Below are 111,462 nucleotides of genomic sequence, written 5' to 3'. Positions count from 1 at the left end.
CCTTTATCCTCAACGGCTCGATCACCACGCTGACATCGCTCGACTTCCTCGGCTTCGGCCTGCCGCCGGGCTCGCCCTCGCTTGGCGAGTTGCTGGCGCAGGGCAAGGCGAACCTTCAGGCGCCCTGGCTCGGCCTCTCCGGCTTCGCCGTGATTGCATTGATGCTGTCGCTGCTGATCTTCATCGGCGAAGCGGTGCGCGACGCCTTCGACCCGCGGAAGACCTTCGCATGAGCGCGCCGCTTCTCTCCGTCGAAGACCTCTCCGTCGCCTTCCGCCAAGGCGGGCGCGAGACGCTCGCGGTCGACCATATCTCCTTCTCCGTCGCCAAGGGCGAGACGCTGGCGCTGGTCGGCGAATCCGGTTCCGGCAAATCGGTCTCGGCCCTGTCGATCCTGAAGCTCCTGAACTATCCGGCGGCGCATCACCCTTCCGGCAAGGTGCTGTTCAACGGGCAGGACCTGATCGCGGCCGACGAGAATGCGATGCGCAAGGTGCGCGGCAACGACATCACCATGGTGTTCCAGGAGCCGATGACCTCGCTCAACCCGCTGCACCCGATCGAGCGGCAGATCGGCGAGATCCTCGAACTGCACAAGGGCCTGCGCGGCGAGAAGGCGCGCGCCCGGACGCTGGAGCTGTTGGAACTCGTCGGCATCCGCGAAGCCGCGAGCCGGCTCGGCGCCTATCCGCACCAGCTTTCCGGCGGGCAGCGCCAGCGCGTGATGATCGCGATGGCGCTCGCCAACGAGCCGGAGTTGCTCATCGCCGACGAGCCGACGACGGCGCTCGACGTCACCGTGCAGGCGCAGATCCTGAAGCTGCTCAAGGAGCTCCAGGGCCGGTTGGGCATGGCGATGCTGTTCATCACCCACGATCTCGGCATCGTCCGGCGCATCGCCGACCGGGTCTGCGTGATGCTGAAGGGCAAAATCGTCGAGCAGGGTCCGGTCGCGGAAATCTTCGCCAACCCGCAGCATGACTATACCAAGCGCCTGCTCGCAGCCGAGCCGAAGGGGCGCCCTGAGCCGGTGCCAGCGGACGCCACGACATTGCTCGAAGCCGGGCCGGTCAAGGTCTGGTTCCCGATCAAGTCAGGCCTGATGCGCCGCGTCACCGGCTATGTGAAGGCGGTCGACGGCATCTCGGTCAAAGTCCGCGAGGGCGAGACGCTGGGCGTGGTCGGCGAGTCCGGCTCGGGCAAGACGACGCTTGGCCTCGCCATCCTCAGGCTGATCTCCTCGGAGGGGCCGATCGTCTTCCTCGGCGATCGCATCGACGGGCTCTCCAGCCGCGAGGTCAGGCCGAAGCGCAAGAATCTGCAGGTCGTCTTCCAGGACCCCTACGGCTCGCTCTCGCCGCGCATGTCGGTCGCCGAGATCGTGGCGGAAGGGCTCGCGATCCAGCAGCCGGACCTCACCTATCCGCGCCAGCGAGAGATCGTGGCGCAGGCGCTCATCGATGTGGGCCTGGATCCGGCGGCGATGGACCGCTACCCGCACGAGTTCTCCGGCGGACAACGCCAGCGCATCGCGATTGCGCGGGCCATGGCGCTCAATCCCAAATTCGTCGTGCTGGACGAGCCGACCTCGGCGCTCGACATGTCCGTCCAGGCGCAGATCGTCGAATTGCTGCGCGGACTGCAGGCCAAGCGAAAACTGGGTTATCTCTTCATCAGCCACGACCTCAAGGTCGTCAGGGCGCTGTCGCACCGGGTGCTGGTGATGCAGAACGGCAAGGTCGTCGAGGAAGGTCCGGCGGAGGCGATCTTCGCCCAGCCGCGCGAGGCCTACACACAGGCGCTGCTGGCGGCCGCGCTTAATCTCGAACCGGCAGTCGCCAGCGCCGCCGCCGTGAGGGAGTAAACATGGCCCGCGCCATCCTGATCGTGCTGGATTCGGTCGGCTGTGGCGGCGCGCAGGATGCCGCCGCCTATGGCGACGAGGGCTCCGACACGCTCGGCCATATCGCCGAAGCCTGCACCGATGGCCGTGGCGATCGCGAGGGCTTGCGCAGCGGGCCACTGAAGCTGCCGAACCTCGCCCGTCTCGGCCTCGCCCATGCCAGCGAAGCCTCGACCGGCCGCCCCCTCGCCGGCATCGCGAAGCCGGCGCAGCCGCAGGGACGCTGGGGCTATGGCGTCGAGGTCAGCCAGGGCAAGGACACGCCGTCCGGCCATTGGGAGATCGCGGGCTGCCCGGTATCCTTTCCCTGGGGTTATTTCACCGAACTCGAGAATTCGTTTCCCGGAGAGTTGGTCGCCGGAATCGTCAAGGAAGGCGCCCTGCCCGGCATCCTCGGCAACAGGCATGCGTCGGGCACGGCGATCATCGAGGAACTCGGGCCCGAGCATATCCGGACAGGCAAGCCGATCTGCTACACCTCGGTCGATTCCGTGCTGCAGATCGCGGCGCATGAGGAGCATTTCGGGCTCGATCGGCTCTACGCGCTCTGCAAGACGGTGCGCGGCCTCGTCGATCCCCTGCGGATCGGGCGCGTGATCGCCCGGCCCTTCGTCGGCTCGCCTGAGGACGGCTTCACCCGCACGGGCAACCGCAAGGACTTCTCGATCCCGCCGCCGAACGAGACGCTGCTGGACCGGCTGACGGCACAGGGGCGCAAGGTCGTCACCGTCGGCAAGATCGGAGACATCTTCGCGCATCGCGCCACCGGCGAGGAGATCAAGCCCTTCGGCAACGCGGCCATGGTCGAGGCGGCTCTCCAAGCCTGGGACGGGCTGCCCGATGGCGGCTTCTGCTTCGTCAACCTCGTCGATTTCGACACCGAGTTCGGCCATCGCCGCGACATTCCCGGCTATGCGGCAGCGCTGGAAGCCTTCGACCGCCTGCTTCCGCATATCGAGGCCGCGCTGAAGCCCGGCGACATCGCCGTCATTACCGCGGACCACGGCAATGATCCGAGCTGGCGCGGCAGCGACCATACCCGCGAGCATGTGCCGATCCTTGCCTTCGGGCCCGGCATCGCGCCGGAGCCGCTGGGGCGGCGCGAGAGCTTCGCCGATATCGCGGCAAGCCTCGGCGTCTTCCTCGGCATCGGCCCGGTCGGCCCCGGGCGCCACTGGTAGGTCAGGCCGCAGCGACACGATTGCAGAAGCTGGCGACCTCGCGGCGGATATCCTGCGCCTGCTGAGCCAGCGCATTCGCAGCGCCCTGCAACTGCTGCGCGGCGCCATGGGTCTGCCGGGTCATCACCTCGAAGCCGCCGGCGACATCGGCGCTGCGCTGGGCGCCCTGGAAGGACAGCCTGACCTGATGAGCGATCTCGGCCGTGGCACGGCTCTGCTCGTCGACCGAGAGCGCAATCGCATTGGCGACGCTCTCGACCTCGCCGATCGCCTCGACGATGTCGCGGATCGCCTTCAGCGAACGATGCGAAGCCTGCTGCATCGCGCCGATCTGGTGGGAGACCTCGTCGGTCGCCTTGGCGGTCTGGGCCGAGAGCGTCTTCACCTCGCTCGCGACGACGGCAAAGCCGCGCCCCATCTCGCCGGCACGCGCCGCCTCGATCGTGGCGTTGAGGGCGAGCATGCTGGTCTGCGCCGCGATGCCACGGATGATCTCGACGACGGCGCCAACATTTTCGCTGCTATGCGTCAGGTTCTCGATCTCGGCGCTCGCGTGACGCGCCAATGAGGCCGCCGATTTCGAGCCATCGGCCGAGTGCTCCGCGTTGCGGCCGATCTCGCCGATGGAGGCGACGAGCTCGGTGCTCGCGGCCGAGAGATGATCAATGCTCTCCATGGTGGTCGCGGCCGAGGCGGAAACCAGTGCGGTCTGCCGACGCACATGGTCGGAGGTGCCGATCAGCGTGCCGGCCTCGGCCTTCATCGCCACCGCGGAATGGTCGAGCACGGCCATCGCCTGTTCCATCTGGGCATGGAAGCCGGAGACAACGCCGCGCAGCATTTCCGCCCGGCGGCCGAGTTCCTCCGCCAGGCCGCGTTCCTTTTCGCCCGCGATGCGCTCGCGCTCTGCCACGGCCTCGGCCCGCGCGAGATTGGCCTCGTTCATCGTGAACATGCGCTGCAGGATCACCGCGAACACGGCGAGGAAGGCGGTCTCGATGATGACGATCACGGCGTGCAGCAGCACCCGCAGCAGGCTGGCCCCCTGGAAGAACACCGCGGCCGGCAGCGCATATTGCAGCACGAGATGGTGCAGGGCCGTCAGCACGGCTCCCATCAGGATCGGCCGCCAGTCGCAGAACCCGGCGAGCAGCGCCAGGATCGCGAAGTAATACATATGCATGTCGGGCTGCCAGGGATGGCCGGCGAAACTGAACACCAGGATCGAGACCTGCCCGATCAGCACGGTAGCGATGACGAGCTGGGTCACCATCGCCGGGCCGCTCAAGCGATACGACGCCAGCGCGACGAGGATCGCCAGTGCCGCGACCGAGACCGGAACGACTCCCTCGGTGCCGTGCGCCCAGAAGGCGAGCGCCAGCAGCGGCACATGCAGCAGCCCGAGAACGAGCAGGGCTTGCGCGACCCGGCGGCGGACGACCGACAGGGACCAGATCATCGCGAAGACCCCGTTCCGCCAGCGGCATCGAGACATCCGGCAAGCCCAGCCAGAGCCAAAGAGAACCATGCGCCCTTCGGCAGCGGCCGCAGTTCGCCTGCCGAAGCGGCGGGCGCGACCACGACGACCGAAGACAGACGTCCGCTACGCAGCACTTGGTGACCGGCGGCGAAACTGAGCGCGACCGCTTCGGAACCGGCGACCCAAGGCGGGAAGACGATCGCCACCGGCACAAGACCGTCCTGCGCGCGCGGGAGGCTCGCCAAGGCTCCGAAGCTGACGATCAAGCAGATGCAGGCGACCAGGAAGCCGTCGAAAAAAGACAGCTTCTCCTCGCGCACCGCGCAAGGTTCCAGACTAGGCGTGGAAGGCATGGACAGGAACCAGTGGAAGGACGGCCGCTCGCCGTCACACAAGCCCAGCCCCGTAAAGTTTTACTTAAGCGGTTCAGCGGGCTTCAACAGCAATTCACCAGCCAGGCGCGAATTTACATTTCCATGCCAGGCGAAATCTGCAACCTTTAGTTGCAATACACATTGAAACCCAGACTTGCTGAACGCACCACCTCGCCTCTGCCGGAGGGAAGCATCAAGCCGCCTTCGTTGCCCCGATCCTGCTGCGCGCTTCGGCATACCGAAGGCTACGCCTTCATGATCCATCAGGTATCCGCCGGCACTGCAAGACGCGTCACGTCTGCAAACGCTGCTTGATCCGCTTGATCAGCGCGTCGCGGACATCGCGATAGGCATCGAGCTTCTGCTCCCGGGAGCCCTGGAACACCGTCGGATCGACGGTCGGCCAGTATTCGACCTCGGCGGCATGGGTGCGGGTCAGGTCCAGCGCCTTGTGGTGGGCTTCCGGCGAGAGCGTAACGATCAGGTCGAAGTTGAGCCCCTCCCACTCCTCCAGCTCCTCGATCGATTTCGGCTTGTGGCGGCTCAGATCGATGCCGATCTCATCGAGAACCTCGAGAGCGAAACCGTCCGCCTCGCCTTTGCGGGCGCCGGCCGACTGGACGTAGATCGATTTGCCGAAGAAGTGCTTGGCCAGCGCCTCCGCCATCGGCGAGCGCACGGCGTTCATCGCGCACATGAAGAGCACGCTCTGGACCTTGCGCGGCAGAGGCCGTGCATTCGGCGCATTTTCTTCACGCGAACCGGCTTCCACCTCGCCTGAAAATGCTCTCCGCTCCAACCCGTCAGCCCTTCCAGTGCAGGGCGTAGATCAGGGTGAAGAGGCGGCGCGCCGTGTCGAAATCGACCTCGACCTTGTTGGCCAGCCGCTCGGCCAGGATGCCGGCCGCCTCGTCGTGCAGGCCGCGCCGGCCCATGTCGATCGCCTCGATCTGCGAGGGCGTCGCGGTCCGGATCGCGGCATAGTAGCTCTCGCAGATCAGCTCGTAGTCCTTGATGATGCGCCGGAACGGGCTGAGCGAGAGATGATGCGTCACCACCGGCGCGCCATCGGACTGCCTGACCTCGAAGACGAGGCGGCGCTCGACCATGGCGAGATGCGCGAGATACGGCCCACCGTCATGCTCCGGCACGACGAAGCTGTTGCGCTCGATCAGGTCGTAGATGGCGACGGCACGCTCATGCTCCTGATCCGGCGAGCCGCGGCCGAGCGAGTCCTCGTCGAGCGTGACGCCGACCAGGCATTGCTTGTTGGAAATCGAGGCGTCGGACATCGCTTCTCCTGCCGCAGCGCCGCTCGGTTTCCGGCGCTCAGAGATTGAGTCTGATCGTCACGGATCGGCCATGCGCCTGCAAGCCCTCGGCTTCGGCGAGTTGCGTCGCGGCGGAGGCGAGCGACCGCAGGCCTTCCGGGCCGCATTTCAACAGCGAGGTCCGCTTCATGAAGTCGCCGACGCCGAGGCCGGAGGAAAAGCGTGCGGAACGCGCTGTGGGCAGGACGTGGTTGGGGCCGCCGACATAGTCGCCGATCGCCTCGGGCGTATGGCCGCCGAGGAAGATCGCGCCGGCATTGCGGATGAGTCCGGCGAGACGCTCGGGCTCGGCCGTCATGATCTCGAGATGCTCGGGCGCGAGGCGATCGACCAGCGGCACGGCCGCTTCCAGATCGGCGACGAGCAGGATCGCACCGAATTCCTGCCAGCTCTGGCCGGCGATCCCGGCGCGCGGCAGCGTCGCGAGCTGGGCAGCCACGGCCTTCTCGACCTCAGTTGCCAATGCCGCATCGTCCGTCATCAGGATCGACTGGGCGGATACGTCGTGTTCGGCCTGGGCCAGCAGATCGGCGGCGATCCAGTCGGGATTGGCGGTGCGGTCGGCGATCACCAGCACCTCGGAGGGGCCGGCGATCATGTCGATGCCGACCTGGCCGAAGACGCGGCGCTTGGCGGCGGCGACATAGGCATTGCCGGGGCCGACAATCTTGGCGACGGGCGCGATGCTGTCCGTGCCGTAGGCCAGTGCTGCCACGGCCTGCGCGCCGCCGATGCGGTAGACCTCGTCGACGCCGGCCAGCCGCGCGGCGGCCAGCACGAGCGGATTGGTCTCGCCGCGCGGGGTCGGAGCGACCATGACGATGCGCGGCACGCCGGCGACCTTCGCCGGGATCGCGTTCATCAGCACCGAGGAGGGGTAGCTCGCCGTGCCTCCGGGCACATAAAGGCCGACGGCCTCGATCGCGCTCCAGCGCCAGCCGGCCTCGACGCCCGCCGCATCCTTCACCCACGAATCGGCCGGCTTCTGGCGCTCGTGATAGACGGCGATGCGCTCACGTGCGGTCTCCAGCGCCGCCAGCAGCTCCGGCGAGCAGGCGGCGACGGCTGCATCGATCTCGGCCTCGCCGACGCGCAGGGTCTCCGGCGTCAGGTCGAGCGCATCGAAGCGGCTGGTATAGGAGAGCAGCGCCGTATCGCCGTTTTTACGGACCTCTGCGATGATGTCGGCAGCGACGCGATCGACCTCCTCGGAGACCTCGCGCTTGGCGGACAGCAGCGCCGCAAACGTCTCGGCAAAGCCTGCGTCGCTGTCGTCGAGCCTGATCGGCATGGGTATCCTCGACAAATCGGAACTCTCGGTCGTCATTCCGGGCGTAGCGCAGCGAAGACCCGGAATCCATCGTAGAGCGCAGCACCCTTCGATGGATCCCGGACCGGCGCCGCTTCGCGGCTTGTCCGGGATGACGGCGCGTTCTTAGACGAAGGGTGTCGAAGGTTGAAGCGGGCACCGGCCAAAAAGGCGGCAGCGCGATCTGGCTCAGGCGCCGTTGGGATGGCCGGGTGTCGCCACGGCTTCCCACACCGGCCCGAGATCCTTCATCTGGGCCTCGACGCATTCGACCGAGAGGCGGATCGCCGCGCCTTCCGAGAAATGCAGCGTCACGTCGCCGGCCGGCTCCTCGGCCTGGTCGAAGGTGACGGCGAGCAGGTTCAGCACCTTGTCGGGATCGTTCTTGTCGAGCTTGGCGCTGCGCACGGCCAGAACGCGGTCGAAATGCAGCGCCGTCAATCGGCGCCGGCGCTTGCCGTGCTGCGCGCCCTCCCAGTCGAAGCGGCGCAGGGCGAGGGCAAAACGCTTCTCGCTCGGCAGATAGACGAGATCGGCCGCCTTCAGCACGGCGTCTTGAAGATGGGCTGAAACGACCCCGAGATCGTCGGTATCGAGCGCGATGAGCTTCAGCGGAGCGGCGACGTCGTCTGACATGATTTTGTTCTGACGAGCCGCCCCGAGAAAATCAACAGGCGAGAATCAACTGCTGATGCGTTCCACCACCGCGCCGCAGCGGGTGAGCTTGGCTTCCAGCGCCTCGAAGCCGCGGTCGAGATGGTAGACGCGGTTGATGGTGGTGTCGCCCTCGGCGGCGAGACCGCCGATGACGAGTGAGACCGAAGCGCGCAGATCGGTCGCCATGACGGGCGCTCCGGTGAGCTTCGGCACGCCTTCGACATGGGCGACATCGCCGTCGAGCCGGATCTTCGCACCGAGCCGGGCGAGTTCCTGCACATGCATGAAGCGGTTCTCGAAGATGGTCTCGCGGATGCGCGAGGTGCCCTTGGCTTTCGTCATCAGCGCCATGAACTGCGCCTGGAGATCGGTCGGGAAGCCGGGGAACGGATCGGTGTCGATATCGACGGCCTCGATGCCGTGGCCATTGCGGCGCACGCGAATGCCTTCGTTGGTCGCATCGATCTCGACGCCGGCCTTGCCGAGCACATCCAGCGCCGACTGGAGCAGCTCGGGACGAGCGCCTTCCAGCACGACATCGCCGCCGGTCATCGCGACGGCCATCGCATAGGTGCCGGTCTCGATGCGATCCGGCAGGACGGCGTGATGCGCGCCGCCGAGGCGCGAGACCCCGGTCACGACGATGCGGGAGGTGCCGGCGCCCTCGATCTTGGCGCCCATCTTGACGAGGCAGGCGGCAAGGTCCGTGACCTCCGGCTCGCGCGCGGCGTTCTCGATCACTGTCGTGCCCTGCGCGAGGACCGCAGCCATCAGCGCGGTATGCGTGCCGCCCACCGTGACCTTCGGGAAGACGATCTCGCCACCCTTCAGCCCCTTCGGTGCGCGCGCCAGCGCATAGCCGTTCTCGATGACGATCTCGGCGCCGAGCTTCTCCAGTGCCATGAGCAGGAGGTCGACCGGGCGCGTGCCGATCGCGCAACCGCCGGGCAGCGAGATCTTGGCCTCGCCCATCCGTGCCAGGATCGGCGCGATCACCCAGAAGCTCGCGCGCATGGTCGAGACCAGCTCGTAGGGCGCGCAGGTGTCGACGATCTGACGGGCCGTGAGCGAGATGGTCTGGCCGGTCTCGGCCGACTGGCCGATGCGCTTGCCGGCGACCGTGCGGTCGGCGCCGTGATTGGACAGGATGCGCGAGAGCGCGGTGACGTCCGAGAGCCGCGGCACATTTGTCAGCGTCAGCGTCTCGTCCGTCAGCAGGCTCGCGATCATCAGCGGCAAGGCGGCGTTCTTGGCGCCGGAGATCGGAATGGCGCCATTGAGGCGCTGGCCGCCGGTGATGCGGATCTTGTCCATCGTCAGGTCCTGCTCGGCCATCCCGGGACAACCCGGCGGCCCATGAAGGTAAGGGGGATCAGGACCGGGGAGGGTCGGCCTGAGCGGGCGGCGCCGGCTCCTGCGCTTTCGCCTCTTCCGAGCGGCGAGCACGAGCCTGGGCCTTGCGGCGCTTCAGGTTCTCGCGGAGCGCGGCGGCTAGGCGCGCCTGCTTCTCGTCCTCGGCTGTCTGGCGGGTCACGGCATCAGCTCGGCGTCGGTGTTTGCAACTTGGATGTTTGAACGCGGGAACGCGGCGAATTCGGGGCGATATGGTTAGCCCCTCGTCCCCTTGCGGACAAGCGCTCTCCCGCCGCCGAACGCGTTTCAGGATGCGGCAAAGGATTGTGCCGTTACGGGCCATGAGAAAAACGGCCCGCGCCGCCATGGGGCGGGGTTTCTCGCGGAAGCCGGCATTCCCGACGTTTTATTTCCCGCCGCCTCAATTCCCCGAAATTTTCTGCCCCTGCCCTGCCTCTTCCGAAGGGTCCGCCTCTTGCTCCGACCGGACCGAACCCGGCGCGGAGATCGCCGGCATGACGTTTGGGCAGGAAAAAAGCTTAACGCTATTAACCATTTCGGGGAGTTTCCGTTTACAGTTTGTTAAGCTCGTTTAGGTTGCACGACACTAGCCAGTTCGGGGGGTAGCGTGGTGTTGCAGTCCTTGAAGACCGGAGCGGAAACCGTCGCGCCGACCCTGCTCGAGAGCTGCGAGGTCATCGACGCCATCCGCTACAAGGCAGGCTTCCTGCCGGAGGTGGAGATCGCGTATGAGCCGGAGATCAAGACGCTCTGGGTCACGATCCGACCCGAGCTGAAGCCCGTCTTCACGCTTCAGCTGCTCGACAGCCTGGTGAAGATCCAGAGCGCGATCGCAACGCTGTGGGGCGCGCCGGACCAGTATCACCGCGCTCCGGTCCGCTTCCTGGCCTTCCGCGGCACAGGCCCGTTCTTCACGCTCGGCGGCGATCTCGACTTCTATCTGGACTGCCTGGCCAAGAACGATCGTGCGTCGCTGGCCGAATATGCGCGGCTGTCGGCCGAAGGTGCGATCTGGAACTCGGGCGGCCTGAACGGGCTGGTGATCACCCTCTCGACCATCCATGCCAAGGCGATTGGCGGCGGCATCGATGCGCCGCGCTCCTGCAACGTGATGATCGCCGAGGAGCAGGCCTCGTTCGTCTACCCCGAGATCAAGTTCAACCACTTCCCGATCACGGCCGTGGCGATCCTGTCGCGGCGGATGGGGCCGCGTGCGGCGGAGCAGATGCTTCTGTCCGGCGAAGAGATGAGCGCTCAGGAATTCATGGCCGCCGGCGGCCTCGAGGCGGTGGTTCCGACCGGAACAGGCGAGGCCTGGATCCGCAAGTACTGCAGCGACGCCCTGCCGATCCACGCGGCCAAGACCGCCCTCTTCTCAGCCTTCAACCGCCGCGCCGGCGACCTGCGCGAAGAGCTCGGCCATCTCGGCCAGATCTGGACCGACTGCATGCTGCGGCTGAACCCGAGCGCGATCTCGAAGCTGCAGCGCATCGCGCAAACACAGGACCGGATGCTTGCTCGCGTTTACCAAAGACATCTAGCAGCGGTCTGAGGGGCGCCAGAAACCCCCTCATCGCAACGGAGTCACACGAAGCATTTACCTCTGCTCCCCTAGAAACCTTTGATGATGCGCTAGGTTTGAGCCTAGCGTGCGGGACCGCGCATGCGGCAAAGGCAGGAGTAGATGGCGGGCGCGCTGAAGCGATTGACGGCTGCCGGTGGGCGCGAGAAGGCCGACGATGTCGACCTGACCGGCTACACGCTGCTGGTCAGCTCGCTTTTCTCGTCACCGGCCTCGATCATCCCGGGCGGTATCGCCGGGATCCTCACGCCTTTCCTGTGCTGGCTGTCGACCGGCATGGAAGTCTTCATGGGCCTCACCCTGCTGGTGACGCTCATCGTCGTCCTGCGCCTGATGACCGTTCTGGCCTATCGCCGGCGCAACCATGCCAACGACAGCTACGTGCAGACCCGTCGCTGGGATCGCGATTACTTCCTTGGCGCCACGATCTTTAGCGCCGTGCTGGGCTACAGCTGCTATGTCGCCCTGGTGCACACCGACGATCCGGCGGCCCACATCACCTCGGTCGCCTCCACCATCGCCCTGGCGTCGGGCTATGTCGCGCGCAACGCCGGCCGGCCCAAATTCGTCGCAGTGCAGCTGATGACCTTCTGCATCCCGATGGCGATCGGGCTGATCGAGGCGCATAACCCCTATTATCGCTATATCGGCTACTTCGCCTTTCTCTACGTGGCCGCGAACATCGCGATCACCAACTCGCTGCACCGGAACCTGCTGGCGCTGAGCGATGCGACCAAGCATTCGAAGGCGCTCGCCTCGGCCCTGCACTCGCAAAACCTCACGCTCGACGCCGCCCTGAACACGATGATCGACGGGCTGGCGATGTTCGACCGCAATCTCAAGCTTGCGGTCAGCAACGCACCGCACAGCGCGCTCTACGGCCTGCCGGAGACGCTCGCCCTGCCCGGGACACCGCTGACGGCGATCGCGCGCTTCCTGGTCGAGCGGCAGGTGATCAGCTCGGACCAGCTGCGCGAGATCCGCACGGCGCTGACCACGGTCCAGAGCACCCAGCAGGCGGCGAGCCACGAGGTGGTGACGCGCAGCGGGCTCGTGCTGGTCGTGACCTTCGCGCCGGCCGCCGAGGGCGGCATTCTCATGCTGACCGAGGACGCGACCGAACGGAAGGCGACCGAGGCACGCATCGAGCAGATGGCGCGCTTCGACGAGCTGACGGGGCTCGCCAACCGGTTCGAGTACAACACCCAGATCGCCGACGCCTTCGCCAGGCTAGAGCGGACGGGCGAGGCCTTCGCGCTACTTTATGTCGATCTCGACGGCTTCAAGCAGGTCAATGACAGCCTCGGCCACGATATCGGCGACCACGTGCTGATGGAAACCGCGAGCCGCCTGCGCAGCGCGATCCGCGGCAACGACATGCTGGCCCGCTTCGGCGGCGACGAGTTCCTGCTGATCCTGCCCTCGGCCGACCACGGCATCGTCACCTCCATCGGCCAGCGCATGATCAACGCCATGAACCGGGCCTTCGATGTCGAGGGCAAGACGGTCTATGTCACGGCCAGCGTCGGCATCGCCATGGCGCCGCATGACGGCACCACGCCGGCCGATCTGCTGCGCCACGCCGACACGGCACTCTACAAGGCCAAGTCGGCCGGCCGGAACACGCTGATGTTCTTCAACCCGGCAATGGCCGAGGAGATGCTGGAGCGGCACGAGATCGAGGTCGACCTGCGCAAGGCCGCGACGGACGGCACGCTCGAACTCTACTACCAGCCGATCATCGACCTGAAGACGCAGGAAGTCGTCTCGCGCGAGGCGCTGATGCGCTGGCGCCACCCGACGCGCGGCCTGGTTCCTCCCGGCGTCTTCATCCCGATCGCCGAGCAGACCGGCCTGATCGCCGCGATGGGCGACTGGGCGATCCATCAGGCCTGCAAGGACGCCGCGAGCTGGGAACCGGGCATCAGCGTCTCCGTGAACGTCTCGCCCCTGCAGTTCCGCGAGCCCCGCCGGGTCATCGAAACGGTCAAGGACGCACTGCTGACCTCGCATCTCGAATCGCGGCGGCTGATGCTCGAAGTCACTGAATCCCTGCTGATCGAGGACGACAAGCTGGCGCTTTCGGTCCTCGACGAGCTGCGGGCGCTGGGCGTGACCTTCGCGCTGGATGATTTCGGCACCGGCTATTCCTCGCTCGCCTATCTCTCGACCTACCCGTTCGCGCAGGTGAAGATCGACCAGAGCTTCGCCCGCGAGGTCCATACCAACGAGGCCTCCAAGGCCGTCATCGAGGCCGTTTGCCAGCTCGCGCGCCGGCTCCAGATGAATGTGGTGGTCGAAGGCATCGAGACCGAGCAGCAGCGCATCGCCGTCCAGCTTCTCGGCGCCCACCGCGCCCAGGGGTTCCTCTTCGGCCGGCCCGTGCCTCTCGCGACCATCAAGGGCGGAAACGGCAATCGCAGCGTCGCCTGAGCCGCGGCACGCGAGCGCTTCCTAAGATCGGGAGAGCGTCGGCCTTGATTCCGCCCGCCCGACAACGCATCAGCGATTGAGAACGAGAGCGAAGCGGGACATCCGGTGAGCGACGGAACGGCCAAAGTGGCGAAACCCGCCGCGTTGACACCCGACATCTGCGTCATCGGCGCAGGCGGCAACGGTATCGCCCTGGCGACGGCGGCGGCCGCGTTCGGCGTCTCCGTCGTGCTCGTCGAAAGGGAGGTGCTGGGCGGCAGCCCCGCCCCCCTCGCCACCAAGGCCCTGGTCGAGGCCGCAGCGTCGGCTCAAGCGGCCCGGGAGGCCGGCCGGCTCGGCCTGAAGACCACCGATGCGCAGGTGAGCCCGGCGCAGCTTCATGACCATATCCAGCGCGCGCTGGCGGCAGAGGCCGCCAACCACGCCGAGGAGCGCCTCACCGCGCTTGGGATCACCATCATCCGCGGCGAGGCCCGCTTCGTCAGCCGCAGCACGGTCAATGTGGACGGGCAGCCGATCAAGGCCCGCCGCTTCGTCATCGCGACCGGAGCGCGATCGCCCAAACCGGATTTGCCCGGTCTCGATACAGTGCCGCTCCTCCATGAAGAGGATATCTCCGGGCTGACACGCCTGCCCGAACGCCCGATCATCCTCGGCAGCGGCGCGACGGGCGCGGCGCTGGCGCAGGCCCTGCAGCGTCTCGGCAGCAAAGCCACGCTCGTCGCCCCGGAGGGGCTGCTGGCGGAGCATGACGCGGAAGCGGCGATGCTGGTTCGCCGCCGCCTGCTGCGCGAGGGGCTCACGCTCCACGACAAGGTCGAGCCGATCCGGGCGGAGCGCAGCCGTTCCGGCTTGCGCCTCGTCCTGGCCGGCGGCGCGGGCGAAACCGTCGTCGAAGGCTCGCATCTGCTGCTGGCGGCACCACAACGGCCGGAGATCGCGGCGCTCGACCTCGACCTCGGCGGCATTCGTCACGATTCCTCCGGCGTCCTCGTCGACAAGGCCCTGCGGACGAGCAACCGCCGCGTCTATGCGCTGGGCGGTTGCGCCGGCGGGCCAGCAACGGCGGTAGCGGACCGGGCCGGGGAGGATCATGTCGGCCTCGTCCTGCGCAACATCCTGTTCCGTCAGCCGACGCGGATCGATCCCGCGAAAGATCCCCGCGTCGCCTGGTGCCAGCCGGAGATCGCTGCGATCGGCCTGTCCGAGGCCGCCGCGCGGGCCAAGGCCGGCACCGTCCAGGTGCTGCGCTGGCCCTTCGCCGAGATGGGCGGCTCGCGTGCTGCCGGCGAGAGCGAAGGTTTCGTCAAGCTCGTCACCGACAAAAAGGGCCGCATCCTCGGCGTCACCATCGTCGGCGAAGGTGCCGGCGAACTGATCGCGCCGTGGTGCGTCGCCGCCAAGGCCGGGCTGACGATAGCCGACATGGCCGGGGTCGTGATGCCCGCGCTCTCCCGCTCGGACGCCTCGCGCCGCGCGGCGCTCTCTTTCCATGTCCCCTCGACCAACAGCGCCCGCCTGCGCCGCCTGATCGGCTTTCTGCGGCGCTTCGGCTAAGATCGCCGGAATGCATCAGCCCGGCCTGCCCAGGAACAACCTGTCGATCAGCCAGCCGCGCGGCCTGACCCGCCTCGGCCTGTCGGCCAAGCTGCTGCTCGTCACCGTGCTCTTCGTCATGCTGGCGGAGGTGCTGATCTACCTGCCCTCCATCGCGAATTTCCGGCGCAACTGGCTGCATGACAGGATCGCCGCCGCGCAGGTCGCGGCGCTGGTGCTGGAAGGCGCGCCCGAGGACGGTCTGCCGGAGGGCAGCGAGAACCGGCTGCTGATGGGCGTGGGTGCCCGGTCGATCGCGGCCCGCGTCGGCGGGGCGCGGCGGCTGCTCAGCCTGGATTCAATGCCGCCGCCGGAAGTGTCCCGCTCGATCGATCTGCGCAATCTCGGCTGGATCAACGCGATCGAGGAAGCGGTCGCCGTGCTGGTTTCCCCCGCCACCATGCCGATCCGGGTGGTCGGCGAGGCGGTCGGCGGCGCCGATTTCGTCGAGATCGTCATCGACGAAGGACCGCTGCGGCGGGCGATGCTGAAGTTCTCGTGGAGCCTGCTGCTGATCTCGCTGCTGATCACCGGCCTCACGGCGCTGGCGGTCTATATCGCGCTGAATGCCCTGATCATCGGGCCGATCCGGCGCCTGGCCGCGAATGTCATGGAGTTCGAGGCCGACCCCGAGAACCCGCAACGCATCATCGAGCCTTCGCTGCGCGCCGACGAGATCGGCGAAGCCGAGCGCGCGCTCGCCCGCATGGAAGAGACGCTCGCCGGCGAGCTGCGCACCAAAAAGCACCTCGCCGAACTCGGGCTCGCCGTCTCCAAGATCAACCACGACCTGCGCAACATGCTGGCGGCGGCGCAATTGATGTCCGACCAGTTGATCGAGACGCGCGACGCCAAGATCCGCCGCTTCGCGCCGCGGCTGATCGCGACGCTCGGACGCGCCATCGACTTCTGCCAGGCCACCCTCGCCTATGGCCGCGCGGCCGAGGCGACGCCCGTTATCCGCGAGGTTGCGCTGCGGCAGCTCGTCGCCGAACAGGCGGAGATGCTCGGCCTGCCCGGCAACGGGCGGCTGCGCTTCGAGAATCAGATCCCGGCCGAGCTGGTCGCCCCTTGCGATCCCGACCAGATGGCGCGGGTGCTGACGAACCTGATGCGCAACTCCGTCCAGGCGCTGACCCAGGCGGGAGCGGAAGCAGGCAACCAGCCGATCCTGACGGTGATGGCCGGACCGGTGAACGGTTCGGTGGCGCTGCGCATCATCGACAACGGGCCGGGCGTGCCCGAGCGGGCGCGGGCCAATCTCTTCCAGGCTTTCCGGGGGTCGGTGACGCCGGGCGGCACCGGCCTTGGCCTCGCTGTCGCCGCCGAACTTGTCCGGCTCCATGGCGGCACGATCGAGCTGGAGCCCTCGGTGGCCGGTGCCGTGTTCAGGGTCACTCTGCCGGCGCGGCGCAGCAACGGGCACTGACAGGTCGGGTTACTGGCTCGCCCAGATCACCCGCGCCATGAAGGCGATCTCGCCGAGGTTCAGCACGCGGTCCGGATGCTCCGGGTTGAGCGAGGCGAGCTCGACGGTCTTCGCGGTCTGGCGCCTGAGCTGCTTGGCCAGCACCTCGCCCTCCACCGTCTTGACCACGACCCGGTCACCGCGCCGCACCGTCGCGGTCGGCGAGACGATGATGGTGTCGCCGTCGCGATACAGCGGGAGCATCGAATCGCCGGAAATCTCGAGCGCATAGGCCTTCTCGTCGGCGACGCCGGGAAAAGCGACCTCCTCCCACCCGGTGCCGACCGGGAAGCCGCCATCGTCGAAGAAGCCGCCGGAGCCGGCCTGGGCGAAGCCGATCAGCGGGATGGTCCGCGCCGGGGCCGGTTCGCGCCGGAGCACAGCGCTCATGAACTCGTCGAAGGAGGCGCCCGTCGCGGCCAGGATCTTGGAGATCGATTCGGTCGAGGGCCAGCGCTCGCGCCCGTCCGGCGCCACGCGCTTGGAGCGGTTGAAGGTCGTGGCGTCGAGGCCAGCCTTGCGCGCCAGCCCCGAGGCGGTGAAACCGTAGCGCTGAGCAAGCGTATCGATCGCCTCCCAGATCTGGTCATGTGAAAGCATCGCGCGGACCTCGCTTCGCTCTTGCCGTGGGGCGGGGATTAGAAATAGGAAATATCACCTATTACATAAGACTTCAATCCGATTCTCGCCACAATTCGGCTGCGGCTTGCGGAAACCTCCTGCCAGCGGCTAAGCCGTGCCCGACATGTCCCCGCGAGATTGCCGGTGCCGCTGATCTACAAGATATGCCCCGCCCCGCTTTGGCAGGAAGCCGAGCGAAATGGCCGCTTCGCCGGTGCTCCGGTCGATCTCGCCGACGGCTACATCCATTTCTCCACGGCCGCGCAGCTCGCGGAGACCGTGGCGAAGCACTTCGCCGGGCAGGACGGCCTGTTGCTGATCGCCATCGACGATGCGCGCCTCGGCCCGGCACTACGCTACGAGCCCTCGCGTGGCGGCGCCTTGTTCCCGCACCTCTACGCCCCGCTCGACCCGAAGACGGCTCGCTGGATCACGCCGCTGCCGCTCAACCTCGACGGGACCCACGCCATTCCGGAGGACCTCGCATGATCGGCAGCCTGTTCAACATCGCCCGGCCGCTGATCCACCGCATGGACGCGGAAACTGCGCATCGCCTGACCGTCGCCGCGCTCGCCGCGGCACCCGCGCTGAAAACGGGCTCGGACGATCCCGTACTGGCGACGGAAGCCTTCGGGCGCACCTTCCCGAACCCTGTCGGCCTCGCCGCCGGCTTCGACAAGAATGCAGAAGCGGTCGACGGCGCGCTGGGCTTGGGCTTCGGCTTCGTCGAGGTCGGCGGCGTGACGCCGCTGCCGCAACCCGGCAATCCGCGCCCGCGCGTCTTCCGATTGACCGAGGACGAGGCCGTCATCAATCGCTACGGCCTCAACAGCGAGGGGATGGAAGCCGTCGCGAAGCGGCTCGAAGCCCGGCGCGGCCGCAGCGGCCTGGTCGGCGTGAACCTCGGAGCCAACAAGGATTCTTCGGACCGTGCTGCCGACTACGCCACTCTTGCCCGCCGGCTGGCGCCGCTCGCCGATTTCCTGACGATCAACGTCTCCTCGCCGAATACACCGGGCCTGCGCGACCTGCAGGCCGAAGCCGCGCTCGACGATCTCGTGGCGCGCACGCTCGCCGCACGCGACGAAGCTGCCGCCGGCGGCCGGCGCACGCCGGTGCTGGTCAAGATCGCGCCGGACCTGACGCTGCCCGAACTCGACGGCATGATCGCCGTCGCCCGCAAGCGCGGCATCGAGGGCATGATCGTCTCCAACACCACGATCGCGCGCCCGGAAAGCCTGCACAGCGCAGCCAAGGCAGAGACGGGCGGGTTGTCAGGCAAGCCACTCTTCGCCGCCTCGACGCGCATCCTGGCCGAGACCTTCCTGCGCGTCGAAGGACAGTTCCCGCTGATCGGCGTCGGCGGAGTCGATTCGGCCGAGACCGCCTTTGCCAAGATCCGGGCCGGCGCGACGCTGGTGCAGTTCTATTCGGCGATGGTGTTCAAGGGGCCGCAGTTGGCGAAGCAGGTGAAGACCGGACTCGCCACGCAGGCGCGCCGCGCGGGGCTGACGCGGCTCACCGCCCTGATCGGGCGCGATGCCGCCGCGATCGCCCGCGGCGAAGGGCTTTGAGGATCAAGAACCACGCCGTCATTCCGGGGCAAGCCGAAGGCTTGAGCCCGGAACCCAGAACCGATGCGCCCGGTCGAGAAGAGGCCGACAGCGATCGCCCACACAAGTCAGGGCATCGGCTCTGGGTTCCGGGCTCATTGCTGCGCAATGCCTCAGAAAGACGGCGTGGTTCCAGCGGAAGATGACGAGTTCACTTCCGCGCCGCGAAGAGCCGCATCAGCAGCCAGAGCGGCACGACGATCAGCGCGCCGGCGATGATCCACTGACCGACCTCGCGCACCGCGCCGAAGCCGAGCCCCGTGATCGAGCGGATGAAGCGTGCGGCCGCTTCATAGAGGCTCTGCGGCGACAGGCCTAGGAAGGCCAGGGCGGCCCCGACCAGCAGCGAGATGAAGATCAGGCGGACGAGGACGCTGAGGGGCGAGCCGCCGATAAACCGTTCCATGGAAGCGTTGGCCATCCTGTTGCGCCCCGCACATTCCGAGGCGCTTCCCAATCGTCTTAACCTGAAATCCGTTGCGCTTGAACGGCGCCTGAACGCCGTCGGCGTCAGACGGTCGCCGAGGCCCCCGCCGTCGCCCAGGCGGTGCCGGCGATCTTCGAGGCGGCGATCACCGCCTGCGTGCGGCTGTCGACGTCGAGCTTGGTCAGGATAGCCGAGACATGGGCCTTCACCGTCGCCTCGGAAACACCGAGCTCGTAGGCGATCTGCTTGTTGAGCAGCCCTTCCGACAGCATCATCAGCACGCGCACCTGCTGCGGCGTCAGCGTCGACATGCGGCGGACCATGTCGGCGATCTCGGCATCGACCGGGGCAGTGAGATCGACGCCCGGCGGCGTCCAGACCCCGCCATCGAGCACCGCGCGGATCGCCTCGCCCATCTGCGCGACATCGGCGGTCTTCGGCAGGAAGCCGAGCGCGCCGAACTCGATGCAGCGGCGAATCACCGCCGGGTCGTCATTGGCGGAGACGACGATCACCGGAATTTCGGGATGATCCGCGCGCAAGAAGAGCAGGCCGGAGAAGCCCTGCACGCCTGGCATGGTCAGATCGAGCAGGACAAGGTCGGCGTCGCCGCCGCTCGCCAGCGCCTCGGTCAAAGCTTCGAGCGAGCCGACCTCGCTGACCTCGGCACCGCCGATCGCATGCGATACGGCCTGGCGCAGCGCGCCGCGAAACAGCGGATGGTCGTCCGCGATGACGATCCGCGTCGAAGGCTGCTTGCTCATCGCCACCACTCCCTAAGCCGGCATCGGCTCTGTCCGAAAACCGGTATTCCACTTTTCGGGCCGATGCCCTTGTCCGGCCCGCGCATTTTGCCCCAGGCAGGGAACTCACCACAAGCATCGACAGCGCAAGGCTGCAACCCATTGCGGCTCAGCCATTGGTCGGCAGCATCGCTTCCAGTACCTCGATATGGTCGGCTTCGCGCGGCGGCTTGTCCCAACGAATGCGGTTGATCCGGGGAAAGCGCATGGCAAGCCCCGACTTGTGCCGCGTCGAGCGCTGCAAGCCCTCGAAGGCAACTTCGAAGACCAAACCGGCCTGCGCCTCATGCGTAACCTCGCGCACCGGGCCGAAGCGGTTCAGCGTGTTCTTGCGGACGTATTTGTCGATCTCGATCAGCTCCTCGTTGGTGAAACCGAAATAGGCCTTGCCGACCGGCACGAGTTCTTCGCCGCCCTCCTCGCCCACGCGCCAGACGCCGAAGGTGTAGTCGGAATAGAAGGAGGAGCGCTTGCCGTGGCCGCGCTGGGCATACATCAGCACGCAATCGACGAGCCGGGCGTCGCGCTTCCATTTCCACCAATAGCCCTTGGGACGACCGGGCAGATAGGGGGAATCGCGCCGCTTGATCATGCACCCCTCGACCGCCTCGGCATCGGCGCCCGCCCCGGCGGCGGCCGGATCGGCGCGAGCCCCCGTCAGCTCATCCCAGGTAGTGAAGGGGATCACCGGGGACAGGTCGAAGCGGATGCTGGCAAGACGGGACAGGAAGGCTTCTAGGCGCTTGCGCCGCTCTTCCAGCGGGAGATGGCGAATATCCTCCTCGCCGTCGACCAGGAGGTCGTAGACGCGGATATGTGCGGGGAACTCGCCCAGCATCTTCGGCGTGACGGTCTTGCGGTTCAGGCGCTGCTGCAGCGTGTTGAAGCTCTGCACGGCGCTTTCGCGCATCACCAGCAACTCGCCGTCCAGTGCGCCGTCCTGCGTCAGCTCATCGACGAGATCGGGAAAGGCGCCGGCGATATCCTCGCCGGTGCGCGAATAGAGCCGGGTCAGCCGCGTGCCGTCCGCTTTGACGCCACTAACGGCCTGGACGCGGATGCCGTCCCATTTCCATTCGGCTGAGAAGTCGGCCGGGTCGAGCTTGTCGAAATCGCCATCCTCGATCGGATGGGACAGCATGACCGGACGGAACGGCGCGGGATCGCGCGCCTCCGGTCGCGGCCCCCTGCCCTCGAGCCAAGCAAAAAGCTCGGTGTAGGGCGGCTCAAGCCCGTGCCAGACCTGCTCGACCTCATCGGCAGGCACCCCGCCGAGGTTCGCCGCCGCCGTCTTGGCGAGGCGAGCGGATACGCCGATGCGTAAGCTCCCGGTGATCAGCTTGAGCAGCGCCCAGCGGCCGGTCTCGTCGAGCGCATCGAGCCAGGAGGCGACGAGGCGCGGCAGGTCGGTCTTGCCGGCCTCGCGCAGGCTCTCGACCACCTCCGGCAGATGCGGCACCGCGTTAGTGCCGTGTCGCGCCGGCCACATCAGCGCGACCGTCTCCGAGAGGTCGCCGACATAGTCATAGGACAGGGCGAACAGTACAGGGTCGGTCCGCTCGGCGATCAACGCGCGGATCAGCCCGGCCTTGGCATTGCGGAAGACGAGCCCGCCGGTCATCGCCGCCAGCGCATAGCCGCGATCGGGGTCGGGCGTCGTACGCAGATAGTCGGCGATCAGCGCCAGCTTGGCGTTGCGGCGCGGCTCATAGGCGAGACGATCGAGCAGCCAGGCGAAGCGGTTCATGCTGTCGCACCCGCGCAACACTGCGCCCGTTCGGATTTGTTGCACCGCATCGTTCAGATACCGTTCATGAAGCAAACCTTAACAGCGGCAGGGTAGCCAGGAGACAGATGCCGATGCGTGCCGCGATGCGGTTCCTTGCCTTGCCGGTCATCGCTGCAGCGCTTTCGGTAGGAGCCCCCGCACTGGCGGCCGGCTTCTCCTGCCGCGAGACGCCGATCATGCGCTCGAACGCCACGCTCGCACCGCTCTCCACCAAGGTCACGCAGGGCCAGACGCTCGCGATCCTCGCCATCGGCTCCTCCTCCACGGAAGGCGTCGGCGCCAGCGCCAAGGACAGGACCTATCCTGCCCGTTTGCAGGCGCTGCTGGCCAAGGCCTGGCCGAAATCCAAGATCGAGATCGTCAATGCCGGCATCGGCGGCGAGACCGCGCCGCAGACGCTCGCCAGGCTCAGGGCCGCGCTCGCCGAGCGCCATTACGATCTGGTGATCTGGCAGGTCGGCACGAACGACGCCGTCAAGGGCGGCGACCTCGATGCGTTCAAGTCGATGGTCAACGACGGCATCGCCCTGGTGCGCAATGCCGGCCCGGCGCTGACGATCCTCGATCCGCAGTATTTCCCCTCGGTGAAGGACCCGGAGCGCTACGCCGCCTATGTCGCCGCCGTCGGCGAGACGGCGCGGCGCGAGAACGTGCCGGTCTTCTCCCGCTACGAGACCATGACGGAGTGGCACCGCGCCGATGCCGAGGCGTTCAAGGCCGCGCTCTGGACGGACGGCTTCCACATGAGCGATGCGGGCTATGACTGCCTCGCCCGCGACATGGCGAATGCGATGGTCGGCATGGCCGCGCCGAGCCGCTCGGTCATGGCGCAGTCGCGCTGATCGGGGCTCAGACGGCCGGCGCATCGGCGGCCTCCTCGACCGGGTCCGCCTCGCCCTCGTCGCCATAACCGACGAGATGCAGCGGCTTGGCCTTCAGGCCCGCCGTGCCGCACCAGTGGACGAGCGCCTCCGCCTCGCCATGCGTCACCCAGATCTCGCCGGCCTGCACCTCGCGGATCGTCGCGAGCAGATCGTCCCAATCGGCGTGATCGGAAATGACGAGCGGCAGCTCGACGCCCTTCTGGCGCGCCCTGGCGCGGATTCGCATCCAGCCCGAGGCGAAGGCCGTGACGGGATCCGGAAAGCGGCGCGCCCATAGGTCCTGCGTCGCGCTCGGCGGGCAGATCACGATCTCGCCGCCCAGCGCCTTGCGATCCTCGCCTGCGACCTTGCGGATCTCGCCGAGCGGAATCCCCTCGGCCTGATAGAACTCGGTGATCTTCTCGACCGCGCCATGGATGTAGAGCGGCCGCTCGTAGCCGGCCTCGCGGATCAGCGCCATGACGCGCTGCGCCTTGCCGAGCGAATAGGCGCCGACGATATGCGTCCGCTCCGGGAAGAGCCTGACGGATTCGAGCAGCTTGGCTACCTCTCCCGCCGCCGACGGATGACGGAAGACAGGCAGGCCGAAGGTCGCCTCGGTGATGAAGATATCGCAGGGCATGACCTCGAAGGGTGCGCAGGTCGGGTCGCGCTCGCGCTTGTAATCGCCGGAAGCTACGATGCGCAGGCCGCGGCTCTCGACCGCGATCTGGGCCGAGCCAAGGACATGGCCCGCCGGCGCGAACCGGAAATCGACCTCACCGATGCGGATCGTCTCGCCGGGAACGGCGACCTGCTGCGAGCCGGTGAAGGCCTCGCCATAGCGCAGCGCCATGATCGCCAGCGTCTCGCGCGTCGCCAGCACGGCGCCGTGGCCGGCGCGGGCGTGATCTGAATGGCCGTGGGTGATCAGAGCCCGCGCCACGGGCCGGACGGGGTCGACATGGATGTCGGCTGGCGGGCAATAGAGCCCCGCCGGCGTCGGCAATAGCAATTCGGAGGGGCGCCAGCGGGCGCTTTGTCTGGCCAGCGTCACACTCCTCGGCTACATCGGTCGGTATGACCGATACAGGCTCGACCACGCATTTCGCCAGCTCCGGCGACCCCGTGCTCGACCGCCGCTATGGCTGGGCCGAGGCTGCGCTGCAGGACGGGGACGCGCAAGCGGCCGTCGAGATCCTCGACCAGACCCTGTCGCAGGCCTACCATTTCACCGCCGCTTGGCATCTCTACGGGCTGGCGCAGGAGGCGCTCGGCCACAAGGAGGACGCCGCGACGGCCTGGCGGCAATGCCTCGACCTCGATCCCGCCGATCATTTCGGCGCGCGGCTCGACCTCGCCCGCATCGGCGCGCTGCCTGCCGAGCAGGCGACCTCCGAGAACTTCTCCGGCGCGCTGTTCGACGCCTATGCCGACCGCTTCGACAGCCATCTCACCCAGACCCTGCACTACAACGCCCCCGAACTGTTGAAATCCGCGCTGGTCCGCTGCTGCAGCAACGCCGGCCGGCCCTTCCGGTTCGACATCGTCTACGATCTCGGCTGCGGCACCGGGCTGATGGGCGAAGCGATCCACGAGCAGAGCGGTTTCATCGCCGGCTGCGATCTCTCGCCGCGCATGATCGAGCGCGCACGGGTCAAGACGGCCCCCGACGGAACGCCGCTTTACGACAAGCTTGCGGTCGCCGGGCTGACGAGCTTCCTCGCCAGCCGCCCGGATGCTTCCGCCGATCTCGTGGTGGCTGCCGACGTCTTCGTCTATCTCGGCGAACTCGCGCCCTGTTTCGCCCAGAGCGCGCGGGTGCTGGAACCGGGCGGTCTCCTCGCCTTCACGGTGCAGAGCCATGACGGCGAAGGCGTGGTCGTCGGCGGGGATCGGCGGTTCGCGCATGCGGAGGCTTGGCTGAAGCAGAGGCTGGATGAAGCGGGCCTTGCCCCCCTACTCATCGAGCCCGCCAGCACGCGGCAGGATCGCGGCTCGCCCGTGCCGGGGCTGCTGGTCGTGGCGGAGCGACGCTGAGGATTTCGCCTCAAGGCGGGAATATGGGAGACCCGGCCGCAAAGGGGGGTTCGCGACCGGGCCAGCTCCATATGCGGCTTTGAGGAGGAGCCTGACCTCGCTCGGGATACGCCGGCGCCACGCCATTGGATGCAGCGGGGAGCGAGATATTCGGCCGTCTGCGCCCTCGGGCATGACGGCCGCGTCATTCCCCTTTCGTTCTCCCACGCTCCGTCCTATCTCTGGAGTGCATGGCCGCTCCGTCCCCGCTCCCTCCCGCCTTCGAGGCCTGGTTTACTGGGCGCGGCTGGAGCGTGCGGCCGCATCAGCTCGCGCTGCTGGAGGAAGCCCGCGCCGGACGCTCGACGCTGCTGGTCGCGCCGACCGGTGCCGGCAAGACGCTCGCCGGTTTCCTGCCCTCGCTTGTCGAACTCAGCGAACGGGCTGGCCGGCATGACGGGTTGCACACGATTTACATCTCGCCGCTGAAGGCACTCGCCGTCGACATCGCCCGCAACCTCGAAGCGCCCGTGCGCGAGATGGGGCTGCCGATCACCATCGAAACCCGCACTGGCGACACCTCCGCCGCCAAGCGCACGCGCCAGATCCAGCGCCCGCCCGATATCCTGCTGACGACACCGGAGCAGTTGGCGCTCCTCGTCTCGCATCGCGCCGCTGCACCCTTCTTCGCCAACCTTCGCCGCATCGTGCTCGACGAACTGCACGCGCTCGTCACCTCCAAGCGCGGCGACCTGCTCTCGCTCGACCTTGCCAGGCTCAAGGCGCTGGCACCGCAGGCCTCGGCCGTCGGCCTCTCGGCGACGGTACGCGAGCCCGCCGATCTCCAGCTTTATCTCGGCGGAGCCAAGACGCCCGCCGGGCTGGTCACCGTCGCGGGCGGCGCCAAGCCGCGCATCGGCATCCTCGACACGGAGCGACGCCTCCCGATTGCCGGGCATACGACACTGCATGCGATGGCCGAGGTCTATGAGGCCATCCGAACGCACAAGCTCACGCTGGTCTTCGTCAACACGCGCATGCAGGCGGAATTCGCCTTCCAGGCGCTATGGAACCTCAACGACGACAACCTGCCGATCGCGCTGCATCACGGCTCGCTCGACGCCCAGCAGCGCCGCAAGGTCGAGGCCGCGATGGCGGATGGGCGCCTCAAGGCCGTGGTCTGCACCGCGACGCTCGACCTCGGCATCGACTGGGGCGATGTCGATCTCGTCGTCAATCTCGGCGCGCCCAAGGGCGCGAGCCGGCTGATCCAGCGCATCGGCCGCTCCAACCACCGCATGGACGAGCCCTCCGAGGCGCTGCTGGTGCCGTCCAACCGCTTCGAGCTGCTGGAGTGCCGTGCCGCGCTCGAAGCCGTGCACGAAGCGGCACAGGACACCCCGCCACCACGCATCGGCGCGCTCGACGTGCTCGCCCAGCATGTGCTCGGCGTCGCCTGCTCGGACGGGTTCGAGGCCGATGCGCTCTATGAGGAAGTCCGTACCGCCTCCCCTTATGCCGATCTCGCCCGCGCGGATTTCGACGCCGTCGTCAATTTCGTCGCCACCGGCGGCTATGCGCTGAAGAGCTATGAGCGCTTCGCCAAGCTGCGGCAGGACAAGACCGGCCTCTGGCGCGCCAGCCATGCCCGCGTCATCCAGCAATACCGCATGAATGTCGGCACCATCGTCGAGGCGGCGATGCTCAAGGTCCGGCTCGGACGTGCGCGCACGAGCCGGCCGGGTCAGCCCGGCACGATCACCCGAGGCGGGCGGATTCTCGGCGAGGTCGAGGAGTATTTCGCCGAGACCATGGTGCCCGGCGACACCTTCGTCTTCGCCGGCGAGGTGCTGCGCTTCGAGGGTATCGTCGAGAACGAGGCGGTCTGCTCGCGCGCAGCCGCCGGTACCGATCCGAAGGTTCCCTCCTATAACGGCGGCAAGTTCCCGCTCTCGACCTTCCTCGCCGCGCGCGTCCGCGCCATGCTGGCCTCGCCCCATCTCTGGAACACGCTGCCGGAGGAGGTCTCGGCCTGGCTGCATGCGCAGAAGCTGAAGTCACGAGTCCCCAAGCCCGGCGAGCTTCTGATCGAGACCTTTCCGCGCGGCGGGCGCTTCTATCTCGTCGCCTACCCGTTCGAGGGCCGCCTCGCCCACCAGACCCTCGGCATGCTGCTGACGCGGCGGCTGGAGCGGGCCCGGATGCGGCCGCTCGGCTTCGTCTGCAACGATTACGGCATGGCCTGCTGGACGCTCGCCGACATGTCCGCGGCGATCGCGCGCGGCGCCCTCAGCCTCGATGACCTGTTCGCGCAGGAAATGCTCGGCGACGACCTCGAGGAGTGGATGGCGGAATCGGCGCTGATGAAGCGCACGTTCCGGGCCTGCGCCATCATCGGCGGGCTGATCGAGCGGCGCTATCCGGGCCAGGAGAAGAGCGGCCGGCAGGTGACGATCTCGACCGACCTGGTCTATGACGTGCTGCGGCGGCACGAGCCCGACCACATCCTGCTGAAAGCCGCGCGCGCCGATGCGGCGACGGGCCTGCTCGACATTCGCCGGCTCGGTGAGATGCTGACACGAATCAGCGGCCGAGTCGTTCATCAGCCGCTCGACCATGTTTCGCCGCTCGGGGTCTCCGTGATGCTCGAGATCGGGCGCGAGGCGGTCTTTGGCGAGGCGGCGGATGAAATCCTGGCGGAGGCGGAGGCGATGCTGACCGAAGAGGCGATGGCGTGACGCTAGCACAGCGCATGACAGTGACGGAAGCGGCCTTCATGCTGGGCCGGCTCACGATCGTGCCCGATATCTCCGGCACGCTCTGGCTGCCGGAGGAGCGCACGCTCGTCGTCGCCGACCTGCATCTCGAGAAAGGCTCTGCCTATGCGGCGCGCGGCGTGATGCTGCCGCCCTATGATTCCACGGCGACACTGGCCGCGCTCACTGCTGCGATCCTGCGCCTGCAGCCGCGCTGCGTGATCGCGCTCGGCGACAGCTTTCATGATCGGCAGGCGGAGGAGCGGCTCGCGCCACAGAGCCTGGCTTCGCTGCGCCTGCTGCAGCAAGGCCGCGACTGGCTCTGGATCACCGGCAACCACGACCCCTCGATCAGCGCCCGCGTCGGCGGCGAGAGCGCGGGGGCGATCGCGCTTTCCGGTGTCACGCTGCGCCATGAGCCGAACCCCACCGAGACCGGATACGAGATCGCCGGCCATCTGCACCCCGCCGCCAAGGTGAGGATGCGCGGCCGGGGCCTGAGACGCCGCTGCTTCGCGCTGTCGCCGCGCCGTTGCGTGATGCCGGCGATGGGCGCCTATGCCGGTGGCCTCAACCTGCGGGACGCAGCCTTCCGCCCGTTGTTCCGAGAAGGCCTGAGCGCGCATCTGCTCGGCGATGGCCGACTCTTCCGGATCGATCCACGATTATTGCTGCCGGATTGAGAGAGCGGGTTGCGCCCGCCCCGCGCATGTGGCATCAGGGCGCCGCTTCGGAACGACGCCCAGCGCCCGCAACCGCCTCAGAGCGACAGCGATGCGCCCGGCAGCCGGACCTGCTGCGGTAGCTCAGTGGTAGAGCACTCCATTGGTAATGATGTTTACCAATGATGTGTCATATCTCTGGTTGTGAATGGCACCGTCCTAAAGGTGTCTGATTTGGAATAGGCCGTTGTAGCTCAGTGGTAGAGCACACCATTGGTAATGGTGAGGTCGGGAGTTCAATCCTCCCCAACGGCACCAAATCTCCTTCCGTACGCCCGCTAAAGGGCACCAACTTTGGTTGTTGGCTGTGACAGGGTGTGTGACCGATTTGTGCCACGACGTGTGCCAATCGGGATTGATCTAGCCGGGTGTAAGTGGGGCATATAAAGCTGATCGCTTATCCAATCATGCCTCGTCCTAGCGGTGAAAATCTGACGCTTGGTACCCCCCGCGAATTGCAAGAGACGACCCCGGTGCGGACATTTCGTTGGCGACCCATCGGAGAAGTTCGGCGGCGTCTGTGCCGAGGGGCCACGGGACGATACCAGCTCGGGGAGCGCCTTCCGCGAACGGCTCAACTGACAATGGTAATCCGACGGGCCGTTCCTTATGATCCAGCTCAAGGGTCGGGGGACGATGCGCATGTGGTTCTACACCGTTTGGCCCTTCATTGGGTTGGGTGGGGCGATTGTAATTGTGGCCATCCTGCTGACCACAGATGTCTTCCGGAGCAATCCCAAGGTGTCGCGCTGGCGTGATCCGGCGTGGCTGGCTTGGCTCGCAGTGCCGCTGTATTGGCTGCATCAGTTCGAGGAATACAGCCTGCCTGTGATGGGCCTCGACTACTCCATTCAGGAAATGATTTGTCAGAAGCTTGGCTTTCCGCCCTATCCAGCCTGCCCGATCCCACTGGCGTTCTACCCGGTCGTAAACATCGCTTTGATGTGGTTTGGGGCCCCACTGGCTGCGTATCTCTTCCGTCGCAACGTCCTCATCGGCCTTAGTTTCTGGGGGCTGCTCCTCGCCAATGGGCTTTTGCACACTGCTGGCGGCATCATGGCGGGTGCTTACAATACCGGCCTCTGGACGGCGGCGGTCCTGTTTGTGCCGCTGTCGATCTGGGTCATCTACGCCTCCGCGATCCGTGGGCCCTACAGTGGCAAGGTCGTGGGCGTGGCTTACGCCGCTGGAGCCGTCACCCATGCCCTGCTTTTCATCGACTACGGGTTGTTTAAGGCTGGCGTGATCGGGAGTGTCGGCCTGCTGATCTTTGCCGCCGTGATCGGTTTCGCGCCGATAATCTTGGCGGCCGTCGCAAGCCGTTTCTTCAAGCGGGAAATGCTTCGACCAGTTCCAAAGCAATAGTTCGTGGGCACAAGCGTCCACTCACCACCCTGCGGCCTTCGCTGATATTCTCACCCGGTTGCTTAGGCGGGGATGCAAGATGAATTACGTTCGGCGGAACTGGTACTTACTGGGGTTGGTTCCTGCAACCTTCATGGCAGGCTGGCTGGCATGGGGGTGGAACGACATAACTTGGTTGCAGAAGCTCCTAGCGTTGAACTTCATCGTTCTGATGCTGCATGAATTCGAAGAGTATTACTGGCCCGGCGGATTTCCGTGGATTTGCAACGAGGTGTTGATGCCCAAGGCAGGCGGTCCCCCCGACCGCTATGTCCTCAACCAGAACAACGCCGCGTTCGTCAACCTGTCGGGATGGATGTTCTATCTTGTGCCGGTGTTGATGCCGAATGTTATCTGGCTGGGCCTGGGCCAAGTTCTATTCGGCCTGGTCGGCCAAGTGATCGTTCATGGCGTGATCATCAACCGCAAGCTGAAGACATGGTACAATCCGGGTTTAATGGCTGTCATCCTCGGCCATGTTCCAATAGGCATTTTGTACATCGTGGAAGTCGCTGGCCAAGGAACGGCCCAATGGTGGGACCTGCTCTTCAGCATCCTCTATCTTGGCTTTTTCGCAGGCATATTGATGCAGCGGATTGCTTTCGGCCCGCTTGCGAGCCCCACGTCTCAGTACCCGTTTTCGGCTGAGGAGATGAACAGGAACGACCGCGAAGGACGCCTCCGCCGTGCCGGGATCGAGCCCCGTCCGTTCGGAGATCAGATCGCCCGCAATGCATTCGCCGGGCGCGGCGCTTCCGCTCTCCACTCGTAGCGGCTGTTGCCGGCGGGTACCAAGCGTCAGATTTTCACCGCTAGGACGAGGCATGATTGCCAGAGGCGAACTGATTGACATAGCCAGATAGGCATTCAACCAGCGAGTGGAACTGTGCCAACTCACAGCGCGAATGTTGACACAGGGTGTCACACCTCGCGTTTTCTCGACGCCAAAATATAAACGAAATCAATCATGTAGCAACTTAAGTTATGCGTGCTACTTTCGAGAATTCCATTGGTAATGGAGAGGTCGAGAGTTCAATCCTCTCTCGCAGCACCAGCTTCTCCTATCTCGCATTCCTGTATTCGAGCGCCGCAGGGCAGGTCTTATACGGCTGTGGCGGCCGAGCCTGGGCTGCCTTTTCCCGGCGTAAAGACGATCTCCATCTTTTGCCGCCACATGGCGGGAAACGACGACGGAGCTCGCCATGCCCAAACGCATCATTTCCTCGGACCGCGTCTACAAGGGCCGGCTGCCCTTCGCACAGGCGACAGTCGCCGGCGATTTCATGTTCGTCTGCTGCATCGGCACCGACCGGGACGGCAAGCTCGCCGTCGGCGATCCGCGGCGCCAGACCCAGCAATGCATCGACAACATCAAGGCGCTGCTCGAAGAGGCCGGCGGGAACCTCGCCGATGTCGTCAAATGCACCGTCTACGTCACCGACCGCGCTTATTGGGAACCGATGAACGAGGTCTATTTCGCCAATTTCGGGGAAGCCTCACCGCATCGGGTGTCCTGCATCGTCAACGGCCTCGGCTCGCCGGACTGTATCGTCGAGATCGATGCCACCGCCTATCTCGGCGAGAAGGCCTGAAAGGCCCGGCGGCGCGCCTTCAAGGCGGATAGACACGTAGCCGGTCTTCGTTTGCGCTCAGCGGGCACCGGCCGCGCGCAACATCTGCTCGATCTTGGCATAGCCGCGGCTGCGGGCATGCCGGAGCGGGGTGACGCCGTCGCGATCGGCCAGGTTCACATCGGCTCCGGCGGCGATCAGGTCCTTGACGATCTGCTGATGCGCCGGCCCTCCGTCACTGAGGATGATCGCCTCGAGCAGCCCGGTCCAGCCGAGATTGTTGACGTGGTCGACGGCCACGCCGGCCGCGAGCAGCGTGCGCACCGTCTCGACATGGCCGCGCTCGCAGGCCGGGATCAGCGCCGTGCCGCCATAGCGATTGGTGCTCTTCAGATCGGCTCCGTGAGACAGCGTCAGCTTGAGGATGGCGAGATGGCCGCTCGCGCCGGCATAGAGGTATGGGCTGTCGTTGATGGCGTCCTTCGCGTTGACGTCCGCTCCCGCCTCGATCAACGCCCTGGCGGCGTCGATGCGGTTTTCATGTGTGGCGACGAGAAGCGCCGTGCGGCCGCGCGCGTCGCGCCCGTCGATGGCGGCGCCACCGGCGAGAAGGCGCTTGATCGCCCCGACATCGTCGCGGGCCGCAGCGGCATGGAGGCTGGTGGCGGTCATGGTCTGTCCGAAGGCCATCTGCGGGCAGAATGCCAGCAGGAAAAGAAAAGCGACGATCTGCGACGGTTTGGACAATCCTTGTCCCCCTGGATGCGCGGACGGCATCGCGATGCGAGACGACGCCACCTTCAAATAGAACGTCACCCTTCATCCCAAAATTAAATATCCGGATGCTCTCCAGTGGCTTTGCGAATGGAGCACGCTGGCCGCAAGCTCGCTCTGTCCATCAGGCGCGGCGAGCCGGGATCATAATCGCGCCGGATGCCGCGACCACCAAAGCGAGTCCGAGCCAGTCTGTCGGCGTCGGCCGCTCGCCTAGCAGCAGCACCGAGCCGAGCACGCCGATGGCCGGAACCATCAGCGTGCCCAGGCTGGCGATGCCAGCCGGCAGCCGCGCCACCACCGTGAACCACAGGAAATAGGCTAGCGCCTGTGCGCCGACGATGTGGAAGCTCAGCGCCGCCAGCACGCGCGGCGAGAGCAACTTCGGCACGGGCACGCCCTCGAAGACGAGCATGCCGACACCGGCGACGAGGCCGCCGATCAGCAATTGCCAGGCGGCGATCGTCAGGGCCGGGGCAGAGACCGGCCAGCGCTTGGTCACGATCGTGCCGAGCGCCCAGCTCACCGCCGCGAACAAGGCGAGCATCAGGCCGAAGGAGAGCTGGCCGGCGGCGATCAGCGGCAGGCCGAGGCAGAGCAGGCCGGCGATGCCCAGCGCGAGACCGGCGAGACGCCTGGCGTCGAACGCTTCGCCAAGGACGAGGCGGGCGAGCAGCGTCGCCCAGATCGGCATGGTGAAGGTCAGGATCGCGGCGCGCGATGTCGGCGCCGCGAGCTGCGCGAAGGCGAGCAGCACATTGAAGGCCGCGATCGAGAGAATGCCGGCGATAACGAGGCGCAGCCATTGTCCGCGCGGGACGGCGAGCGGCACGCCGCGCGCCAGGGCGACCGCGACGAGCACGAGGCCAGCGAAGCTCATGCCGGCAGCACGCAGAGTCCAAGGTGCGATCTCAGTGAGCGAGATGCGGACCGCGGGCCAGTTGAAGCCCCAGAGCAGCCCGAGCAGCGGGACGAGCAGCAGCGCCCGGCTCGGGCCGAGCCCCGGCCCGGTCAAGCTTCGAGGCTTTCGAGCCCGCACCATTCGGCGACGAAGAGCGCCATGGTGCCGGTGATGCGCTTCAGCGAGGCGAGGCTGACACGCTCGTCGAAGGCGTGGATGTTCTCCGAGATCGGGCCGTAGCAGAGCGCCGGGACCTTGTCGTAGAGCGCATAGACGCGGGTATCGAGATAGCCCGCCGTCATGAAGCTCTTCAGCGGCTGGCCGGTCGCGGCGGTATGGGCGCGACCAAGCACGGCCTCGGCTTCGCTGCCGGGCTCCAATACGTAGCCTTCCGCGTAGAAGCCGTTGAAGCCGACGCGTGGCGGGTTGTTGGCCAGGAACTTGTCGTTGCGGGCAAAGGCCAGCACGCAGGCCTCGATCCGCTTGGCCAGTTCCTCGGCGCTGACGCCGGGATAGAGGCCGATGCGGCAATCGAGCCGGCACCAGCACGGCACGGAGGAGGCCCAGTCGCCGCCCTCGATCTTGCCGACGTTCAGGTTGATCGGATGGGCGACATCCTCGAAATGCGGCCGGCCCACCTTCTCGCGGTTGAGCTCCTCTTCCAGCTCGCGCAGCGCAGCGATCACGCGATAGGCCGCGTCGATCGCGTTGGCGCCGGCGCCCATCTCGCGCACATGCACCGGCTTGCCGCGCACCTCGACCTGGAACCAGAGCACGCCCGTATTGGCGCGCACCAGCATCTCTTCCTCGGGTTCCGGGATCAGCACGGCATCGGCACGATAACCGCGCAGATGCGTCATCAGCGCGCCGTTGCCGGTCGATTCCTCCTCGACCACCGACTGCACATACACGGTCGCGGCCGGCTGCATGCCGATGCGCCTGAGCGCATCGAGGCAGGCCAGGTTGGCCGCGTGACCGGCCTTCATGTCGGCGCCACCGCGGCCATAGAGCCAATCGCCCTCGATGACGGGATMGAAGGGCGGATGGGTCCATTGATCGGCCGGGCCGGTCGGCACCACGTCGACATGGGCCTGGAGGATGAGGGAGCGGCCCTTCTCCTCGCGCGGATGGTGAATGCCGACGACGATCGGCGCATCGGAATGCGTATCCGAGAAAGGCGCGCCGCCAGGATGGGCCGCGATCGCCTCGCGGTCCATGGCGAAGCGGTCCATGGTGAAGCCGCGCTGCTTCAAAGCGCGGAAGACGAAATCCTGAACCGTGTGTTCCTGCCCGCGCACGGAGCCGAAGCGGATCAGCTCCTGCGTATAGGCAACCTGCTGGTCGAAGCCCGCCTCGACGGCGGCCAGGATCTTGTCGCGAAGGGCGGGATCGAGCGGCATGGGCAGGCTCCGGCGCAGGGTGTCGCGGCCCGGACGATCCCAGCCGCGACGATATCTCGATTAGTGCCCGAAGCGCCCGCCGCCCGGCACTGCCGCCAGCAGCTGCCGCGTATACTCGTGCTGCGGGTCGGCGAAGAGCGCGGCGGTTGGGCYGGTCTCGACGATGCGCCCGCGCTGCATCACCGCGATGYGGTCGCAGATCTGTGCCGCGACGCGCAAATCGTGGGTGACGAAGAGAATGGCGAGGCCGAGCCGGGCCTGGATGTCCTTGATCAGCTTCAGGATCTGCGCCTGCACGGAGACGTCCAGCGCCGAGACCGCCTCGTCCGCGACCAGCACGTCAGGCTCGAGCGCGAGCGCCCTTGCGATGCCGACGCGCTGGCGCTGGCCGCCGGAGAATTCATGAGGATAGCGATCGATCGCATTGGCGGAGAGGCCGACGAGCTCCAACAGCTCCTTCGCCCGCGCCAGGGCCTCCCGCCGCGACGTGCCATGGGCGACGGGGCCGTCCGAGATGATGCGGCCGACAGTCTGGCGCGGGTTGAGCGAGGCGAAAGGGTCCTGGAAGACCATCTGGATGCGCTTGCGCTGGCGGCGCAATTCGCGCGCGCTCAACTCGGAGAGCACGAGATTGCCGAGCGCGATCCGGCCGCGATCCGGCTCGATCAGGCGCAGGCAGCAGCGCCCGACGGTCGATTTGCCGGAACCGGACTCGCCGACAAGGCCGAGCGTCTCGCCGCGGACCAGCGAGAAGGAGATGTCGTCGGCCGCCTTGACCTCGCGCGCGACGCCGAAGAGCGAGCGCTTGCGATAGGTCTTGCCCAGCCCTTCGACGCTGATGACCGGCGCGGTGTCCGGCAACGGCGGGAGCTGCGCCGGCGTCAGCGAGGGCACGGCGGCGAGCAGCTTCTGCGTATAGGGGTGGCGGGCCGCACCCAGCACCTGATCGGCGGTGCCCTCCTCGACCAGCACGCCCTTCTCCAGCACGGCGATGCGGTCGGCGATCTCGGCGACGACGCCCATGTCATGGGTGATGAAGAGCACGGCGGTGCCGTGGCGGTGGCGCAGATTGTCGATGAGCTTGAGGATCTGCGCCTGCGTCGTCACGTCAAGCGCCGTGGTCGGCTCGTCGGCGATCAGGAGCTTGGGCTCCAATGCGAGCGCCATCGCGATCATGACACGCTGGCGCTGGCCGCCGGAGAGCTCGTGCGGATAGGCCTTGGCAAGGCGCGGCGGATCGGGCAGGCCGACCTCGGTCAGAAGATCGATGGCCCGGGCTCGCCGCGTCGCCCGGTCGTGCAGGCCGTGGGCCTCGAAGGTCTCGACGATCTGGTCGGAGATGCGCATGACCGGGTTCAGCGAGGTCATCGGCTCCTGGAAGATCATGCCGACCTCGCGGCCGCGCACATCCTGCATCGCCTGTTCGTCGAGTGCGAGGAGATCGCGGCCGGCGAGCTTGATCGCTCCGGCGACGGGCTTCACCGCCTTGGGCAGCAGGCCCATCACGGCATGGGCGATCATCGACTTGCCGGAGCCGGATTCGCCGACGACGCAGAGTGTCTCGCCCGGCTGGATGGTAAGCGAGATGTTCTCGACGGCGTGGGCGCGGTCGGCCATCGCCGGCAGCGCCAGCGTCAGCCCTTCGATGGAGAGTGCGGGCACGGTCATTCGCGCCCCCGTGCGAGGCGCGGATTGAGCGCGTCGTTCAGCCCCTCGCCGGCGAGGTTCAGCGCCAGCACCGTCAGGAAGATCGCGAGCCCCGGAAAGAAGCTGATCCACCATGCATCGAGCAGGCGCGTGCGGCCGGCGCCGACCATATAGCCCCAGCTCATCAGGTTGGGATCGCCCAGCCCGAGGAAGGAGAGCGAGGATTCGAGCAGGATCGCCGAGCCGATCATCAGCGAGCCCATCACGATGATCGGCGCGATGGTGTTCGGCAGCACCTGGCTGAAGATGATGCGCGGGGTCGACTGGCCGATGGTGACGGCCGCCTGGACATATTCGCGTGATCTCAGCGAAAGCACCTCCCCTCGCACCAGCCGCGCCACCGGCGGCCAGCTCACCACGCCGATCGCGAGCACGATCGAGCCGAGCTGCGGCTGCAGGATCGCGACCAGCACGATGGCGAGCGCGAAGGAGGGAATCGTCTGGAAGAACTCGGTGAAGCGCATCAGCGCATCGTCGACGAAGCCCCCGGCATAGCCGGCGGCGGCGCCGAGCGGCACGCCGATCACCAGCGCGACCAGCGTCGAGACCACCCCGATCATCAGCGACACCCGCGCGCCATGGACGAGGCCGGCGGCGAGGTTGCGGCCGAGCGTGTCGGTGCCGAGCGGGAAGCGCTCCATGGTGAAGGGCGCGAGGAAGGGCCGCGCCACCGGGCGCCATGGCGATTGCGGATAGAGCGTCGGCGCCAGGATCGCGAAGGCGACCACGGCGAGCAGGATGACGATGCCGATGACGGCGCCGCGATTGCGGACGAAGCGCTTGAGGAAGTTCATCGCGACCTGCCTCCAGAGCCCTCATCCTGAGGAGCGCCGCAGGCGCGTCTCGAAGGATGATCCAGCGTGTTCCGGAGCCTTCTGAAGCATCCTTCGAGACGGCCCTGACGAGCCTCCTCAGGATGAGGGCTGAGGAAAACCGACATGAAGGCCATCATGCGTTCGCCTCAATGCGCGGATCGGCGATCCGGTAGACCAGATCGGTGAGGATGTTGAAGCCGACGACCATGGCCGACGAGATGAAGAAGACGCCCAGCAGCACGGAATAGTCGCGCTGCACCAGCGCATCGAACATCAGCCGGCCGATGCCCGGCCAGGCGAAGACGGTCTCGGTCAGCACGGCGCCGCCGACGAGCTGTCCGGCCTGCAGACCGGCAAGCGTCACCACCGGCAGGATGGCGTTGCGCGCGACGTGCCGGCGCCAGACGCGGGATTGCGAGACCCCCTTGGCGCGGGCCGTCTTGACGAAGTCGGCACCGGCCACCTCCAGCATCGAGGCGCGCATCATCCGGGCATAGAGCGCGGTGAAGAACAGGCCGAGCGTCAGCGACGGCAGGATAAGGTGCTGGGCGATGTCGAGCGCCCGCGCCAGGCCGGTATAGTTCGCGCCGATGGTCTCATAGCCGACATTGGGGACGAGGCCGAGCTTCAGCGAGAAGACGATCTGGCTCATCAGCGCGATCCAGAACAAGGGCGTCGCGTAGAAGATCAGGGCCAGCGTGGTGATCAGGCTGTCGGACCATTTGCCGGCCCGGCGCGCGGCGAGCGCGCCCATCGCCGTGCCGACCACGAGCGAGACGAGGAAGGCCGCTCCCGTCAGCAGCAGCGTCGCCGGCAGGCGTTCCATGATCAGGTTCAGCACCGGCTGCTGCTGGCGATAGCTGAAGCCGAGATCGAAGGTGAGATAGCCCTTCAGATAGATCCAGAGCTGGGTCAGGAAGGGCTGGTCGAGGCCGAAGCGGGCGCGCAGCTGCTCGAGGAGCTGCGCATCGGCAGCCCCGGCCTCACCGGCGAGCACCTGCGCCGGATCGCCCGGCGCGGCGCGGATCAGCAGAAAATTCAGCACGGCGATCGCGAAGAGCACGAGAACGCCCTTCACGAGCCGGCCGGCGAGGAATTGTGCGAGATTCATAGGGTCTGGTCTTCAGCTCTCGATCCTGCTCGCCGGTCATCCCGGGCGGAGCGAAGCGAAGACCCGGGATCCATGCCGGAATGGTTCAGGCATGGACCCCGGATCAGCGCGACTTCGTCGCTTGTCCGGGATGACGGCTCTGCTGCGAACCTTCCCCGTCACTCCTTCCAGGCGTCGCGGAAGCCGTCGTTCACGCCGATGCCGGTGGTGACGAGGTTCTTGACGTTGCAGCGATAAATGGTCGGGAAGTCCATCTCGAGCAGCCAGAGCACCGGCACATCCTCGACCAGGATCTTCTGGACCTTGGTGTAGAGCTCTTGCCGCGCCGCATCGGTCGATGCGATCGCCGCTTCCGCGAAGAGCTTGTCGACCTCGGGGTTCACATAGGCGCCCTGGTTGCCGAACGGATTGCCCTTGACGATGTTGGTCGAGATGTAGTTCCGGGCGACGCCGATCGCGGGGTCGCCGAGCTGGTAGAGGAAGTTGAAGGTCAGGTCGAAATCGCCGTTCGAGGCCTTCTGGGTCCAGCCGGGAACGTCGGTCGTCTCGATCGCGACGTTGATGCCGGCATCGGCGAAGTTCTGCTTGATCGCCTCGGCCCAGCGGCTCCAGGTCTCGCCATAGGGCAGCGCCAGGATCTTGAGCGGCTCGCCCTTGTAGCCGGAGGCCTTGATCAGCTCCTTCGCCTTGGCGACGTCGTAGGTGTATTTCGGGACATCGGCCGAATAGAACCTCGTCTTCGATGAGATCGGGCCGGTCGGCAGCTTGCCGAGCCCATCCCAGACCACATCCTTCCCGAAGTCGCGATCGATCGCGTACATCATGCCCTGGCGGAACTGCTTGTTGGCGAGCGGCCCGCCCTTGGCGATGTTCACGGTGAGCCAGGCATGGGGCGCGAACATCTCCCAGCCCTTGGTCGTCACGCAGCTGTTGGGCAGCTTGGCGAGGCGCTTGACGTCGTAGACATCGACCGATCCGCCGGTCAGCACATCGACTTTGCCCGTCTCGTAGGCAACCGCGCGCGCGGCTGCATCGGGAATGATCTGCCAATAGATTTCGTCGAGGCTCGGCTTGTCCTTCAGCCAGTAGTCCTCGTTCCGCACGAGGTGGATGTAGGAACCTTTCTTCCATTCTTTGAGCTTGTAGGGGCCGGTGCCGATCGGGGTGTTGTTGGCCGGGTTCGCGCGATAGTCGCTGCCGTCATAGATATGCTTCGGGATCATCGGCGCTGAGGCGACCTCCTGCGTCATGACCATCGGGCCGAAGGGCTGCTTCAGCGTGATCTTGACGGTGAAGTCGTCGACCTTCTCGATCTTATCGACCTGGGCGTTGACGATCGGACGCCAGCGCGGATGGACGTCGCGCAGGAACTTGTCGAGGGTGAAGACGACGTCGTCGGCGGTGAAGGGCTTGCCGTCATGCCACTTCACGCCCTCCTGGAGCTTGAAGGTGTAGACCTTGGCGTCCGCAGAGACCTCCCAGCTCTTGGCGAGGGAGGGCTGCGGATTGAGCTTCTCGTCATAGCGCAGCAGCGATTCGTAGATATTGCCCGCCACCATGTTGGTCGGGCCGTTCTGATTGAGGCCCTGCATCAGCATCGGCGGCTCGGGCTGGACCACGACATGCACCGTGCCGCCCTTCTTCGGCGCCTGGGCCTGCGCCACGCCGAGCGCAAGGAGCGACGCCGCCAGCGCCAGCCCTAATTTCAACCCCGTCATCCTGCGCGTCATCTGCCTGTCCCCTGCCTCGTATCGAGATCGTATCGTTTGTATCGTGTCGCGTAAGCGATGCCATCGCACCCGATCATACGTCTCTTGGCAAGCTCCGCGCCAACAGAACCAGCAGGTCAGCGGATCATGCTCGCCAGGGCATCGCGCATCGAGGTGCTGGGGATACCGAACAACCCCGCATAGTGCGTCTCGAGATCGGTGATCACGAACATCACCGTCGAGATCGAGACGATGCCGATGGCCAGCATGATCGCCGCGAGGCGCTTGGGCGGAATCTGCAGGCCGAAACTCAGGAAAACCAGCATCAGCCAGAAGGTCAGGATGCTCGAGAACAGCGGCGAGACGGGGCCACGGACGTCCTCGATCACATCCCAGCGTCGCTGCTGGAGTTGCAGATAGGCCGACCTGCATTCGGCGGCGAGATTGACGTGGAGCGTATCGGCGGGCGACAGGCCGTTGATCGTGCGGCCGATGCGGTTGACCAGCGCGCTGAGCGACATGTCCTCGCCTTCACGGGCCATGGCGGCGGTGTCGGGATAGGACACCCCGGTCGGCTTCGGCTCCCGGGGCCATGTGCTGGCGATGACCGCGGCGGTGTAGCTTCGCAGGTCGAGACGGATGGGCGCGGCATCCGGGCCGTAGCTGCGCAGGCATTCGTCGAGCTGCGCGAGCTGGGCTGCATCGGCGTTGCGATCGCGATAGGCCTTGTCGAAAGCCGCCTTGACGTTGGAAAGCTGGAGGCTGAGCACCAGCGCCGCGAAGGTGACGAGAAGGCTCGTCACCAGCCGCAGGGCCTCCATGGTGCGCTCTGACAGATGCTCTTCCGGCAGCCAGCCGCGCAGCTTCACGCCGAAGAAGGCGCTTGCGCTCAGCAGGGCGCAGAAGGTGAGGGCCGCCAGCGTCTCAGCCATGGTCGCGGTCGCTCCGGACGGTGCGGGCGCCCGCACATCGGCACAGAGGGCTGCCGATGACGAACCGTGTCAATATCGAGCGCCAGCGAGATCGCCCGCCCTTGAGCGAATCCGCTCAGCGGGCCTCCTCGACATAGGTCGCGACGAAGCGGACGAGCTCGCTCTGGCGGGCCGTTCCCGTCTTGGCGAAGAGACGCTGAAGATGGGTGCGTGCGGTTGTCGGGGCGATGCCGAGCCGCTTGGCGGCGATGATGGTGTCGAGCCCTTCGACCATGAGCGCCAGCATGCGCTCCTCCGTCGGCGTCAGCCCGCAGGCCTCGCTGACCTCCGCCACCTTGCGCTCAATCGCGCTTTCGGGGTCGTCCACCGTCAGGACGAACAGCTCGATGCTCGCCAAATGCACGGCATCGATCGCGACCTGGCGCCCGCAGCGCAGGGCGAGCGGCAGGCGCGTCTCCCCGGCCACGGCGCCCGCCCGGCAACGCTTCATCCAGACCTGGAGACGCGCCATGAAATCCTTGTCGCAGGCCGTGAAGCGATCCGTATCGCCAAGGCCGTCGCAGGCGAGCGCCGCCGCGCCGCGATTGCCGAAACGCATGTTCAAGCCGGCATCGATGACAAAGACGGGTTTCGAGGCCGTCTCCGCGTCTTCCGGCATTTCCCGGCGCGGTGGCGGCGGCGTGTAGGGAGCCCTGCCGATGATCGAAACATGGAATGACATCGCAATACCCATCCCTGCAATCCTTGGATCGCCGCGTATCCGATGCGGGGAAAGCCCCGGAGATGCGCCTCGATTTCCATTCGTCGCGCGGAGGCGCGGAACGGTTCAAAGCCCTTGCAGATTTTGGAATGGGATTGGACTTCACGCAGGGGTAACCACGCCGGCCGGTTCAGACCTTCAGCGCGAGCCGGTAAGTGTAGGTATCGCCCCGGAACAACCCCTCGACATATTCGAGCATCTCGCTCTCGGCGCCATAGCTGCGTCGCTTGATCAGCAGGCAGGGCACCGGCTGCCGGAAACCGAAGATCGTGCATTCCTCTTCGGTCGGCGCGGCGGCTTCGATGGTCTGGTCGCAGCGCATCAGCGGATGGCCGAAACCRGCGAGCGTGGCATAGACCGAGCCCGTCAGGTCGGCCTTGGCCAACTCCGGCGCGCGCTCGAGATTGTACCAGGCGACCTCGCGCGACATCGGGATGCCGTCGCCGGAGCGCACGCGGACGAGCTTCAGGAAGCTCGCGTGAGACGTCTCCCCGAAGATCGAGGCGATGGAACGGTCGTTGACCACCGCACGCTCCAGAATCAGTGAGGACGGCACCCGGCCAAGCTCGCGCATTTCCTCGGTGAAGCCCTTCAGCCGGTCCATGCCGGAATGCAGCCGAGGCCCCGGCCCCTGCACGATCGAGCCCAGACGTCCCTGCGCACTCAACAATTTACGCTGTCGCAGCGTATTATAGGATCGTTGTACGGTGGTGCGGCTGATGCTGAGCCGTTCGGCGAGTTCGCGTTCGGCCGGAAGGGTCATGCCGGGCGGCAGGACTCCATCGCCGATCAGTCGCGCCAACTGATCCTCAAGCTGCTGATAAAGCGGCTTGGCGGTATCGCTGCGCAGTTCCAGAAGCTCCTGGAACGGCCGCTTGGGAATTGGAGGCTTAGGCGCTGTCATCGGTTGCATGATCGTGACACAACCCGCGTAGCAGTTCGTGGCTAGGAAAATCAAACCCTATGCTCGATAAGTCGATCTTCGTTCTCGGAAGCTTCGTCCTCGCCTGCTCGGCGAAGGTCGGGCGTTTTCCTCGCCCGGGCGAATCCATCACCGCCGAGCGGGTGACCATCGAGCCCGGCGGCAAGGGTATGAACCAGGCCATCATGGCGCGCCGTCTCGGTGTCGCCGTCGATGGGCTGATGGCGGTAGGCGACGATCTTGCGGCCAGCTTCGCCGTCCCGGCGCTGGAGCACGCCGACCTGCCGGAGACCATGCTCGTGCGCATCGCGGGCCAGACCGGGAGCGGCGTCGCCTTCATCGATGCAACCGGCGAGACCAGCCTCGCCATCGCCTCCGGCGTCAATCTGGCCCTTTCGGCCGCCCATGTCCGGGAGAAGGCGCGGGCAATCGAGGGCGCGGCTCTGGTCGCAGCCCAGTTCGAGATCGCGGACGCGCCGATCCGCGAGGCCTTCGCCCTGGCGCAGCGCGCGGGCGTGCCGACCCTGCTGAACCCCTCCCCCTTCCGGACGATCCACGACGATATCCTGGGCTCGACCTCGATTCTCATCGTCAACGAGACCGAAGCCCGCGGCCTCGCGGCGATGTTCGGCTGGGATGAGGATATTGCAACACCCCCGCGCTTCATCGCTGAACTGGGCCCGGCGATCCTGGAACGCGGCCCGGGGCTCGTTGTGCTGACCCGCGGCGCGGCAGGCGCCATTGCGGTCATGGCGGATGCCGAGCCTGTTCTGCAGCCCAGCTTTCCCGTCGATGCGATCGACACGCTCGGCGCCGGCGACGCGTTTGCCGCGACGCTCGGTGTCCGCCTGGCCGAGGGCCTGCCGCTGGCCAAGGCGCTACGCGATGCCGCCGCCGCCGGCGCGCTGACGACAACACGGCACGGCGTCTTCGATGCCCTGCCTTCGTCCGACGAGATCGCCGCCGTCACCGATTTCCAGACCAGCTCGATCGCGCAGAAAAGCGCGTAAAAGTTTGGATTGTTTTTGGACTTTTCGTCACCCGCCCATACTGCTAACCTGCGCGCCGCACGATCGTGCCGGATATACGAGAGCTGGGGGCATTCATGGCGCATCCGGATGTCGACACCGTCATGACCGCGATCGACCAGTTGCTGGCCGGCGCCATGGACGAGGAGCAGATGCCGGTCGCCGCCGAGACGATGCGACGGCTTTTCAATGGCTCGAAAGCCTGCTTCGCCAGCATAGGCCCCGATCCGGAAGACTGGGCCGCCTATGCCACCCATCACGACGCAGCCTTGCAGGAACATTGCTTCGGCGAGCTGGCGTCGGAATTTGTCGAGATGGGCATGGCGCTGCGCGGCATCCCGCTCGGGGAGGTCTACCGGGATCATCAGGTCTACGGCATCGAGCCCCTGCGATGCTCGCGCGTCTGGCAGGAGTGGATGCGCCCGCAGGACATGTATGGCGGCATGGCCTGCCGCCTGGCCGAGAAAGGGCAGGCCTTCTGGTTCTTCGACGTGCAGCGCGGCCGCAACCAGGACGGCTTCGACAACGAGGACGCCGCACTGCTGCGCAAGCTCTATCCGGTGCTGCGGCGTGTCGCCGAGCTGCGTCGCCATATCGGCCGCGTCAAGGTCCAGCGCGACGAGGCGCGCGGTGCGCTCGACCGGCTCGCGCTGGGCATCGCGGTCCTCGATGCGGAACTGCGGATATCCTATGCCAATGAAGGTGCCGACGAGATCCTGGCCGAGCCCGACGGGGCGATCGGCCTGCGTCAGGGCCGCCTCTTCGCCCGGCAGCCGGGCGATCAACGCCGCCTGCGGCAGTTGATCGACGGCGCGCTGCGAAGCGCCCACGATCCGCTCGCCAACCATCACGCGAGCATGATCCTGCATGGCAGCGACGGCGGTCATTCGCTTTCGGCCTGCGTCATGCCTGCGGCTCCATCCCCTGCGCTCCCCCGATCGCATGGCCAGATCATGATCGCGCTCAGGCGCTTGGAGACGGCGACCGACATCGTCGCCTGCACCCGCCAGCTCTTCGATCTGACCGATACCGAAGCAAAATTTGCATCCGCCCTCGCAAGCGGGTCATCTCTGACGGAAGCGGCCGATATCCAGGGCGTGCGAATCTCGACCGCACGCACGCATCTGGCGCGGATCTTCCAGAAGACCAACACCCGCCAACAAAGCCAGCTCGTCTCGCTGCTGCGTAGCGCGGTCCTGCCTCTTCAGCCGCGCTGAGTTCCGTTCCAGCCGGACAAGGGCCGACGGAACGATGTCCCCCCACAGGACGGCGAAGTTCTCCGCTTCGCCCTCCACCCGACAATGAGCTTAGGCCGAGCTGGCCGGCCTCCTCATCCTCCAAATGACGGAGATATGACAACTGAGATCAGGCGCGCGCCGCCGGCTGGTGGAGTTCACCTCCCGTCATCGGCTGCGGCACCCCGGTGGTGGAAGGCAGGCTGAGCGGCAATCCCTTGACCGAGCGGATCGCGAAATAGGCGAAGATCTGCGCCTCCAGCGCATCGCCATTCCAGCCCACAGTCTCGACCGGTTCGATCGGGACACCGAGACGCTCACCGAGCCGTGTCATGAAATGCCGGTTGAGCCGCCCGCCCCCACCGACGAGCCAACGCTTCGGAGGGCGAGGTACGTGGCGCAAAGCCGCAACGAGGCTCTCGATGGTGAAGGCGGAAAGCGTGGCCGCACCGTCGGCATCGGAGAGCCCCTCGACGACCTGGGCACGACGATGGAAATCGTTGCGATCAAGCGATTTCGGCGCCGGCCGATCGAAGAAGGGATTGGCCATGAAGCCGGCGACGAGATCGTCATGGACGCGCCCGCTCCTCGCCAGCGCACCGTCCGCATCATAGGGCCGTCCGAGCCGGCGCAGCACGAAATCGTCGAGGATCGCGCTCGCCGGGCCAGTGTCGAAGGCGACGACGGTGTCGCCATCGATATAGGTGACGTTGCCGACGCCGCCGAGATTCAGCACCATCACCGGCTGCTCCAGCCTTTGCGCCAGCGCACGGTGATAAAGCGGCGCGAAGGGCGCGCCCTCGCCGCCAGCCGCGACATCGGCGTGGCGGAAGCGGTCGACGGCGGGAATTCCGAGCGCATCGGCCACCGCCTGCCCATCGATGAGCTGGCGGGTGAAGCGCCGTTCCGGGCGATGGTAGATCGTCTGGCCATGCAGGCCGATGAGATCGATCCCCGCCCAGTCGAGGCGATGATCGGCGACATAGCTGCGGATCGCGGCGAGATGATCGGCCGTGACGCCAGCTTCGAGTTCGCCCAGCGGCTCGGCCGAGGCGCGCTCGGCATCGGCGATGACGGCCTGTAGCGCCCGGCGCGTCTCATCGCGATAGGGATAGGAAGCACCAGCGCCGAAGGAGACGGCGTCGCGTCCGTCGCTCGTCACCAGCGAGACGTCGATGGCGTCCATCGAGGTGCCGCTGATCACGCCGATGGCGGTCAGCGTCTCCTGCGCGAGATCACGCTCAAGGCCGGCGCCGGGCAAGGCTATTCGCCCGGCTGGGGGCCTTCATAGCCGCCGATGATGATGAGGTCGGATTTGCCGGCGGCGCTCAGATGCTTGATCGCCTCCTGATATTCGGGCGAGGCATAGCAGGCACGCGCCGTCGCCTCGTCCTTGAATTCGATGACGACGTTGTGCTTGCGACCTTCGCCGCGGGCGAGCTTGTATTCGCCGCCGCGGACGATGAACTTCGCACCGTATTTGGCGAAGGCGACGGCGTTCAGGGAACGATAGCGACCATAGGCCTCCTCGTTCTCGACATCGACGCGCGCGATCCAGTAGCCTTTCGCCATCGGTCAGGCTCCCTCGACCGCGACGAGATCGATTTCGCCGGCGCCCTCGCGCAGCTTGCGGGCCTCGGCATATTCCGGCGAGAACAAGTAGGCTCGCGCCGAAGCGAAATCGTTGAACTCGATGACGACGTTGCGGGCGCGCCCTTCGCCTTCGCCGACGGTCATCTGGCCGCCGCGCACGATCGGCGTGCCGCCATAGATCTTCATCACCTCGGAAGATTTGGCGGCGTAGGCCGCCCATTTGGTCGCGTCGGTGACCTTGGCGCGGCCGATGACATATCCCTTGGGCATGGTGCAGTCCGTTGGCTGAATCGGGTCGGGGCGGAGCTTACGAAGCCGCGACGATCTCGTCCATGACCGCGCCCGCCGCCGCACGCGGGTCTGCCGCGCGGATGATGGGACGCCCGACGACGAGATGATCGGCGCCGACGCGGATCGCCTCGGCCGGGGTCAGGGTGCGCTTCTGGTCGCCGACGGCGCTGCCGGAGGGGCGGATGCCGGGCGTGACGATGACCATGTCGGGCCCGATGACCTCGCGCACGATCGCCGTCTCGGCGGCCGAGCAGACGATGCCGTCGATGCCGGCCGTGCGCGCCTGCTCGGCCCGCAGGCGCACGAGATCGCGCACCGCGAGCCCGTAGCCGGCATCCCGCAGGTCGCTATCGTCATATGAGGTCAGCGCGGTGACCGCGAGCAGCTTCAATTCGGCATCGCCGCGTCCCTCGACGGCGCCGCGCATGGTCTGCGGATAGGCATGGACGGTCAGGAAGGTGACGCCGAGCTTGGTCAGCGAGTCGACGCCTTCGGTCACCGTATTACCGATGTCGTGCAGCTTGAGATCGAGGAAGACGTTCTTGCCTTCGGCGACCAGCTGGCGCGCGAGATCAAGCCCGCCGGCGAAGGCAAGGCGATAGCCGATCTTGTAGAAGGTGACGCCGTCGCCAAGCGTCGAGACGAGGCGGTAGGCGTCCCAGACGGTCGGCACGTCGAGAGCGACGATCAGGCGGTCGCGGACATCGTTGATCTTCTGCATCATCAACCGGCTCCCTGAGTTTCGAGGGAAGGCGCATGATTCGAAGCGGGATGCAAGGCGTCCCGCGGCAGGCGCCGAGCCTCGCGCGCCACGCGGCACACCGCTCCGCGGGCACGAGGCGGCCCGAAGGGACAGCGGCCCGGAAGGGTGGAGATCAATCGGAACTGCGCGGGCAGTTGCGGCCAGACGTCCGGCTACGCCGCGTCACGCGGGTGCGTTGAAAACAGCCTCGAGATGATGGCCGTCCAGGTCGACGACGAAAGCCGCGTAATAATGCGGCCCGTAATGCGGTCTCAGGCCGGGCGCACCGTTATCCGTGCCCCCTTGCCCGAGCGCCGCAGCGTGAAACGCAGCGACGCTTTCCTGATCGGGTGCCGCGAAGGCCAGATGGAAACCCGGACCCGGCGGCTTCTGATCGCCGGGGCGGTGCTTCAAAGCGAGCTTGTCGCCTCCGCCATGCGAGCCGTAGCCCACAGCCTGCCCGGCCTCGCCAGGGCGAAGATCGGACCAGACCCTGACATACCCCAGCGGCGCCAGGGCCGCGTCATAGAACGCAGCAGCACGCTCGAGGTCGGAAACCCCGAGAGACAGATGATGCAGCATGAACGCGCTAAGAGCTGGAGGGGATCAAGCGTATCCCGGCAGCGGCAGTGTCTCTACGAGATCACCAGCGCTCGTAGCTACGACGATAGCCATAGCCAGGGCGCGGCCCATAACCCGGACGCGGACCATAGCCCGGACGGGGACCATAACCATAGCCGGGCCGCGGACCGTAGCCACGCCCATGTCCGTATCCACCGCGACCGTACCGCTGCTGGCGCGCGGTTTCCTGCATCATCATGAGCCGGCGCTCCTTGGCGGCGGTCATGCTGTACTCGACAGGCTGCTGATCGAGACCGGCGGCCATGTTCGCGGGCAAGGCTTGGGCATCGGCGGTCGTGGGCGAGGCAATTGCAGCACCGGCGATCGCCAACGCACCGACCAAGCTCGCGAAAAACGTCTTACGATTCATCTCACATCCAATCTTCAAGGCCGCGTTGCGGCGAACCGCACCAACTTAGCCATAGCTGGATTGTTCCAACGTTACTGGCAACCCGTCCATGCCGCCCGCACCTTGTGCACTGCAGCATAAATCTCCATATTCCCCCCGCCCAAGGCACCCTCCCTCACAACTTGAAAGGAGAGATCTGATGCTGGAACGGCACGATTCCGACTGCGCTGGCGAGAAGAAGAGCGAGCATCGGGACGATCGCGAGGAACAGGCGGACGACAAGGAGTTCTCGCCTCGCGCCTATCAACAAGGCTTCTGGAGCTAGGCTCAGATGACAAGAGCGGAGGGCTGACCGGCCCTCCGCCAACGTGCCGGGCAAGAGGAGCCCGCGCTATCCCAGGCATGGCCCTCGTCCACCTGCTGGCCTGCAGGCAGAAGCTAAAGTCTCGCGACTTGTGAGCAATGACATCTATGGAAAGTGGGTGTCCGCCATGCGCAGCGAGCAACCCTACCATTCTCCTCAACCGCCTTAAGATGGGCTTAAGGTCGCGGCTCGTACGAGGTGAGTCGCCACCAAGGCGTTAACTTGCCTTGGACCGAGTAAAAACAAGGCTGATACTGATCTATTTCTTGATCGATATTTAGCCGACGCAATGCGAAGGTCTGTTATGAGCAGTCAGTATATTCAGGGAATGGTCGATAATCTGAAGGGCGGGCGCCTGTCGCGACGCTCTTTCATCCAGAAGATGGCGGCATTGGGCATCACGGCCCCGATCGCGAGCCAGACCCTGGCCTGGAACGATGTCGCGATGGCGAACGCCACGCTCGAATACAAGCCGACCAAGGCCGGCGGCGGCGGGCCGCTGAAGATGCTGCTCTGGCAGGCGCCGACGCTGCTCAACCCGCATTTCGCCTCGGGCACCAAGGACCAGATCGCCTCGCGCGTCTTCTTCGAGCCGCTGGCCGGCTGGGACAAGGAAGGCAACCTCGTGCCGCAGCTCGCCGCAGAGGTTCCCAGCAAGGCCAATGGCGGTCTCTCGGACGACGGCACCACCGTCATCTGGAAGCTGAAGCCGGGCGTGAAGTGGCATGACGGCAAGCCCTTCACCGCCGACGACGTGGTCTTCACCTGGGAATACGCCGCCGATCCGGCGACCGCCGCCTACACCTCCGGTGCCTACAAGGACATCAAGGTCGAGAAGGTCGACGATCTCACCGTCAAGGTGATCTTCGCCAAGCCGACGCCCTTCTGGGCCGATCCCTTCGTCGGCGTCGCCGGCATGATCATCCCGAAGCATCATTTCGGCGAGTACAAGGGCGCAAAGTCGCGCGAGGCTCCGGCCAACCTGAAGCCCGTCGGCACCGGCCCCTACAAGTTCGCCGACTTCAAGCCGGGCGACATCCTCACGGGTACGCGCAACGAAGACTACCACGTCAAGAACCAGCCGCATTTCGACACGTTCGAGATCAAGGGCGGTGGTGACGCGGTCTCGGCGGCGCGCGCCGTGCTGCAGACCGGCGAATACGACTATGCCTGGGATACGCTGGTCGAAGACGAGGTCCTCAAGCGCATGGAGACCGGCGGCCGCGGCAAGATCAGCGCAGCCCCTGCCGGCGACATCGAATTCATCACCCTGAACACGACCGATCCGTGGACGGAAGTCGACGGCGAGCGCTCGAGCATCAAGACCAAGCACCCGACGCTGTCCGATCCGGCCGTTCGCCAGGCGATCAACCTGCTGATCGACCGCGACTCGATCCAGAAGTTCATCTATGGCCGGGCCGGCACCGCGACGGCGAGCTTCGTCAACGAGCCCAAGCAGTTCAAGTCGCAGAAGCTGAAATACGAGTTCAGCATCGACAAGGCCAACAAGATCCTCGACGACGCCGGCTGGAAGAAGGGCGCCGACGGCATCCGCGAAAAGGACGGCAAGAAGCTCAAATACGTCTACCAGACCTCGATCAACGCCCCGCGCCAGAAGGTCCAGGCCATCATCAAGCAGGCCTGCCAGCGCGCCGGCATCGATATCGAGCTCAAGTCGGTCACCGCTTCGGTGTTCTTCTCGTCGGACGTCGCCAACCCCGACACCTACACCAAGCTCTATGTCGACATGGAGATGTACACGACGACCCAGCCCCAGCCCGATCCGGAGCGCTTCCTCAACCAGTTCGTTTCCTGGGAAGTCGCCAACAAGGAGAACAAGTGGCTGGGCCGCAACGTCTCGCGCTACACCGATCCGGCTGCCGACGAGGCCTACAAGGCCGCGCAGAAGGAGCTCGACCCGGCCAAGCGCGCTGAGCTGCTGATCAAGGTCAACGAGATCTTCTGCGAAGCCAACGTCATCCTACCGGTGCTGTCGCGGAAGAAGGTCGTCGCTGCGGCGAACACCCTCTCGCATGACCACAGCGGCTGGGACGTCGATACCTGGAATCTTGCTGCCTGGTATCGCAGCTAACTCTCGGACAGCCCTCGCGGAGAGAAATCTCCATGAGGGCTCGCCGATAAGACATTGCCCCGCCAGCGCATGCCGGCGGGGCATTTTCATGCGTGGAGACGGTACGCACTCGAACAGCGCCGCCAAACCACCTGGCGATGCGAAAAGCGCTGCTCCCGACGAGCTTCCCGGCCTATCGCCCTTTTCCCTGGCCCGCGGCAGACGGGACCGGCTGCGCGATATGTGCCGGAAACTGCACCGAGACCGCTCCGACGATCACGACGAGGCCGATAACCGCGAGCCAAAGCCAAAAATCCAGCGGTGGTTTCTTGCGAATGGGCATGTCCTAGGAAGCCCGGACCGCAGCGGGTTGTTCCCCACAAAATGAATTCCCAGCGCTGAGAATGCCCCCTCGGGCAGGGCTCGAACTTTGGCGATGGCGTGGCGGAACCTGGGCAGGTTTTTGYCGTTATCGACCAGAGACACAGGAGGCGGCGATGGGCATTCTTGAAATCAGCATGATGTTGGCGTGCGCTTCAGCGATCGGCTTTTATATCGCCGACCGGGAAGATTGACGCTCGGCCAGCACGCCGAAGCAAGGACGCACGGATGCTCGCCGCATCTCTGCGGCGCCTGCCGGTTCGTCATTCGACCGGCGTGCACTCCATCCGAACGCGTTCGCCCGGCTGGCTCGCGGTCTGGCAGTTGACCCTAGCCGGCAGAAGCGGCGACGCCGTCGGCGGCGACACCACCGGAGCGGCCGCCGCAGCCGGGATCACCACGGCAGCAGGGACGATTGCGGGCGCGGGCGTCACCGGACGAGCGCGCGATGACGCCAATTGCGGCACAGGGACGGCAGGTTTCGGCTTTGGCGGCTTCCGCAGCTCCGGGGCTGCCGCCTGCTGCTCCACAGGCTCGACCGCCGGAAGCGGGTCCTGCGCGGTGATGACCACCGGCGGAGGTTGTTCGGGGGACGAGCGCCAGGGCGTCCATGAACTCAGCCGGGTAAAGGCTTCCATGGTCGGCCGGGTGATCGTCTCAGCAGTCGGCATCGACTGCATGCAACCGGAAAGCGCAACGCCGAAAAAGCACACGGCTGCGCGGTTCGGGATCGACAGCATCTTCGCCGCTCCTGCTGTAGATTGATCGCGAGCAGGCCGATGTTGCCTGCCCCTCCCCGTGCAAGTCAACCTTTAGCCGCATTCGCGACGGGTCGAATGGCGATGGGCGTTGCCCGGGCGCAACGGCACGGCGATACCCGATGACAAGTCAACAGTGATCCGCGCAACGCACATCGGCCCTGCCGGAAAGCGAATTACGGCCGGCGCGCCAATGCTCTAGGCCTCGCACTCCGTTCCTGGAGACAGCCGACGATGTCCTGGACCGCGCTGATCGGCTTTCTGCTGCTGACCGGTATCGCTGCCTATGCCCAGACGCTGACAGGCTTCGCCTTCGGCCTGATCACCATGGGCGGCGTGGGGCTGTCCGGGCTCCTCTCCCTGCCCGATGCCGCGATGCTCGTCAGCCTGCTGACCCTGGTCAATGCGACGCAGATGCTGCTCAAGGGCTGGCGCGATGTAGCCTGGCGGGAATTCGGGCTGGTGATGGTCACGAGCCTGCCGGGCCTGTTCATCGGCTACGAGCTGCTGGGTTGGCTCGCGGACAACCGGGCCGATCTGCTGCGGCTGGTGCTGGGCCTGGTCATCATCGTGTCGAGCCTGCAACAGGCGCGCAAACCGGAACCGCTGCGCCAGCAGTCGGCTCCGCCGAGCTTCCTCTTCTTCGGCGGCATCGCCGGGCTGATGGGCGGGCTGTTCTCGACCGCCGGCCCGCCGCTGGTCTACCACTTCTACCGTCAGCCGATGCCGCTCGTCGTGGTGCGGGAAACGCTGGTGACGGTATTCGCGCTCAACGCCCTGGTCCGCACCGGGCTGGTCGCGATCTCCGGCCAGGTTCCGTCGGCCTCGACGCTGTCAGGCCTGCTGGCCGTGCCCGTCGTGATGGGCGCGACCCATCTGGCGCGCCGCTATCCGCCGGCGATCTCGCAGCTTGCGCTCAAGCGCGTGGTCTTCGCGCTGCTGTTCCTGTCCGGCGTCGCGCTCGGAGCGCCCGCCCTCATCAGGCTGATCGGCGCCTGAAAGCCTGGGGGGTCAGAACTGCGGCACCTGCTCAGGCTGCTGCGCAGCCAGAACCTGCTGGAAGACCTGCGCCCAGACCTCGGGCGGCTGCGCACCGGAAACGGCGAGCTTGCCGTCGACGATGAAGAAGGGCACGCCGGTGACGCCGACCTTGCGGGCGTGATCCTCCAGCCCGATCACCGTCTCGCGCAGCTCGCCATTGGCGAGTTCGTCGCGGGCGGCCTGCTCGTCGAAGCCCTGCTCGACCGCGATCTGGACCAGCGTCTCGACGTCGCCGATATCGCGCCCGTCCTGCCAATAGGCCTTGAACAGCGCTGCGGTCATCTCGCCGCCGCGCTGCACGGTCGAGGCCGCCGCGACCAGCATATGGGCCATGCGGGTGTTGACGCTCTTCGTCACCTTCGCCCAGTTGAAGGTGACGCCGCTCTCCAGCGCCGCCTCCGACAGACGGACCTCGATCTCCCTACGCTTGCCGGGGCCGAACTTGCCTTCGAGATATTGCGTGCGGTCCATGCCGTCTTCGGGCATCTCCGGGTTGAGCTCATAGGGCAGCCAGGTGATGGCGAAGCGCTCGGTCAGGCCGTGGCGGTCGAGCGCCGTCTCCAGTCGAGCCTTGCCGATGAAGCACCAGGGGCAGGCGATGTCCGAGACGATCGCGAGCGGCAGCTTGTCCTGCATATCGATATCCTTCGTATCAGGCCGGCGGATAGCGATGCTGCCCGCCATGCCGGTCTTCTGCGACCGCCTCCGCGCCCGGTGTCTCGCAGCCGGAGAGGAAGGATGGGCCGACCGGAATCTTGCCGGCGCCGCCGGGAATGTCGAGGATATAGGTCGGCTGGCACAGCCCGGAAAGATGCCCGCGCAAGCTTTTGACGAGGGCCTGCCCCTCCTCCAGCGTGAGCCGGAAATGCGAGGTGCCCGGCGCCAGATCGGGGTGATGCAGGTAATAGGGCTTGATACGGTTCTCGACGAAGGCGCGCATCAGGGCCGAGAGCGTATCGACATCGGCATTGACGCCCTTGAGCAGCACGGACTGGCTCAGCAGCACATGGCCGGCATCGGCGAGCGTCGCTATGGCCTTGCGCGCGTCATCCGTGAATTCGCGCGGGTGGTTGGCGTGGATGGCGATGTAGCTGGCTTTGCCGGGGATGCGCAGCGCCTTGGCGTAGTCCGGCGTGATCCGGCCGGGATCGACCACGGGCACACGGGTGTGCCAGCGCGCGACCTTGATATGCGGAATGGCTGCGAGGCGTTTCGCCACCTCGCGGATACGGCGGGCGGAGAGGATGAAGGGATCGCCGCCGGTCATGATCACTTCCCAGATCTYGGGCCGGGAGGCGAGATAGGCGAGCGCTGCGTCGAGTTTGGCACCGGTCAGCGCATCGCCGCCGGGGCCGACCATCTCGCGCCGGAAGCAGAAGCGGCAATAGACCGGGCAGGCATGAACGAGCTTGAGCAGCGCCCGGTCCGGATAGCGATGAACTACGCCCTCGACCGGGGAATGAGCGTCGTCGCCGATTGGATCGGCCAGTTCCTGCGGCAGGGTGAGGAGCTCGGCCGCGCTCGGAATGAACTGGCGCGCGATCGGATCGGCAGCGTCGGCCGGATCGATCAGCGCGGCGATGGCAGAGGTTACCGATACGGCATAACGCTCAGCCACTGCCTGCAGGGCCTCGCGCCGCTCGGGCGCGGCGAGCCCGGCTTCGACGAGCGCGTCGATGCTGCGCAATGGCTGCCCGCCGGGAGGCTGGTGAACGGTCATGCCCCTCCCCTGCCCGGTTCCGCGACCGGCGTCCAGAGCACGTCCTCGATCCGGCGAGCGTCAACGCAAAGCATCACGAGTCGGTCGAAGCCGAGCGCGATGCCCGACGCTGCCGGCATCTGCGCGAGTGCCGCGAGGAAATCGGCATCGATCGGATAGCGCTCGCCATAGATGCGCTCCTTCTCGTCCATATCGGCCTCGAAACGGCGGCGCTGCTCGGCCGGATCAGTCAATTCGCCGAAGGCATTGGCGAGCTCGACGCCGCAGGCATAGAGCTCGAAACGCTCGGCCACGCGCGGATCGCCGGGCTTCGGGCGGGCCAGCGCGGCCTCGCTGATCGGGTATTCGCAGAGGATCGTGGCACGGCCGCGGCCGAGATGCGGCTCGACGCGCTCTGAGAGGATGCGGCTGAAGATGTCCGACCAGCTGTCGTCCGGGGCGACCCGGATGCCGGCCTCGATTGCATCGGCAGCGAGCCCGCCGCGGTCGACGTCGTGATCAGCCGTGACCGTGCGCAGCAGGTCGATACCGGCATGGCGGATGAAGGCCTCCTGCAGGGTGAGGCGTTCAGGCTCGGCGAAGGGATCGGCCTCGACGCCGCGCCAGCGCAGCGTGGTAGCACCCGCAGCGCGCGCTGCTTCGGCCATGAGCGCTGCGCAGTCCCACATCAGCACCTCGTAGTCCTCGCCGGCGCGATACCACTCCAGCATGGTGAATTCGGGGTGATGCAGCGCCGTGCGCTCGCGGTTGCGGAAGACGCGGGCGAAATCGAAGATGCGCGTCTCGCCGGCCGCGAGCAGCTTCTTGGCGGCGAATTCCGGCGAGGTGTGCAGGTAGTAGGGATGCGCCTCGGCGGCGTTGTCGATCAGCGTCGTGGCGAAACCGTGCAGATGGGTCTCGTTGCCAGGCGAGAGCTGCAGGATCGCCGCCTCCACTTCGGTGAAGTCATCAGCTTCGAACCAGCGCCTGAGAGCCGCCTTGACCCGCCCACGCGCCAGAAGCGCCGGGCGGCGGTCGGCATGAATGTCGGGCCGCCAGAATGGCGAGGGGGAGGAACTCATCGAATCTCGCGTGGATTGCGTCGGAAAGCTTTCGTTTCGCACGCGAATGCGGTAGGTGCGCGGCGACGAGATTTCGCATAGCGCGCGGGCGCGCCGCGCACCAGAAGGACATTCACGTGGTCAAGGTCATCGCCTCTTCCGTCCGCAAGGGCAACGTCCTCGAACTCGACGGGCATCTCTGCACCGTCATTTCGGCCGAGAGCTTCTTTCCAGGCAAGGGCACCCCGACGACGCAGATCGACATGCGCCGCATCGCCGACGGCGTGAAGATGACGCAGCGCTACAAGACCACCGAGCAGGTCGAGCGCGCCTATGTCGAGGACCGCGACTTCACCTATCTCTACCAGGATGGCGAACAATACGTCTTCATGAACCCCGAGACCTTCGACCAGATCCATGTCGACAAGGACGTCGTCGGCGACATGGCTCCGTATCTCCAGGAGAACATGAAGGTCTCGCTCTCGGTATTCGAGGACAAGGCCGTCGCGATCGAGCTGCCGCAGCGCGTGACCCTCGAAGTCGTCGAGACCGAGCCGGTGACCAAGGGCCAGACAGCCTCCTCCTCCTACAAGCCGGCGATCCTGTCGAACGGCGTGCGCAGCGCCGTGCCCCCGCATGTCGGCGTCGGTACCCGCATCGTCGTGATGACGACCGACGGCTCCTATGTCGAGCGCGCGAAGGACTGACCTGTCAGCGCAGAGCGCCGCGGAAAAATCTCCTCTATAGATTCACGCAGCGGGCCCTTTCCGGGCCCGTTGTCGTTTCCGGGGATATCCATGCCGCTCACAGTCCAGGCCGCCGCCCTTTCCGGCTTCGTGCAGACGCTTCACGCGCTCGACGCCATTCTCGACAAGGCCGTGGAACAGGCCGATACCCGCAAGATCCAGCCGGAAGTGCTGCTGTCCGCCCGGCTTGCGCCGGACATGCTGGCCTTCACCCGCCAGATCCAGCTCTGCTGCGACTTCGCCAAGAATGCCGTGGCGCGGCTCTCCGGCGGCGAGAACCCGCGCTTCCCCGACGAGGAGAAGAGCTTCCCGGAGCTGAAGGAGCGCATCGCCAAGACGCTCGCCTTCGTCGCGGCGGCCGATGGCGCCACGCTTGATGCCGGGCTTGCCCGCGAGGTCACCTTCCCGCGTGGCCCTTCTGCGACCGTGACGATGACGGGCGAGGCCTACCTGACCCGCTTCGCCATCCCGAACTTCTATTTCCACGCAACCACGGCCTACGACATCCTGCGCCAGAACGGCTTCCAGATCGGCAAACAGGATTTCCTGAAGGGCGTTTTCGACGCCTGAGCCGCTTGGCCCGATCAGCCCGGATGAGCGAGACAACCTCCATCGCGATCGAACGCGCGACTCCCCGGGATGCCGGGGAGATCGCCGCGCTCTATCTCGCCTCACGGGCCGAGGCCCTGCCCTATCTGCGCCGCTGCCATAGCGACGCCGAGGTGCGCGACTGGATCGGGACTGCTCGCCACCGGCGAGACCTGGGTCGCGCGCGAAGCCGGTCGCATCCTCGGCTTCATGACCGTGAACGGCGAGGAACTCGATCAGCTCTACCTGCTGCCGGGGCATTTCCGCCGCGGTCTCGGTTCGCTCCTGCTCGACAAAGCCAGGGAGCGCAGCCCGGCGCGGCTCTGCCTGTTCACCTTCCAGCGAAACCAGGCCGCCCGCGCCTTCTACGAGCGTCACAGCTTCCGCATCGTCGACGTCAACGACGGAGAGCGCAACGAAGAGGGCGAACCGGACGTTCTCTACGAGTGGCGGCCATTCGTTTGAGCCGGGGCTTGTAATCGGCGATGCCCGCCCCCATCTCAGGCTCACGGCAATGTTGAGAGCGTTCCACCGCTCTCCATTATCGTTGAAGACGGCCATGAGCCGAACGTTTGACGCCGGATGTACGCGCACCCGTTCAGGACATGGCCGTTGGTTCATTCCGAGGCCCGTAGCGGACATCCGCTGCGGGTCTTTTCGTTTCCGCCTTGCGCCTCGGCCAAGCCGGTCCCGACTATCCACCTCTTCCTTCGTCGATAGAGGTGTACAAGACGTCATGTTCGCCACAAGGGCGCGCTAGACGTCGCGGTCTTTCATCCCTGCAGGAACGGATTGTTCTGCCGCTCCTCGCCCAGCGTGCTCGCCGGGCCATGGCCGGGCAGGAACTGGACGTCGTCGCCGAGCGGCAGGAGCTTCGTCCTGATCCCCGAAATCAGCGTCTCATGGCTGCCATAGGGAAAATCGGTACGGCCGACGGAGCCGGCGAAGACCGTATCGCCCGCCAGCAGGAAGCGCAGATCGTTCTGGAAGAACGTGACATGGCCCGGCGTATGACCGGGAACATGCTGGACCGAGAAGGTCTGATCGCCAAGCGAGACTTCGTCTCCCTCCTTCAGCCAGCGCGTCGGCTTCACCGCCTTCATGTCCAGTATGTCGAAGCGCAGGCCCTGCTCCGGCAGGCCGTCGAGCAGGAACTTGTCCCCCTCATGCGGACCGATGATCGGCAGCGAAAGCGCCTCGGCCAATTCCGTGGCGCCGCCCGCATGGTCGAGATGGCCGTGCGTCAGCCAGATCGCGACCGGGGTGACGCCCAGTTCCTTCAGGGCTTCCCGCAGGCGCGGCACGTCGCCGCCGGGATCGACGATCGCCGCCTGCTTCGTCCGGGTGTCCCAGACGATGGAGCAGTTCTGCTGGAACGGCGTCACCGGCACGACGGCGATCTGGAGCGGTACTTCCGGCTTGTCGGTCATGCGGTCGCTTTCGGTTCGGGCAGGACGAAAGTGCTTACCGCCCGCCGCAGCGATTGGCGATGAGCGCGCGGTAATTCACCAGATCGCCGTCCATCTCGGAGACGTTGCGCTCCCGTTCGGCCCCGGCCTGGCAGGCGGCGAAGACCGAGCGGGACTTCTGGAGATAGGCGACATGCTCGCGATAAGCCCGGCACTGCGTCGCCTGGTCGGCGCTGGCCACGGCCGCAAGCCGGGCCTGCTGCTGGCGGAAGCCGGCCTCGTTCTGAAAGATGTCGCGCGAGCAGGTGGCCGGGCGCGGCTGTTGCGCCAGCACGGAGCCGGCCGACAATGCCGAAAAAGCGAGGATGACCGCCAGCCTCATCCGAGGTTCAGCTCCTTGAAGAAGTCGTTGCCCTTGTCGTCGATGACGATGAAGGCCGGGAAGTCCTCGACCTCGATGCGCCAGACCGCCTCCATGCCGAGCTCGGGATATTCGAGGACCTCGACCTTGCGGATGCAGTCCTGGGCGAGGCGCGCGGCGGGTCCGCCGATCGAGCCGAGATAGAAGCCGCCATGCTTCTTGCAGGCTTCCCGAACCGCTGCAGATCGGTTGCCCTTGGCGAGCATCACCATCGAGCCGCCGAAGGACTGGAACTGGTCGACGAAGGAATCCATGCGGCCGGCCGTGGTCGGGCCGAAGGAGCCGGAGGCGAAGCCCTCCGGCGTCTTGGCCGGACCGGCATAATAGACCGGATGATTCTTCAGATAATCCGGCATGCCCTGCCCGGTCTCCAGCCGCTCGCGAATCTTGGCATGCGCCGAGTCGCGCGCGACGATGATGGTACCCGTCAGCGAAAGCCGCGTCTTGACCGGGTACTGGGTGAGCGTGGCGAGAATCTCGCTCATCGGCCGGTTGAGATCGACCTTGACGACATCGCCGCCGAGCCCGGCCTCGTCGACTTCCGGCAGGTACTTCGACGGGTCGGTTTCCAAGGCCTCGAGGAAGATGCCGTCCTTCGTGATCTTGCCCTTGGCCTGGCGGTCGGCCGAGCATGAAACGCCCAATCCGATCGGCAGCGAGGCGCCGTGGCGCGGCAGGCGGATGACGCGGACATCGTGGCAGAAATACTTGCCGCCGAACTGCGCGCCGACACCGAGCGCCTGCGTCAGCTTATGGACCTCCTCCTCCATCTCGAGGTCGCGGAAGGCATGGCCCGAGGGCGACCCTTGAGTCGGCAACGCATCGAGATATTTGGTCGAGGCGAGCTTGACGGTCTTGAGGTTCTGCTCGGCCGAGGTGCCGCCGATGACGATGGCCAAGTGGTAGGGCGGGCAGGCCGCCGTGCCGAGCGTCAGGATCTTCTCCTTCAGGAAGGCGATCATCCGCTCCTTCGTCAGTAGCGAGGGCGTCGCCTGGAAGAGGAAGGTCTTGTTGGCCGAGCCGCCGCCCTTGGCGACGAAGAGGAATTTATAGGCGTCCTCACCCTCGGCATAGATATCGATCTGCGCCGGAAGATTGGTCGCCGTGTTCTTCTCCTCGAACATCGAAAGCGGAGCGACCTGGGAATAGCGCAGGTTGCGCTTGAAATAGGCGTCGTAAACACCTTCCCCCAGCGCCTCCTCGTCGTCGCCCTCGGTCCAGACCTTGCGGCCCTTCTTGCCCATTATGATGGCGGTGCCGGTGTCCTGGCACATCGGAAGGACGCCGCCGGCGGCGATGTTCGCGTTCTTGAGGAGATCGTAGGCGACGAACTTGTCGTTCGAGGTCGCCTCGGGGTCGTCGAGGATCTTCTGGAGCTGGGCGAGATGGCCCGGGCGCAGCAGATGGTTGATGTCGATGAAGGCCTGCTCGGAGAGCTGGCGGATCGCCTCGCGCGAGACGCTCAGCACCTCACGGTCGCCAATTCTTTCGACGCTGACGCCCTCGCTGCCGAGTTTGCGATAGGGCGTCGTGTCCTCGCCGAGCGGGAAAAGGTCGACATGCGTATAAGCCATGGCTGGCGGCTCCGAAACAGGGCGCGCCGCGTTACAGGCATGGAAGACGCGACGCCAATCCAGCCGGCGTCATAGCCGCTCAGCCTGTCGCCTCCAAGCAGTCTTTAATGCGTTTAAGCTTAAGCGGCCTGTGCAGCCGATTCCGCCAGAACCGCGTAGATCATGGCGGGATCGCGGATCTTGCGGACCTGCTCGAGCACCGCCTGATTGCGCAGCACCCGGGCGACACGGGCCAGCGCCTTGAGATGGTCGGCGCCCGCCCCTTCCGGCGCGATCAGCACGAAGATGATATCGACGGGCTGGCCGTCCAGCGCATCGAAATCGATCGGCCGCTCGGTGCGGGCGAACAGCCCGACCAGACGCTCGATGCCCGGCATGCGGCCATGCGGGATGGCGATGCCCTCGCCGATACCGGTCGAGCCGAGGCGTTCGCGCTGAAGCAACGCCTCGAAGATCTCGCGATCGGGAAGGCCCGTCAGGGTGGCGGCATGCTGGGCAAGCTCCTGGAGAGCCTGCTTCTTGCCGTTCGCCCGCAGCGGCGAAATCACCGCAGCAGGGCTCAGGAGATCGGTCAGCGTCATTCGCCCGTCCATGCATGTCCCGTGCCGGCCGAAAAGCCGTCGGCGCGGGTCAGGTTCGACGGCCGGAGCGGGTCGCCCGCCGGCCTCAGGACAACGATGCCGGTGGGTCGATCCAACCGATATTGCCGTCGCCGCGGCGGTATACGATGTTCATCCGGCCATTGCCAGCGTGGCGGAAGATGATGACGGGCGCACCGGTGAGATCGAGTTCGGCAACAGCATCGCTGACCGTCAAAACATGCAGCGATTTGGTGCTTTCGGCCACGATCACCGGGTTGTCACCATCGGAAATCCCGTCGAATTCCTCGATTTCGTCATCTGGCGCCGCGATCACATAGCTGGGGATTTCGATCCCGCCATCGCGGCCATTGGTACCCGAGCGGTCCTTCAGCCGGCGCTTGTACCGTCGCAGCCGCTTCTCGATGCGCTCAGCCATCTTGTCGAGGCTGGCATAGGCATCATGCGCGGTGGCGGAGGCTTCCAGCGTGATCCCGGAGGAGAGATGGATCACGGTGTCGGTGCGGAAGGCCGAGCCATCCTTGTCGACCGTGACGTGGCCCTGATAGCCGCCCTCGTAATATTTGCTGACGGCTGCAGCGACCCGCTCCTCGGCCTGGCCGCGCAGGGCCTCGCCGACATCGAGATTCTTGCCGGAGATTCGCAAGCTCATGGAGTGCTTCCCCTTGTTCGCCATGGCCAGTGGTCGGCCATCTCTAGGAGCTAAGAACCGCGAGTCCGGGATGTCAATGAGAGAGGGCCGTCATAGCCCTCATGCGGCAAAGCTTTGGAACAAAACCGCTCGACGCTAACCGAGCGCCATCGCGACCTTCTCCCGCCGCCGCTCCATCGAAGAAGGGATGCGCAGGGATTCGCGGTATTTCGCCACAGTGCGCCGGGCGATGTCGATTCCGCCGGCCTTCAGCCGGGCGACGATGGCGTCGTCCGAGAGCACGTCGGACGGGCTCTCCTCGTCGATCATCTGCTTGATACGGAAACGCACGGCTTCGGCGGAATGCGCCTCGCCATAGCCTGTCGCCGCGATCGCCGCCGAGAAGAAATATTTCATCTCGAAGACTCCGCGCGAGCAGGTCAGGTACTTGTTCGAGGTGACGCGCGAGACCGTCGATTCATGCATGCCGATGGCATCGGCGACGGTCTTGAGGTTGAGCGGGCGCAGATGCTCGATGCCATGGGCGAAGAAGCCGTCCTGCTGGCGCACGATCTCGCTCGCGACCTTCAGGATGGTGCGGGCGCGTTGCTCCAGCGAGCGGGTCAGCCAGTTCGCCGTCTGCAGGCACTCGGCGATGAAGGCCTTCTCCTCGTCGTTGCGGACCGCCTTCGAGACACGGGCGTGATAGGTCTGGTTGACGAGCAGGCGCGGCAGCGTGTCGGGGTTGAGATCGATCAGCCAGGAGCCGTCGGGCGCGGAGCGGATGAAGACATCCGGCACCACGGTCTCCGCCGCCGAGCCGCCGAAGCCGCGACCGGGCTTGGGATCGAGCCTGCGGATCTCGCCGACCATATCGGCGATATCCTCGTCATCGACGCCGCAGACACGTTTCAAGGCAGCGAAATCGCGCTTGGCGACGAGGTGAAGATTCGCGATCAGGGCCTGCATCGCCGGATCGAAGCGATTGCGATCCCGTAGCTGGATGGTGAGGCACTCGGCGACGTCACGCGCGGCGATACCCGAGGGATCGAAGCTCTGGACCACGCGCAGCACGGCTTCCACCCGCTCGACCCCGACACCGAGGCGCTCTGCGATATCGGCGATGGGCTCGCCGAGATACCCGCTGTCGTCGACCGCGTCGATTAGGTGGCTGCCGATGATCCGCTGCGCCGGGTCGATGACCGCCAGGTCGAGCTGCGCGCTGAGATGGTCGTGCAGCGAGATTTCCGCCGTGAGCCCGCTCTCGAAGCCCTCAGGCCCATCCTCGAAGGAGCCGCTGCGCGAACCGTAGGCGCCGCCGATGACCGGCAGGCTGTCGGCGCCGGCGGAATCGCTGCGGGCGACGCTCGGCTGCTCGCTCTGGAAAACATTGTCGAGGCCGGTGCCGAGCCGACCTTCCATGCCCTCCTGCGTATGCAGGCTCTCGGCACGAGCGAAGCTCTCAGGGTCGGCGGCATGCGGGTTGTCGGCACCATCGGCCCGCGACGGCGGCTCCGCCCCGTCGTCCCGTTCCAGCAGCGGGTTCCGTTCGAGTTCGCCGTCGACGAAGTTCTGGAGTTCGAGATGCGACAGCTGCAGGAGCTTGATCGCCTGCAGCAGCTGCGGCGTCATCACCAGGGACTGGCCCTGACGTAGCTCCATGCGCGGCATCATCGCCATGCGCCAAAGGCCTTTCCCCGCCGCGCGCCATCCGGCACGCTTCTTGCTTGTGAAAAGACCCTAGCGCCAGCTTAGCGCCACGTCAAAGCCCTGCCTCGTTTGTGCGCAGAAAATTTGATGCGCCGCAACATAACAGCGCAAAGCCCGGCAGACGCCCTCGACCTCAGAGACGGAAATCCTCGCCTAGATAGACGCGGCGGACATCGGGATTGGCGATGATCTCGGCCGGCGAGCCTTCGGTCAGCACCCGGCCGGTATGGATGATATAGGCGCGATCGACGAGGCCGAGCGTCTCGCGGACATTGTGGTCGGTGATGAGCACGCCGATACCGCGGTCGGTCAGCTGGCGCACCAGCGCCTGGATGTCGCCGACGGCGATCGGATCGATACCAGCGAAGGGCTCGTCGAGCAGGATGAAGGAGGGCTTGCCCGCGAGCGCTCGGGCGATCTCGCAGCGGCGGCGCTCACCGCCCGAGAGAGCGATCGAGGGCGCCTTGCGCAGGCGGGCGATGGTGAATTCCTCGAGCAGCTGATCGAGCTGACGCTCGCGCGCCTTGCGATCAGGCTCCACCACCTCCAGCACGGAGCGGATATTGTCCTCGACCGAAAGGCCGCGGAAGATCGAGGCCTCCTGCGGCAGGTAGCCGATGCCGAGCCGCGCGCGCTGGTACATCGGCAGCGCGGTGATGTCGTCACCCTCGAGCGAGATCACCCCGAAATCGGCCGCGACCAGCCCGGTGATCATGTAGAAGATCGTCGTCTTGCCGGCACCGTTGGGGCCGAGCAGGCCGACAGCCTCGCCCTGGCGCAGATAGAGGCTGGCGTCGGACACGACGGTTCGTCCGCCATAGCTCTTGCGCAGATTGCTGACGGCGAGGATGCCGGGGCCGCCGATCGCAGCAGCCGAAGCCCCGAATCCGGCTCCACTCGCCGAGCGGCTTCGCCCGCCGAAGAGCCCGCGCAGGCGCCCGAACGCGCCGTTCGATGTCGGAGTCTCGGTGCGGGTGGGCATGGCGGCGGGGCTGGGCGCTTCGGAGACGGTCACTGCGGCACGATCAGTTGGTGAGCTTCATCAGTTGGTCGGCTTGGGCGCCGGCTTGGCGCCGGGCTTGTTCGCGTCGGCCTTGTTCGCATCGCCGGAGTTCGGCACGAAGAAGCCCTGGACGCGACCGCCCTTGTTGGTCTCGACATTGGCGACGCCGGTGACCGTGTTGTAGGTCAGCTTCTCCCCGCGGGTGATGTTCGGGCCATCGTTCAGCGCCACATTGCCGGTCATGATCACCACGTTGTTGGCGCGGTCGAACTCGGCGTTGTCGGAGGTCGCGGCCTGGGTCTTCGAGACCACCGTCACCGGACCCTTGCAGAGAATGCGCTTGATCGAGCTGTCATTGCTCTGGCCGTTGCCCCCATTGGCGGCGGGCGCAGCAGGCGCAGGCGTCGCCGCCCGGCCTGAGGCGGCACCGCCCTGTCCGCCGGCACGCCCTTCGTAGAGCACGGTCATCACAGTGCAGCGCACCGTGGTCTCGCCCTGGACCGCGACGACATTGCCGGTGAAGACGGCCTTGTTCTCCTTGTCGAGCACGTCGAGCTTGTCGGCGTCGATCTTGATCGGCTCCTTGCTGTCGCCGCCGAGGCCGCCCAGCGGAGAGGAGGCGCTGCCGCCGCGTGGCTTGCCCTGCGCAGCCTGCGCGAAAGCCTCCTGCGGCAAAGTCAGCAGAACGAGGCCCGCTGCCAGCAGCAGGCCTGCGCCGCAGAAACCCCTGGCGAAGCGGAACGTCTGGCTTGCCGTGCTCATATCACTGTCTCTTCCCGTTGCCAGCGTCGTTGGCGGGCGCATCCCCCGCCGGGGCAACCCGATTCGCGTTCAGCAGTTCCAGCATCGGCGTGCTGCCCTCGCGTTCGGGTCCGGCGATCGTACCTGCTGGCGCGTTCTTGATGAAGACCCGAACCCGCCCCTCGAAGGCGATCAACTCGCCATTGTTCTTCACGTCAAGCGTATCGGCGTCCACAGTGGTCTGATCCATGTGGACGCTGACGGGATCCCTCGACGTCACGGTGCCGGATTTGAAGTCGACATCGGCCGTCTTCATCTGCATGTCGTGGCCACTCTCGGTGCGGATCTTCACGTCGTCGACGAGCCTGAGCTTTTCCTTCTGAGTGTCGAACAGGCCGGTCTTCGAGTTGACCGTCACCCAGCCCTCGCGCTCCATCTGGATGCGGGCGGTCAGGGTCTCCAGCTCGACCTGGGTCGGGTTGCGAATCTCCTGGAAGGCGTTCTCGGCGGTGACCTGATAAGGCCGGTTGTCCTTGCGGTAGCCGGAGAGCTTCGGCGTCTCCATCCTGACCTTGCCGTTGGTGATGCCGACCGAGCTGACCGAGACATGGGCGAGCTTGCCGCTCAGCGGGCTCAGAAACGGGATCACGATCAGCACCACGACCAATCCTACGACCAGGAGCGGGATCGCGCGGCGCAGGACATGGACGAACCGGGTATGGCGGCGCGCAGCACTGAAGGCCTCGCGGCGACGCAAGGCTTGCCCTGAAACCCGACCCGCCGGGTCGTTGAAGGTCATTGCCACAGTCATGCCCCGCGCAATGGCAGCCGCTCACGGCTTTTTCGTGTCGCCGGGCGAACCGCAACGCGCCCACGCGCCGCTCGCTCCAGATCGGACGGGCTGCCCCCGCGCCGCGTCGTCAAGGCAGACTGACGCAAGAAGCCTTAGAAATTGTCAAGTGTGGGCGAAGATGTCGGTCTCGCCCCAGCCGGCGAGATCGAGCTCCGCGCGATAGGGCAGGAACTGGAAACAGGCCTGCGCGAGATGGCTGCGGCCCTCGCGCGCCAGCATCGCCTCGAGCTTCTCGTGCAGGGCGTGAAGATGCAGCACGTCTGACGCGGCATAGGCGAGCTGGGCCTCGCTCAGCGTATCGGCGCCCCAATCCGAGGATTGCTGCTGCTTCGAGAGGTCGACGCCGAGCAGCTCGCGCACCAGATCCTTGAGCCCGTGGCGATCCGTATAGGTGCGGGTCAGCTTCGAGGCGATCTTCGTGCAGTAGACCGGCGTCGTCACGATGCCGAAGGCCTGCCTGAGAACCGCGACGTCGAAGCGTGCGAAATGGAAGAGCTTCAGCACGGTCGGGTCTTCGAGCAGGCGGATCAGGTTCTTCGGCCGCTCGCCGCCCTTCGGGATCTGGACCACATCGGCGGTACCGTCGCCGCGCGAGAGCTGGACCACGCAGAGCCGGTCGCGATGCGGATTGAGGCCGAGCGTCTCGGTGTCGATCGCGACGCTCGATCCGGCCTCGTAGCCGTCCGGCAGATCGCCGCGATGAAAACGGATGGTCATGCTCGAAACCTCATTCGGGCCGCGCTGGGCGCCCTTCACCGATACTCACGGAAATCTGATGGCGGCAGGCCGCGCCGGAACGGCGCACCTTCCGCAGCTAGCGGCCCGGCAAGAGCCATTCAAGCCTTTTCTGAGTTGGCACAACCGGTTGGCCGCCGCGTTAACCGTTTATTCACCATAAGCTTCAACGTTGCGTTAAGACATGCGACAAGGATCCTATGGAGCCCGACGCATGTCCCTGATCCGTTTGTGCAGCGATCTCGATGGCCGTATCGGCCTGCGCGCCTTCTGGTTGGGCAGCGCGGCCGTCGCGCTCACGCTCTTTGCCCTGCAGAAGATCGTGCCGCAGTTCGCGGATCGTCAGGCCGCCCATACGATCCTTGTCTTCCTCAACGCCTTCGCGCTGTTCCCCTGGGCGGCGCTGGCGGCCAAGCGCGCCACCGATCGCGGCAGCACGCCGCTTTTCGGCATTCTGTTGATCTGCGCGATCGTGCTGCCGGAGCAGTTGCGCCTCTACTTGCCGTTCGGCTGGCGGCCGTCTCTGGAGGCGATCTCAACCATCGCCTGGATCGCCGCCTTCATCGACCTCGGCCTGATGCCCTCGGCGAAAGACGGGCCGGAGATCGCGACAGGCTCACCCGCAGCGGCACAGGCCGGTTCCAGCGGAGCCTGAAGCGCGCTAAAGCGGCGGCATGACGATCGCACCCGCCGCTTCGACCTCCGCCCTTTTCGACCCCGCCGATCCGGTCGCACTGACGCAGGCGCTGGTGCGCTGCCCGTCGGTGACGCCCGAGGAAGGCGGAGCGCTCGCCCTGCTCGCCACCGCGCTGGCGGCAGAGGGCTACGAGGTCCATCGCCCCGTCTTCAGCGAGCCCGGCACGCCCGACGTGGAGAATCTCTACGCCCGGATCGGCAGCGAGGGCCCCGTCCTGATCATCGCCGGCCATACCGATGTCGTGCCTGTCGGCGACGCAGCGGCATGGACGCGCGAGCCTTTCGCTGGAACGATCGAAAACGGCACCCTCTACGGCCGCGGCGCCTGCGACATGAAGGGCGGGCTCGCGGCCATGGCCGCGGCAGCGATCCGCTACCGCCGCGAGAACCCGGATGCGCCGGGCTCCATTGCCTTCCTCGTCACCGGGGACGAGGAGGGGCCGGCCGTCAATGGAACCGTGAAGCTGCTCGAATGGGCGCATCGGCGCGGCGAGCGCTTCGACCATTGCATTCTCGGCGAACCCACCAATCCGGCGACGATGAGCGACATGATCAAGATCGGCCGTCGCGGCTCGCTGACCGGCAGGCTCACCGTCCAGGGCACTCAGGGCCATGTCGGCTATCCGCATCTCGCCGACAATCCGATCCGCGGGATGGTGCGCCTGCTGGCGGCGCTCGATGCCACACCGCTCGATACCGGCACCGCGCATTTCGACCCGAGCAATCTCGAAGTGACGACGCTCGATGTCGGCAACCCCGCGACGAACGTCATTCCGGCGCAGGCCAAGGCCGTCTTCAACATCCGCTTCAACGATGTCTGGACGCCGGAGACGCTCGACGCCGAGATCGAGCGGCGGCTGCGCGAGGCCGCCGGCAACACGGTGCGCTACGAGATCGGCTTCCAGCCGACCAATGCCGTCGCCTTCCTGACTGAGCCCGGCCCGTTCGTCGCGATGGTCGCGGATGCGGTCGCGGCCGAGACCGGCAAGCGCCCGGCCCTGTCCACCACAGGCGGCACCTCGGATGCCCGCTTCATCAAGAGCTATTGCCCCGTCGTCGAATACGGTGTCGTCGGCAAGACGATGCACCAGATCGATGAATGCGTCGCCGTCGCGGACATCCTCGCGCTCGAGCGGATCACGCATCGTTTACTCGCCAGCTATTTTGCAGCGCAACATAACGCTTGACGCCTGGGAACCGAGGTCCATTATCCCCGTTAGACGAAAGTCTAAGAGAGATGATGGAGGCCGTGATGAGGCTGGCCGCCGACGACATCGCGCGTTCGCTGCGCGGTTCCTGGCATCTGATGACCCGGGGCGCCGAGGCACTCTCGGAGCTCGATCTCAGCCGGGATGGATTCTGGCGCTCCTTCCTCGCCTTCGCGCTGATGCTGCCCGCGACGATCGCGATCCTCGCCGCCGCGCGCCTGATGGCGGGACTGCCTAACAGCGCCGGGCTTTTCACCGCCCCCGTTCTCGCGCTGTCGGTGATCGCCGCGCTGTGCCTTGCCATCCTTGCCGTACCGGCACTCCTGATCGCGCTGCGCCCGGAACTCGCGCAGGCTCCGCGCTTCACCAGCTTCGTCATCGCCTGGAACTGGGCCGGCATCGTTTCGGCCAGCCTGATGGCGGTACCGGCCGCCGTGCTCGCGCTCGGTTGGTCGACGCCCCAGCTCGCATTGGTGCAATCCGGCTTCTTCGCCGCGATCGTGCTGAGGTTGCGCTACTGCGTGGCGCGGGCCGCCTTCGCGCCGGAAGGCCGCGCCATCGCGCTGCCGCTGGTCGCTGCCAGCGTCGTCCTGGATTACGGCGTGATCCGGCTTTTCGGCCTGTTCTGAGGCCGTCTCAGTAGTCGACACCCGCCAGATAAAGTCCGCAGGACGGCGCCAGGGCCGCGCATTGCGCACGCTCGCGCGCAGCGAGGATCTGACCCATCTTCGCCTCGGGCCAGCGGCCAGCTCCGACCATCTTCAGGCTGCCGACGATCGAGCGCACCTGATGATGCAGGTAAGAGCGGGCATCGGTGTAGACCACGATCTCGGAGCCCTCGCGCCGGACATCGAGCCGGTCGAGCGTGCGCATCGGGCTGTTGGCCTGGCATTCGGCGGCGCGAAATGTCGTGAAGTCGTGGTGGCCCAGCAGCGCCTTGGCGGCCCGGTCCATCGCCTCGTGATCCAGCCTGACCGGCACATGCCAGACGCGGTCGCGGTCGAGCGCCGGCGGCGCACGCCGATCGAGGATGCGGTAGATGTAATAGCGGCGCTTGGCCGATATCCGGGCGTTGAAATCGTCGGACACCGCCTCGGCGCTCAGCACGCCGACCGGGACGCGGGATTTCAGCCGGGCATTGGTAGCGTCGCGCACCACATCGGTGCGCCATTCCCTGTCGAGATCGACATGGGCAACCTGATGGGTGGCGTGAACGCCGGCATCGGTGCGGCCGGCGCAGTGCAGGCGCACGGGGTGGCCGCAGAAGGCCTCGATTGCCTCCTCGACGCTTTGCTGCACGGAGGGGCCGTTGACCTGACGCTGCCAGCCCGAGAACGGCGTGCCGTCATATTCGATGACGAGCTTGTAGCGCGGCATCAGAGCCGGCCACCGAACGATGCGAAGCAGTTTTCGGACAATGGCCTGCTCCGCTAAAGCTTGTCGCCGGCTCCGAGCCGGGCGCCGCGCAGGAACTCGGCCCCGCTCATCGGCGCCTTGCCCGCGCGCTGGACCTGCAGCAGCTTCACCGCGCCGACGGCGCAGGCGACCGTGCCCTCGTCGTCGAGCAGCGTGCCGGGCTCGGCCGCTCCGCCGGCGCGCGCCGTCCGCAGGATCCTCAGCCGCTCCGGCCCCTTGCCGAGATCGATCTCGGCGAAAGCGCCGGGGAATGGCGAGAGCCCGCGAACCCGGTCGTGCACCTGCTGCGCCGGCTGCGCCCAGCTCAGCTTGGCCTCGGCATTGGTGATCTTGGCGGCGTAGGTGACGCCCTCCTCCGGCTGCGGCGTGAACTGCAGGCCGCCGCGCCCAAGCGCGGCGAGCGCCCGCACCATCAGGTCGGCACCGAGGATGCTGAGCTGGTCGTGCAATTCACCAGCCGTGAGATCCGGCCCGATCGTCAGCGTTTCGACCATGCCGACCGGACCGGTATCGAGCCCCGCCTCCATCTTCATCACGCAGACGCCGGTCTCGGCATCGCCGGCCATGATCGCGCGCTGCAGCGGCGCCGCGCCGCGCCAGCGCGGCAGCAGCGATGCATGCAGGTTGAGGCAGCCGAGCTCGGGCAGGTCCAGGATCGCCTGGGGCAGGATCATGCCGTAGGCGACGACGACGGCGACATCGGCCTGATGCGAGGCGATGATCTCGGCCTGTTCCGGCGTCTTCAGCGTCGCAGGCGTGAAGACCGGGATGCCGAAGCGTTCGGCCGCCCTATGAACCGGGGAAGGCTTGAGTTCGAGGCCCCTGCCCGCTTGCGCGGGAGCGCGGGTGTAGCAGGAGACGACCTCGTGCCCCTGGCCGACGATCTCGGTCAGGACCGGCACGGCGAAATCCGGCGTGCCCATGAAAATGACGCGCAAACTCATACGCTCGATTTACCTCAGCCCCGGCGCAGCGCCGGAAAGAATAGAACAGCCCTCATCCTGAGGAGCGCCGCGAGGCGCGTCTCGAAGGATGATCCAGCCGCCTCCCGAAGCATCCTTTGAGACGCCGCGTGCCGCGGCTCCTTAGGATGAGGGCTCGGGTGACGACTGCTCGTTACGCCGCCCGCTCGCGCTTGGCGGCCTTGGCGAATTTCTTGGTCACGCGCTCGCGCTTCAGCCGCGAGAGATGGTCGATGAACAGCACGCCGTTGAGATGGTCGATCTCGTGCTGCAGGCAGGTGGCGAGCAGCCCGTCGGCCTTGATCTCCTGCACCTTGCCGTCGAGATCCATGAAGCGGACCTTCACCTGCGCCGGGCGCTCGACCTCCTCGTAATATTCGGGGATCGAGAGGCACCCTTCCTCATAGGCATTGAACTCGTCCGAGGACCAGGTGACCTCCGGATTGATGAAGACCTGCGGCTTCTTCGGCTCCGGCTCCTCGCCTTCCTTCGGCTCGCGCTTCGCCAGGTCGATCGTCACGATGCGCAGCGGCTCGCCGATCTGGATCGCCGCAAGCCCGATGCCAGGCGCGTCGTACATGGTCTCGAACATATCCTCGACCAGCGCCCGGATATCGGGCGTGACGGCTGCGACCGGCTTCGAGACGAGACGGAGCTGGGCGTCGGGCAGGATGACGAGCGGGCGAATGGCCATGGGATTCCGCAGGAAAAAGGCTGAACAAGGCGGGACATAAGCATTTGTGGGCAAGCGGTCAAACTGTTCCGCTTTCGTTCGCAATACCGCCTCGAATCGGCTAGGCTCGCGTCATGAATGAGATCGCCTTCACCCTGCTCGAACGCCCGGTGACCTGGGCCGAAGCGGCGCTCGGCTTCGCCGGCCTGAGCCTCATGCTTCTGCTGATGGTGGTGCTGTCCGCCTGGCGTGGCGGCCAAAGCCGCGCGATCGAAGCGGCCATGGCGGCGGAGCGCGCCCGAGAGATGGACGACAAGGTCGCCGAGATGAACCGGCAGCAGGCCGAGCTCGCCGGCCGCATGCAGTCCATGGCCGAGATCCTCTCGACCCGGCAGGGCGATCTCGCGCGGCTCGTCGCCGATCGTATGGACGGGCTGAGCCACAAGGTCGGCCAGGGCCTAGAGCAGAATGTCCGACAGACCACCGAGAGCCTCGGCAAGCTGCAGGAGCGGCTGGCGGTTATCGACAGCGCCCAGAAGAACCTGACCGACCTCACCTCCGAGGTCGTGACGCTGAAGGACGTACTCTCCAACAAGCAGGCGCGCGGCGCTTATGGCCAGGGGCGGATGGAGGCGATCATCCGCGACGGACTGCCCGCCGCCTTCTTCGCCTTCCAGCCGCAGCTCTCGAACGGCAAGCGGCCGGACTGCTTGGTGACGCTGCCCGGAGACGGGCGTGGGCTGGTCATTGACGCGAAATTCCCGCTGGAGAGCTTCACGCAATTGCGCGAGGCGCGCGGCGAGGATGCGAAGAAGGCCGCCGGCCAACGCGTGCGAAGCGATGTCGGCGTGCATGTGAAGGACATCGCCGAACGCTATTTCCTGCCCGGCGAGACGCAGGATGTCGCGCTGCTCTTCGTGCCGTCCGAGTCGATCTATGCCGATCTGCACGAGTATTTCGACGATGTCGTGCAGCGGGCGCACCGGGCGCGGATCATGATCGTCTCGCCCTCGCTGCTGGCGCTGGCGATCCAGCTCATGCAGTCGCTGGTGCGCGATGCGCGCATGCGCGAGGAGGCGCAGGTCATCCAGACCGAGGTCGGCAAGCTGCTCGACGATGTGCGACGGCTAGGCGAGCGCGTCGACAAGCTCGACACGCATTTCCGCCAGGCGCAGGAGGATGTCGGCCAGATCAAGACCTCGGCCGGCAAGGTCACGACCCGCGCCGAGAGGATCGGCGCGCTCGACTTCGACGACGAGAAGAGCGAACCGAAGCTGCCCTTCACCAAGGGGCTGGAGCTGAAGGCCGCGGCGGAGTGATCAGCCGCGGCTGAGCACTGCGGAAAGCTCCGGCTTCACGTTCAGGGTCTGGAAGACGACGCAGTAGCGCTCGGTGAGCTTCAGCAGCGTGTCGAGCTTCTCCTGTGGCGCATCGGTCTCGACATCGAAGGAGAGCCGGATCGCCTTGAAGCCGACGGCCGCATCCTTGGCGACGCCAAGCGTGCCGCGGAAGTCGAGATCGCCCTCGGCGCGCACGACGCCCTTCTTCAGCTCGATCTCCAGCGCGGTCGCGACCGCCTTCAGCGTCACGCCGGCGCAGGCGACCAGCGCCTCCAGCAGCATGTCGCCGGAGCAAAGCTCGGCGCCCGAGCCGCCCGTCGCAGGATGAAGGCCGGCGAGCGCGATGGCACGGCCGGTCTCGACCTTGCAGGCGATGTGCTGGTCGTCGAGCTCGCCATGCGCCTTCAGCGTGATGATGGCGGCCTCGGGATTGGTCCGGTACTCGTCCTTGAGCGGAGCCTGCAGGGCACGCAGTGCGGTGACGTCCATGGGGCTGAACCTCTTGTTCGAGCGGAAGATCGCGTTAAGGCGCTGATAGGCTCAAGACGACCTGGGTGCCAGTCCGGCTGATGCGATCCGGACCGGCTACCACCACATGCCGGCCGTCTCCGCCGTCCTTTCCTGATGCGGGACCTCGTTACGCAGCGAGCGGTCGAGCGTGCGCAGCGCCTCGCGCTTCGCCGCCTCGAACGCTGGCGAGAGCCGGTCGCGCGGGCGGACGAGCGGGTTGTCGAGCTCGTCGAAGATGCGGCCGGGCTTGGGCTGCATCACCACGATGCGGTCGGCGAGCGTCACGGCCTCCTCGACATCATGGGTGACCATGACGACGGTCGGCCGGCTTTCCTGCCAGAGCGCCAGCAGATGGCCGTGCAGGCTCGCCCGCGTCGTGGCGTCGAGCGCCGAGAAGGGCTCGTCCATCAGCAGGAGCTTCGGCCGGGTGACGAGGGCGCGCGCGATGGCGACGCGCTGCTGCTGGCCGCCGGAGAGTTCGCGCGGCCAGCGCTTCTCGTAGCCGGCGAGGCCGACGCGGACCAGCGCATTGGTCACCAGCCCCTCCCGCTCGAAGGCGGAGAGATGCGACAGGCCGAAGCCGACATTCTCGGAGACGCTGAGCCACGGGAAGAGCCGCGGCTCCTGGAAGATGACGCCGACGTCGGCGCGCGGCTCGGCGATGACCTCGCCGTCGAGCCGGATTTCGCCGGCGCTGGGGCGGTCGAGCCCGGCCACGAGCCGGAGCAGGGTCGTCTTGCCGCAGCCGGAGCCGCCGAGCAAAGCGAGAATCTCGCCGCGCCCGACATCGAGCGTGATCGCGGACAAGGCACGGGTGCCGTCGGCATAGGTTTTCGAAAGCTGGTCGAAGCTCAGCACGGGTGAAAGCCTTCAGAGCTTGTCGCGCGCCGTATCCTGCCAAACGAGGAAGGGCCGCGTGATGGCGACGAGCAGCCCGTCCGCCAGCTTGCCGAGCACGGCGAAACTGATGATGGCTGCGATGATGGTGTCGGGGCGGCCGAGCTGCTGGCCGTCCACGAGCAGGTAGCCCAGCCCCTCGCTCGCCCCCATGATCTCGGCCGCGACGACGAACATGAAGCCGAGGCCGAGGCCGGAGCGCAGCGCCGTGATCCAGCTCGGAATGATCGCTGGCAGCAGCACGCGCCTGACCATGGCGAGGCGCGAGAGCCGGAAGACCCGGCCGACCTCGACGATCTTGCGATCGATGCCCTGGATCGCGGCGGCGACGCCGAGATAGACCGGGAAGAAGACGCCGACCGCGATCAGCACGACCTTGGAGGCCTCGAAGATGCCGAGCCAGAGGATGAAGAGCGGCACCCAGGCGATCGAGGGGATCGCCCGCAGCGCCTGCAAGGTCGGATCGAGCAGGCTGCGGGCGACAGGCAAGGCGCCCGTGACCGCGCCGAGAACCGTCCCGGCGAGAGCCCCCAGGCCGAAGCCCGCCCCGACCCGCCAGAGCGTCGCGCCGGCATGGGTCAGGAGCTCGCCCGATGCAGCGAGGTTCCAGAGCGTGCGGCCGACGACGCTGGGAGGCGGCATCAGCCGGCCGTTCGCGATGCCCGCCGCAACCAGCCATTCCCACAGGATGGCGAGCACGACCGGCAGCCCGAAGCCTGCGATGGCGAGGCCGTAGGCGCGGCGGGGCGCGGCAGACCGCCGTTCCGCCTCATCCGTCGCGGCTTCGACCTCCAGAACGCTCATCGCCGCGCAACAACCCTCAGTTGGTCGCGACGAAGCTGCGGTCGATCATCGAATCCACGGCCGCCTTCACATCGGTCGAGGCCGGCAGCACGCCCGCCTCGGTGAGCGCGATGCCGGCAGCGGTGATGCTATCGATCTGCGCCTTGCCGATGGCGGAATGGGTGAGCTCGGTACGGGTCAGCTGGCGCTCGATCACCGGCTCGGAGAGCTTGGTGTACTCGACCAGGACCTTCTTCAGCTCGGCCGGGTTGGCGCGGGCATAGGCGCGCGCTTCCTCGTAGGCTGCGATCACCTTGCGCACCAGCGCCGGGTTCTCCTTGGCGAAGTCCTCGCGGACATTGAGGATGCCCCAGGTGTTGTCCTCCGCCTTGCGGTAGAACAGCTTCGCGCCGCTCTCGACCTCGGCGGCCGCCATCAGCGGGTCTAGCCCGGCCCAGGCGTCGACGTCGCCACGCTCCAGCGCAAGCCGGCCATCGGCATGCTGGAGCAGGACGAGCTTGACGTCCTTCTCGGTGAGCTTGGCGTCGGCCAGCGCGCGGACGAGGAAGATGTGTGGATCGGTGCCGCGCGTCACGGCGACGCGCTTGCCTTTGAGATCCGAGACCTTGGTGATCTCGCTCTTGGCGCCGGTGACGAGCGCCGTCCACTCCGGCCGCGAATAGACATAGATCGACTTGATCGGATTGCCGTTGATCTTGCCGATCAGCGCGGCGGCGCCGGCGGTCGAGCCGAAATCGATCGAGCCGGCGTTGAGGAATTCGAGCGCCTTGTTCGAGCCGGCGGAGAGAACCCAGCGGACCTTGATGCCTTCGGCCTCGAGCGCCTTCTCGAGGATGCCCCGCTCCTTCAGCACGAGGCTGACGGGATTGTAGGTGGCGTAGTCGATGCGGATTTCCTTCGGCGCCTGCGCGAAGGCCGGCGCGGCGAATGCTGCGGCGGCGGCGAAAGCGGCTATGGCGATACGGCGGGTGATATGGGTCATCGGGCGGTCCCTCTGGCGATGATGCGAGGGATCGGGGCGCTAAGCACCCTTCGCCCCACGCTTTAGCTGCACTTGTTTCGCGCCCGCAAGCTGGTGGCTCAAATCGGCGCGTATCCGCCTTTTAGGTCCGATCGTTCTGTTTGTCAAACAACACATTGTGCTCCGTTAATCCGTTAATTCCCATAATTTTTATGTGTAATTTCTCTCTCTGGCCTTCACCCGCAGCATGTTAAGAATGGCGGCAGCCGACGGAACAATGCCCAAGTGACAGCCTCCACCATCTCCCCTGCACTTCCCCTCGCCGACATGCTGCATAATCCGGAGGCGGGTGTCGCGGGACTGTTCGAGGCCGCACGACGACTGGACAAGGCGGAGAAGCGCCAGATGCTGGTCAGCGCTCTGCGACAGCTGCTCGACGAGGGCTCCGCTTCGGCGAAGGCGATCCTTGCTGGATCGCGCAGCGGGCTTGCCTGCGCGCACCGGCTGTCGGCGGTGATGGACGCCGTCGTCATCGGGCTGCACAAGGCCGCGACTTCCTATTTCTACCCTGCCGACAATCCCTCGCAATCGGAGCGGATCGCGGTCGTCGCGGTCGGTGGCTATGGCCGCGGCACGTTGGCGCCGGGCTCCGACGTCGACCTGCTCTTCCTGTTCCCGCACAAGCAGACGGCCTGGGGCGAGAGCGTGGTCGAGTCCATGCTCTACCCGCTCTGGGACCTGAAGCTGAAGACCGGCCATTCCGTGCGCTCGATCGACGATTGCGTGCGCGAGGCCCGCGCCGACATGACGATCCGCACCGCCCTGCTGGAAGCGCGCTTCCTCGTCGGCGACCGGGCGCTGTTCGACGAGATGACGCGCCGCTTCGATGCCGAGGTTGTGGAGGGCACCGCCGCCGCCTTCACCGAGGCGAAGCTGGCCGAGCGCGAGACGCGGGTGCAGCGGGCCGGCACCTCGCGCTATCTGGTCGAACCCAACGTCAAGGATGGCAAGGGCGGCCTGCGCGACCTCAACACGCTGTTCTGGATCGCAAAGTATGCCTATCGCGTCCATGACGTGCGCGAGCTGGTCGCCGCCGGGCTCTTCGACAAGGAAGAGCTGCAGATGTTCCAGCGCTCGGAGGAGTTCCTCTGGCGCGTGCGCTGCTGGATGCATTTCATCACCGGCCGGGCCGAGGAGCGGCTCTCCTTCGACCTGCAGAGGCAGGTCGCCGCCGCGATCGGCTATGCCGGCCGCAGCGGGCAAGCGCCGGTCGAGCGCTTCATGAAATCCTACTTCCTGATCGCCAAGGATGTCGGCGACCTCACCGCCATCGTCTGCGCCGCGCTGGAGGCCCGCCAGCAGAAGCCGCGCGCGACGCTTTCGCGCCTGCTCGGCAGCTTCACCAAGCGCAAGCGCGAGCGCTCGCTCGGCCATCGCGATTTCAAGCTGACGAGCCAGCGCCTCAACGTCGTGGACGACAGCGCCTTCGAGCGCGATCCGGTCAACCTGCTGCGCCTCTACGAGATCGCCAGCCGCGAGGATCTCGCCATTCATCCGGATGCGAGCCGCCTCGTGACACAGTCGCTCAGGCTGGTGACGCCGGGCCTGCGCAACGAGCCGGAGGCCAACCGGATCTTCATCGAGATCCTCACCGCCCGGCGCTCGCCGGAAGTCGTGCTCCGGCGCATGAACGAGTCGGGACTGCTCGGCCGCTTCATCCCGGATTTCGGCCGGGTCGTGGCGATGATGCAGTTCAACATGTACCACCACTATACGGTGGACGAGCATCTGATCCGGGCGATCGGCGTTCTGGCCGAGATCGATGCCGGCGTGCTCGAGGCGGAACATCCCCTCGCCAACGAGATCATGCCGAGCATCGCCAACCGGCGCGCGCTCTATGTCGCCCTGTTCCTGCACGACATCGCCAAGGGGCGGCCGGACGACCACTCGATGGCGGGCGCGCGCATCGCGCGCAAGCTCGGCCCGCGCTTCGGCTTGACCAGTGCACAGACCGAGACCGTGGCCTGGCTGGTCGAGCACCATCTCGACATGTCGACGGTGGCGCAGAGCCGGGACCTCGGCGACCCCAAGACGATCGAGAGCTTCGCCGCGACCGTGCAGACCCTGGAGCGGCTGAAGCTGCTGCTGATCCTGACCGTAGCCGACATCAAGGCGGTCGGGCCCGGCGTCTGGAACGGCTGGAAGGGCCAGCTGCTGCGCACGCTCTACTACGAGACCGAACTCGTGCTCGCCGGCGGCCACTCCGTCGTCGAGCGCAAGGCGCGCGTCAGCATGAAACAGGACGGGCTGCGCCAGCGCCTCGCCGACTGGAGCGCGGAGGAGCGCGAGGCCTATCTGGCACGCCACTACCCGGCCTACTGGATCAAGGTCGATCCCGAGCAGCAGGAGAAGCATGCCCGCTTCCTGCGCAAGGCGGAGCTCGCCGGGCGCACCACCGCGACCATCGTCGAGACCGACCAGTTCCGCGGCGTGACCGAACTCACCGTGCTGGCGCCCGACCATCCACGCCTGCTCGCCATCGTCACCGGCGCCTGCGCGGCGGCCGGCGGCAACATCGTCGATGCCCAGATATTCACGACGAGCGACGGGCTCGTGCTCGACACGATCTCGGTCTCGCGCGCCTTCGACCGCGACGACGACGAACTGCGCCGGGCCGAGCGGATCGCGGCTGCGATCGAGCGGGCGCTGAAGGGCGAGATCAAGATCGCCGACCTGGTGGCACAGCGGCGCGCCCCGCCGCCGCGCGGCCAGACCTTCCAGGTTGAGCCCGAGGTCATCATCGACAACGTGCTCTCGGCGCGCCACACGGTGCTGGAGGTTTCGGGCCTCGACCGGCCGGGCCTGCTCTACGACCTCACCACCGCGATCGGAAAGCTCAACCTCAACATCGCCTCGGCGCATATCGCGACCTTCGGCGAAAAGGCCGTCGACGTGTTCTATGTCACCGACCTGACCCATGCGAAGATCGTCTCGACCGGGCGGCAGCTCACGATCCGCAAGGCGCTGCTCGAAGTGTTCAAGCTGGAGGCCGAAAAGGCCGCCCCGGCAAAGCCCAAGGTGCCAGCCCGCGCTTGATTTAAGACGCCATAAGCCCGATATCCGGCACGAACGCGGCTGTGCCCCGACATGATCGGCCTTTAGGCCCGGCCAAAAGGGCGGCCCCAGCCAGCCAGATGATGAGGAACTGGAAGAGACGATGACGCAGAAACCTGCGACGGAAGACCCCAATCTCGATGCGGCGGCCGACGCGCCCGAGCAGGCAGCGGCCACCGAGGCAGGCCCCGAGGCCCTGATCGCCAAGCTCCAGGCCGAGCGCGACGAGTTCAAGGACAAGGTCCTGCGCACGCTCGCCGAGATGGAGAACCTGCGCCGGCGTACCGAGCGTGAGATCGCCGATGCCAAGGCCTATGCGGTGACGAGCTTCGCGCGCGATATGCTCGGCTCCTCCGACAATCTGCGCCGGGCGCTGGAAAGCCTGCCCGAAGCGGCCCGCAGCAGCGCCGAGGGCCCCGTGAAGACCCTCTACGAAGGCGTCGAGCTGACGGAGCGCGAGCTCCTGAAGACGCTGGAGCGCCACGGCGTGCGCCGGATCGACCCGCAGGGCGAGAAGTTCGACCCGAACCTGCATCAGGCGATGTTCGAGGCGCCCGACGCCGAGATCGCCAAGGGGCTGGTCTCCAAGGTCGTGCAGGTCGGCTACAAGATCGGCGAGCGCGTCCTGCGCCCGGCACTGGTCGGCGTCTCGGCCGGTGCGCCGAAGGCGGCGGAGCCGCCCGCCGACGACACCAAACACTAACGCCGTGTTCGAGGCCGCCGGCGTCGCAATCTTCGCCCTGACCGGTGCGATCGTCGCTGGCCGCAAAGGGATGGATCCGTTCGGCTTCATCCTGCTTGCGACGGTCACCGGTGTCGGCGGCGGCACGTTACGGGATGTTCTGCTCGGAAACAGCGCGTTCTGGGTGAGCGACCCCATCGATGTCGCGGTTTGCGTCGTGGTCGCGCTTTGCGCCTGGACCACGGCTTACTTCCGGCCCGGCCTGCTGGAAGGCTGGGGCGGCCGCAAGGTCTTGATCTGGGCGGACGCGGCCGGGCTCTCGCTCTTCGCCGTCATCGGCACGTTCAAGGGCCTTTCAGCCGGCGCACCCGTCCTTTCCGCCGTAGCGCTCGGAGCCATGACCGCAAGTTTCGGCGGCATCCTGCGCGATATCCTGGCCGGGGACCGGCCGATGGTGCTGTGGGGCGGCGACTTCTACGTCACCGCGGCGACGGCGGGGGCGGCAGTGACCGCCGTACTCGTCGGGCTTGGCCTTCCGACGGCCATCATCATGCTCGGCGGCGTGGCAACGACTTTCGGGCTACGAGCCGGCTCCCTGCTCTGGGGATGGTCGTTCCCGAGCCTGCCCGGAAAACTGTAGCCCTACGGCTTCGTCACGCGCCTGAGCGTCAGATTGATCCGACCGCCCTCAGGCAACAGCGTCGAGGAGCCGGCGAGGATGCGGTCGATGCCGTGATAGGCCAGGCGCGCCTCGCCTCCGAAGAGCAGTACATCGCCGGAAGCGAGCTTGAGCGATGCCGTCTTGCCGCCCCGCACGGTGCCGCCGATGCGGAAGATCGCGGCGTCGCCGAGCGAGACCGACAGCACGGGCGCATCGAACTCCTGCTCGTCACGGTCCTGATGCAGCCCCATCTTCGCGCCGCCCGCATAGAAATTGACGAGGCAGGCCTCGGGCGGATGCGGATAGCCGGAGAGCTCGTTCCAGAGATCGAGCAGCGGCGCGGGCATCAGCGGCCAGGGCTCGCCGGTTTCGGGATGCAGCGGCTGGTAGCGATAGCCTCGCTCGTCGGAGACCCAGCCGAGCGTGCCGCAATTGGTCATGCGGACGGAGAAGGGCTTGCCCGTCTTCGGCATGCGCGGCTGGAAGAATGGCGCCTTGCGCGCGACCGCACGCAGCTCCGCCAGCAACGCAGCCTGCTCCACCGGCGCGAGCCGGCCGGGCCAGTGAAACACGCCCGGAGCGACGGCGACGCGGGTCATCGTCAGAGCGTGTCGAGGCCGAGCACATCGGCCATGGAATAGAGGCCGGGCGCCCGCCCCCTGCCCCAGAGCGCGGCCTTGACCGCGCCCTGCGCGAAGAGGCTGCGATCTTCGGCGACATGGGCCAATTCCAGCCGCTCGCCGGCGCCGGCGAAGATCACCTTGTGGTCTCCCACCACGGTGCCGCCGCGCAGAGCGGCAAAACCGATCGTGCCGGATTCGCGCGCGCCGGTGATGCCGTCGCGGCCGGCGACGCGGTGCTGCGCCAGATCGACCGCGCGGCCCTCGGCCGCCGCCTCGCCGAGCAGGACCGCCGTGCCGGAGGGCGCATCGACCTTCATGCGGTGGTGCATCTCGACGATCTCGATGTCCCAATCGGTGCCCAGCGTCGCGGCGACCTTGCGCACCAGTGCCGCCAGCAGATTGACGCCGAGGCTCATATTGCCGGAACGGACGATCGGCGTGCGTTGAGCGGCCTCGGCCAGTCTCGCCAGATGGGACGGCTCCAGCCCGGTCGTGCCGACGACATGCAGAATGCCGGCTTCCGCCGCGAGATCGGCAAAGGCGACCGTCGCCGCCGGGGCGGTGAAGTCGAGAACGCCATCGGCCTTGGCGAAGGCGGCTGCAGCATCACCCGTCACCTTCAAGCCGCGCGACGGCAGGCCGGCGAGCACCCCGGCATCCTCGCCGATGACGGCCGAACCCGGCCGCTCGACGGCAGCCGCAAGCCGGCAGCCCTCGGCCTGGTCGATCGCACGGATCAGCATCCGGCCCATGCGCCCGGCGGCACCGACGACGACGAGACGCATGTCACTCATGGAAGGCGGGCTCCGAAACCGTTTTGCGACCACTGCAGCTGTTACTTGGCCAGTATCGCAATAGGCCGGCTTCCGCCAGCGCAACACCCGAAACCCGGACAAAGCAAAACGGCCGGGTCGCCCCGGCCGTTCTGGATCGTGTCATTCTGCCGCTCAGGCCGCCTGCTGGATGCCCGAGAGCTTCCAGGCGGCGCCACGCTCGCGCAGGAAGGTCCAGTATTCCGTGACCTCCTGGGTCTGCGTCGCATTGCCCTCGACGATCTTGCCGCTCTTGCGATCGTAGAGCGCGTTGATCAGGCTGAACCGCATCGCAACGGTCGCGTAGTCGCTGTCGCCCTCCCGCCAGGCCTGCGACAGGTCGCCCTGCAGCAGCTTGACGTCGGTGACCCGGTCGACGACGCCGCGGCGGACATTCTCCGTCAGGTCCTCGTCGAAATAGCCGAACATCTCGGTCGTCGTGCGCTGGCGCAGGCCGGCCTCGTCCTCGTTCGAGTAGGCGGTGTTGATCTCGCCGAGCAGGCGCTCGAAGCTGTTGAAGTCCTCGCCGGCGAGTTCGATCGGCTGGGGCTGCGTTGCAGCAGCGGCGGCACCGCCACCACCGAAGCCACCCATACGGGCTGCGGCCGGCTTGGGCTGCGGCGCGTCATAGCCCTGGCGGGCATAGGGCGCACCGGCGCCGGCGAGCTGCGGCTCGGAGCGGCGGCGGAAGAAGCGAATGGCGAGCATCACGATGCCTGCGATCAGCGCGAGCTGCAGCAGGAAGCCGAACATGCCGGCGAGCGAAGCCAGGCCACCGAAGAAGCCCGAGCCGGACAGCATGCCGAACAGGCCAGCGCCGAGCAGGCCGGCGCCGATGCCCATCATCATGTTGCGGGCGAAGGACGGGCGAGCCGCCTGCGCGGCAGCCGCGCCGGCAGCCGAGGGGCCAGCCATGGACGGCGAAGCCGGCGAGGACGGCGCGGAGCGCTGGAAAGTCTGGGCGCCACCCGGCGTCGTGCTGGTCGAGGGCGGCGCGCTATTGGTGAAACTGCCGCGGCTGCCCGAGCTGCGGCCGCCGCCCGGACGGGCCTCGGCAACGAGCGGCACGAGCAACAGGGCCCCGGTGACCAGGGCGACGGCACGTCCACGACGGGCAAGCGAAATCAGTGACATTGTTCCTCCCGGAGCCCCCCACGGGCTCTCTTCCCGCCAATATGGAGAGCGATCGCGGCGCACGCAAGCCTCTCCCCGGCTAACATTCTGAAATCTCTTACTATTTCAAATCAGTGCATAATTATTCGTCGTGATCGGGACCGCGTGGTAAACTCCCGAGGCCGTCTCGCCATGCGCAGGGGCAGGAGAGAGCCATGATCGGATCCGGACCGAGGCCTCACCGTCACAGGGTATTGAGCTGGCTGCTCGCCCTCGCCGTCCTGCTGCTCGTCACGGAAGCGGCCGCAGCCGGGGAGCCTGCCGTCGCGCTGGATCCGCCGCGCCTCGCCCAGGCACCGGAGCCGCTCTGCTTCTGCTGGAACGACGGGCGCAAGATCGCAGAGGGATCGAATTCCTGCATCCGGACGAACCAGGGCCGCCGGCTGGCGACCTGCGGACGGGTGGTGAACATGATGTCCTGGCAGATCACCGAAACTCCCTGCCCCGAAAGCTGAAACGCGGCGTGCGCCTAGCTGCATCAAACAAAAACGCCGCCGGGATTTCCCGGCGGCGTTGCTTCTCATGGCTCTTGTGGTCCTAGCGACTTCGAGACTGACCTCGTCAGAACGCTCCCAGAACGATCGCCATCATGAACACGAAGGCCGCACCCATGATCCATCGGTCGAGACGTAGCGTGACACTCATCACACCCTCCTCCTGTCATTGACCTGTCGCGGAAGCTACCAGAACTGACGGAGGCCGCAAGGGGGCGGCACCATGGCAGCGCCACGGCGAAGGCTACATCATCCTTAAAACTTACTTAAAGCATTGATTAGACTTGGGGATAATTCTGCAGCCGAATGGTCGCGGACGCCACTTCCACCTGCCTTCGCCATGGCAGCGCCATGTTTCCCGCAGGGCTTCGCCGCGTGATCTTCGCAGTGACTTCCAACCGCTTCACCGTCCCGGCTTCAGCAGCTGGTTAAGGCCGATCCGGGCGGGATTAAGACCCGGTTCACCACCTCGGCAAAGTTAATGCGGCTGTGGCGGCCGGGGCGCAGTCGGTTGAGAAACCATTCACCAAACGCTTCGCATTTGAATGGTCATGCGACGCGTGAAACTCGCCCTCATCGCACTTGGCCTCGCCGGCGCCGCCGGGCTGGCCGGCTGCGGCAAATTCCAGAAAGCCCAGCGCGCGCCGTGGCGCGACCAGGCGGAAGCGACGTGCCTTGCCTCCGGCCAGGTGCAGCTCTCAAGCTATGTCAGCCTACGCGGCAAGCCGATCGACGGCCCCGGAATCTGCGGCATGCAGCAGCCGCTGAAGGTCACGGCCCTGCAGAACGGCAGCGTCAGCCTGACGAGCCCGGCCCTGCTCGCCTGCCCAGTCGTCGCGACGACGGACCAGTGGTTCGCCGAGGTCGTACAGCCCGCAGCGATGAACATCCTCGGCGCACAGGTGATAGAGATCCGGTCCGGCTCCTATTCCTGCCGCGCCATGAACAACGGCACCTATACGACGCGCACCTCGGAGCACGCCTATGGCAACGCCGTAGACGTGTTCTCCTTCCGGCTGAACGACAACCGCGTCGTCACGGTCAAGGAGGGCTGGCGCGGCTCGCCCGAAGAGCAGAACTTCCTGCGCGAGATCTTCGTCGGCGCCTGCACCTATTTCGGCACGGTGCTCGGCCCCGGCGCCGATCCGATGCATTACGACCACCTCCATATCGACCTCGCCCGCCATTCGAAGGGGCGGCATATCTGCAAGCCGATCATCAAATACACGCCGAACTACAACCTGCCGCCGCCGGACCCGGCCCGGCCTTACTCCTCGGCGCAGAACGCGCCGGGGCCCATGTCTCCACGCCGCGGCGAGCCGGCCGCCAACGCCTATGCCGGCGGGCCGCTGCTGCGCCAGCCGAGCGACGGATTGCGTCCGCCAGGTGCCGTGCAGGGAGGCTATCCGGTCGCAAGCAACGGGCGGGGCCAGGACAACAGCCTCGATGCGCAACAGCGCTTCCTGGAGCAATATGACGCGCGCCAGCGGCAAGGGCGCCCCGGATTCCAGCCGCAGCCTCTGCCGAGCGACACGCGCGGGCCTCTCGCCCTGCCCGGCGCGGTCGAGCCCTCGGAGGAGGAGACCGTGTTCGGGGATGGCGGCGGATCAGGCGTCGTCGATCAGCAGGGCTCCGAGGAGGCGCTGCCGATCAGCCCGCAGCGCGACCCCTTCGCCTACAGCTCGGCGCGCGTCCCCCCGCGGCGGTAAAGAGCGTCATTCTCGGGCTTGACCCGGGAATCTCCGCCCGAAGAGCTTCAGAGCCTTCTTCCTCAGGAGATGCTCGGGTCAAGCCAGAGCATGACGGCAGGGGCGCACCGTCAGGGGGAGACGAGCACCTGCCGGCATTCCGGCGGCAGGGCATCGACCGACATCGGCGGCTTGGGCTTCGGCTTCGGACCCGGCTTCGGCTTGGGTGGGTTGAAGATCGCCTGATGCTGGCGCTCGACCCAGCCGCTCAGTTCCGTCCCGCAGCCATCGCCGAAATTCGGCGGCTCCTGGCCCTGGCAGCTTGCCATGCCGGCCGGGCAGGCCAAACGGATGTGGAAGTGATAGTTGTGGCCCCAGATCGGCCTGACCTTGTCGAGCCAGCTCTTGTCGGCCCCCGCCTCGCGGCAGAGCGCCACCTTCAGCGCAGGGTTGACGAAGATGCGCTCGACGCGCGGCTCGGCCGCGACCGCCCTGATCAGGCGGGTATGGGCCGGCGTCCAGTTGCGCGGATCGACATCGCGCCAGTCGGCGCGGGCCATGTTGACCGCCGACATGTTCTCGCGCTGCTCGCGGTCGAGCCGGCCCTTCGGCATCGGCGTCAACCAGACGTCGGCATCGAGCCCGATCTGGTGGGAGGCATGGCCGGTCAGCATCGGCCCGCCACGCGGCTGCGACATGTCGCCGACGAGCAGCCCCGGCCAGCCGTTGATGCGCGGGACGTCACGGGCGAGCTTCTCCAGATAATCGATCAGCGCCGGATGGCCCCAGTTGCGGTTGCGGTTGAGCCGCATCACCTGCCAGCTCGGCCCGTCGACCGGCAGCGCCTCGGCCCCGGCGAGGCAGCCGCGGGCATAGGAGCCGATGGCGCGTGCCTGCATGCTGGCAGGCGCCGCCTTCTGTCCGAAGAGCGAGCGGGCGGCGTCGGGCCAGGCGGCGATGTTGGCGGCCCGCGTCTTCGCCTCCTGATCCGCCGTCGATTGGGCGTGGCCGGCCCCGGGGAGCAGGGCCAGCGGCAGGAGGAAGGTGGCGATTCGCGAGATGCTGCGCATCGCAGCAGAATCGCTGCGGTGCCTCATGGCGGTCAAGCGCGATGACTGGACAAGCGCCGCGGCGAATTGCAGCCTTGGCAAAGGCGACGCAGAGCGCCCCTCAGGGAGGATATCGATGACCACCACGATGGACCGCCGCGCGCTTCTCGCGGGCACCAGCGCCCTCCTCGCAGCCCCGACGCCTGGCTTCGGCCAGCAGCCCTGGCCGCAGGGACGGCTGATCAAGCTCGTCGTGCCGTTCACGCCGGGCGGCGCCACCGATGTGCTGGGGCGGCTCATCGCCGACAAGCTGGGGCAGACCTGGGGCACCAGCATCGTCGTCGAGAACCGGCCAGGCGCCGGCAGCAATATCGGGACGGAGGCAGTAGCCAAGGCCGAGCCCAATGGCGAGACGCTGCTGATCGTCTCGGTTGGCCTGGCGACGAATCAGTATCTCTACGCCAAGGTCAATTACGACCCGATCAAGGATTTCGCGCCGATCACCATGGTCGCGCTCGTGCCCAACCTGCTCGTCGTGAACAACCAGCTGCCGGTGAAGGATGTCGCCGAGCTCGTCGCCTATGCCAAGGCCAATCCCGGCAAGCTGACCTACGCGTCCTCCGGCGTCGGCACCTCGCTGCATCTCTCCGGGGAGCTCTTCCAGAAGCTCACCGGCACCAAGATGGTCCATGTGCCCTATCGCGGCTCGGCGCAGGCGATCCAGGACCTGATCGGCGGCCGTGTCGACCTTATCTTCGACAACATCACCTCGGCCCTGCCGCAGGCGAAGGCGGGCATGATCCGAGGCCTCGGCGTGACGACGGCGAAGCGCGCGCCGACCGCGCCGGAATTCCCGCCGATCGCCGATACGGTGCCGGGCTTCGACGTGTCCTCGTGGTTCGCGCTGTTTGCGCCGGCCAAGACGCCGCCCGAGATCGTCGCCAAGATCCAGGCCGATACCAGGGCGGGCGTCGCAGATCCCGCGCTCAGGGCGAAGATGGATGCGCTGGCGGCCGAGCCCGGCGGCTGGTCCTCGGACGAGCTCGGCGCCTTCCTGCGCTCCGAGCTGAAGAAATGGGGCGATCTCATCAAGGAAGCCGGCATCAAGGCCGATTGATCAAACCGGCGGCGAGGGAACCCGCGGTTCCCAGACGGCGTTTCCCGCTAGACCTCGCCCGGCATGGGCGCTGACTTTGGGGAGATCGCCATGTCCACCGTTCTGATTGTCGTGCTGCTCATCCTGCTTCTTGGTGGCGGCGGATATTACGGCCACCGCAGCTATGGAACCGCCGGTTTGGGCGGCGTGCTGGGCCTCGTGCTCGTCGTCGTTCTGATCCTGTGGCTGCTCGGCGCCATCGGCGGCGCGCGCGTCGCGTAAAGCGTTCCGGACATTGCCGACACGCTGGCGGCACCAGCCAGGCTTTACCTCAGTATCGGGCCGAAAAGCGGCTTCCGCGATCCGGCCCGATAGCCTTTCCGGTCAGGAGCGGTTTTCCCAAACCGCAACGGCTGAAGCCAGATCCTCGAGCGCGACGCCCACCGACTTGAACAGGGTGATGCCGCCGCCCTCGACGGGTCCGGCGATTCGGCCATGGCAGAGATCGGCGAGCGTTCCAGCCACCTTGTCGGCGCTATAGCTGCCTTCCGCGATCGCGACGGCGACATCCCCGCCCTCGTCGATCGCCTTGCTTGAATCGACGATGACGCGGGCACGGTGCAACGCCTCGGCGTCAGCTTCGCGCATCTGCATGGTGAAGCCGCCGATCAGGTCGAGATGCGCCTCGCGCTTCAGCCAGTGGCCGTGGATCAGCGGCTCGGTCGCGTTGGTGGCGCAGGAGATGATATCCGCCGTGCGGGCCTCGCCCTCGAGATCGGTCGTCACCCGCGCCTCGATACCATCCGCCGCCAGGTCCGCGACGACGGCCTCGGCCGCTTCGGGGCGACGAGCCCAGATCGCGATCTCGGTCAGCGGCCGGACCGAGCGATGCGCCTTGATGATGAAGGGCGCGAGCGCGCCGGCCCCGACCATCAGCATCCGGCTCGCTTCAGGATTGGACATGTAGCGTGAGGCGAGCGCCGAGGCGGCCGCCGTACGCCAGGTCGTCAGGCGATTGCCGTCCATGACCGCGAGTGGCCTGCCGGTTTCGCCATCCATCAGCAGATAGGCGCCCATCACGCCCGGCAGGTTACGCCGGCCATTGCCGAAGAAGACCGAGACGATCTTCGTGCCGATATAGGGATTGGCGACGTTCGGGCCGCTCCAGGCCGGCATGGTCAGCAGGATCGCCGCCGCCTCGTCCGGGCGCTCGATCTCGTACTGGCCGCGCTTTGGCGCAATGACCTCGCTGCGAAAGGCGTCGTCGAGAATGTCGATCAGGCCGGGGTAGCTCAGAGCCGCATCGATCTCGGCCACGTCGAACAGGCGCATCATTGACGTCCGCTGGTCAGGGCCGGCAGGGCAGAATCGGGAACTGCGGAACGCAGGGCCTGTGTCTCGGAGCGCAGTGCCTCGACCTCGCGGCGGCCACGACGCGCAGCCTTGCGATACTTGCCCTGTGCCAGCCAGGAGGCGAAGCCGCCGACGAGAACGCCGATGAAGATCGCCGCCAGGACCACGAGGAAGAGCGGCAGCTCGTAGGACAAACTCGGCAGGTCACGGCTGAAAGGATCGAGCGAGACCCGCACCGGAGCCCGGTTGGCGACCGAGAACAGCACGATCAGCAGCGCGACCGGAACGAGCACCAACGCCTTGAGAAAGGCTTTCATCGCAATCTCCGTGGCGGCAGGAGGAACGGCGGGCTTTCGGCTCAGGACTTGCCGTTTCAGGACTTGCCGTTGAGGCGAAGCCGCAGTTCCTTGCCCGTCTTGAAGACGGGAACGAATTTCTCCTCGACCTCGACCGCGTCGCCCGTACGGGGATTGCGGCCGATCCGGGCGGAGCGCGCCTTGCGCGAGAAAGCGCCGAAACCGCGCAGTTCCACCCTGTCACCTCGCGCAAGCGCCTTCACGACTTCGTCCAGGATGGCCGAGACGATGTTCTCGATGTCGCGCTGGTAAAGGTGGGTGTTCTGATCAGCGATCCGCTGAACGAGTTCGGATTTAATCATCGCCGGAGTATAACCATTTGTATCAACATCACTTTTCAGCCGCAGGCTGCCAGAGCGCCAAGGGCGCGTCAAGCCGCAAGCCGACCGGCTGATTCGCCGCCCGCGCGATTGTCGCGGCGAGGGCTTCCAGCCCCGCGCCACGCGCCATCGCCTCGGCGAAACTCCAGAGGCCGAAAGAGGAGGATTCGCTGCGGCGGCGCCAGTCGCGCACCTTGAGATCCTTGGCGATGCCCTTCTCGCGCTCGAGCCAACCGATCGCATCCGGCTCGCCGCCGATCTGGTCGACGAGCTTCAACGCAAGCGCCTGACGGCCGGAATGAACGCGCCCGTCCGAGACGGTCGTCACCTCGCCATCGGCAAGATGGCGGCGGTCACGCACCATCTGCTTGAACCAGGCGTAATTGTCGTCGACGACGCGCTGAAGCGCCTCGCGCGCCTCCGGCGAAGTCGGCTCGAAGCCGCTGGGCGCAGCCTTGAGCGGGCTCGACTTGATCGACTCGACCTTGACGCCGACCGTATCGAGCAAGTGCGAGACGTTGGGGAACTGGAACAGCACGCCGATCGAACCGACGAGCGAGGTCTGGCGGGCGACGATGCGATCCGCGCCCATGGCGGCAATGTAGCCGCCCGAGGCCGCCAGACCATCGACCACGGCGACCATCGGCTTCTTCGCGGCGAGCTGGCGCAGCGCCGTGTGAAGCGCCTCGGAGCCGGAGGTGGTGCCGCCAGGGCTGTCGACCCTGAGCACGACGGCGGAGACGGAGCTGCTGTCCTCGACCGACTTGATCAGGTCCAGCGTGCGGCGGTCACCCGAGATGAAGCCGGCGATGGTGATGCGCGCGATATGGGCGCTCGACAGGCTCGCCGGGCTGTCGCCCTTCCAGGCAAGGCCGCCGATCACCGCGGCAACGATGACGCCGAGGACGGCGAGCACACGCCAGAGCGTCAGCTTGCGCCGCAGGCTGCGGCGATCTGCGAGCAGATCTGCGTCGGATGACATCGGGCACTCCTGGCGGCTGCGGGTCCGTGATGTAGACCCACCACGCCGGACGGGCAAGGCGAGAGCGCGGCCTTCAGGCCGCGACCGAGGCGCGCGCCCGATCGAGCGCGAGCAAGGCGAGCCCGCTGGCGACCGAGCGGAAGGCGTCGCCGATATGCACCTTGTCGGCACCGAAGCGGCGATCGAACAGCTTGCGCACCGCCGGGACATAGGAGGTGCCGCCCGTCATGAACACCGCCTCGATCCGATCCCCCGCCAGCCCGGCCTCAGCCAGCGCACGGTCGAGCGCGGCCTCGATCGCGCCGACATCCCCGGCGATCCAGCGTTCGAAGTCGGCGCGGCGGATCGGCTTCTCGATGACGACGCCCATCTGGCTGAAGCTCAGCGTCGTGGCCTCGCTCTCCGAAAGCGCCACCTTGGCGGCGGAGACGGCACGATAGAGCTCGTAGCCGAGATCGTATTCGATGACCGTCAGCAGGTCCTCGAGCTTGCCGGGCTCGACGGCCTCCCGGATCAGGGCGTTGAGCTCGGCCATGGTCTCGCGGCTCTTCATCAGCGAGAGCTTGTGCCACTGCGCGAAGGCGGCGTGGTAATGCGCGGGCACCGGCAGGAGCTTGCCGAAGGAGCGGTATTCCCCGCCCTTGCCGAGCGCGGGCGAGACCGCGTGCTCGATGATGCGGTAGTCGAAGGTATCGCCGGCGACGCCGACGCCGGCATGGGAGAGCGGGATGGCCTCCAGCCGCCCACGCTCGTCCGGCTCGAAGCGCATCACCGAGAAGTCGCTGGTGCCGCCGCCGAAGTCGGCGACCAACATGGTCTGCGGCCGGCCGAGATCGCGGGCATACCAGTAGGCGGCGCCGAGCGGCTCATAGGCGAAGTCGACCTGCTTCATCCCCGCTTCGGCGTAGGACGCCTTCAGGCGGCCGAGCGCCAGCTCCTCGTCCGGCCGCTCGCCGGCGAAGACGACGGGACGCCCGGAGACGAGCGGCAGCATGTCATGGCCATCGAGACCCGCCACGAGATCATTCAGGAAAACGCCGATCAAATCCTCCAGCCGGAACAGCTTGCCGAACAGGCGCGTCTCCTGGAAGGCGCGGCTGGAGAGATGGGTCTTGAGCGACTGGAGGAAGCGGTGCTCGGTCGTCATGCCAAGGGCCATGTCGAGCGCGTCGGGGCCGCTGACATGGGTGACGCGCGTCTCGGGCGGGCGCCCCTCGCGCCAGAACATCAACGCCGAGCGATAGGCATCGACCGCGCCCTGCCGCGTCGCGAAGGAGCGCGTCATGACGGAGCCATCCGCACCCGCCAGCGCGACGACGCTGTTGGTGGTGCCGAAGTCGATGCCGATGGCGGCGGGTGTCATGGCAGGCTCCTTGGTGGCCAGGGATGCAACGCAGGTTCGACCCGTCATGCCGTCATCCCGGACAAGCGGAGAAGCCGCGCCGATCCGGGATCCATCGAAGGGCAAAAGCGCTCTACGATGGATCCCGGAGCTCCGCTTCGCTGCGTCCGGGATGACGAAAGAGGTTCCGGCACCGAATCCGTCTATCGAAACAAAAGCCCGCGCGGATTTCTCCGCGCGGGCTGAATTCGAAGGCCGGCCGCCGAAGCGGCCGAAGCCTCACTTCTTGTCGGTCGTCGCCTTCTTGAGCGCAGCGCCCAGGATGTCGCCGAGCGAGGCACCGGAGTCGGCGGAGCCGTACTGGGCCATAGCCTCCTTCTCCTCAGCCATTTCCAGGGCCTTGATCGAGACCTGGATCTTGCGGGCCTTCTTGTCGAAGAGCACGACGCGGGCGTCGATGCGCTCGCCGGCCGCGAAGCGCTCGGGGCGCTGCTCGGCACGGTCACGCGCCAGTTCGGCGCGCTTGATGAAGGTCATCATGTCGGTGTCGGCGATCTTCACGTCCAGACCCGACTCCTTCACCTCGACGATCTCGCAGGTGACGATCTGGCCCTTCTTGAACTCGCCGGCATCCACGAAGGGATCGCCGCCGAGCTGCTTCAGGCCGAGCGAGATACGCTCCTTCTCGACGTCCACATCGAGAACGACGGCCTGCAGGACGTCGCCCTTCTTGTATTCCTCGATGACCTGCTCGCCCGGACGGTTCCAGTCGAGATCGGAAAGGTGGATCATGCCGTCGATATCGCCTTCGAGACCCAGGAACAGGCCGAACTCGGTCTTGTTCTTGACCTCGCCCTCGACCGTCGAACCCGCCGGGTGCTGCTCCGCGAAGAGCTCCCACGGATTGCGCAGGGTCTGCTTGAGGCCGAGCGAGATGCGGCGCTTGACCGGATCGACCTCGAGGATCGCGACGTCGACTTCCTGGGAGGTCGAGACGATCTTGCCGGGGTGGACGTTCTTCTTGGTCCAGGACATCTCGGAGACGTGGATCAGGCCTTCGATGCCCGGCTCCACTTCGACGAACGCGCCGTAGTCCGTGATGTTGGTCACGCGACCCTTGAGGCGGGTGCCGACCGGGTAACGCTCGGCGATGCCATCCCACGGATCGGCCAGCAGCTGCTTGATGCCGAGCGAGATGCGGTGCGTGTCCTGGTTGATCTTGATGATCTTGACCTTGACCGTCTGACCGATGGTAACGACCTCGGACGGATGGTTGACGCGGCGCCAGGCCATGTCGGTGACGTGCAGCAGGCCGTCGATGCCGCCGAGGTCAACGAACGCACCGTATTCGGTGATGTTCTTGACGACGCCGTCGATGACCTGACCTTCTTCGAGCGAGGCGACGAGCTCGGAACGAGCCTCTGCGCGGGTCTCCTCGAGGACGGTGCGGCGCGACACGACGATGTTGCCGCGGCGGCGATCCATCTTGAGGATCTCGAAGGGCTGCGGCTGGCCCATCAGCGGGCCGACGTCGCGGATCGGACGGATGTCGACCTGGGAGCGCGGCAGGAAGGCCACGGCGCCGTCGAGGTCGACGGTGTAGCCGCCCTTGACGGTGTTGAAGATCATGCCGGTGACCTTCTCGCGGGCCTMGAAGGCCTTCTCGAGCTTGACCCAGCTCTCTTCGCGGCGAGCCTTGTCGCGCGAGATGACGGCTTCGCCGAGCGCGTTCTCGATCCGGTCGAGATAGACCTCGACCTCATCGCCGACGACGATGTCCTGCTCGCGGCCGGGGCCGGTGAATTCCTTGAGGGCGACGCGCCCTTCCGTCTTCAGGCCGACGTCGATGATCGCCATATCTTTCTCGATGGCGACGACCTTGCCCTTGATGACGGTACCTTCCATCGCCTCGTTGCGGGCGAAGGACTCTTCGAGCAGGGCGGCGAAATCCTCGCGACCCGAAGTGAAGCTTTCAACAGCTGACATGTAATCTCCTGGAAGCCGGCCGCGTATCCCGCGGATGTCCGGCATGGGCGCCGTGGTTGGTGTTGCGATCCGGATCGCTGCCGTCGGCTCCTCCTCTCGGAGGTATCCCGCCCCGAAGCATCGGGAACGGGGGCGCCATGGCCGCCGGTTCGATCCGCATCCCAGGAGCGCGCTTCCAACACGAAACGGGAGCAGGTCTCGAAGACCGCCCCCGGCGCATGATCGATCACGGCCCTTCGGACAGGGGCGATGTAATACATGGCCGTTGCGAGGGCAAGTTTTCTGCGCGGCTTCCCCAAGGTCGCCCGTCATGCCAGTCTGCCCTGCTCAAGGGCTGGCACAAGGGGAGCGTCGCATGGGCTGGGTCATTCTCGGGCTGATCGTGGCCGTCGTGATCTATCTGATCATGACCTATAACGGGCTCGTGGCCATGCGGCAGCGCGTCAACCAGGCCTTTGCCGACATCGACGTCCAGCTGAAGCAGCGGCACGACCTGATCCCGAACCTCGTCGAGACGGTGAAGGGCTATGCGACGCACGAGAAATCGACGCTCGACGCGGTGATCGCCGCCCGCAACGCCGCGCAGGGCGCGAGCGGCGTCCACGACAAGGCTGCCGCCGAGCAGCAGCTCTCGGGCGCGGTCGGCCGGCTGCTGGCGCTGGGCGAGGCCTATCCCGATCTCAAGGCGAGCGCCAATTTCCAGCAGCTCCAGGTCGATCTCGGCAATGTCGAGGACAAGCTCGCGGCCGCCCGGCGCTTCTTCAACAATGCGGTCAGCGAGTTCAACGCGGCGATCCAGGCCTTCCCGGCCGTGCTCTTCGCGCCGCAGATGGGCTTCACCCAGCGCGAGTTCTTCGATGTCGGCGAACAGACGCGCGCCCAGATCGAGGTCGCGCCCAGCGTGAAGTTCTGAGGCAGGGACCACGGCAGGGAGCGGCTGCGATGGCTCAGGCCTTCGGGCTCTATACCCATCAGCGCAATAACCGGATCAGGTCCAATCTCCTGATCGCCGGGCTCTTCCTGCTCGTCTACCTCACAGTCTGGGGCCTGCTGCTGGTCGGCTACGGCTATGGCGGCGTGCCCTATGGCCGCAGCGCCTTCGGCGAGGCGAACCGCATCTTTCGCTCGTGGTTTCCTCTCATCACCCTGGCGACGATGCTGTGGGTCTTCATCGGCTTCCGCATGAACGTCGCGATGATCGGCGCGGTGACCGGTGCCAAGGGCGTGGCACGCGAGGACAACCCCAAGCTCTACCGGATGCTGGAGAACCTCTGCATCTCGCGCGGGCTCACCGTTCCCAAGCTCGCCATCGTCGAGAGCGATGCGCTCAACGCCTTCGCCAGCGGCGTCAACGACAAGCAGTTCACCGTCAGCGTGACGAGCGGCCTGCTCGCGCAGCTCAACGATGCCGAGGTCGAGGCGGTGCTCGCCCATGAGCTGACGCATATCCGCAATGGCGATGTGCGCCTCATGGTGATCGCGATCGTCATCGCCGGCGTCGTCTCCTTCGTCGGCGAGATGGTGTTCCGCGGCTTCGGCCGCCGCAGTATCCGCATCTCCTCCGACGATTCCAAGAAAGGCAACGGGCTCGCCATCGTCGTGGGCGTCGCCGTGATCGCGATCTCCTGGTTCCTTGCCGTGGTGATCCGGCTGTCGCTATCGCGCTCGCGCGAGTACCTGGCCGATGCCGGGGCCGTCGAGCTGACGAAGAACCCGGATGCGATGATCTCGGCCCTGCTCAAGATCTCCGGCCGGGCCGATATCGAGGGCATTCCCTCCGGCGTGATGGATATGTGCTTCGAAAACGATCCGGACGATTTCGCCGATCTGTTCTCGACGCATCCTTCCGTGACCAAGCGCGTGCAGGCGCTGGTCGAGACGGCCGGCGGGCGCATGCCGGCGATGCCGCCGCATCCGCCGAAGCTGGCCGAGCGGCAGGACCTGCCGACGATGGTGGAGGAGACGGCCGCGCGTGGACCATGGGCGCGTCCGCCGCAGGCGCCCGGGCCCGGCTGATCAGGCCGCGAGCTTGCCCGGATCGATCTCGAACACCAGCGGATAGAAGGTGTTCCAGCGGTTCCAGCGCCGCGTTCCCGCTTCGCCGACCGCCCAGAGCTTGCCATCCGGCGCATGGCCGAGATCCTCGATCCCGCCCGGCGCAGGATAGCGCGCAAGGACCGCGCCTGTACGGGGATCGAGGCGGGAGAGAAAGGCCGGCCGATTGCCGGAGCTTTGCGAGAGCCAAATCTTCCCTTCACCATCGAAGGTCGCGCCCTGCGTCAGCAACGGCAATGGCAGGCTCGCCTGTGAATCGGAGAGGCCTATCGCAGCATCGCCGGCGGCCAGAACACGGGCGGCCGGTACGGCGTGAAGACTCGGCTCGCCCTCGCGGCGATAGGGGCCGAACCACAGGACGTCGCCGGACGCGGCGAGGAAGGACGGCCCCATCGCCTTGTCGACACGCGCCTCCTTCAAGGGCACGCATTCGCCGTTGCGGCAGGACTCCCTGAAATCCAGTGCGAGCAGGCGCCCCGAATTGGCGACGAACAACGTCTCCCGCACCATGGCGAGGCCGCCGGGGTGGCCATAGGTCGCCGGAAGGGAGAAGCTGCCGAGCATGCTGCCGTCGGTTCGAGACAGCCGGAACAGCCGGGCCGGGCCATTGTCCTGATCGCGCTCGGTGCTGCGATAGGCCGCGATGAGGATTTCGTCGCGGTAAACGGTCAATCCCTGCGGCACATAGCCGTCGTTCAGGCCGGGCGACCAGTAGCGCCGGCCGATGGCGGCTTCATTGGGAACGGCGCTGAGTTCGCGCGCGTCATAGCCCGGCGCATCGCCAGGCAAGGTCGGGCGCGCCAGCGCGGGGGGCGCCAGGCACAAACCCGCGCCCGCCACCAACAGCTGCCGGCGGTTCCATGTCACGGCTTCAACGCCCGTCCTGTGCCCATTCGAGCGCTTCCTCCAGGCGATCGTCGCCCCAGAACAGCTCGCCATCGCCGGCAACGAAGAAGGGCGCGCCGAATATACCGATCGACTTGGCATATTCGATCTCGGCTCGCAGGCGGCCCTTGACCTCCTCGCTGCGCGCAAGCGGCATCGTGGCGTTGGGCTCGCTTCCGGCCTCCTTCAGAGCCGCCGCCAGCACCGCCTCCTCGGCGATGTTGCGGCCATCGCAGAACTGGGCCCGGAACAGCGACTGCGAAAAGACCGGCGTCCAGCCGCTGTCGCGGCCTGCCAATGCCAAGCGTGTCGCTGTCAGCGAATTCTGGGGAAAATTCTCCGGCTTGACGAAACTCAAGCCCTGACGCCGGGCCCGGCGCGCCGTATCGCGCCACATATAACGTCCCTTGCTTGGATAGATCGCGAAGGGCGAGGTGTTCCACCCCTGGGCAGCGAAGATCGGCCCCAGCAGAAAGGGCCGCCAGCGCAGCTCGACGCCGGCCTCCTCGGCCAGTTTCTCGATTCTGAGGGCGCTCAGGCAGGAATAGGGCGACGCGAACTCATACCAGAAGTCCAAAACGGGACGATTCGGCATTCAGCCTCCGAACAGGTCGTCATTTCGTGTCGCGCACCGTCGAGCCTGCGCCCTCCGGAGCCCGACCGCAAGCGCCCCGAATGGGCGCATGGGAAGGTGGGGCGACGCCGTCGCCAGCGCCGACCCATCACAGGACGACGCGGGATCGATCAGAAGGTTCCGATTGCTTCGCCCCGAACCCTGCGATAGTGCGCCATTGCGTCCGAAACGCGGCCCGGGGGCCGCCAGCAGGAAATTGACAGAGATGGCTGACAGCAGCGTGAAGAAGGTCGTTCTCGCCTATTCCGGCGGACTCGACACCTCGATCATCCTCAAATGGCTGCAGACCACCTATCGATGCGAGGTCGTGACCTTCACTGCCGATCTCGGCCAGGGCGAGGAACTCGGCCCTGCCCGCGACAAGGCGCTGCTGCTCGGTATCAAGCCCGAGAACATCTATATCGAGGACCTGCGCGAGGAATTCGTGCGCGACTACGTCTTCCCGATGTTCCGCGCCAACGCCGCCTATGAGGGCGTCTACCTGCTAGGCACCTCGATCGCACGGCCGCTGATCGCCAAGAAGCTGATCGAGATCGCCGAGAAGACCGGCGCCGACGCCGTCTCCCATGGCGCCACCGGCAAGGGCAACGACCAGGTCCGCTTCGAGCTCACCGCCTATGCGCTGAAGCCCGACGTCGTCGTCATCGCGCCCTGGCGCGAATGGGATTTGCGCTCGCGCGAGCAGCTGATCGCCTTCGCCGAGCAGCACCAGATCCCGATCGCCAAGAACAAGCGCGGCGAGGCGCCCTTCTCCGTCGACGCCAACCTGCTGCACGCCTCCTCGGAAGGCCGCGTGCTGGAGGACCCGGCGGTCGAGGTGCCCGATTACGTCTATTCGCGCACGATCTCGCCGGAAGAGGCGCCGGACACCCCGACGGTCGTCACGGTCTCCTTCGAGAAGGGTGACGCGATCGCGATCGATGGCGTTAAGCTCTCGCCGGCCACGCTGCTCGCCAAGCTCAACGATCTCGGCCGCGACAACGGCATCGGCCGGCTCGACCTCGTCGAGAACCGCTTCGTCGGCATGAAGAGCCGTGGCATGTACGAGACGCCCGGCGGCACGATCCTGCATGCGRCCCATCGCGCGATCGAATCGATCACGCTCGACCGCGGCGCGGCGCATCTCAAGGACGAGATCATGCCGAAATACGCCGAGCTGATCTATAACGGCTTCTGGTTCTCGCCGGAACGCGAGATGCTGCAGGCGCTGATCGACAAGAGCCAGGAGTTCGTCACGGGCGACGTCCGCCTCAAGCTCTACAAGGGCGGCGTCCACGTCATCGGCCGCTCGAGCGACTACTCGCTCTACGACCAGGACCTCGTCACCTTCGAGGAAGGAGCGGTCGCCTACGACCATCGCGACGCCGCGGGCTTCATAAAGCTCAACGCACTGCGCCTGCGCACGCTCGGCCAGCGCAAGAAGAAGCTGGGGCTGTAAAAGCCTTCAGGAAGCGCGGTGTCATCCCGCACGCGCCGCAGCACGAAGTGCTGCTGCGCAGATGCGGGATCGCAAGCCGATAAAGGCTCCAATCACCCGGCGAGGTCAGACCACGCCGGGTTTTCCTTTTCGATCAATGCGATTTTCTAGGCACGGCGCCATTTCTTGATGACCTTCTCGCGCTCGATCGCCTGGTAGGGGTCGTCGAAGGTCTCGACATGAACGAGCTGGTCGATGTCGTACCGGGCCGCATGCGCCTTGATCGCATGACGCCGACATAGAGCGGGCGGTCATCGCGGCTCCGGCGCGGAAAGATTGAGCTTAATCCGGTTTGGCGGTCCCGTGTCTGCGCAGCGGCACTTCGCGCCGCAGCGCGCACGGGATGACATCGCCCTTTGAACCAGTGGGGCTCTGAAGCGTTCAGCACTCACCGATCAATCCGAGTGCTCGTCATGTTCCGGCTCCTGGCCCCTGCCCTGATCTCCACCGCCCTGCTGTGTGGTTCGACCTTCGCGCAGGAGGTTCCACCGAAGAGCGAGAAGCCGGCGACGCCGGAAATCGCGACCTGCAAAGCGGCGGCGCTCCAGACGCTCCACGCCAGGGACCCGGAGATCAAGGACATCTATATCGACGAGGACGGCACCACCGTCGCCGTTTCGGAATCAAGGATCGAGGATATTTCGGTCACGCGCATCGTCATGGGCGAGGCTTATCTGCGGACCGACCGCTCGGACAAGCCGCGCCGCTTTCTCTGCCTGCTCGGCGAGAAGAACAAGGTGCTGCTGACCTTCTTCACGGCGCGCTGAACGCGAGACACACCGGCCACGGCCCTAGGGTTCGTCGACGACCTCGGTGGCAGGGCGGTCATGGCCGTCAGCCAGCTCCTGATGCCAGCGACCATCCTTGTCCTGATAGACGATGCCGTCGGTATTGCCGGCGATCGTCTGGCGCGCCGCGGCCTTGGTGGCGGCCTTCAGCGCCGCCTCGTGCGACGAAAAGGTTTCCGACAGCACCTCGCCGACCTTGTAGGCCCAGCCGCCATCGTGCTCGACGACCTCATATCTGACCATGACCATTGCACACCCTCCTTCGACCGTTCTTTCGATCGAAGGAGAACAATGAGCCGGGGCCTCAGGTTCCGTCTATTCGCCGTTGCCGCTATCGGCAGCGCGCAGGCCTTCGAGCGCAGGCATCGAGGTGATGTGATAGCCGGCATCGACGTGATGGATGTCGCCGGTGACGCCGCCGGACAGATCCGAAAGGTAATACAGCGCCGAGCCGCCGATCTCCTCCAGCGAGACCGATTTGCGCAGCGGCGAATTGGCCCGCTGCCAGGAGAGCATGGCGCGTGCGTCGGAGATGCCGGCGCCGGCCAGCGTCCGCACCGGGCCGGGCGACAGGGCGTTCACGCGGATGCCGCGCGGGCCGTAATCGCCGGCGAGATAGCGCACGCTCGCCTCAAGCGCCGCTTTCGCGACGCCCATGACGTTGTAGTTCGGCATGATCCGGGTCGAGCCGCCATAGGTCAGCGTGATCATGCTGCCGCCCTTGGGCATGCGGTCGGCGGCACGCCTGGCGATCTCCGTGAAGGAGAAGCAGGAGATCACCATGGTGCGCGAGAAATTCTCGCGGCTGGTGTCGGCGTAGAGCCCCTTGAGCTCGTTCTTGTCGGAGAATCCGATGGCGTGGACGATGAAATCCAGCGAGTTCCGCTCGGGATCGCCGCCCCAGGCTTCGTCGAGCGCCGCGAAGGTCGCGTCGACCGAGGCGAGATCCTCGACATCGCAGGGGATCACCAGATTCGATCCGATGCTTTCGGCCAGCGGCCGGACACGCTTGCCGAGCGCGTCACCCTGATAGGTGAAGGCGACCTCGGCCCCGTGGGCATTCAGGGTGCGGGCGATGCCCCAGGCGATCGAATTCTGGTTGGCGACACCCATGATGAGGCCGCGCTTTTTATGCATCAGCGGGAGCATGGCAAACTCGGAAAGGGGCTTCAGGATCGGACCCGAAGGCGGGAAACGGGAAGAACGCTCTGCAACTCGGTACGTCAAGCCTTGAACGGCGCTTTATGATTGCAGGCCCATTGCAGGCTCTGCTCCAGGGCTCGATGGCTAACCGGATTTCAGGATCGCCGCGGCGGCGGCCTTCGATGTCGCGACCGGCACGATCTCGAAACGGGCTAGATCGCTCCACTGCAGGACCCATTCCTGCAGCAGGGCGACATCGTCGCATTCCATGATCTGGAAACAGCGGCCGAGATCGGCGGCGACCCAGCTTTCGACATAGCGCAAGCCTTCCGGCGCCATCCGCCCCCGTTCCTGGAAGCGGGCGTAGACGTCCTTCACGCGGGCCTGATCGAAATGCTCGATCACCATGAAGAGCATGGCGGCCTCAGGCCTCCAGGCGCTTCATCACGATGGTGGCGTTGGTGCCGCCGAAGCCGAAGGAGTTGGAGAGGACACAGCCCAAGCCTGCATTGTCGATGCGCTTGCGCACGATCGGCATGTCGGCGAAGGCCGGGTCGAGCTCCTCGATATGGGCGCTCTCGCAAATGAAGTCGTTGTTGAGCATCAGCAGCGAATAGATCGCTTCCTGCACGCCGGTCGCGCCCAGCGAGTGGCCGGTCAGCGACTTGGTCGCCGAAATCGGCGGCGATTTGTCGCCGGCGCCGAAGACCTCGCGGATCGCCTCGATCTCCTTGGCGTCGCCGACCGGGGTCGAGGTGCCGTGCGGATTGATGTAATCGACCTTGGCCTTCACGCCTTCCAGCGCCATGCGCATGCAGCGTACYGCGCCCTCGCCGGAGGGAGCGACCATGTCGTAGCCGTCCGAGGTCGCGCCATAGCCGACGATCTCGCCATAGATCTTGGCGCCGCGCGCCTTGGCGTGCTCCAGCTCCTCCAGCACGACGACGCCGGCGCCGCCGGCGATGACGAAGCCGTCGCGCGCCACGTCATAAGCACGCGAGGCGCGAGCCGGGGTCGCATTGAAGTCGGAGGACATCGCGCCCATGGCGTCGAACAGGACGGAGAGCGTCCAGTCCAGTTCCTCGCAGCCACCGGCGAAGATCATGTCCTGCTTGCCCCACTGGATCAGCTCGTAGGCGTTGCCGATGCAGTGGTTCGACGTCGCGCAGGCCGAGGAGATCGAATAGTTGACGCCCTTGATCTTGAACCAGGTCGCGAGCGTGGCCGAGGCGGTCGAGGACATGCCCTTGGGCACGGCAAAGGGGCCGACCTTCTTCGAGGAGCCGCTCTCGCGGGCCTTGTCGTAGGCGTCGATCAGCGCGCGGGTCGAAGGGCCGCCCGAGCCCATGATGATGCCGGTGCGCTCGTTGCTGATCTCGGCGGTCTCAAGCCCGGCATCGACGATCGCCTGCTCCATGGCCACCTGGTTCCAGGCCGAACCACCGCCGTGGAAGCGCATGGCGCGCCGGTCAAGCACCGTGGCGGGATCGAGCGTGGGCACGCCGGCAACCTGGCTGCGGAAGCCGTGCTCGGCGAATTCGGCGACGTGGGAAATGCCCGATTTCGCCGAATGCAGCGAGGCCAGCACCTCCTGCGTGTTGTTGCCGATGGACGAGACGATGCCCATCCCGGTGACGACGACGCGTCTCATGCTCGCTTATCTCCAGCTACCCGCCCGCAGCGGGGCACACCTGCTGCTCCGGATCATACCGCGCAAATGGACCGCGCGCTCACAAGGCGCAAGGTCATGCGGCTGTTTTTCCTCAGGCCGCTTCCGGCTTGAACAGGCCGACCCGCATATCGCTGACCGTATAGATACGCTTGCCGTCGGCCTCGAGCCAGCCATCGGCGATGCCGAGCACAAGCTTCGACTTGAAGACGCGCTTGAAGTCGACGCCGTAGACGACCCGCTTGACGGAAGGCAGAACCTGGTCGGCGAACTTGACCTCGCCGACGCCGAGCGCCCGGCCGCGGCCGGGCAGGCCGAGCCAGCCGAGGAAGAAGCCGGTGAGCTGCCAGAGCGCATCGAGACCCAGGCAGCCCGGCATCACCGGATCGCCCTTGAAATGGCAGTCGAAGAACCAGAGGTCGGGCTTGATGTCGAATTCGGCGCGAACGAGCCCCTTGCCGTGCTCGCCACCCTCTTCCGCGATCTCGGTGATACGGTCGAACATCAGCATCGGCGGCAGCGGCAGCTGCGCATTGCCCGGCCCGAACAGTTCCCCGCGACCACAAGCGAGGATCTCCTCGTAGCTGAAAGACGACTGACGCTGCATTCCCGTTCCGCTCCCTTGCGCCAGCTGGATTCGGCCGGCGTATTCTCAGCCGTGCCTAACACGGCAGGAACCGGAAACGAAAGGGCACAGGCGCGCCGACCCACATGGCAGCGTCAAAAACCATGGCAGCATCAAGAACCGCAACGGCACTGCGCCAGATCAAGGAAAGGCGAGACCGGGTTCCCCAATAACGGCGTCATGCTTGCGACGAGGAAGCCGAGGCCCTACATTTCTTAGGATGATTTCAATCAGCAGGCGGAGCATCGAGCGTCCGTTTCGGATGAGGGCACGCAAAACGGCATGAGCGATCTGACCTCCCAGGATCAGGCCCAGGTTTCGGCGGTGCGGCAGGGATGCCCGTTCCACGACATCCGCGAGAAGCTCCGCCGCGTCGGCCTGCGGCCGACACGCCAGCGCGTCTCGCTCGGCTGGGTGCTCTTCGCCAAGGGCCAGCGCCATATCAGCGCCGAGATGCTCTATGAGGAGGCGATGAAGGAGCGCATCCCGGTCTCGCTCGCGACGATCTACAACACGCTGCGCCAGTTCACCGAAGCCGGCCTGCTGCGCGAGCTGACGCTCGACGGCGCCAAGGCTTATTTCGACACCGCCGATCACGACCATCATCATTTCGTCGTGGATGGCGAGAACCGGGTGATCGATATCCCCGCTCAGGAGATCGATGTCGCCAGCCTGCCGACGCCGCCCGAGGGCTATGAGATCGCCCGCGTCGATGTGGTGGTGCGGCTGCGCAAGATCGAGAGCTGAACGGCCCTCCCCGCTCGAAAGGCCAGGGACGAGCGAGGTACGATGCGTTTTCCCAATCGCGCGACGAGCCTTCGCCTGCATTTTTGTCGCTGACGCGTTCCCGGCCTCACCTGCCTCGGCGGCTTATTGCGCGACACGGGCCGGCTGGCCCTGCTCGATCGCGGCGGGCGACCGCTGACGGCGCAGTAGCCGCCGGAAGGCCGCGTTTCAGTCGACCTTCTCGTTCGGGTAGACGCCCCAGAGCCGCTCCTGGCGGATGAAGCCGGTGATGTTGCCGACGCTGACGCGGCACCAGGCATTGACGCAGGCAGCCACGCTGGTGACGACGCCGGACTGCAGCCTCGCGACGACGTTTGCGTCCTCTGCGGCCGCGCTGCGCATCGGAAAGACCTCGTCCTTGTTCCGTGACCAGGGCGCCACGAGCGCCGTGCGGCGCCCGGAGAGCAGGCTGTGCAGCACCCAGCCCTCGGTTCCGTCGGCATCGCGCACCCGGCGCCAGGTCTCGAACTCCGCCGTGACCTCGACGGGCAAGCCGGCGCGCTGATAGACCCAGCGGGTGCGATGTTCCTTGGACGGCCCTTCGCGCAGATTCACCCTGTCCGTCTTGAGGCTGACATAGCGCGGCACCGGCAGGCCGGTGACCGACCCGGCCTGCATGTCCTGCGCGAAAGCAGCGACGGACGAGCCCGTGAATACAATGCCGATCATGGCCAGACGGCGCATCGACGAGGCCTTCATCCACCGCTCTCCTGCTAAGCGCCCTGCCCCCCGGCGAAGGGTCAAGTTGTCTTCCGCTGCGGCGCCGCCTAGAGAACGCTCATGCCGGCCGCGCAGCCGTCGTCATTCCTGGGCCATCAGGGTTAATGGCTGGTTGAGGGCATGCGACGGATGCGGCGAATGACGGAAGGGTGACCGCCATGTCGAAGAAGAAGCCCCTGGTCGTGGTGACGCGCAAGCTGCCCGCCGTGGTGGAAACCCGGATGCGCGAATTGTTCGACGCCCGGCTCAACATCGACGACAAGCCGATGTCGCAGGCCGCGCTCGTCGAAGCGGTGAAGACCGCCGATGTGCTGGTCCCGACCGTCACCGACAAGATCGACGCGGCCATCATCGCGCAGGCCGGCGACCAGCTGCGCCTGATCGCGAATTTCGGCAACGGCGTCGACAATATCGACGTTGCCAGCGCCGTGCAGCGCGGCATCACCGTCACCAACACGCCGGGCGTGCTGACCGACGACACCGCCGACATGACGATCGCTCTGATCCTCGCGGTGGCGCGCCGGATCGCGGAAGGCGCGCGCGTCATCCCCGACGACGACTGGGCCGGCTGGTCGCCGACCTGGATGCTCGGCCGGCGCATTACCGGCAAGCGCCTCGGCATCGTCGGCATGGGGCGGATCGGCCAGGCCGTGGCGCGCCGCGCCGCTGCCTTCGGGCTGTCGATCCACTACCATAATCGCCGCCGGGTCGACGCTCGCACCGAGGAGAAGCTCGACGCGACCTATTGGGATTCGCTCGACCAGATGCTGGCGCGGATGGACATCGTCTCGGTCAACTGCCCGCATACGCCGGCGACCTACCACCTGCTCTCGGCGCGCCGCCTCAAGCTGATGAAGCCCGACGCCATCCTGGTGAACACGGCGCGGGGCGAGGTCGTCGACGAGACCGCGCTCGCCCGCATGCTGGAAGCCGGGGAACTCGCCGGCGCCGGCCTCGACGTGTTCGAGAGCGAGCCGGCGGTCAATCCGCGCCTGCTCAAGCTCGCGCGCCAGCACAAGGTGGTGGTCCTCCCGCATATGGGTTCGGCCACGCATGAGGGCCGCGCCGACATGGGCGAGAAGGTCATCGTCAACATCAAGACCTTCATGGACGGACACAAGCCACCGGATCGCGTGCTGCCCAGCATGCTCTGACGGGCCAAACCGCTCAGGCGGCGCGCAGCTCCGCAAGCCGCTCCGCCTCGCCAGGCCATTCCCGATAGTCGTCGATCACGGCCGCAGCGCCGGCCGCCAGCAGGCGCTCACGCGTGCGGGCCTTGTCATGGGCGGTGCCGGTGAAGCCGGCCACCTGCATGCCGGCAGCCTTCGCGGCCTGCACGCCGGGCACGGAATCCTCCAGCACCAGGCAGTTCTCCGGCTCGGCACCCATCTGCGCGGCGGCGAAGAGGAAGACATCCGGCGCCGGCTTGCCGCGGGCAACCTGCGACGCCGAGAAGACATGCGGATCGAACAGGTCGATCAGTCCGGCCAGGCCCAGATTGCGCCGCAGCGGCTCGAGGCTCGTCGAGGACGCGACGCAACGGCGCCCGGCCAGTTCGCGCAGCGCCTCATGCACCCCTGGCAGAGCCCGCAACTCGCTCTCCAGGCGGGCTGCGACGCCGTCCTCGATCCGGCTTTCGAAATCGGAAGGCAGCGGTCGACCGAGCGCGGCCTCGATCACCTTGAAGCCGTCGACGAGCGGGATGCCGATCAGGTTCGTATTGTAGTCGTCGAGCGTCCACTGCGTCAGCCCGATCTCGTGACAGAGAACGAGGCTGACCTCGCTATAGAGCGTTTCGCTATCGATCAGCGTGCCGTCGCAATCATAGATGACGAGATCGAACGGCACGCGCGCCTCCCGAGCCGAAGCGGGGTGGCTCAGCTCGCCCGGGCGGCGTCGAACTGACCGGTCTTGCGGAAACGCCAGAGATAGGACGAGACGATGGCCTCGACCGTGGTCGGCGCAAGGCCGAGCCCGGCGAAGTCCCGCCCCTCAGCGACCGCAGCCGGCGAGACGATATTGTCGCTCTCGAGCAGCGTGACCTGGTCGCGGGTCAGCACCAGCTCGTCCGGGACCAGGCCGAGCGTCAACGTGTCGGCGACCTGCAGCACGCTTCCAACGATCCGCGCCAGCGGGAAGGGCAGCGGTACCAGCAGGCGCTTGCGCCCGGTCACGCGGCAGACCTCCTCCATGATCTGGCGCAGGCTCAGAATCTCCGGGCCGCCAAGTTCGTAGACGCGCCCGCCCGTCATCGTGCCGTCGACCGCGCGCGCCGCCACCTCGGCGACATCGCCGACGAAGGCAGGCTGGAACTTGGTCGCCCCGCCGCCGACCAGCGGCAGGACCGGGAGCATCCGGGCCATCGAGGCGAAGCGATTGAAGAAAGTATCCTCGGGCCCGAACATCACCGAGGGGCGCAGCACGATCGCATCCGGCACGGAAGCGAACGCCGCAGCTTCGCCCTCAGCCTTGCTGCGGGCATAGGAAGAGCGCGATTCGGCATCTGTGCCCAGCGCCGAGACATGGACGAGCCGGGTGATCCCCGCAGCGGCACAGGCCTGGGCCACGGCGCGGGCGCCGTTGGCCTGCACGGCCGAGAAGCTCTGGCGGCCCTGCTCCTGCATGATGCCGACGAGATTGACGACGGCGTCGGCGCCCTGGACCGCGGCCGCCACCGAAGCCGGATAGCGCAGATTGGCCTGTACGGCATGGATCTGGCCGACGGTGCCCAGCGGCTGCAGGAAGCCCGCGAGGTCCGGCCGGCGCACCGCGACGCGCACGCGGTAGCCGCGCTTGACGAGCGCCCGCACGACATGGCGGCCGACGAAGCCGGAGCCGCCGAAGACCGTCACGAGTTGCTGGGCCGGGGCTTGAGAGGCCATCGCGAAAGCTCCGTTTAGAATGCTTCTGCCCTCCTAGATCATGTCTCGCCAAAGTGGAAATGCCTTTTGCGGCGAACGCACCCCTGCCGGCGGCTTGCGGCGTTTCGCCCTAGGCCGGCAGCTCCCACCCCGCACGAAGCCGCGCCATCGCTGCTTTTTCCCGCCTTCGCGCGCCGCGCCGAAGCGGTTTCCACAGCCCACCGGCAGGCGAATGCAATTCATTTCCGCAAGCCCGTTGACAGGACGACTCGCCCCCCGTAAACGAACCGCCGTTGCCCAGGTGGCGGAATTGGTAGACGCACCAGCTTCAGGTGCTGGCGCTCGCAAGGGCGTGGAGGTTCGAGTCCTCTCCTGGGCACCACATTTACCTTCGTCGGCATTCGCCGATGACAGAAAAGGCCTCCGAGACCTAGCGTTTCGGGGGCCTTTCTCTTTGCCTGCCATCGYCTGCCTTCGTTGACAGCCGCCGAATTTGTTGGCCTGCTCGCCCGCATAGGCCAACAGGCCCAAACTCAGGCCAACACCATGCCCCTGACCGACATTGCGATAAGGAATGCCAAGCCCGGCGATCGCACCGTAAAGCTCTCCGATGCAGGCGGCCTTCAGCTCTGGATTGAGCCAAAAGGCGGGAAGCTCTGGCGGCTAGCGTACCGATTCGGGGGCAAGCAGAAGAAACTTTCCATCGGCCCCTACCCTGCGATCGATCTTCGTACAGCCCGCGCGAGACGCGAAGAGGCGAAGAAGCTGCTCCGCGATGGCAAAGACCCCGGCGCAGAGAAGAAGCTGGAGAAGCTGACCGGCCAGGCCCAGAGGGAGAACACTTTTGAGGCCATCGCCGCCGAAGTGGCCGCCAGGAAGAAGCTGGCCGGCAAGGCCCAGGCCACGCTCGATAAATTCCACTGGTTCCTCGACTTGGCAAAGCCTGTCCTAGGCAGGCGGCCGATAACCGAAATCAGCGCCGCCGAAATCCTCGTGGTGCTCCGCAAGATCGAAGCACGCGGGCATCTCGAGACTGCGCGGCGCATGCGATCTATCATTGGGCAGGTGTTCCGCTTCGCGATTGCTACCCAGCGCGCGAAGGATGATCCGACCTTGGCGCTCCGCGGCGCCCTGATGGCGCCTGTTGTGAAAAGCCATGCGGCCGTCACTGAGGCGAAGGCTTTCGGCGCCTTGCTTCGGGCAATCGACGAATACGATGGTACACCGCTCACTCGGCACGCGCTCTGCCTGATGGCCCTCCTCTTCCCGAGGCCCGGCGAACTGCGCCTAGCAGAATGGCGAGAGTTCGATACCGAGGAAGCCGTTTGGACCATCCCTGCCGGACGGATGAAGATGCGCAAGCCGCATGCTGTGCCCCTGCCCAAGCAAGCCCTGTCCATCTTGGAAGAGCTGCGATTGATATCCGGCGACGGAGAGTTGGTTTTCCCCTCCGTTCGATCGGTCAAGCGGGCAATGTCCGAGAACACGTTGAACGCGGCACTACGGCGTCTTGGCTACACCAGCTCTGACGCAACCTCGCACGGCTTTCGCGCTAGTGCCTCAACGCTCCTGAACGAATCCGGCAAGTGGTCGCCCGATGCTATCGAGCGGGCGCTGGCCCATCAGGAGGTCGATGCCGTCCGTCGCGCCTATGCCCGCGGCGCTCATTGGAAAGAGCGCGTGGAGATGGCGGCGTGGTGGGCGAACTATCTCGATCGCCTGCGCTCCGGCGCCAAGGTCATTCCGATGAAGCCAGCGAGCGCCGGCTAATCGACCGAGACGGATGGGCTGTACCAGCCAGGGAAAAAGCGCGATGCACCGCGCGCCTGACCCATCCTGCCAACGGTGTTCGCAAGGTGCGATAATGGCTGTGCCACCGGATGACGACGACCACCTAAATCTGCCAGAGATCCCACACGAGCGCGCAGAGCAGCCCGGCAGGCCGCACAGCGTATTGAAGAGTGCTCATATCGAACGCAAGGGCATTCGGTATCACCAACTGAACGAGTATCACGACCCGGCTCTCGGGTCGGCTCTCGGGCTTGTTGATCGGACGATGACGGGCGACGACCCCGCATTTATCCGAGAATGGCTTATTGAGCGCGCGAACGCTGTCCTGCGCAAAGCCGGCGAACTCGACTATTCCCAAGTTCTTGGGACCGTCGAGGATTCAAAGGCTCCTACTGGCGTCGAGGGTATGGATGYCGGTCTGGTCGCTCTATTCATCAATTTCGCAAAAATCATCGCGCGGCGCGGCTACCTGTCGCGCGAGTCCAACGCGGCGCGCTTCCTGGCGCTAAACGATCAGGTCGGCAGCGTAATCGGCCCGAACGTTGAAAAGTGGGAAGTCATGATGGAATGGGCCGACGCCTGGTACTGGCTTCGGCTTGAAGAGTCGACGGCCCACTATCTTGCCGTCGAGGGCGCGAAGGCCATCGCCGGGCGCGCCACGTCGGCACCCAAGCGAGCGGAACAAAAGAAGATCAAGCTCCAGTTCATCGCCCACGCGTTTGCCGCATACTGCGAACAGCAGAAGAGGCTCAGGCGTCCAGTCAATCGAACTGCGGCGGCCGGCGAAATCCTAGATATCGTCAACTCGCAGTTGGCGCAGTTCGGGTGGGCCCCATACACCGAACAATCGCTGCGCATTCTGCTAAGCAAGCTACCAGAACGTAACGCTAGGCCTACCGTTACAAAATAGCTGAAACGCTAGGCCTATCGTTACAAATAACTAAATGATTTCAATCAGATAATCGTTCCAATCTTTCCCTCGTCACACCCGCTCAGTTGCGTTCCCTGGAATGCGGGTGATTGAGGACGAAAGATGGACACTGCATTCATCCCACCCGTTGATCCGCTGATCCCCTTTCTCAAGGGCATCGCGCTGGCGGGGCTCAAGCCTACCAAGGGCTACGCCGAACTTGCCGCCGGCCGACTCAAGGCGGTTCGCAACGGCCGCCGGACCTTCATCCGGGCATCCGAGATCGAGCGCTATATCCGCAGGCTCGAAGGCGTCTCCGAGAAGGAGGCCGTCAACGATGCAGGCTGAAATCAGAAACCCCGGAGCGCCTGGCGGGGCGCTCACGGGATCCGACGTAGTGCTTGGCTGGGGAGCTAGCAATCCGGACCTTAACACACAGCGACTTGCTCTCAACGCCATTCTGCGTCGCGTCGCTGTCTCCGAGCCTCTTGCGCTCGCCATCGCCGCCCATGCCGGCCTCATTCGGGAGAGCCGCTGATGGTCACGCCCGGCCTATTCGTCGGAGGTGTCATGCTGACACTCCCCCACCTTCAGCGCGCCCTCGGCGGCGAGATAACCGGCGGCCAGCTTGTCGCGCCGGGGCCGGGCCATAGTCCTGCAGACAGGTCGATGGCGGTCAAGATCGCGCCGGACCATCCTGGCGGCTTCGTGGTGCACAGCCACGCCGGCGACGATCCGATGGCTTGCCGTGACTATGTGAAGACCCGCGCTGGCATCGACGACAGATCGGCGCCTCGCATCATGAGCAACCCGCACGCACAACAGGCCGCTCCCGTTCGGGAGGACGCCGAGCCGCGCAAGCAGCGCGCCATCGCGATCTGGAATGAATCAGTCGATCCCCGCGGGACGCTCGTCGAGGACTACCTCCGGTCGCGTGGCCTCGAGCTGGCCGACGAGATGGCGATGGCCGTGATCCGGTTTCACCCGTCCTGCCCGTTCGGCAAGCGCACCCGCCACCCCTGCATGGTCGCGGCATTCCATAGGATCGATACCGGCGAGCTCGTTGCCATCCATCGCACCGCGCTGACAGCTGACGGCTCCAAGATCGATCGGAAGATGATGGGTCCGGTCGGCGGCGCAGCGATGAAGCTCGAAAGCATCGAAGGCTCCAGCAGGACGATCGTGATCGGGGAAGGCATCGAGACGTGCCTGTCAGCGCGCGCGGCCGGGATCTCGCCGGTCTGGGCGACGGGATCGGCCGACGCGATCAAGGACTTCCCCGTCATGCCGGACATCGAGGCCATCGGTGTTCTGGGAGAGATGGATGAGAGCGGCGCCAGTCAAAGGGCGACGCAGGCCGTCGGCGACC

General features: G+C 66.3%; 115 protein-coding genes and 2 tRNA genes (1 of these 117 only partly in view). 48 read left to right on the top strand and 69 right to left on the bottom strand.

The annotated features are described in order from the left end of the window. The 3 genes in view from AC1DVA_RS00585 to AC1DVA_RS00575 are tightly spaced (at most 2 nt apart) and all read left to right on the top strand, a layout consistent with a single transcriptional unit that may run on beyond the window. Window positions 1-233 carry the final stretch of an ABC transporter permease gene (locus tag AC1DVA_RS00585; protein ID WP_476804624.1) on the top strand. 943 nt of this gene lie to the left of the window's left edge, so the window shows 233 of its 1,176 coding nt (coding positions 944-1,176); its start codon lies beyond the left edge, outside the window; the stop codon is at window positions 231-233. After that, the gene (locus AC1DVA_RS00580) at window positions 230-1,864 is read left to right on the top strand and encodes an ABC transporter ATP-binding protein (protein ID WP_476804623.1); all 1,635 of its coding nucleotides are present in this window, start codon (window positions 230-232) and stop codon (window positions 1,862-1,864) included. Before AC1DVA_RS00585 ends, AC1DVA_RS00580 begins: the two co-directional genes overlap by 4 nt. Window positions 1,865-1,866: 2 nt before the next feature. Further along, window positions 1,867-3,084, top strand: coding sequence for a phosphopentomutase (locus AC1DVA_RS00575; protein WP_476804622.1), 1,218 nt, complete (start codon window positions 1,867-1,869; stop codon window positions 3,082-3,084). 1 nt (window position 3,085) lies between these two features. On the opposite strand, the gene AC1DVA_RS00570 is transcribed toward AC1DVA_RS00575, so the two are convergent. The 8 genes from AC1DVA_RS00570 to AC1DVA_RS00535 form a co-directional block, all read right to left on the bottom strand. Further along, entirely contained in the window at window positions 3,086-4,543 is a 1,458-nt protein-coding gene (locus AC1DVA_RS00570; protein ID WP_265052005.1) for a methyl-accepting chemotaxis protein, read from the bottom strand. After that, window positions 4,540-4,884: a hypothetical protein gene (locus AC1DVA_RS00565; protein WP_476804621.1), complete on the bottom strand. Its 345-nt coding sequence runs from the start codon at window positions 4,882-4,884 to the stop codon at window positions 4,540-4,542. The genes AC1DVA_RS00570 and AC1DVA_RS00565 overlap by 4 nt, the downstream gene beginning before the upstream one ends. A gap of 346 nt (window positions 4,885-5,230) precedes the next feature. Further along, complete coding sequence (locus AC1DVA_RS00560; protein ID WP_265052003.1) at window positions 5,231-5,635, bottom strand: arsenate-mycothiol transferase ArsC; 405 nt, start codon at window positions 5,633-5,635, stop codon at window positions 5,231-5,233. Between the two features lie 106 nt (window positions 5,636-5,741). Beyond that, window positions 5,742-6,230 carry a UPF0262 family protein gene (locus AC1DVA_RS00555; RefSeq protein WP_476804620.1) on the bottom strand — a complete coding sequence of 163 codons (489 nt, stop codon included), beginning with the start codon at window positions 6,228-6,230 and terminating at the stop codon, window positions 5,742-5,744. A 37-nt stretch (window positions 6,231-6,267) separates the two neighbouring features. After that, a complete protein-coding gene (gene hisD, locus AC1DVA_RS00550) occupies window positions 6,268-7,560 on the bottom strand; it encodes a histidinol dehydrogenase (protein WP_476804619.1) in 1,293 nt (430 codons plus the stop codon). 207 nt (window positions 7,561-7,767) lie between these two features. After that, complete coding sequence (locus AC1DVA_RS00545; RefSeq protein WP_265052000.1) at window positions 7,768-8,214, bottom strand: DUF2948 family protein; 447 nt, start codon at window positions 8,212-8,214, stop codon at window positions 7,768-7,770. 45 nt (window positions 8,215-8,259) lie between these two features. Further along, window positions 8,260-9,549 (bottom strand): UDP-N-acetylglucosamine 1-carboxyvinyltransferase, encoded by a 1,290-nt coding sequence (gene murA / locus AC1DVA_RS00540; RefSeq protein WP_265055018.1) that lies wholly within the window; start codon window positions 9,547-9,549, stop codon window positions 8,260-8,262. Between the two features lie 58 nt (window positions 9,550-9,607). Continuing rightward, window positions 9,608-9,769, bottom strand: coding sequence for a hypothetical protein (locus AC1DVA_RS00535; protein ID WP_265051999.1), 162 nt, complete (start codon window positions 9,767-9,769; stop codon window positions 9,608-9,610). A gap of 450 nt (window positions 9,770-10,219) precedes the next feature. Here AC1DVA_RS00535 and AC1DVA_RS00530 point away from each other — a divergent pair, with 450 nt between their 5' ends. The 4 genes from AC1DVA_RS00530 to AC1DVA_RS00515 all read left to right on the top strand — a co-directional run bounded on the left by AC1DVA_RS00530 (window position 10,220) and on the right by AC1DVA_RS00515 (window position 16,649). Next, window positions 10,220-11,161 (top strand): enoyl-CoA hydratase-related protein, encoded by a 942-nt coding sequence (locus AC1DVA_RS00530; RefSeq protein WP_476804618.1) that lies wholly within the window; start codon window positions 10,220-10,222, stop codon window positions 11,159-11,161. A gap of 132 nt (window positions 11,162-11,293) precedes the next feature. Further along, entirely contained in the window at window positions 11,294-13,624 is a 2,331-nt protein-coding gene (locus AC1DVA_RS00525; protein ID WP_265051997.1) for a putative bifunctional diguanylate cyclase/phosphodiesterase, read from the top strand. Between the two features lie 126 nt (window positions 13,625-13,750). Further along, a complete protein-coding gene (locus AC1DVA_RS00520; RefSeq protein ID WP_265051996.1) occupies window positions 13,751-15,181 on the top strand; it encodes a dihydrolipoyl dehydrogenase family protein in 1,431 nt (476 codons plus the stop codon). Window positions 15,182-15,191: 10 nt separating this feature from the next. Further along, window positions 15,192-16,649 carry a sensor histidine kinase gene (locus AC1DVA_RS00515; protein ID WP_265051995.1) on the top strand — a complete coding sequence of 486 codons (1,458 nt, stop codon included), beginning with the start codon at window positions 15,192-15,194 and terminating at the stop codon, window positions 16,647-16,649. Window positions 16,650-16,658: 9 nt separating this feature from the next. Here AC1DVA_RS00515 and AC1DVA_RS00510 read toward each other — a convergent pair whose 3' ends face one another. Then, window positions 16,659-17,288 (bottom strand): S24 family peptidase, encoded by a 630-nt coding sequence (locus tag AC1DVA_RS00510; protein ID WP_476804617.1) that lies wholly within the window; start codon window positions 17,286-17,288, stop codon window positions 16,659-16,661. A 165-nt stretch (window positions 17,289-17,453) separates the two neighbouring features. On the opposite strand from AC1DVA_RS00510, the gene AC1DVA_RS00505 reads away from it, so the two are divergent. Beyond that, window positions 17,454-17,798 carry a DUF952 domain-containing protein gene (locus tag AC1DVA_RS00505; protein ID WP_265051993.1) on the top strand — a complete coding sequence of 115 codons (345 nt, stop codon included), beginning with the start codon at window positions 17,454-17,456 and terminating at the stop codon, window positions 17,796-17,798. Next, entirely contained in the window at window positions 17,795-18,883 is a 1,089-nt protein-coding gene (locus tag AC1DVA_RS00500; protein ID WP_476804616.1) for a quinone-dependent dihydroorotate dehydrogenase, read from the top strand. The genes AC1DVA_RS00505 and AC1DVA_RS00500 overlap by 4 nt, the downstream gene beginning before the upstream one ends. A 190-nt stretch (window positions 18,884-19,073) precedes the next feature. Here the strand turns inward: AC1DVA_RS00500 and AC1DVA_RS00495 are convergent, their stop codons facing one another. From AC1DVA_RS00495 to AC1DVA_RS00485, 3 genes are all read right to left on the bottom strand, one after another. Further along, entirely contained in the window at window positions 19,074-19,328 is a 255-nt protein-coding gene (locus AC1DVA_RS00495; protein WP_265051991.1) for a DUF6460 domain-containing protein, read from the bottom strand. Between the two features lie 104 nt (window positions 19,329-19,432). Then, on the bottom strand, window positions 19,433-20,113 hold the full coding sequence (locus AC1DVA_RS00490) for a response regulator transcription factor (protein ID WP_265051990.1): 681 nt from the start codon (window positions 20,111-20,113) through the stop codon (window positions 19,433-19,435). A 148-nt stretch (window positions 20,114-20,261) separates the two neighbouring features. Then, the gene (locus AC1DVA_RS00485) at window positions 20,262-21,899 is read right to left on the bottom strand and encodes a cisplatin damage response ATP-dependent DNA ligase (protein WP_476804615.1); all 1,638 of its coding nucleotides are present in this window, start codon (window positions 21,897-21,899) and stop codon (window positions 20,262-20,264) included. Window positions 21,900-22,006: 107 nt separating this feature from the next. On the opposite strand from AC1DVA_RS00485, the gene AC1DVA_RS00480 reads away from it, so the two are divergent. After that, window positions 22,007-22,783: an SGNH/GDSL hydrolase family protein gene (locus AC1DVA_RS00480; protein WP_476804614.1), complete on the top strand. Its 777-nt coding sequence runs from the start codon at window positions 22,007-22,009 to the stop codon at window positions 22,781-22,783. Window positions 22,784-22,790: 7 nt separating this feature from the next. On the opposite strand, the gene AC1DVA_RS00475 is transcribed toward AC1DVA_RS00480, so the two are convergent. Then, window positions 22,791-23,855, bottom strand: coding sequence for a ligase-associated DNA damage response exonuclease (locus AC1DVA_RS00475; protein ID WP_442865060.1), 1,065 nt, complete (start codon window positions 23,853-23,855; stop codon window positions 22,791-22,793). Window positions 23,856-23,884: 29 nt separating this feature from the next. On the opposite strand from AC1DVA_RS00475, the gene AC1DVA_RS00470 reads away from it, so the two are divergent. The 7 genes from AC1DVA_RS00470 to AC1DVA_RS00440 all read left to right on the top strand — a co-directional run bounded on the left by AC1DVA_RS00470 (window position 23,885) and on the right by AC1DVA_RS00440 (window position 31,297). After that, window positions 23,885-24,844 carry a class I SAM-dependent methyltransferase gene (locus tag AC1DVA_RS00470; protein ID WP_476804613.1) on the top strand — a complete coding sequence of 320 codons (960 nt, stop codon included), beginning with the start codon at window positions 23,885-23,887 and terminating at the stop codon, window positions 24,842-24,844. A 230-nt stretch (window positions 24,845-25,074) separates the two neighbouring features. Continuing rightward, the gene (locus AC1DVA_RS00465; protein ID WP_476804612.1) at window positions 25,075-27,561 is read left to right on the top strand and encodes a ligase-associated DNA damage response DEXH box helicase; all 2,487 of its coding nucleotides are present in this window, start codon (window positions 25,075-25,077) and stop codon (window positions 27,559-27,561) included. Further along, window positions 27,558-28,262, top strand: coding sequence for a ligase-associated DNA damage response endonuclease PdeM (pdeM, locus tag AC1DVA_RS00460; protein ID WP_476804611.1), 705 nt, complete (start codon window positions 27,558-27,560; stop codon window positions 28,260-28,262). Before AC1DVA_RS00465 ends, pdeM begins: the two co-directional genes overlap by 4 nt. A 222-nt stretch (window positions 28,263-28,484) precedes the next feature. Further along, window positions 28,485-28,559 (top strand) — tRNA-Thr (locus AC1DVA_RS00455). 384 nt (window positions 28,560-28,943) lie between these two features. Next, the gene (locus AC1DVA_RS00450; RefSeq protein WP_476804610.1) at window positions 28,944-29,666 is read left to right on the top strand and encodes an HXXEE domain-containing protein; all 723 of its coding nucleotides are present in this window, start codon (window positions 28,944-28,946) and stop codon (window positions 29,664-29,666) included. A 79-nt stretch (window positions 29,667-29,745) separates the two neighbouring features. Further along, window positions 29,746-30,477, top strand: a complete 732-nt coding sequence (locus AC1DVA_RS00445; protein ID WP_476804609.1) for an HXXEE domain-containing protein — start codon at window positions 29,746-29,748, stop codon at window positions 30,475-30,477. Between the two features lie 430 nt (window positions 30,478-30,907). Continuing rightward, a complete protein-coding gene (locus AC1DVA_RS00440) occupies window positions 30,908-31,297 on the top strand; it encodes a RidA family protein (protein ID WP_265051984.1) in 390 nt (129 codons plus the stop codon). 57 nt (window positions 31,298-31,354) lie between these two features. On the opposite strand, the gene AC1DVA_RS00435 is transcribed toward AC1DVA_RS00440, so the two are convergent. From AC1DVA_RS00435 to AC1DVA_RS00390, 10 genes are all read right to left on the bottom strand, one after another. Further along, a complete protein-coding gene (locus AC1DVA_RS00435) occupies window positions 31,355-31,966 on the bottom strand; it encodes an ankyrin repeat domain-containing protein (protein ID WP_442865059.1) in 612 nt (203 codons plus the stop codon). A gap of 208 nt (window positions 31,967-32,174) precedes the next feature. Continuing rightward, the gene (locus tag AC1DVA_RS00430; RefSeq protein WP_476804608.1) at window positions 32,175-33,065 is read right to left on the bottom strand and encodes a DMT family transporter; all 891 of its coding nucleotides are present in this window, start codon (window positions 33,063-33,065) and stop codon (window positions 32,175-32,177) included. Continuing rightward, the gene (locus tag AC1DVA_RS00425) at window positions 33,062-34,351 is read right to left on the bottom strand and encodes an ArgE/DapE family deacylase (RefSeq protein ID WP_476804607.1); all 1,290 of its coding nucleotides are present in this window, start codon (window positions 34,349-34,351) and stop codon (window positions 33,062-33,064) included. Before AC1DVA_RS00425 ends, AC1DVA_RS00430 begins: the two co-directional genes overlap by 4 nt. A gap of 60 nt (window positions 34,352-34,411) precedes the next feature. Beyond that, window positions 34,412-36,019, bottom strand: a complete 1,608-nt coding sequence (locus AC1DVA_RS00420; protein WP_476804606.1) for an ABC transporter ATP-binding protein — start codon at window positions 36,017-36,019, stop codon at window positions 34,412-34,414. After that, the gene (locus tag AC1DVA_RS00415) at window positions 36,016-36,852 is read right to left on the bottom strand and encodes an ABC transporter permease (protein ID WP_331489860.1); all 837 of its coding nucleotides are present in this window, start codon (window positions 36,850-36,852) and stop codon (window positions 36,016-36,018) included. The genes AC1DVA_RS00420 and AC1DVA_RS00415 overlap by 4 nt, the downstream gene beginning before the upstream one ends. 154 nt (window positions 36,853-37,006) lie before the next feature. Next, complete coding sequence (locus tag AC1DVA_RS00410) at window positions 37,007-37,984, bottom strand: ABC transporter permease (protein ID WP_265051980.1); 978 nt, start codon at window positions 37,982-37,984, stop codon at window positions 37,007-37,009. A gap of 158 nt (window positions 37,985-38,142) precedes the next feature. Continuing rightward, window positions 38,143-39,714 (bottom strand): ABC transporter substrate-binding protein, encoded by a 1,572-nt coding sequence (locus AC1DVA_RS00405; protein ID WP_476804605.1) that lies wholly within the window; start codon window positions 39,712-39,714, stop codon window positions 38,143-38,145. Window positions 39,715-39,830: 116 nt separating this feature from the next. Continuing rightward, window positions 39,831-40,625 (bottom strand): bestrophin-like domain, encoded by a 795-nt coding sequence (locus AC1DVA_RS00400; protein WP_476804604.1) that lies wholly within the window; start codon window positions 40,623-40,625, stop codon window positions 39,831-39,833. 115 nt (window positions 40,626-40,740) lie between these two features. Then, the gene (locus tag AC1DVA_RS00395) at window positions 40,741-41,346 is read right to left on the bottom strand and encodes a helix-turn-helix transcriptional regulator (RefSeq protein WP_476804603.1); all 606 of its coding nucleotides are present in this window, start codon (window positions 41,344-41,346) and stop codon (window positions 40,741-40,743) included. Window positions 41,347-41,515: 169 nt separating this feature from the next. Beyond that, window positions 41,516-42,289, bottom strand: a complete 774-nt coding sequence (locus AC1DVA_RS00390; RefSeq protein WP_476804602.1) for a GntR family transcriptional regulator — start codon at window positions 42,287-42,289, stop codon at window positions 41,516-41,518. A 59-nt stretch (window positions 42,290-42,348) separates the two neighbouring features. Here AC1DVA_RS00390 and AC1DVA_RS00385 point away from each other — a divergent pair, with 59 nt between their 5' ends. Next, a complete protein-coding gene (locus AC1DVA_RS00385) occupies window positions 42,349-43,317 on the top strand; it encodes a PfkB family carbohydrate kinase (RefSeq protein WP_476804601.1) in 969 nt (322 codons plus the stop codon). Between the two features lie 95 nt (window positions 43,318-43,412). Then, window positions 43,413-44,552, top strand: a complete 1,140-nt coding sequence (locus tag AC1DVA_RS00380) for a helix-turn-helix transcriptional regulator (protein ID WP_265051974.1) — start codon at window positions 43,413-43,415, stop codon at window positions 44,550-44,552. 148 nt (window positions 44,553-44,700) lie between these two features. Here the strand turns inward: AC1DVA_RS00380 and AC1DVA_RS00375 are convergent, their stop codons facing one another. The 6 genes from AC1DVA_RS00375 to AC1DVA_RS00350 all read right to left on the bottom strand — a co-directional run bounded on the left by AC1DVA_RS00375 (window position 44,701) and on the right by AC1DVA_RS00350 (window position 48,187). Further along, window positions 44,701-45,831, bottom strand: a complete 1,131-nt coding sequence (locus AC1DVA_RS00375) for an anhydro-N-acetylmuramic acid kinase (RefSeq protein WP_476804600.1) — start codon at window positions 45,829-45,831, stop codon at window positions 44,701-44,703. 2 nt (window positions 45,832-45,833) lie between these two features. Beyond that, complete coding sequence (locus AC1DVA_RS00370) at window positions 45,834-46,142, bottom strand: DUF1330 domain-containing protein (RefSeq protein ID WP_476804599.1); 309 nt, start codon at window positions 46,140-46,142, stop codon at window positions 45,834-45,836. Between the two features lie 3 nt (window positions 46,143-46,145). Beyond that, window positions 46,146-46,433 carry a DUF1330 domain-containing protein gene (locus AC1DVA_RS00365; protein ID WP_038360503.1) on the bottom strand — a complete coding sequence of 96 codons (288 nt, stop codon included), beginning with the start codon at window positions 46,431-46,433 and terminating at the stop codon, window positions 46,146-46,148. A 37-nt stretch (window positions 46,434-46,470) separates the two neighbouring features. Beyond that, entirely contained in the window at window positions 46,471-47,178 is a 708-nt protein-coding gene (gene pyrF, locus AC1DVA_RS00360) for an orotidine-5'-phosphate decarboxylase (RefSeq protein ID WP_476804598.1), read from the bottom strand. Between the two features lie 201 nt (window positions 47,179-47,379). After that, on the bottom strand, window positions 47,380-47,778 hold the full coding sequence (locus AC1DVA_RS00355) for a VOC family protein (RefSeq protein WP_476804597.1): 399 nt from the start codon (window positions 47,776-47,778) through the stop codon (window positions 47,380-47,382). A 61-nt stretch (window positions 47,779-47,839) separates the two neighbouring features. After that, entirely contained in the window at window positions 47,840-48,187 is a 348-nt protein-coding gene (locus tag AC1DVA_RS00350; protein WP_476804596.1) for a hypothetical protein, read from the bottom strand. A gap of 178 nt (window positions 48,188-48,365) precedes the next feature. Here AC1DVA_RS00350 and AC1DVA_RS00345 point away from each other — a divergent pair, with 178 nt between their 5' ends. From AC1DVA_RS00345 to AC1DVA_RS00330, 4 genes are all read left to right on the top strand, one after another. After that, the gene (locus tag AC1DVA_RS00345) at window positions 48,366-48,491 is read left to right on the top strand and encodes a hypothetical protein (RefSeq protein ID WP_265051968.1); all 126 of its coding nucleotides are present in this window, start codon (window positions 48,366-48,368) and stop codon (window positions 48,489-48,491) included. Between the two features lie 343 nt (window positions 48,492-48,834). Further along, a complete protein-coding gene (locus AC1DVA_RS00340) occupies window positions 48,835-50,622 on the top strand; it encodes a peptide ABC transporter substrate-binding protein (RefSeq protein WP_476804595.1) in 1,788 nt (595 codons plus the stop codon). A gap of 588 nt (window positions 50,623-51,210) precedes the next feature. Continuing rightward, a complete protein-coding gene (locus tag AC1DVA_RS00335) occupies window positions 51,211-51,747 on the top strand; it encodes a hypothetical protein (protein ID WP_476804594.1) in 537 nt (178 codons plus the stop codon). A gap of 227 nt (window positions 51,748-51,974) precedes the next feature. Continuing rightward, the gene (locus tag AC1DVA_RS00330; protein WP_476804593.1) at window positions 51,975-52,739 is read left to right on the top strand and encodes a TSUP family transporter; all 765 of its coding nucleotides are present in this window, start codon (window positions 51,975-51,977) and stop codon (window positions 52,737-52,739) included. A gap of 12 nt (window positions 52,740-52,751) precedes the next feature. Here the strand turns inward: AC1DVA_RS00330 and AC1DVA_RS00325 are convergent, their stop codons facing one another. From AC1DVA_RS00325 to epmA, 3 genes are read right to left on the bottom strand one after another with little or no spacing between them, the layout of a single operon-like run. Next, window positions 52,752-53,465 (bottom strand): DsbA family oxidoreductase, encoded by a 714-nt coding sequence (locus AC1DVA_RS00325; protein ID WP_476804592.1) that lies wholly within the window; start codon window positions 53,463-53,465, stop codon window positions 52,752-52,754. Beyond that, on the bottom strand, window positions 53,434-54,501 hold the full coding sequence (locus AC1DVA_RS00320) for a lysine-2,3-aminomutase-like protein (protein WP_476804591.1): 1,068 nt from the start codon (window positions 54,499-54,501) through the stop codon (window positions 53,434-53,436). Before AC1DVA_RS00320 ends, AC1DVA_RS00325 begins: the two co-directional genes overlap by 32 nt. Next, window positions 54,498-55,562, bottom strand: coding sequence for an EF-P lysine aminoacylase EpmA (gene epmA, locus AC1DVA_RS00315; RefSeq protein ID WP_476804590.1), 1,065 nt, complete (start codon window positions 55,560-55,562; stop codon window positions 54,498-54,500). The genes AC1DVA_RS00320 and epmA overlap by 4 nt, the downstream gene beginning before the upstream one ends. Window positions 55,563-55,678: 116 nt before the next feature. Between epmA and efp the strand changes: the two genes are divergently transcribed. From efp to AC1DVA_RS00300, 3 genes are all read left to right on the top strand, one after another. Beyond that, complete coding sequence (gene efp / locus AC1DVA_RS00310; protein ID WP_265051961.1) at window positions 55,679-56,248, top strand: elongation factor P; 570 nt, start codon at window positions 55,679-55,681, stop codon at window positions 56,246-56,248. 90 nt (window positions 56,249-56,338) lie between these two features. Continuing rightward, window positions 56,339-56,857 carry a DUF1993 domain-containing protein gene (locus AC1DVA_RS00305; protein WP_265051960.1) on the top strand — a complete coding sequence of 173 codons (519 nt, stop codon included), beginning with the start codon at window positions 56,339-56,341 and terminating at the stop codon, window positions 56,855-56,857. Window positions 56,858-56,926: 69 nt separating this feature from the next. Continuing rightward, on the top strand, window positions 56,927-57,340 hold the full coding sequence (locus AC1DVA_RS00300; protein ID WP_476804589.1) for a GNAT family N-acetyltransferase: 414 nt from the start codon (window positions 56,927-56,929) through the stop codon (window positions 57,338-57,340). Window positions 57,341-57,648: 308 nt separating this feature from the next. On the opposite strand, the gene AC1DVA_RS00295 is transcribed toward AC1DVA_RS00300, so the two are convergent. From AC1DVA_RS00295 to AC1DVA_RS00250, 10 genes are all read right to left on the bottom strand, one after another. Next, on the bottom strand, window positions 57,649-58,305 hold the full coding sequence (locus AC1DVA_RS00295) for an MBL fold metallo-hydrolase (protein ID WP_265051958.1): 657 nt from the start codon (window positions 58,303-58,305) through the stop codon (window positions 57,649-57,651). A gap of 34 nt (window positions 58,306-58,339) precedes the next feature. Continuing rightward, entirely contained in the window at window positions 58,340-58,666 is a 327-nt protein-coding gene (locus tag AC1DVA_RS00290; protein ID WP_476804588.1) for a hypothetical protein, read from the bottom strand. Further along, entirely contained in the window at window positions 58,663-60,279 is a 1,617-nt protein-coding gene (locus tag AC1DVA_RS00285) for a fumarate hydratase (protein WP_476804587.1), read from the bottom strand. The genes AC1DVA_RS00290 and AC1DVA_RS00285 overlap by 4 nt, the downstream gene beginning before the upstream one ends. Window positions 60,280-60,398: 119 nt before the next feature. Continuing rightward, window positions 60,399-60,860 (bottom strand): PTS IIA-like nitrogen regulatory protein PtsN, encoded by a 462-nt coding sequence (ptsN, locus tag AC1DVA_RS00280; RefSeq protein ID WP_265051955.1) that lies wholly within the window; start codon window positions 60,858-60,860, stop codon window positions 60,399-60,401. Between the two features lie 85 nt (window positions 60,861-60,945). Then, window positions 60,946-61,530 carry a ribosome hibernation-promoting factor, HPF/YfiA family gene (hpf, locus tag AC1DVA_RS00275; protein WP_265051954.1) on the bottom strand — a complete coding sequence of 195 codons (585 nt, stop codon included), beginning with the start codon at window positions 61,528-61,530 and terminating at the stop codon, window positions 60,946-60,948. A gap of 135 nt (window positions 61,531-61,665) precedes the next feature. Next, window positions 61,666-63,189 (bottom strand): RNA polymerase factor sigma-54, encoded by a 1,524-nt coding sequence (gene rpoN, locus AC1DVA_RS00270; RefSeq protein ID WP_476804586.1) that lies wholly within the window; start codon window positions 63,187-63,189, stop codon window positions 61,666-61,668. A 163-nt stretch (window positions 63,190-63,352) separates the two neighbouring features. Next, entirely contained in the window at window positions 63,353-64,201 is an 849-nt protein-coding gene (gene lptB / locus AC1DVA_RS00265; RefSeq protein ID WP_476804768.1) for an LPS export ABC transporter ATP-binding protein, read from the bottom strand. A gap of 60 nt (window positions 64,202-64,261) precedes the next feature. After that, a complete protein-coding gene (locus AC1DVA_RS00260; RefSeq protein ID WP_265051951.1) occupies window positions 64,262-64,984 on the bottom strand; it encodes an LptA/OstA family protein in 723 nt (240 codons plus the stop codon). 1 nt (window position 64,985) lies between these two features. Next, window positions 64,986-65,762 (bottom strand): LPS export ABC transporter periplasmic protein LptC, encoded by a 777-nt coding sequence (lptC, locus tag AC1DVA_RS00255; RefSeq protein ID WP_476804585.1) that lies wholly within the window; start codon window positions 65,760-65,762, stop codon window positions 64,986-64,988. A gap of 156 nt (window positions 65,763-65,918) precedes the next feature. Continuing rightward, on the bottom strand, window positions 65,919-66,533 hold the full coding sequence (locus AC1DVA_RS00250) for a ribonuclease D (protein WP_476804584.1): 615 nt from the start codon (window positions 66,531-66,533) through the stop codon (window positions 65,919-65,921). A gap of 232 nt (window positions 66,534-66,765) precedes the next feature. Here AC1DVA_RS00250 and AC1DVA_RS00245 point away from each other — a divergent pair, with 232 nt between their 5' ends. The 3 genes from AC1DVA_RS00245 (at window position 66,766) to AC1DVA_RS00235 (ending at window position 69,084) form a co-directional block, all read left to right on the top strand. After that, the gene (locus AC1DVA_RS00245; RefSeq protein WP_476804583.1) at window positions 66,766-67,206 is read left to right on the top strand and encodes a DUF805 domain-containing protein; all 441 of its coding nucleotides are present in this window, start codon (window positions 66,766-66,768) and stop codon (window positions 67,204-67,206) included. A 19-nt stretch (window positions 67,207-67,225) separates the two neighbouring features. Then, a complete protein-coding gene (gene dapE / locus AC1DVA_RS00240) occupies window positions 67,226-68,434 on the top strand; it encodes a succinyl-diaminopimelate desuccinylase (RefSeq protein ID WP_476804582.1) in 1,209 nt (402 codons plus the stop codon). Window positions 68,435-68,499: 65 nt separating this feature from the next. Continuing rightward, entirely contained in the window at window positions 68,500-69,084 is a 585-nt protein-coding gene (locus AC1DVA_RS00235; protein WP_476804581.1) for a hypothetical protein, read from the top strand. A gap of 7 nt (window positions 69,085-69,091) precedes the next feature. Here the strand turns inward: AC1DVA_RS00235 and truA are convergent, their stop codons facing one another. The 3 genes from truA to def form a co-directional block, all read right to left on the bottom strand. Continuing rightward, window positions 69,092-69,832 (bottom strand): tRNA pseudouridine(38-40) synthase TruA, encoded by a 741-nt coding sequence (gene truA, locus AC1DVA_RS00230; protein WP_476804580.1) that lies wholly within the window; start codon window positions 69,830-69,832, stop codon window positions 69,092-69,094. A gap of 53 nt (window positions 69,833-69,885) precedes the next feature. After that, a complete protein-coding gene (gene fmt / locus AC1DVA_RS00225; protein WP_476804579.1) occupies window positions 69,886-70,815 on the bottom strand; it encodes a methionyl-tRNA formyltransferase in 930 nt (309 codons plus the stop codon). A gap of 172 nt (window positions 70,816-70,987) precedes the next feature. Further along, entirely contained in the window at window positions 70,988-71,527 is a 540-nt protein-coding gene (def, locus tag AC1DVA_RS00220; protein WP_265051943.1) for a peptide deformylase, read from the bottom strand. A gap of 113 nt (window positions 71,528-71,640) precedes the next feature. Here def and AC1DVA_RS00215 point away from each other — a divergent pair, with 113 nt between their 5' ends. Then, entirely contained in the window at window positions 71,641-72,825 is a 1,185-nt protein-coding gene (locus tag AC1DVA_RS00215; protein ID WP_476804578.1) for a DNA recombination protein RmuC, read from the top strand. On the opposite strand, the gene AC1DVA_RS00210 is transcribed toward AC1DVA_RS00215, so the two are convergent. The 4 genes from AC1DVA_RS00210 to AC1DVA_RS00195 form a co-directional block, all read right to left on the bottom strand. Next, a complete protein-coding gene (locus AC1DVA_RS00210) occupies window positions 72,826-73,335 on the bottom strand; it encodes an OsmC family protein (RefSeq protein WP_476804577.1) in 510 nt (169 codons plus the stop codon). Window positions 73,336-73,431: 96 nt separating this feature from the next. Beyond that, entirely contained in the window at window positions 73,432-74,214 is a 783-nt protein-coding gene (locus AC1DVA_RS00205; protein ID WP_476804576.1) for an ABC transporter ATP-binding protein, read from the bottom strand. A 12-nt stretch (window positions 74,215-74,226) separates the two neighbouring features. Continuing rightward, complete coding sequence (locus AC1DVA_RS00200) at window positions 74,227-75,057, bottom strand: ABC transporter permease (protein WP_476804575.1); 831 nt, start codon at window positions 75,055-75,057, stop codon at window positions 74,227-74,229. Window positions 75,058-75,073: 16 nt separating this feature from the next. Then, entirely contained in the window at window positions 75,074-76,039 is a 966-nt protein-coding gene (locus AC1DVA_RS00195; protein WP_476804574.1) for an aliphatic sulfonate ABC transporter substrate-binding protein, read from the bottom strand. Between the two features lie 306 nt (window positions 76,040-76,345). Between AC1DVA_RS00195 and AC1DVA_RS00190 the strand changes: the two genes are divergently transcribed. The 3 genes from AC1DVA_RS00190 to AC1DVA_RS00180 all read left to right on the top strand — a co-directional run bounded on the left by AC1DVA_RS00190 (window position 76,346) and on the right by AC1DVA_RS00180 (window position 80,454). Beyond that, window positions 76,346-79,114 carry a [protein-PII] uridylyltransferase gene (locus AC1DVA_RS00190; RefSeq protein WP_476804767.1) on the top strand — a complete coding sequence of 923 codons (2,769 nt, stop codon included), beginning with the start codon at window positions 76,346-76,348 and terminating at the stop codon, window positions 79,112-79,114. Between the two features lie 109 nt (window positions 79,115-79,223). After that, window positions 79,224-79,835, top strand: coding sequence for a nucleotide exchange factor GrpE (grpE, locus tag AC1DVA_RS00185; protein ID WP_476804766.1), 612 nt, complete (start codon window positions 79,224-79,226; stop codon window positions 79,833-79,835). A gap of 4 nt (window positions 79,836-79,839) precedes the next feature. Beyond that, complete coding sequence (locus AC1DVA_RS00180) at window positions 79,840-80,454, top strand: trimeric intracellular cation channel family protein (RefSeq protein ID WP_265051937.1); 615 nt, start codon at window positions 79,840-79,842, stop codon at window positions 80,452-80,454. A 2-nt stretch (window positions 80,455-80,456) separates the two neighbouring features. Here the strand turns inward: AC1DVA_RS00180 and AC1DVA_RS00175 are convergent, their stop codons facing one another. The 3 genes from AC1DVA_RS00175 to AC1DVA_RS00165 form a co-directional block, all read right to left on the bottom strand. Continuing rightward, entirely contained in the window at window positions 80,457-81,074 is a 618-nt protein-coding gene (locus AC1DVA_RS00175; protein ID WP_476804573.1) for an alpha-ketoglutarate-dependent dioxygenase AlkB family protein, read from the bottom strand. A 2-nt stretch (window positions 81,075-81,076) separates the two neighbouring features. Next, window positions 81,077-81,883 carry a 4-hydroxy-tetrahydrodipicolinate reductase gene (gene dapB, locus AC1DVA_RS00170; RefSeq protein ID WP_476804765.1) on the bottom strand — a complete coding sequence of 269 codons (807 nt, stop codon included), beginning with the start codon at window positions 81,881-81,883 and terminating at the stop codon, window positions 81,077-81,079. 162 nt (window positions 81,884-82,045) lie between these two features. Beyond that, entirely contained in the window at window positions 82,046-83,044 is a 999-nt protein-coding gene (locus AC1DVA_RS00165) for a Tim44 domain-containing protein (RefSeq protein ID WP_476804572.1), read from the bottom strand. A gap of 194 nt (window positions 83,045-83,238) precedes the next feature. Here AC1DVA_RS00165 and AC1DVA_RS00160 point away from each other — a divergent pair, with 194 nt between their 5' ends. Further along, the gene (locus AC1DVA_RS00160) at window positions 83,239-83,538 is read left to right on the top strand and encodes a hypothetical protein (RefSeq protein ID WP_476804571.1); all 300 of its coding nucleotides are present in this window, start codon (window positions 83,239-83,241) and stop codon (window positions 83,536-83,538) included. Window positions 83,539-84,137: 599 nt separating this feature from the next. After that, a complete protein-coding gene (locus AC1DVA_RS00155; RefSeq protein ID WP_476804570.1) occupies window positions 84,138-85,286 on the top strand; it encodes an extensin-like domain-containing protein in 1,149 nt (382 codons plus the stop codon). A gap of 110 nt (window positions 85,287-85,396) precedes the next feature. Here AC1DVA_RS00155 and mepA read toward each other — a convergent pair whose 3' ends face one another. Continuing rightward, complete coding sequence (gene mepA, locus AC1DVA_RS00150; protein ID WP_476804569.1) at window positions 85,397-86,335, bottom strand: penicillin-insensitive murein endopeptidase; 939 nt, start codon at window positions 86,333-86,335, stop codon at window positions 85,397-85,399. A gap of 115 nt (window positions 86,336-86,450) precedes the next feature. Between mepA and AC1DVA_RS00145 the strand changes: the two genes are divergently transcribed. Further along, a complete protein-coding gene (locus AC1DVA_RS00145; RefSeq protein WP_476804568.1) occupies window positions 86,451-87,431 on the top strand; it encodes a Bug family tripartite tricarboxylate transporter substrate binding protein in 981 nt (326 codons plus the stop codon). A 90-nt stretch (window positions 87,432-87,521) separates the two neighbouring features. Beyond that, window positions 87,522-87,692: a DUF3309 family protein gene (locus tag AC1DVA_RS00140; protein ID WP_442864899.1), complete on the top strand. Its 171-nt coding sequence runs from the start codon at window positions 87,522-87,524 to the stop codon at window positions 87,690-87,692. A 102-nt stretch (window positions 87,693-87,794) separates the two neighbouring features. On the opposite strand, the gene lhpI is transcribed toward AC1DVA_RS00140, so the two are convergent. From lhpI to rpsA, 6 genes are all read right to left on the bottom strand, one after another. Then, a complete protein-coding gene (gene lhpI / locus AC1DVA_RS00135) occupies window positions 87,795-88,742 on the bottom strand; it encodes a bifunctional Delta(1)-pyrroline-2-carboxylate/Delta(1)-piperideine-2-carboxylate reductase (protein ID WP_265051930.1) in 948 nt (315 codons plus the stop codon). Continuing rightward, the gene (locus AC1DVA_RS00130) at window positions 88,742-89,080 is read right to left on the bottom strand and encodes a LapA family protein (protein ID WP_265051929.1); all 339 of its coding nucleotides are present in this window, start codon (window positions 89,078-89,080) and stop codon (window positions 88,742-88,744) included. Before AC1DVA_RS00130 ends, lhpI begins: the two co-directional genes overlap by 1 nt. A 56-nt stretch (window positions 89,081-89,136) precedes the next feature. Then, complete coding sequence (gene ihfB / locus AC1DVA_RS00125; RefSeq protein WP_265051928.1) at window positions 89,137-89,421, bottom strand: integration host factor subunit beta; 285 nt, start codon at window positions 89,419-89,421, stop codon at window positions 89,137-89,139. A 28-nt stretch (window positions 89,422-89,449) separates the two neighbouring features. Next, complete coding sequence (sppA, locus tag AC1DVA_RS00120) at window positions 89,450-90,421, bottom strand: signal peptide peptidase SppA (RefSeq protein WP_476804567.1); 972 nt, start codon at window positions 90,419-90,421, stop codon at window positions 89,450-89,452. A gap of 73 nt (window positions 90,422-90,494) precedes the next feature. Next, complete coding sequence (locus tag AC1DVA_RS00115; protein WP_476804566.1) at window positions 90,495-91,784, bottom strand: Hsp70 family protein; 1,290 nt, start codon at window positions 91,782-91,784, stop codon at window positions 90,495-90,497. Between the two features lie 258 nt (window positions 91,785-92,042). Next, window positions 92,043-93,749 carry a 30S ribosomal protein S1 gene (rpsA, locus tag AC1DVA_RS00110; protein ID WP_476804565.1) on the bottom strand — a complete coding sequence of 569 codons (1,707 nt, stop codon included), beginning with the start codon at window positions 93,747-93,749 and terminating at the stop codon, window positions 92,043-92,045. Window positions 93,750-94,104: 355 nt separating this feature from the next. Here rpsA and AC1DVA_RS00105 point away from each other — a divergent pair, with 355 nt between their 5' ends. Further along, window positions 94,105-94,662, top strand: coding sequence for a LemA family protein (locus tag AC1DVA_RS00105; RefSeq protein WP_265051924.1), 558 nt, complete (start codon window positions 94,105-94,107; stop codon window positions 94,660-94,662). 29 nt (window positions 94,663-94,691) lie between these two features. Next, complete coding sequence (locus AC1DVA_RS00100; protein WP_476804564.1) at window positions 94,692-95,765, top strand: M48 family metallopeptidase; 1,074 nt, start codon at window positions 94,692-94,694, stop codon at window positions 95,763-95,765. Here AC1DVA_RS00100 and AC1DVA_RS00095 read toward each other — a convergent pair whose 3' ends face one another. Beyond that, on the bottom strand, window positions 95,766-96,671 hold the full coding sequence (locus AC1DVA_RS00095; protein WP_476804563.1) for a hypothetical protein: 906 nt from the start codon (window positions 96,669-96,671) through the stop codon (window positions 95,766-95,768). It abuts the gene before it with no gap. Window positions 96,672-96,675: 4 nt separating this feature from the next. Continuing rightward, entirely contained in the window at window positions 96,676-97,284 is a 609-nt protein-coding gene (locus AC1DVA_RS00090) for a DsbA family protein (protein ID WP_476804562.1), read from the bottom strand. 244 nt (window positions 97,285-97,528) lie between these two features. Here AC1DVA_RS00090 and AC1DVA_RS00085 point away from each other — a divergent pair, with 244 nt between their 5' ends. Both AC1DVA_RS00085 and AC1DVA_RS00080 read left to right on the top strand, forming a co-directional pair. After that, window positions 97,529-98,761, top strand: a complete 1,233-nt coding sequence (locus AC1DVA_RS00085) for an argininosuccinate synthase (protein WP_476804561.1) — start codon at window positions 97,529-97,531, stop codon at window positions 98,759-98,761. 452 nt (window positions 98,762-99,213) lie between these two features. Then, window positions 99,214-99,567 carry a hypothetical protein gene (locus AC1DVA_RS00080; RefSeq protein ID WP_265051919.1) on the top strand — a complete coding sequence of 118 codons (354 nt, stop codon included), beginning with the start codon at window positions 99,214-99,216 and terminating at the stop codon, window positions 99,565-99,567. Between the two features lie 24 nt (window positions 99,568-99,591). Here AC1DVA_RS00080 and AC1DVA_RS00075 read toward each other — a convergent pair whose 3' ends face one another. From AC1DVA_RS00075 to fabA, 5 genes are all read right to left on the bottom strand, one after another. Then, window positions 99,592-99,837: a DUF2188 domain-containing protein gene (locus AC1DVA_RS00075; protein ID WP_265051918.1), complete on the bottom strand. Its 246-nt coding sequence runs from the start codon at window positions 99,835-99,837 to the stop codon at window positions 99,592-99,594. 66 nt (window positions 99,838-99,903) lie between these two features. Beyond that, a complete protein-coding gene (gene fabI, locus AC1DVA_RS00070) occupies window positions 99,904-100,737 on the bottom strand; it encodes an enoyl-ACP reductase FabI (RefSeq protein WP_476804560.1) in 834 nt (277 codons plus the stop codon). A 138-nt stretch (window positions 100,738-100,875) separates the two neighbouring features. Beyond that, window positions 100,876-101,148 carry a DUF3303 domain-containing protein gene (locus AC1DVA_RS00065; RefSeq protein WP_265051916.1) on the bottom strand — a complete coding sequence of 91 codons (273 nt, stop codon included), beginning with the start codon at window positions 101,146-101,148 and terminating at the stop codon, window positions 100,876-100,878. Window positions 101,149-101,155: 7 nt separating this feature from the next. Beyond that, window positions 101,156-102,382, bottom strand: a complete 1,227-nt coding sequence (gene fabB / locus AC1DVA_RS00060; RefSeq protein WP_265051915.1) for a beta-ketoacyl-ACP synthase I — start codon at window positions 102,380-102,382, stop codon at window positions 101,156-101,158. 112 nt (window positions 102,383-102,494) lie between these two features. Continuing rightward, window positions 102,495-103,007 (bottom strand): 3-hydroxyacyl-[acyl-carrier-protein] dehydratase FabA, encoded by a 513-nt coding sequence (fabA, locus tag AC1DVA_RS00055; protein ID WP_089176843.1) that lies wholly within the window; start codon window positions 103,005-103,007, stop codon window positions 102,495-102,497. Between the two features lie 300 nt (window positions 103,008-103,307). Between fabA and irr the strand changes: the two genes are divergently transcribed. Continuing rightward, window positions 103,308-103,772, top strand: coding sequence for a Fur family transcriptional regulator Irr (gene irr, locus AC1DVA_RS00050; RefSeq protein WP_265051914.1), 465 nt, complete (start codon window positions 103,308-103,310; stop codon window positions 103,770-103,772). Window positions 103,773-103,979: 207 nt separating this feature from the next. Here irr and AC1DVA_RS00045 read toward each other — a convergent pair whose 3' ends face one another. Beyond that, window positions 103,980-104,510, bottom strand: a complete 531-nt coding sequence (locus tag AC1DVA_RS00045) for an SH3 domain-containing protein (RefSeq protein ID WP_476804559.1) — start codon at window positions 104,508-104,510, stop codon at window positions 103,980-103,982. A gap of 179 nt (window positions 104,511-104,689) precedes the next feature. Here AC1DVA_RS00045 and AC1DVA_RS00040 point away from each other — a divergent pair, with 179 nt between their 5' ends. Continuing rightward, window positions 104,690-105,685, top strand: a complete 996-nt coding sequence (locus AC1DVA_RS00040) for a 2-hydroxyacid dehydrogenase (protein ID WP_265051912.1) — start codon at window positions 104,690-104,692, stop codon at window positions 105,683-105,685. Between the two features lie 13 nt (window positions 105,686-105,698). Here the strand turns inward: AC1DVA_RS00040 and AC1DVA_RS00035 are convergent, their stop codons facing one another. Both AC1DVA_RS00035 and AC1DVA_RS00030 read right to left on the bottom strand, forming a co-directional pair. After that, window positions 105,699-106,379, bottom strand: a complete 681-nt coding sequence (locus AC1DVA_RS00035; protein ID WP_476804558.1) for an HAD family hydrolase — start codon at window positions 106,377-106,379, stop codon at window positions 105,699-105,701. A 29-nt stretch (window positions 106,380-106,408) separates the two neighbouring features. Further along, entirely contained in the window at window positions 106,409-107,413 is a 1,005-nt protein-coding gene (locus AC1DVA_RS00030) for a complex I NDUFA9 subunit family protein (RefSeq protein WP_476804557.1), read from the bottom strand. A 274-nt stretch (window positions 107,414-107,687) separates the two neighbouring features. Here AC1DVA_RS00030 and AC1DVA_RS00025 point away from each other — a divergent pair. The 5 genes from AC1DVA_RS00025 to AC1DVA_RS00005 form a co-directional block, all read left to right on the top strand. After that, window positions 107,688-107,774, top strand: a tRNA-Leu gene (locus AC1DVA_RS00025). Window positions 107,775-107,869: 95 nt separating this feature from the next. Then, on the top strand, window positions 107,870-109,162 hold the full coding sequence (locus tag AC1DVA_RS00020; RefSeq protein ID WP_476804556.1) for a tyrosine-type recombinase/integrase: 1,293 nt from the start codon (window positions 107,870-107,872) through the stop codon (window positions 109,160-109,162). Between the two features lie 94 nt (window positions 109,163-109,256). Next, on the top strand, window positions 109,257-110,093 hold the full coding sequence (locus AC1DVA_RS00015) for a hypothetical protein (RefSeq protein ID WP_476804555.1): 837 nt from the start codon (window positions 109,257-109,259) through the stop codon (window positions 110,091-110,093). A gap of 123 nt (window positions 110,094-110,216) precedes the next feature. Then, window positions 110,217-110,441, top strand: a complete 225-nt coding sequence (locus AC1DVA_RS00010; protein WP_476804554.1) for a hypothetical protein — start codon at window positions 110,217-110,219, stop codon at window positions 110,439-110,441. A 189-nt stretch (window positions 110,442-110,630) separates the two neighbouring features. After that, the coding region (locus AC1DVA_RS00005; protein WP_476804553.1) for a DUF7146 domain-containing protein at window positions 110,631-111,462 on the top strand (832 nt) is incomplete at its 3' end.

This window comes from Allobosea sp. P4_C6 (assembly GCF_056402015.1).
This window is presented reverse-complemented; position numbering and strand designations above follow the sequence as displayed.

Bases quoted from the DNA above. Each gene is read 5' to 3' on its own strand.
- AC1DVA_RS00580 (WP_476804623.1), top strand. From the start codon at position 230: ATGAGCGCGCCGCTTCTCTCCGTCGAAGACCTCTCCGTCGCCTTCCGC.
- AC1DVA_RS00575 (WP_476804622.1), top strand. From the start codon at position 1,867: ATGGCCCGCGCCATCCTGATCGTGCTGGATTCGGTCGGCTGTGGCGGC.
- AC1DVA_RS00570 (WP_265052005.1), bottom strand. From the start codon at position 4,543: ATGATCTGGTCCCTGTCGGTCGTCCGCCGCCGGGTCGCGCAAGCCCTG.
- AC1DVA_RS00560 (WP_265052003.1), bottom strand. From the start codon at position 5,635: ATGTGCGCGATGAACGCCGTGCGCTCGCCGATGGCGGAGGCGCTGGCC.
- AC1DVA_RS00555 (WP_476804620.1), bottom strand. From the start codon at position 6,230: ATGTCCGACGCCTCGATTTCCAACAAGCAATGCCTGGTCGGCGTCACG.
- hisD (WP_476804619.1), bottom strand. From the start codon at position 7,560: ATGCCGATCAGGCTCGACGACAGCGACGCAGGCTTTGCCGAGACGTTT.
- AC1DVA_RS00545 (WP_265052000.1), bottom strand. From the start codon at position 8,214: ATGTCAGACGACGTCGCCGCTCCGCTGAAGCTCATCGCGCTCGATACC.
- murA (WP_265055018.1), bottom strand. From the start codon at position 9,549: ATGGACAAGATCCGCATCACCGGCGGCCAGCGCCTCAATGGCGCCATT.
- AC1DVA_RS00525 (WP_265051997.1), top strand. From the start codon at position 11,294: ATGGCGGGCGCGCTGAAGCGATTGACGGCTGCCGGTGGGCGCGAGAAG.
- AC1DVA_RS00515 (WP_265051995.1), top strand. From the start codon at position 15,192: ATGCATCAGCCCGGCCTGCCCAGGAACAACCTGTCGATCAGCCAGCCG.
- AC1DVA_RS00510 (WP_476804617.1), bottom strand. From the start codon at position 17,288: ATGCTTTCACATGACCAGATCTGGGAGGCGATCGATACGCTTGCTCAG.
- AC1DVA_RS00500 (WP_476804616.1), top strand. From the start codon at position 17,795: ATGATCGGCAGCCTGTTCAACATCGCCCGGCCGCTGATCCACCGCATG.
- AC1DVA_RS00495 (WP_265051991.1), bottom strand. From the start codon at position 19,328: ATGGAACGGTTTATCGGCGGCTCGCCCCTCAGCGTCCTCGTCCGCCTG.
- AC1DVA_RS00490 (WP_265051990.1), bottom strand. From the start codon at position 20,113: ATGAGCAAGCAGCCTTCGACGCGGATCGTCATCGCGGACGACCATCCG.
- AC1DVA_RS00485 (WP_476804615.1), bottom strand. From the start codon at position 21,899: ATGAACCGCTTCGCCTGGCTGCTCGATCGTCTCGCCTATGAGCCGCGC.
- AC1DVA_RS00480 (WP_476804614.1), top strand. From the start codon at position 22,007: ATGCCGATGCGTGCCGCGATGCGGTTCCTTGCCTTGCCGGTCATCGCT.
- AC1DVA_RS00470 (WP_476804613.1), top strand. From the start codon at position 23,885: ATGACCGATACAGGCTCGACCACGCATTTCGCCAGCTCCGGCGACCCC.
- AC1DVA_RS00465 (WP_476804612.1), top strand. From the start codon at position 25,075: ATGGCCGCTCCGTCCCCGCTCCCTCCCGCCTTCGAGGCCTGGTTTACT.
- AC1DVA_RS00450 (WP_476804610.1), top strand. From the start codon at position 28,944: ATGTGGTTCTACACCGTTTGGCCCTTCATTGGGTTGGGTGGGGCGATT.
- AC1DVA_RS00445 (WP_476804609.1), top strand. From the start codon at position 29,746: ATGAATTACGTTCGGCGGAACTGGTACTTACTGGGGTTGGTTCCTGCA.
- AC1DVA_RS00440 (WP_265051984.1), top strand. From the start codon at position 30,908: ATGCCCAAACGCATCATTTCCTCGGACCGCGTCTACAAGGGCCGGCTG.
- AC1DVA_RS00435 (WP_442865059.1), bottom strand. From the start codon at position 31,966: ATGGCCTTCGGACAGACCATGACCGCCACCAGCCTCCATGCCGCTGCG.
- AC1DVA_RS00415 (WP_331489860.1), bottom strand. From the start codon at position 36,852: ATGAACTTCCTCAAGCGCTTCGTCCGCAATCGCGGCGCCGTCATCGGC.
- AC1DVA_RS00410 (WP_265051980.1), bottom strand. From the start codon at position 37,984: ATGAATCTCGCACAATTCCTCGCCGGCCGGCTCGTGAAGGGCGTTCTC.
- AC1DVA_RS00405 (WP_476804605.1), bottom strand. From the start codon at position 39,714: ATGACGCGCAGGATGACGGGGTTGAAATTAGGGCTGGCGCTGGCGGCG.
- AC1DVA_RS00400 (WP_476804604.1), bottom strand. From the start codon at position 40,625: ATGGCTGAGACGCTGGCGGCCCTCACCTTCTGCGCCCTGCTGAGCGCA.
- AC1DVA_RS00395 (WP_476804603.1), bottom strand. From the start codon at position 41,346: ATGTCATTCCATGTTTCGATCATCGGCAGGGCTCCCTACACGCCGCCG.
- AC1DVA_RS00385 (WP_476804601.1), top strand. From the start codon at position 42,349: ATGCTCGATAAGTCGATCTTCGTTCTCGGAAGCTTCGTCCTCGCCTGC.
- AC1DVA_RS00380 (WP_265051974.1), top strand. From the start codon at position 43,413: ATGGCGCATCCGGATGTCGACACCGTCATGACCGCGATCGACCAGTTG.
- AC1DVA_RS00370 (WP_476804599.1), bottom strand. From the start codon at position 46,142: ATGGCGAAAGGCTACTGGATCGCGCGCGTCGATGTCGAGAACGAGGAG.
- AC1DVA_RS00365 (WP_038360503.1), bottom strand. From the start codon at position 46,433: ATGCCCAAGGGATATGTCATCGGCCGCGCCAAGGTCACCGACGCGACC.
- pyrF (WP_476804598.1), bottom strand. From the start codon at position 47,178: ATGATGCAGAAGATCAACGATGTCCGCGACCGCCTGATCGTCGCTCTC.
- AC1DVA_RS00355 (WP_476804597.1), bottom strand. From the start codon at position 47,778: ATGCTGCATCATCTGTCTCTCGGGGTTTCCGACCTCGAGCGTGCTGCT.
- AC1DVA_RS00350 (WP_476804596.1), bottom strand. From the start codon at position 48,187: ATGAATCGTAAGACGTTTTTCGCGAGCTTGGTCGGTGCGTTGGCGATC.
- AC1DVA_RS00345 (WP_265051968.1), top strand. From the start codon at position 48,366: ATGCTGGAACGGCACGATTCCGACTGCGCTGGCGAGAAGAAGAGCGAG.
- AC1DVA_RS00340 (WP_476804595.1), top strand. From the start codon at position 48,835: ATGAGCAGTCAGTATATTCAGGGAATGGTCGATAATCTGAAGGGCGGG.
- AC1DVA_RS00335 (WP_476804594.1), top strand. From the start codon at position 51,211: ATGCTCGCCGCATCTCTGCGGCGCCTGCCGGTTCGTCATTCGACCGGC.
- AC1DVA_RS00330 (WP_476804593.1), top strand. From the start codon at position 51,975: ATGTCCTGGACCGCGCTGATCGGCTTTCTGCTGCTGACCGGTATCGCT.
- AC1DVA_RS00325 (WP_476804592.1), bottom strand. From the start codon at position 53,465: ATGGCGGGCAGCATCGCTATCCGCCGGCCTGATACGAAGGATATCGAT.
- epmA (WP_476804590.1), bottom strand. From the start codon at position 55,562: ATGAGTTCCTCCCCCTCGCCATTCTGGCGGCCCGACATTCATGCCGAC.
- AC1DVA_RS00305 (WP_265051960.1), top strand. From the start codon at position 56,339: ATGCCGCTCACAGTCCAGGCCGCCGCCCTTTCCGGCTTCGTGCAGACG.
- AC1DVA_RS00300 (WP_476804589.1), top strand. From the start codon at position 56,927: ATGCCGGGGAGATCGCCGCGCTCTATCTCGCCTCACGGGCCGAGGCCC.
- AC1DVA_RS00295 (WP_265051958.1), bottom strand. From the start codon at position 58,305: ATGACCGACAAGCCGGAAGTACCGCTCCAGATCGCCGTCGTGCCGGTG.
- AC1DVA_RS00290 (WP_476804588.1), bottom strand. From the start codon at position 58,666: ATGAGGCTGGCGGTCATCCTCGCTTTTTCGGCATTGTCGGCCGGCTCC.
- AC1DVA_RS00285 (WP_476804587.1), bottom strand. From the start codon at position 60,279: ATGGCTTATACGCATGTCGACCTTTTCCCGCTCGGCGAGGACACGACG.
- ptsN (WP_265051955.1), bottom strand. From the start codon at position 60,860: ATGACGCTGACCGATCTCCTGAGCCCTGCTGCGGTGATTTCGCCGCTG.
- hpf (WP_265051954.1), bottom strand. From the start codon at position 61,530: ATGAGCTTGCGAATCTCCGGCAAGAATCTCGATGTCGGCGAGGCCCTG.
- rpoN (WP_476804586.1), bottom strand. From the start codon at position 63,189: ATGGCGATGATGCCGCGCATGGAGCTACGTCAGGGCCAGTCCCTGGTG.
- lptB (WP_476804768.1), bottom strand. From the start codon at position 64,201: ATGCCCACCCGCACCGAGACTCCGACATCGAACGGCGCGTTCGGGCGC.
- AC1DVA_RS00260 (WP_265051951.1), bottom strand. From the start codon at position 64,984: ATGAGCACGGCAAGCCAGACGTTCCGCTTCGCCAGGGGTTTCTGCGGC.
- lptC (WP_476804585.1), bottom strand. From the start codon at position 65,762: ATGACCTTCAACGACCCGGCGGGTCGGGTTTCAGGGCAAGCCTTGCGT.
- AC1DVA_RS00250 (WP_476804584.1), bottom strand. From the start codon at position 66,533: ATGACCATCCGTTTTCATCGCGGCGATCTGCCGGACGGCTACGAGGCC.
- AC1DVA_RS00245 (WP_476804583.1), top strand. From the start codon at position 66,766: ATGTCCCTGATCCGTTTGTGCAGCGATCTCGATGGCCGTATCGGCCTG.
- dapE (WP_476804582.1), top strand. From the start codon at position 67,226: ATGACGATCGCACCCGCCGCTTCGACCTCCGCCCTTTTCGACCCCGCC.
- AC1DVA_RS00235 (WP_476804581.1), top strand. From the start codon at position 68,500: ATGAGGCTGGCCGCCGACGACATCGCGCGTTCGCTGCGCGGTTCCTGG.
- truA (WP_476804580.1), bottom strand. From the start codon at position 69,832: ATGCCGCGCTACAAGCTCGTCATCGAATATGACGGCACGCCGTTCTCG.
- fmt (WP_476804579.1), bottom strand. From the start codon at position 70,815: ATGAGTTTGCGCGTCATTTTCATGGGCACGCCGGATTTCGCCGTGCCG.
- def (WP_265051943.1), bottom strand. From the start codon at position 71,527: ATGGCCATTCGCCCGCTCGTCATCCTGCCCGACGCCCAGCTCCGTCTC.
- AC1DVA_RS00215 (WP_476804578.1), top strand. From the start codon at position 71,641: ATGAATGAGATCGCCTTCACCCTGCTCGAACGCCCGGTGACCTGGGCC.
- AC1DVA_RS00210 (WP_476804577.1), bottom strand. From the start codon at position 73,335: ATGGACGTCACCGCACTGCGTGCCCTGCAGGCTCCGCTCAAGGACGAG.
- AC1DVA_RS00200 (WP_476804575.1), bottom strand. From the start codon at position 75,057: ATGAGCGTTCTGGAGGTCGAAGCCGCGACGGATGAGGCGGAACGGCGG.
- AC1DVA_RS00195 (WP_476804574.1), bottom strand. From the start codon at position 76,039: ATGACCCATATCACCCGCCGTATCGCCATAGCCGCTTTCGCCGCCGCC.
- AC1DVA_RS00190 (WP_476804767.1), top strand. From the start codon at position 76,346: ATGCTGCATAATCCGGAGGCGGGTGTCGCGGGACTGTTCGAGGCCGCA.
- AC1DVA_RS00175 (WP_476804573.1), bottom strand. From the start codon at position 81,074: ATGACCCGCGTCGCCGTCGCTCCGGGCGTGTTTCACTGGCCCGGCCGG.
- dapB (WP_476804765.1), bottom strand. From the start codon at position 81,883: ATGCGTCTCGTCGTCGTCGGTGCCGCCGGGCGCATGGGCCGGATGCTG.
- AC1DVA_RS00165 (WP_476804572.1), bottom strand. From the start codon at position 83,044: ATGTCACTGATTTCGCTTGCCCGTCGTGGACGTGCCGTCGCCCTGGTC.
- AC1DVA_RS00160 (WP_476804571.1), top strand. From the start codon at position 83,239: ATGATCGGATCCGGACCGAGGCCTCACCGTCACAGGGTATTGAGCTGG.
- mepA (WP_476804569.1), bottom strand. From the start codon at position 86,335: ATGCGCAGCATCTCGCGAATCGCCACCTTCCTCCTGCCGCTGGCCCTG.
- AC1DVA_RS00145 (WP_476804568.1), top strand. From the start codon at position 86,451: ATGACCACCACGATGGACCGCCGCGCGCTTCTCGCGGGCACCAGCGCC.
- AC1DVA_RS00140 (WP_442864899.1), top strand. From the start codon at position 87,522: ATGTCCACCGTTCTGATTGTCGTGCTGCTCATCCTGCTTCTTGGTGGC.
- lhpI (WP_265051930.1), bottom strand. From the start codon at position 88,742: ATGCGCCTGTTCGACGTGGCCGAGATCGATGCGGCTCTGAGCTACCCC.
- AC1DVA_RS00130 (WP_265051929.1), bottom strand. From the start codon at position 89,080: ATGAAAGCCTTTCTCAAGGCGTTGGTGCTCGTTCCGGTCGCGCTGCTG.
- ihfB (WP_265051928.1), bottom strand. From the start codon at position 89,421: ATGATTAAATCCGAACTCGTTCAGCGGATCGCTGATCAGAACACCCAC.
- sppA (WP_476804567.1), bottom strand. From the start codon at position 90,421: ATGTCATCCGACGCAGATCTGCTCGCAGATCGCCGCAGCCTGCGGCGC.
- AC1DVA_RS00115 (WP_476804566.1), bottom strand. From the start codon at position 91,784: ATGACACCCGCCGCCATCGGCATCGACTTCGGCACCACCAACAGCGTC.
- AC1DVA_RS00105 (WP_265051924.1), top strand. From the start codon at position 94,105: ATGGGCTGGGTCATTCTCGGGCTGATCGTGGCCGTCGTGATCTATCTG.
- AC1DVA_RS00100 (WP_476804564.1), top strand. From the start codon at position 94,692: ATGGCTCAGGCCTTCGGGCTCTATACCCATCAGCGCAATAACCGGATC.
- AC1DVA_RS00090 (WP_476804562.1), bottom strand. From the start codon at position 97,284: ATGCCGAATCGTCCCGTTTTGGACTTCTGGTATGAGTTCGCGTCGCCC.
- AC1DVA_RS00080 (WP_265051919.1), top strand. From the start codon at position 99,214: ATGTTCCGGCTCCTGGCCCCTGCCCTGATCTCCACCGCCCTGCTGTGT.
- AC1DVA_RS00075 (WP_265051918.1), bottom strand. From the start codon at position 99,837: ATGGTCATGGTCAGATATGAGGTCGTCGAGCACGATGGCGGCTGGGCC.
- fabI (WP_476804560.1), bottom strand. From the start codon at position 100,737: ATGCTCCCGCTGATGCATAAAAAGCGCGGCCTCATCATGGGTGTCGCC.
- AC1DVA_RS00065 (WP_265051916.1), bottom strand. From the start codon at position 101,148: ATGCTCTTCATGGTGATCGAGCATTTCGATCAGGCCCGCGTGAAGGAC.
- fabA (WP_089176843.1), bottom strand. From the start codon at position 103,007: ATGCAGCGTCAGTCGTCTTTCAGCTACGAGGAGATCCTCGCTTGTGGT.
- irr (WP_265051914.1), top strand. From the start codon at position 103,308: ATGAGCGATCTGACCTCCCAGGATCAGGCCCAGGTTTCGGCGGTGCGG.
- AC1DVA_RS00045 (WP_476804559.1), bottom strand. From the start codon at position 104,510: ATGAAGGCCTCGTCGATGCGCCGTCTGGCCATGATCGGCATTGTATTC.
- AC1DVA_RS00040 (WP_265051912.1), top strand. From the start codon at position 104,690: ATGTCGAAGAAGAAGCCCCTGGTCGTGGTGACGCGCAAGCTGCCCGCC.
- AC1DVA_RS00030 (WP_476804557.1), bottom strand. From the start codon at position 107,413: ATGGCCTCTCAAGCCCCGGCCCAGCAACTCGTGACGGTCTTCGGCGGC.
- AC1DVA_RS00010 (WP_476804554.1), top strand. From the start codon at position 110,217: ATGGACACTGCATTCATCCCACCCGTTGATCCGCTGATCCCCTTTCTC.